The 115,343-nt window shown below is 35.2% G+C and carries 103 protein-coding genes, 4 pseudogenes, 1 riboswitch and 4 other annotated features (1 of these 112 only partly in view); of the genes and pseudogenes, 26 read left to right on the forward strand and 81 right to left on the reverse strand.

Annotated elements, in window-relative coordinates:
* Positions 1-107 precede the first annotated feature (107 nt).
* Entirely contained in the window at positions 108-1,403 is a 1,296-nt protein-coding gene (locus ACXY7N_RS03640) for an Nramp family divalent metal transporter (RefSeq protein WP_001030665.1), read from the forward strand.
* A 56-nt stretch (positions 1,404-1,459) separates the two neighbouring features.
* Here ACXY7N_RS03640 and ACXY7N_RS03645 read toward each other — a convergent pair whose 3' ends face one another.
* The 3 genes from ACXY7N_RS03645 to ACXY7N_RS03655 all read right to left on the reverse strand — a co-directional run bounded on the left by ACXY7N_RS03645 (position 1,460) and on the right by ACXY7N_RS03655 (position 4,158).
* Positions 1,460-2,320, reverse strand: coding sequence for a M23 family metallopeptidase (locus ACXY7N_RS03645; RefSeq protein ID WP_016134155.1), 861 nt, complete (start codon positions 2,318-2,320; stop codon positions 1,460-1,462).
* Positions 2,321-2,402: 82 nt separating this feature from the next.
* Positions 2,403-3,470 carry a sensor histidine kinase gene (locus tag ACXY7N_RS03650; RefSeq protein ID WP_016134154.1) on the reverse strand — a complete coding sequence of 356 codons (1,068 nt, stop codon included), beginning with the start codon at positions 3,468-3,470 and terminating at the stop codon, positions 2,403-2,405.
* On the reverse strand, positions 3,460-4,158 hold the full coding sequence (locus tag ACXY7N_RS03655; protein ID WP_088083602.1) for a response regulator transcription factor: 699 nt from the start codon (positions 4,156-4,158) through the stop codon (positions 3,460-3,462). The genes ACXY7N_RS03650 and ACXY7N_RS03655 overlap by 11 nt, the downstream gene beginning before the upstream one ends.
* Positions 4,159-4,300: 142 nt before the next feature.
* Between ACXY7N_RS03655 and ACXY7N_RS03660 the strand changes: the two genes are divergently transcribed.
* Both ACXY7N_RS03660 and pssA read left to right on the forward strand, forming a co-directional pair.
* Positions 4,301-4,831: a GNAT family N-acetyltransferase gene (locus ACXY7N_RS03660; protein ID WP_016088386.1), complete on the forward strand. Its 531-nt coding sequence runs from the start codon at positions 4,301-4,303 to the stop codon at positions 4,829-4,831.
* Positions 4,832-5,284: 453 nt separating this feature from the next.
* Positions 5,285-5,776: a CDP-diacylglycerol--serine O-phosphatidyltransferase gene (pssA, locus tag ACXY7N_RS03665; RefSeq protein ID WP_016088387.1), complete on the forward strand. Its 492-nt coding sequence runs from the start codon at positions 5,285-5,287 to the stop codon at positions 5,774-5,776.
* A 1,377-nt stretch (positions 5,777-7,153) separates the two neighbouring features.
* On the opposite strand, the gene ACXY7N_RS03670 is transcribed toward pssA, so the two are convergent.
* From ACXY7N_RS03670 to ACXY7N_RS03695, 6 genes are all read right to left on the reverse strand, one after another.
* Positions 7,154-7,555 (reverse strand): hypothetical protein, encoded by a 402-nt coding sequence (locus ACXY7N_RS03670; RefSeq protein WP_016088388.1) that lies wholly within the window; start codon positions 7,553-7,555, stop codon positions 7,154-7,156.
* A 2-nt stretch (positions 7,556-7,557) separates the two neighbouring features.
* On the reverse strand, positions 7,558-9,603 hold the full coding sequence (locus tag ACXY7N_RS03675) for a class I SAM-dependent methyltransferase (RefSeq protein ID WP_033659822.1): 2,046 nt from the start codon (positions 9,601-9,603) through the stop codon (positions 7,558-7,560).
* A gap of 54 nt (positions 9,604-9,657) precedes the next feature.
* The gene (locus tag ACXY7N_RS03680) at positions 9,658-9,792 is read right to left on the reverse strand and encodes a hypothetical protein (protein WP_016134149.1); all 135 of its coding nucleotides are present in this window, start codon (positions 9,790-9,792) and stop codon (positions 9,658-9,660) included.
* A 149-nt stretch (positions 9,793-9,941) separates the two neighbouring features.
* On the reverse strand, positions 9,942-10,322 hold the full coding sequence (locus ACXY7N_RS03685) for a BA_1872 family lipoprotein (RefSeq protein WP_016088390.1): 381 nt from the start codon (positions 10,320-10,322) through the stop codon (positions 9,942-9,944).
* A gap of 59 nt (positions 10,323-10,381) precedes the next feature.
* Entirely contained in the window at positions 10,382-10,591 is a 210-nt protein-coding gene (locus ACXY7N_RS03690; protein ID WP_001036929.1) for a hypothetical protein, read from the reverse strand.
* A gap of 578 nt (positions 10,592-11,169) precedes the next feature.
* The gene (locus ACXY7N_RS03695; RefSeq protein WP_016136622.1) at positions 11,170-12,798 is read right to left on the reverse strand and encodes a peptide ABC transporter substrate-binding protein; all 1,629 of its coding nucleotides are present in this window, start codon (positions 12,796-12,798) and stop codon (positions 11,170-11,172) included.
* A 595-nt stretch (positions 12,799-13,393) separates the two neighbouring features.
* Between ACXY7N_RS03695 and ACXY7N_RS03700 the strand changes: the two genes are divergently transcribed.
* Positions 13,394-14,776, forward strand: a complete 1,383-nt coding sequence (locus ACXY7N_RS03700) for an alpha/beta hydrolase (RefSeq protein ID WP_016088392.1) — start codon at positions 13,394-13,396, stop codon at positions 14,774-14,776.
* A gap of 206 nt (positions 14,777-14,982) precedes the next feature.
* Here ACXY7N_RS03700 and ACXY7N_RS03705 read toward each other — a convergent pair whose 3' ends face one another.
* The 7 genes from ACXY7N_RS03705 to ACXY7N_RS03735 form a co-directional block, all read right to left on the reverse strand.
* Entirely contained in the window at positions 14,983-16,308 is a 1,326-nt protein-coding gene (locus ACXY7N_RS03705; protein ID WP_016088393.1) for a bifunctional S-methyl-5'-thioadenosine deaminase/S-adenosylhomocysteine deaminase, read from the reverse strand.
* A 53-nt stretch (positions 16,309-16,361) separates the two neighbouring features.
* Positions 16,362-16,721: a YunG family protein gene (locus ACXY7N_RS03710; protein WP_016134147.1), complete on the reverse strand. Its 360-nt coding sequence runs from the start codon at positions 16,719-16,721 to the stop codon at positions 16,362-16,364.
* A gap of 27 nt (positions 16,722-16,748) precedes the next feature.
* The gene (locus tag ACXY7N_RS03715) at positions 16,749-17,192 is read right to left on the reverse strand and encodes a GNAT family N-acetyltransferase (RefSeq protein WP_016088395.1); all 444 of its coding nucleotides are present in this window, start codon (positions 17,190-17,192) and stop codon (positions 16,749-16,751) included.
* Positions 17,193-17,414: 222 nt separating this feature from the next.
* Positions 17,415-18,929 carry a succinyl-CoA:acetate CoA-transferase ScpC gene (scpC, locus tag ACXY7N_RS03720; RefSeq protein WP_016088396.1) on the reverse strand — a complete coding sequence of 505 codons (1,515 nt, stop codon included), beginning with the start codon at positions 18,927-18,929 and terminating at the stop codon, positions 17,415-17,417.
* 127 nt (positions 18,930-19,056) lie between these two features.
* On the reverse strand, positions 19,057-19,701 hold the full coding sequence (locus ACXY7N_RS03725) for a LytTR family DNA-binding domain-containing protein (protein WP_088083600.1): 645 nt from the start codon (positions 19,699-19,701) through the stop codon (positions 19,057-19,059).
* 81 nt (positions 19,702-19,782) lie between these two features.
* Positions 19,783-20,388 carry a pentapeptide repeat-containing protein gene (locus ACXY7N_RS03730; RefSeq protein WP_488592285.1) on the reverse strand — a complete coding sequence of 202 codons (606 nt, stop codon included), beginning with the start codon at positions 20,386-20,388 and terminating at the stop codon, positions 19,783-19,785.
* Between the two features lie 55 nt (positions 20,389-20,443).
* On the reverse strand, positions 20,444-21,367 hold the full coding sequence (locus tag ACXY7N_RS03735) for an alpha/beta hydrolase (protein WP_088083598.1): 924 nt from the start codon (positions 21,365-21,367) through the stop codon (positions 20,444-20,446).
* Between the two features lie 205 nt (positions 21,368-21,572).
* Between ACXY7N_RS03735 and ACXY7N_RS03740 the strand changes: the two genes are divergently transcribed.
* Positions 21,573-22,334: a DODA-type extradiol aromatic ring-opening family dioxygenase gene (locus ACXY7N_RS03740; RefSeq protein WP_016088399.1), complete on the forward strand. Its 762-nt coding sequence runs from the start codon at positions 21,573-21,575 to the stop codon at positions 22,332-22,334.
* A gap of 53 nt (positions 22,335-22,387) precedes the next feature.
* Here the strand turns inward: ACXY7N_RS03740 and ACXY7N_RS03745 are convergent, their stop codons facing one another.
* The 3 genes from ACXY7N_RS03745 to ACXY7N_RS03755 form a co-directional block, all read right to left on the reverse strand.
* A complete protein-coding gene (locus ACXY7N_RS03745; protein WP_016088400.1) occupies positions 22,388-23,602 on the reverse strand; it encodes a multidrug efflux MFS transporter in 1,215 nt (404 codons plus the stop codon).
* A gap of 168 nt (positions 23,603-23,770) precedes the next feature.
* On the reverse strand, positions 23,771-24,622 hold the full coding sequence (locus tag ACXY7N_RS03750) for a GNAT family N-acetyltransferase (RefSeq protein WP_016134146.1): 852 nt from the start codon (positions 24,620-24,622) through the stop codon (positions 23,771-23,773).
* Positions 24,623-24,640: 18 nt separating this feature from the next.
* A complete protein-coding gene (locus tag ACXY7N_RS03755; RefSeq protein WP_016134145.1) occupies positions 24,641-25,357 on the reverse strand; it encodes a DUF554 domain-containing protein in 717 nt (238 codons plus the stop codon).
* 216 nt (positions 25,358-25,573) lie between these two features.
* Between ACXY7N_RS03755 and ACXY7N_RS03760 the strand changes: the two genes are divergently transcribed.
* Together ACXY7N_RS03760 and ACXY7N_RS03765 are read left to right on the forward strand one after the other, a co-directional pair.
* Complete coding sequence (locus tag ACXY7N_RS03760; RefSeq protein ID WP_000854525.1) at positions 25,574-26,677, forward strand: CapA family protein; 1,104 nt, start codon at positions 25,574-25,576, stop codon at positions 26,675-26,677.
* 52 nt (positions 26,678-26,729) lie between these two features.
* Positions 26,730-26,956: pseudogene (locus ACXY7N_RS03765) on the forward strand (hypothetical protein).
* 80 nt (positions 26,957-27,036) lie between these two features.
* Here the strand turns inward: ACXY7N_RS03765 and ilvA are convergent.
* Genes ilvA through ilvE form a run of 6 tightly spaced genes read right to left on the reverse strand, consistent with a single transcriptional unit; the run spans position 27,037 to position 33,929 of the window.
* A complete protein-coding gene (gene ilvA / locus ACXY7N_RS03770; RefSeq protein ID WP_088083594.1) occupies positions 27,037-28,299 on the reverse strand; it encodes a threonine ammonia-lyase IlvA in 1,263 nt (420 codons plus the stop codon).
* 31 nt (positions 28,300-28,330) lie between these two features.
* Positions 28,331-30,004 carry a dihydroxy-acid dehydratase gene (gene ilvD, locus ACXY7N_RS03775; RefSeq protein WP_016088405.1) on the reverse strand — a complete coding sequence of 558 codons (1,674 nt, stop codon included), beginning with the start codon at positions 30,002-30,004 and terminating at the stop codon, positions 28,331-28,333.
* Positions 30,005-30,050: 46 nt separating this feature from the next.
* Complete coding sequence (ilvC, locus tag ACXY7N_RS03780) at positions 30,051-31,058, reverse strand: ketol-acid reductoisomerase (protein WP_016088406.1); 1,008 nt, start codon at positions 31,056-31,058, stop codon at positions 30,051-30,053.
* Between the two features lie 13 nt (positions 31,059-31,071).
* Positions 31,072-31,302, reverse strand: coding sequence for an ACT domain-containing protein (locus ACXY7N_RS03785; RefSeq protein WP_002108560.1), 231 nt, complete (start codon positions 31,300-31,302; stop codon positions 31,072-31,074).
* Positions 31,299-33,011 carry an acetolactate synthase large subunit gene (gene ilvB / locus ACXY7N_RS03790; RefSeq protein WP_088083593.1) on the reverse strand — a complete coding sequence of 571 codons (1,713 nt, stop codon included), beginning with the start codon at positions 33,009-33,011 and terminating at the stop codon, positions 31,299-31,301. The genes ACXY7N_RS03785 and ilvB overlap by 4 nt, the downstream gene beginning before the upstream one ends.
* An 18-nt stretch (positions 33,012-33,029) precedes the next feature.
* The gene (gene ilvE / locus ACXY7N_RS03795; protein WP_000528139.1) at positions 33,030-33,929 is read right to left on the reverse strand and encodes a branched-chain-amino-acid transaminase; all 900 of its coding nucleotides are present in this window, start codon (positions 33,927-33,929) and stop codon (positions 33,030-33,032) included.
* 151 nt (positions 33,930-34,080) lie between these two features.
* Positions 34,081-34,321 (reverse strand) — a binding site (T-box leader).
* A 66-nt stretch (positions 34,322-34,387) separates the two neighbouring features.
* Positions 34,388-34,632, reverse strand: a binding site (T-box leader).
* 193 nt (positions 34,633-34,825) lie between these two features.
* On the opposite strand from ilvE, the gene msrA reads away from it, so the two are divergent.
* On the forward strand, positions 34,826-35,362 hold the full coding sequence (gene msrA, locus ACXY7N_RS03800) for a peptide-methionine (S)-S-oxide reductase MsrA (RefSeq protein ID WP_016088408.1): 537 nt from the start codon (positions 34,826-34,828) through the stop codon (positions 35,360-35,362).
* Positions 35,363-35,525: 163 nt separating this feature from the next.
* Here msrA and ACXY7N_RS03805 read toward each other — a convergent pair whose 3' ends face one another.
* The 5 genes from ACXY7N_RS03805 to ACXY7N_RS03825 all read right to left on the reverse strand — a co-directional run bounded on the left by ACXY7N_RS03805 (position 35,526) and on the right by ACXY7N_RS03825 (position 38,842).
* Positions 35,526-35,726 carry a hypothetical protein gene (locus ACXY7N_RS03805; RefSeq protein ID WP_016088409.1) on the reverse strand — a complete coding sequence of 67 codons (201 nt, stop codon included), beginning with the start codon at positions 35,724-35,726 and terminating at the stop codon, positions 35,526-35,528.
* A 207-nt stretch (positions 35,727-35,933) separates the two neighbouring features.
* The gene (locus tag ACXY7N_RS03810) at positions 35,934-36,818 is read right to left on the reverse strand and encodes an RCC1 domain-containing protein (RefSeq protein WP_098985834.1); all 885 of its coding nucleotides are present in this window, start codon (positions 36,816-36,818) and stop codon (positions 35,934-35,936) included.
* 164 nt (positions 36,819-36,982) lie between these two features.
* A complete protein-coding gene (locus tag ACXY7N_RS03815; RefSeq protein WP_000387080.1) occupies positions 36,983-37,624 on the reverse strand; it encodes a FusB/FusC family EF-G-binding protein in 642 nt (213 codons plus the stop codon).
* 110 nt (positions 37,625-37,734) lie between these two features.
* On the reverse strand, positions 37,735-38,421 hold the full coding sequence (locus ACXY7N_RS03820) for a DUF421 domain-containing protein (RefSeq protein WP_001015533.1): 687 nt from the start codon (positions 38,419-38,421) through the stop codon (positions 37,735-37,737).
* Between the two features lie 157 nt (positions 38,422-38,578).
* Positions 38,579-38,842, reverse strand: a complete 264-nt coding sequence (locus ACXY7N_RS03825; protein ID WP_016088411.1) for a CD3324 family protein — start codon at positions 38,840-38,842, stop codon at positions 38,579-38,581.
* Positions 38,843-39,168: 326 nt separating this feature from the next.
* Here ACXY7N_RS03825 and ACXY7N_RS03830 point away from each other — a divergent pair, with 326 nt between their 5' ends.
* On the forward strand, positions 39,169-39,873 hold the full coding sequence (locus ACXY7N_RS03830; protein WP_016088412.1) for a polysaccharide deacetylase family protein: 705 nt from the start codon (positions 39,169-39,171) through the stop codon (positions 39,871-39,873).
* Positions 39,874-40,064: 191 nt separating this feature from the next.
* Here the strand turns inward: ACXY7N_RS03830 and ACXY7N_RS03835 are convergent, their stop codons facing one another.
* Positions 40,065-41,402 (reverse strand): sodium-dependent transporter, encoded by a 1,338-nt coding sequence (locus ACXY7N_RS03835; protein WP_016088413.1) that lies wholly within the window; start codon positions 41,400-41,402, stop codon positions 40,065-40,067.
* Between the two features lie 300 nt (positions 41,403-41,702).
* Positions 41,703-41,925, reverse strand: a binding site (T-box leader).
* A 372-nt stretch (positions 41,926-42,297) separates the two neighbouring features.
* On the opposite strand from ACXY7N_RS03835, the gene ACXY7N_RS03840 reads away from it, so the two are divergent.
* Positions 42,298-43,932: a putative polysaccharide biosynthesis protein gene (locus tag ACXY7N_RS03840; protein WP_000107874.1), complete on the forward strand. Its 1,635-nt coding sequence runs from the start codon at positions 42,298-42,300 to the stop codon at positions 43,930-43,932.
* A 40-nt stretch (positions 43,933-43,972) separates the two neighbouring features.
* On the opposite strand, the gene ACXY7N_RS03845 is transcribed toward ACXY7N_RS03840, so the two are convergent.
* The 4 genes from ACXY7N_RS03845 to ACXY7N_RS03860 form a co-directional block, all read right to left on the reverse strand.
* Positions 43,973-44,797, reverse strand: coding sequence for a DUF4037 domain-containing protein (locus ACXY7N_RS03845; protein ID WP_016088414.1), 825 nt, complete (start codon positions 44,795-44,797; stop codon positions 43,973-43,975).
* 94 nt (positions 44,798-44,891) lie between these two features.
* Complete coding sequence (locus ACXY7N_RS03850) at positions 44,892-45,404, reverse strand: GNAT family N-acetyltransferase (RefSeq protein WP_033659660.1); 513 nt, start codon at positions 45,402-45,404, stop codon at positions 44,892-44,894.
* 78 nt (positions 45,405-45,482) lie between these two features.
* Positions 45,483-46,400 (reverse strand): cysteine synthase A, encoded by a 918-nt coding sequence (gene cysK / locus ACXY7N_RS03855; RefSeq protein WP_016134140.1) that lies wholly within the window; start codon positions 46,398-46,400, stop codon positions 45,483-45,485.
* Positions 46,401-46,410: 10 nt separating this feature from the next.
* On the reverse strand, positions 46,411-47,622 hold the full coding sequence (locus ACXY7N_RS03860; protein ID WP_001149431.1) for an MFS transporter: 1,212 nt from the start codon (positions 47,620-47,622) through the stop codon (positions 46,411-46,413).
* A gap of 222 nt (positions 47,623-47,844) precedes the next feature.
* Between ACXY7N_RS03860 and ACXY7N_RS03865 the strand changes: the two genes are divergently transcribed.
* Positions 47,845-49,485, forward strand: a complete 1,641-nt coding sequence (locus ACXY7N_RS03865) for a peptide ABC transporter substrate-binding protein (protein WP_016088416.1) — start codon at positions 47,845-47,847, stop codon at positions 49,483-49,485.
* Positions 49,486-49,526: 41 nt separating this feature from the next.
* On the opposite strand, the gene hflX is transcribed toward ACXY7N_RS03865, so the two are convergent.
* Both hflX and ACXY7N_RS03875 read right to left on the reverse strand, forming a co-directional pair.
* Positions 49,527-50,786: a GTPase HflX gene (hflX, locus tag ACXY7N_RS03870; RefSeq protein WP_488592286.1), complete on the reverse strand. Its 1,260-nt coding sequence runs from the start codon at positions 50,784-50,786 to the stop codon at positions 49,527-49,529.
* Between the two features lie 483 nt (positions 50,787-51,269).
* On the reverse strand, positions 51,270-51,818 hold the full coding sequence (locus ACXY7N_RS03875) for a cobalamin biosynthesis protein CbiN (RefSeq protein WP_488592287.1): 549 nt from the start codon (positions 51,816-51,818) through the stop codon (positions 51,270-51,272).
* Between the two features lie 179 nt (positions 51,819-51,997).
* Here ACXY7N_RS03875 and ACXY7N_RS03880 point away from each other — a divergent pair, with 179 nt between their 5' ends.
* The gene (locus tag ACXY7N_RS03880) at positions 51,998-52,981 is read left to right on the forward strand and encodes a beta-ketoacyl-ACP synthase 3 (RefSeq protein ID WP_488592288.1); all 984 of its coding nucleotides are present in this window, start codon (positions 51,998-52,000) and stop codon (positions 52,979-52,981) included.
* A 41-nt stretch (positions 52,982-53,022) separates the two neighbouring features.
* Here the strand turns inward: ACXY7N_RS03880 and ACXY7N_RS03885 are convergent, their stop codons facing one another.
* The 14 genes from ACXY7N_RS03885 to ACXY7N_RS03950 all read right to left on the reverse strand — a co-directional run bounded on the left by ACXY7N_RS03885 (position 53,023) and on the right by ACXY7N_RS03950 (position 68,531).
* Positions 53,023-54,297 (reverse strand): MFS transporter, encoded by a 1,275-nt coding sequence (locus ACXY7N_RS03885; RefSeq protein ID WP_488592289.1) that lies wholly within the window; start codon positions 54,295-54,297, stop codon positions 53,023-53,025.
* Positions 54,298-54,502: 205 nt separating this feature from the next.
* Positions 54,503-56,260, reverse strand: a complete 1,758-nt coding sequence (locus tag ACXY7N_RS03890; RefSeq protein ID WP_488592290.1) for an MFS transporter — start codon at positions 56,258-56,260, stop codon at positions 54,503-54,505.
* 31 nt (positions 56,261-56,291) lie between these two features.
* On the reverse strand, positions 56,292-56,831 hold the full coding sequence (locus ACXY7N_RS03895; protein WP_431154159.1) for a PadR family transcriptional regulator: 540 nt from the start codon (positions 56,829-56,831) through the stop codon (positions 56,292-56,294).
* 184 nt (positions 56,832-57,015) lie between these two features.
* Positions 57,016-57,828, reverse strand: coding sequence for a polyphosphate kinase 2 family protein (locus tag ACXY7N_RS03900; RefSeq protein WP_488592291.1), 813 nt, complete (start codon positions 57,826-57,828; stop codon positions 57,016-57,018).
* Positions 57,829-58,104: 276 nt separating this feature from the next.
* Complete coding sequence (locus ACXY7N_RS03905; RefSeq protein WP_016134135.1) at positions 58,105-59,040, reverse strand: ROK family protein; 936 nt, start codon at positions 59,038-59,040, stop codon at positions 58,105-58,107.
* Between the two features lie 19 nt (positions 59,041-59,059).
* Positions 59,060-59,983: a 1-phosphofructokinase gene (pfkB, locus tag ACXY7N_RS03910; protein WP_000562122.1), complete on the reverse strand. Its 924-nt coding sequence runs from the start codon at positions 59,981-59,983 to the stop codon at positions 59,060-59,062.
* 12 nt (positions 59,984-59,995) lie between these two features.
* A complete protein-coding gene (locus ACXY7N_RS03915; protein WP_341518114.1) occupies positions 59,996-60,841 on the reverse strand; it encodes a tagatose-bisphosphate aldolase subunit GatY in 846 nt (281 codons plus the stop codon).
* Positions 60,842-60,845: 4 nt separating this feature from the next.
* Entirely contained in the window at positions 60,846-62,009 is a 1,164-nt protein-coding gene (gene nagA / locus ACXY7N_RS03920) for an N-acetylglucosamine-6-phosphate deacetylase (RefSeq protein ID WP_001110425.1), read from the reverse strand.
* A 6-nt stretch (positions 62,010-62,015) separates the two neighbouring features.
* Complete coding sequence (locus ACXY7N_RS03925; RefSeq protein WP_000924259.1) at positions 62,016-63,203, reverse strand: SIS domain-containing protein; 1,188 nt, start codon at positions 63,201-63,203, stop codon at positions 62,016-62,018.
* A 77-nt stretch (positions 63,204-63,280) separates the two neighbouring features.
* Complete coding sequence (locus ACXY7N_RS03930) at positions 63,281-64,000, reverse strand: GntR family transcriptional regulator (protein ID WP_000560687.1); 720 nt, start codon at positions 63,998-64,000, stop codon at positions 63,281-63,283.
* A 164-nt stretch (positions 64,001-64,164) separates the two neighbouring features.
* Positions 64,165-65,430, reverse strand: coding sequence for a Gfo/Idh/MocA family protein (locus ACXY7N_RS03935; protein ID WP_488592292.1), 1,266 nt, complete (start codon positions 65,428-65,430; stop codon positions 64,165-64,167).
* Between the two features lie 26 nt (positions 65,431-65,456).
* Complete coding sequence (locus ACXY7N_RS03940) at positions 65,457-66,290, reverse strand: carbohydrate ABC transporter permease (protein WP_033659821.1); 834 nt, start codon at positions 66,288-66,290, stop codon at positions 65,457-65,459.
* Complete coding sequence (locus ACXY7N_RS03945) at positions 66,283-67,227, reverse strand: carbohydrate ABC transporter permease (protein WP_000389888.1); 945 nt, start codon at positions 67,225-67,227, stop codon at positions 66,283-66,285. The genes ACXY7N_RS03940 and ACXY7N_RS03945 overlap by 8 nt, the downstream gene beginning before the upstream one ends.
* A 53-nt stretch (positions 67,228-67,280) precedes the next feature.
* Positions 67,281-68,531, reverse strand: coding sequence for an ABC transporter substrate-binding protein (locus ACXY7N_RS03950; RefSeq protein WP_000758669.1), 1,251 nt, complete (start codon positions 68,529-68,531; stop codon positions 67,281-67,283).
* 434 nt (positions 68,532-68,965) lie between these two features.
* Between ACXY7N_RS03950 and ACXY7N_RS03955 the strand changes: the two genes are divergently transcribed.
* From ACXY7N_RS03955 to ACXY7N_RS03965, 3 genes are all read left to right on the forward strand, one after another.
* Complete coding sequence (locus tag ACXY7N_RS03955) at positions 68,966-69,829, forward strand: PucR family transcriptional regulator (RefSeq protein WP_016134130.1); 864 nt, start codon at positions 68,966-68,968, stop codon at positions 69,827-69,829.
* Between the two features lie 102 nt (positions 69,830-69,931).
* Positions 69,932-71,035 (forward strand): ABC transporter ATP-binding protein, encoded by a 1,104-nt coding sequence (locus ACXY7N_RS03960; RefSeq protein WP_016134129.1) that lies wholly within the window; start codon positions 69,932-69,934, stop codon positions 71,033-71,035.
* 619 nt (positions 71,036-71,654) lie between these two features.
* Entirely contained in the window at positions 71,655-72,119 is a 465-nt protein-coding gene (locus ACXY7N_RS03965) for a hypothetical protein (RefSeq protein ID WP_016134128.1), read from the forward strand.
* 19 nt (positions 72,120-72,138) lie between these two features.
* On the opposite strand, the gene ACXY7N_RS03970 is transcribed toward ACXY7N_RS03965, so the two are convergent.
* A complete protein-coding gene (locus tag ACXY7N_RS03970; RefSeq protein ID WP_016134127.1) occupies positions 72,139-72,417 on the reverse strand; it encodes a hypothetical protein in 279 nt (92 codons plus the stop codon).
* Between the two features lie 28 nt (positions 72,418-72,445).
* Entirely contained in the window at positions 72,446-73,708 is a 1,263-nt protein-coding gene (locus tag ACXY7N_RS03975; protein ID WP_088083586.1) for an MFS transporter, read from the reverse strand.
* 137 nt (positions 73,709-73,845) lie between these two features.
* Here ACXY7N_RS03975 and ACXY7N_RS03980 point away from each other — a divergent pair, with 137 nt between their 5' ends.
* Complete coding sequence (locus tag ACXY7N_RS03980; RefSeq protein WP_016088427.1) at positions 73,846-74,331, forward strand: 8-oxo-dGTP diphosphatase; 486 nt, start codon at positions 73,846-73,848, stop codon at positions 74,329-74,331.
* A 28-nt stretch (positions 74,332-74,359) separates the two neighbouring features.
* Here ACXY7N_RS03980 and ACXY7N_RS03985 read toward each other — a convergent pair whose 3' ends face one another.
* Genes ACXY7N_RS03985 through ACXY7N_RS03995 form a run of 3 tightly spaced genes read right to left on the reverse strand, consistent with a single transcriptional unit; the run spans position 74,360 to position 77,514 of the window.
* The gene (locus ACXY7N_RS03985; RefSeq protein WP_016088428.1) at positions 74,360-75,985 is read right to left on the reverse strand and encodes a YndJ family protein; all 1,626 of its coding nucleotides are present in this window, start codon (positions 75,983-75,985) and stop codon (positions 74,360-74,362) included.
* Between the two features lie 5 nt (positions 75,986-75,990).
* The gene (locus tag ACXY7N_RS03990) at positions 75,991-76,602 is read right to left on the reverse strand and encodes a DUF4166 domain-containing protein (protein WP_016088429.1); all 612 of its coding nucleotides are present in this window, start codon (positions 76,600-76,602) and stop codon (positions 75,991-75,993) included.
* Between the two features lie 3 nt (positions 76,603-76,605).
* The gene (locus ACXY7N_RS03995) at positions 76,606-77,514 is read right to left on the reverse strand and encodes a DoxX-like family protein (RefSeq protein ID WP_016088430.1); all 909 of its coding nucleotides are present in this window, start codon (positions 77,512-77,514) and stop codon (positions 76,606-76,608) included.
* Positions 77,515-77,706: 192 nt separating this feature from the next.
* Positions 77,707-77,893: riboswitch (Lysine riboswitch) on the forward strand.
* Positions 77,894-78,095: 202 nt separating this feature from the next.
* Between ACXY7N_RS03995 and ACXY7N_RS04000 the strand changes: the two genes are divergently transcribed.
* Positions 78,096-79,325 (forward strand): aspartate kinase, encoded by a 1,230-nt coding sequence (locus ACXY7N_RS04000; protein ID WP_088083585.1) that lies wholly within the window; start codon positions 78,096-78,098, stop codon positions 79,323-79,325.
* Between the two features lie 408 nt (positions 79,326-79,733).
* Positions 79,734-80,186 carry a VOC family protein gene (locus ACXY7N_RS04005; RefSeq protein WP_000184018.1) on the forward strand — a complete coding sequence of 151 codons (453 nt, stop codon included), beginning with the start codon at positions 79,734-79,736 and terminating at the stop codon, positions 80,184-80,186.
* A gap of 233 nt (positions 80,187-80,419) precedes the next feature.
* On the opposite strand, the gene ACXY7N_RS04010 is transcribed toward ACXY7N_RS04005, so the two are convergent.
* Positions 80,420-80,860: a helix-turn-helix domain-containing protein gene (locus ACXY7N_RS04010; RefSeq protein ID WP_016088432.1), complete on the reverse strand. Its 441-nt coding sequence runs from the start codon at positions 80,858-80,860 to the stop codon at positions 80,420-80,422.
* Positions 80,861-81,004: 144 nt separating this feature from the next.
* A complete protein-coding gene (gene asnA / locus ACXY7N_RS04015) occupies positions 81,005-81,988 on the reverse strand; it encodes an aspartate--ammonia ligase (RefSeq protein ID WP_016088433.1) in 984 nt (327 codons plus the stop codon).
* Positions 81,989-82,058: 70 nt separating this feature from the next.
* Positions 82,059-82,317 (reverse strand) — a binding site (T-box leader).
* A gap of 406 nt (positions 82,318-82,723) precedes the next feature.
* Here asnA and ACXY7N_RS04020 point away from each other — a divergent pair.
* On the forward strand, positions 82,724-82,858 hold the full coding sequence (locus ACXY7N_RS04020; protein WP_000047588.1) for a DUF3934 domain-containing protein: 135 nt from the start codon (positions 82,724-82,726) through the stop codon (positions 82,856-82,858).
* 100 nt (positions 82,859-82,958) lie between these two features.
* Here the strand turns inward: ACXY7N_RS04020 and ACXY7N_RS04025 are convergent, their stop codons facing one another.
* The 6 genes from ACXY7N_RS04025 to ACXY7N_RS04050 all read right to left on the reverse strand — a co-directional run bounded on the left by ACXY7N_RS04025 (position 82,959) and on the right by ACXY7N_RS04050 (position 93,104).
* Entirely contained in the window at positions 82,959-86,165 is a 3,207-nt protein-coding gene (locus tag ACXY7N_RS04025; protein ID WP_488592293.1) for a DEAD/DEAH box helicase, read from the reverse strand.
* A 117-nt stretch (positions 86,166-86,282) separates the two neighbouring features.
* Positions 86,283-87,215 carry a response regulator gene (locus ACXY7N_RS04030; RefSeq protein ID WP_016134120.1) on the reverse strand — a complete coding sequence of 311 codons (933 nt, stop codon included), beginning with the start codon at positions 87,213-87,215 and terminating at the stop codon, positions 86,283-86,285.
* 2 nt (positions 87,216-87,217) lie between these two features.
* Positions 87,218-88,516, reverse strand: coding sequence for a sensor histidine kinase (locus tag ACXY7N_RS04035; RefSeq protein WP_098412643.1), 1,299 nt, complete (start codon positions 88,514-88,516; stop codon positions 87,218-87,220).
* A gap of 64 nt (positions 88,517-88,580) precedes the next feature.
* Positions 88,581-90,293, reverse strand: coding sequence for an oxaloacetate-decarboxylating malate dehydrogenase (gene malS, locus ACXY7N_RS04040; RefSeq protein ID WP_016134118.1), 1,713 nt, complete (start codon positions 90,291-90,293; stop codon positions 88,581-88,583).
* 75 nt (positions 90,294-90,368) lie between these two features.
* A complete protein-coding gene (aspA, locus tag ACXY7N_RS04045; RefSeq protein WP_016088438.1) occupies positions 90,369-91,808 on the reverse strand; it encodes an aspartate ammonia-lyase in 1,440 nt (479 codons plus the stop codon).
* 24 nt (positions 91,809-91,832) lie between these two features.
* Positions 91,833-93,104 carry a cation:dicarboxylate symporter family transporter gene (locus ACXY7N_RS04050; protein ID WP_016088439.1) on the reverse strand — a complete coding sequence of 424 codons (1,272 nt, stop codon included), beginning with the start codon at positions 93,102-93,104 and terminating at the stop codon, positions 91,833-91,835.
* 696 nt (positions 93,105-93,800) lie between these two features.
* Between ACXY7N_RS04050 and ACXY7N_RS04055 the strand changes: the two genes are divergently transcribed.
* Positions 93,801-95,156 carry an RNA-guided endonuclease TnpB family protein gene (locus tag ACXY7N_RS04055; RefSeq protein ID WP_016134117.1) on the forward strand — a complete coding sequence of 452 codons (1,356 nt, stop codon included), beginning with the start codon at positions 93,801-93,803 and terminating at the stop codon, positions 95,154-95,156.
* 314 nt (positions 95,157-95,470) lie between these two features.
* A complete protein-coding gene (gene pyrH, locus ACXY7N_RS04060) occupies positions 95,471-96,214 on the forward strand; it encodes a UMP kinase (RefSeq protein ID WP_016134116.1) in 744 nt (247 codons plus the stop codon).
* A gap of 208 nt (positions 96,215-96,422) precedes the next feature.
* Here pyrH and ACXY7N_RS04065 read toward each other — a convergent pair whose 3' ends face one another.
* From ACXY7N_RS04065 to ACXY7N_RS04115, 11 genes and pseudogenes are all read right to left on the reverse strand, one after another.
* On the reverse strand, positions 96,423-96,998 hold the full coding sequence (locus tag ACXY7N_RS04065) for an imm11 family protein (protein ID WP_098405208.1): 576 nt from the start codon (positions 96,996-96,998) through the stop codon (positions 96,423-96,425).
* Between the two features lie 220 nt (positions 96,999-97,218).
* A complete protein-coding gene (locus ACXY7N_RS04070; protein ID WP_000708217.1) occupies positions 97,219-97,788 on the reverse strand; it encodes an imm11 family protein in 570 nt (189 codons plus the stop codon).
* 37 nt (positions 97,789-97,825) lie between these two features.
* Positions 97,826-99,118: pseudogene (locus ACXY7N_RS04075) on the reverse strand (AHH domain-containing protein); the annotation flags it as partial.
* Positions 99,108-99,251: pseudogene (locus ACXY7N_RS04080) on the reverse strand (DUF3958 domain-containing protein); the annotation flags it as partial. The pseudogenes ACXY7N_RS04080 and ACXY7N_RS04075, both read right to left, overlap by 11 nt.
* A gap of 42 nt (positions 99,252-99,293) precedes the next feature.
* Positions 99,294-99,572 (reverse strand): annotated as a pseudogene (locus ACXY7N_RS04085) (TIGR04197 family type VII secretion effector).
* Positions 99,573-99,925: 353 nt separating this feature from the next.
* Positions 99,926-101,137 carry a cardiolipin synthase gene (gene cls / locus ACXY7N_RS04090; protein ID WP_016134112.1) on the reverse strand — a complete coding sequence of 404 codons (1,212 nt, stop codon included), beginning with the start codon at positions 101,135-101,137 and terminating at the stop codon, positions 99,926-99,928.
* Between the two features lie 111 nt (positions 101,138-101,248).
* The gene (locus tag ACXY7N_RS04095) at positions 101,249-102,394 is read right to left on the reverse strand and encodes an ABC transporter permease (protein WP_016088444.1); all 1,146 of its coding nucleotides are present in this window, start codon (positions 102,392-102,394) and stop codon (positions 101,249-101,251) included.
* A 1-nt stretch (position 102,395) separates the two neighbouring features.
* Positions 102,396-103,505 (reverse strand): ABC transporter permease, encoded by a 1,110-nt coding sequence (locus ACXY7N_RS04100; RefSeq protein ID WP_016134111.1) that lies wholly within the window; start codon positions 103,503-103,505, stop codon positions 102,396-102,398.
* Between the two features lie 37 nt (positions 103,506-103,542).
* Entirely contained in the window at positions 103,543-104,481 is a 939-nt protein-coding gene (locus ACXY7N_RS04105; RefSeq protein WP_016134110.1) for an ABC transporter ATP-binding protein, read from the reverse strand.
* Between the two features lie 136 nt (positions 104,482-104,617).
* Positions 104,618-105,718 carry a sensor histidine kinase gene (locus ACXY7N_RS04110; RefSeq protein WP_016134109.1) on the reverse strand — a complete coding sequence of 367 codons (1,101 nt, stop codon included), beginning with the start codon at positions 105,716-105,718 and terminating at the stop codon, positions 104,618-104,620.
* A gap of 4 nt (positions 105,719-105,722) precedes the next feature.
* Positions 105,723-106,361, reverse strand: coding sequence for a response regulator transcription factor (locus ACXY7N_RS04115; RefSeq protein WP_000694106.1), 639 nt, complete (start codon positions 106,359-106,361; stop codon positions 105,723-105,725).
* A gap of 283 nt (positions 106,362-106,644) precedes the next feature.
* On the opposite strand from ACXY7N_RS04115, the gene ACXY7N_RS04120 reads away from it, so the two are divergent.
* From ACXY7N_RS04120 to exsE, 4 genes are read left to right on the forward strand one after another with little or no spacing between them, the layout of a single operon-like run.
* Positions 106,645-107,127: an RNA polymerase sigma factor gene (locus ACXY7N_RS04120; RefSeq protein WP_016088449.1), complete on the forward strand. Its 483-nt coding sequence runs from the start codon at positions 106,645-106,647 to the stop codon at positions 107,125-107,127.
* On the forward strand, positions 107,124-107,567 hold the full coding sequence (locus ACXY7N_RS04125) for a hypothetical protein (RefSeq protein WP_016134108.1): 444 nt from the start codon (positions 107,124-107,126) through the stop codon (positions 107,565-107,567). Before ACXY7N_RS04120 ends, ACXY7N_RS04125 begins: the two co-directional genes overlap by 4 nt.
* The gene (locus ACXY7N_RS04130; protein ID WP_016088451.1) at positions 107,560-108,630 is read left to right on the forward strand and encodes a hypothetical protein; all 1,071 of its coding nucleotides are present in this window, start codon (positions 107,560-107,562) and stop codon (positions 108,628-108,630) included. The genes ACXY7N_RS04125 and ACXY7N_RS04130 overlap by 8 nt, the downstream gene beginning before the upstream one ends.
* On the forward strand, positions 108,627-109,589 hold the full coding sequence (gene exsE, locus ACXY7N_RS04135) for an exosporium protein ExsE (RefSeq protein ID WP_016134107.1): 963 nt from the start codon (positions 108,627-108,629) through the stop codon (positions 109,587-109,589). Before ACXY7N_RS04130 ends, exsE begins: the two co-directional genes overlap by 4 nt.
* 30 nt (positions 109,590-109,619) lie before the next feature.
* On the opposite strand, the gene ACXY7N_RS04140 is transcribed toward exsE, so the two are convergent.
* Positions 109,620-110,867, reverse strand: coding sequence for a DUF445 domain-containing protein (locus tag ACXY7N_RS04140; protein WP_016088453.1), 1,248 nt, complete (start codon positions 110,865-110,867; stop codon positions 109,620-109,622).
* Positions 110,868-111,030: 163 nt separating this feature from the next.
* Positions 111,031-112,353 carry a D-serine ammonia-lyase gene (dsdA, locus tag ACXY7N_RS04145; RefSeq protein WP_016134106.1) on the reverse strand — a complete coding sequence of 441 codons (1,323 nt, stop codon included), beginning with the start codon at positions 112,351-112,353 and terminating at the stop codon, positions 111,031-111,033.
* A 150-nt stretch (positions 112,354-112,503) separates the two neighbouring features.
* On the opposite strand from dsdA, the gene ACXY7N_RS04150 reads away from it, so the two are divergent.
* Positions 112,504-113,049, forward strand: coding sequence for a helix-turn-helix domain-containing protein (locus ACXY7N_RS04150; RefSeq protein ID WP_016088455.1), 546 nt, complete (start codon positions 112,504-112,506; stop codon positions 113,047-113,049).
* A gap of 53 nt (positions 113,050-113,102) precedes the next feature.
* Here ACXY7N_RS04150 and ACXY7N_RS04155 read toward each other — a convergent pair whose 3' ends face one another.
* The 4 genes in view from ACXY7N_RS04155 to ACXY7N_RS04170 are tightly spaced (at most 54 nt apart) and all read right to left on the reverse strand, a layout consistent with a single transcriptional unit that may run on beyond the window.
* A complete protein-coding gene (locus ACXY7N_RS04155; protein ID WP_033659659.1) occupies positions 113,103-113,783 on the reverse strand; it encodes a prolipoprotein diacylglyceryl transferase family protein in 681 nt (226 codons plus the stop codon).
* 17 nt (positions 113,784-113,800) lie between these two features.
* Positions 113,801-114,355, reverse strand: a complete 555-nt coding sequence (locus tag ACXY7N_RS04160) for a TlpA family protein disulfide reductase (protein WP_016088458.1) — start codon at positions 114,353-114,355, stop codon at positions 113,801-113,803.
* An 18-nt stretch (positions 114,356-114,373) separates the two neighbouring features.
* Positions 114,374-115,087: a cytochrome c-type biogenesis protein CcdA gene (gene ccdA / locus ACXY7N_RS04165; protein ID WP_016134104.1), complete on the reverse strand. Its 714-nt coding sequence runs from the start codon at positions 115,085-115,087 to the stop codon at positions 114,374-114,376.
* Between the two features lie 54 nt (positions 115,088-115,141).
* A protein-coding gene (locus tag ACXY7N_RS04170; RefSeq protein ID WP_016088461.1) for a M56 family metallopeptidase crosses the window boundary here: on the reverse strand, positions 115,142-115,343 show its 3' portion. It continues 611 nt past the right edge of the window; the window shows 202 of its 813 coding nt (coding positions 612-813); the start codon falls outside the window, past its right edge; its stop codon occupies positions 115,142-115,144.

Genomic DNA, 115,343 nt, shown 5'->3' on the forward strand with positions numbered 1-115,343 from the left:
TATGTTCAAATAAAATTATCAACTAATACATTTAAATGTATTGAAATAATGAGCAAGAATAAATACAATAATTTCATCAAGTTAACATTTTAAAGGGGAAAACTACTATGAATAAAGATATATCAAAAGATGAACAAGTCCCTTCTCAAAGTACAACTGTTCAATCAGCGCATTTAGCATTAAGTGGACAAACGAAAGGCTTAAAAAGACTATTACCATTCTTAGGCCCAGCTTTTATCGCTTCAGTCGCTTATATTGATCCTGGCAATTTCGCGACAAATATTGCAGCTGGATCACAATATGGATATTTATTACTCTGGGTAATTCTTGCTTCTAATTTAATGGCGGTATTAATCCAAACTTTATCCGCTAAATTAGGAATTGCTACAGGTAAAAACCTTCCTGAAATCGCTCGAGAAAACTTCCCAAAACCTGTTTCCATCGGTTTATGGATTCAAGGGGAGCTCGTTATTATGGCGACTGATTTAGCTGAATTTATTGGAGCGGCACTCGGATTGTACTTATTGTTCGGGATTCCAATGTTACCAGCCGCTTTAATTACAGCTGCTGGATCATTTATTATTCTTGAATTTCAACGCAGAGGCTTCCGTCCATTAGAAGCTATTATAACAGGAATGATTTTTATCGTTGTTATCGCTTTTGGTGTACAAGTCTTCTACGCAAAACCAGAATTAAGCCCTTTACTTTCAGGTCTATTTATTCCAAAATTCCAAGGCGTGGATAGTATCTTATTAGCAGCTGGTATTTTAGGCGCAACCGTTATGCCACATGCAATATATCTACATTCCGCCTTAACGCAGCGCCGTGTAGTCGGAACAAATGATGAACAAAAGAAAAAGATTTTCCGCTTCGAATTTATTGATATCATTATCGCAATGGTTATCGCTGGAGCAATTAATGCAAGTATGTTAATTGTTGCTGCTGCACTATTCTTTAAAAACGGCTTGCATGTTGAAGATCTTGATGTTGCTTTTAACCAATTTAGTAACTTAGTCGGTCCTGCATCCGCTGCTTTATTTGGAATCGGACTTTTATCAGCAGGTTTATCTAGCTCTTCAGTCGGGACAATGTCTGGTGACATTATCATGCAAGGATTCATTCGAATGCATATTCCGTTATATTTACGCCGATTTATTACAATGATTCCACCATTAGTTATTATCGCTTTAGGTGTAAACCCAACTTACGCTCTCGTTATGAGCCAAGTTGTCTTATCATTCGGTATTGCTTTTGCGTTAGTACCACTTATTATGTTTACAAGCAGTAAAAAAATTATGGGTGCACTCGTTAACCACCGTATAACAACTTTTATCGCTTGGATAATCGCTGCACTCGTTATCATTTTAAATATTTTCTTACTGTATCAAACATTTGTAGGGTAATGAAAAAAGGTATTCCAATAAAAATGGAATACCTTTTTTGGCGAAGTAATTCTCTTCTAATTACCACCTATGTATGTACCTCTTTCTGGCATTATCGCACCTTTTTCAGTTCGAAAGTAAAGTGGTAATCCTTCCGAAAGAAATATACTCACCTTGGATGGATCCTGCCTTTGATGATGAATATGTAAATGGGGCTCACTTGAACTCCCTGAGTTACCGACTTGAGCAAGAACCTCTCCTTCATTTACATGTTGCCCTTCCCTCACATTAATTGATCCTTTCTTTAAATGGGCAAGCATCAAAAATGTCCCTGTTTCATCTAGTCGTAAATAAATATGATTCCCCGCCATTGACTGAAAATCATCCGATCCCGGAACTACATCTTTTTCATCCTTATTGATAGATACAACTGTTCCAGAAGCTGGTGCCATTACTTTCGCTCCATATATTCCATAGTCACCTAACTTACTACTTTTCACTTCAGCAGGCGGGATAAGAATATCATATGCCCATCGTTCATTCGGTTTTATAACGTGATAGTTCGTTTCTACCCGATCACCACCCCATCCTACTAGTGCTCGTTCATTTAAGGGAAAACGAACGACTATTTTAGGACTCATAGTCTGTACATCTGCTGGGTAAGCAAGTCCGCCTATGTTAGCAAACCACCCTAAAGGCCAAGCTCCAATTATAGAGAAAAGAACTATGAAGAGTAGTGTTCTATCTATTCGCTTTCTGAAAATAACTTTCCACACAAATAGTAATACTGACCCTATCGAAATAAAGATTGATACTACGCTAAAGGCTTGTATACTCCACCAAACAATGACTGATATAACACCATTAACTAAATAAACTACACTCCAACTTATAATTAAAAATGCAACTAAAATTACTAATACATATTTCTTCCACATGTTGTATCCCCACTCTCATATCTTTGTTCTACATGATACGAAGTGAACATTACGACATAAAAAAGAAATACTTACGACTTTCTTACATTTCTTTATACTGCGGTAAAACGATAGTGAAAACTGTTTCTTTATCATTACTACGCACAGTAATATCTCCTCTATGAAGCTCAGCTATACTTCTCGCAATTGCAAGTCCCATTCCTTTTCCACCCGTATGAGAGTTACGTGATTTTTCACCACGATAAAACTTCTCAAAAACGTAAGGAAGGTTCTCATCCGGAATGCATTGTCCAAAATTTTTAATTTCTATTTTAACGTTCATGTCTCTTTTAAAAACTTGAATTAAAATCTCCTTTCCGTCTTTCCCGTACATAATACTATTACTAATTACATTTTCGAATAGCCTTACCATAAGCGCTACATCCATTTCCACATGTAAATCCTTATCACCTTTAATACAAAAGCTCATATCGGCATCATCTAGTTGTGGTACAAAATCAATCATGATTTGTTCAATGAACGCTTTCATATTTACTACACTTTTATGTAATTCGATCTCTCTATAATTTATTTGACAATATTCTAATAAATCATCTACTTGATTTTTTAATTCATAACTTTTTCGCTTTAATATACTTACATACTGTTCACATTCTTCTCCATTTGAATGAAGCTTATCTCCTAACAGATCCGTGTAACCGATTAGCGATGTTACAGGAGTTCGTAAATCATGAGAAATATTACTAATCATTTCATTTTTCATTTCCTGCGATTTTTTTTCATTCTCGATAGACTCTTTTAAACTTTTGGCCATCCAATTAACATTCGTGGCTAATTCACCAATCTCATCGTTTTTTAAAATAGGTATATGTATTTCAAAATTACCATTACTTATTTCCTTCACGTTCTTGTTAATTTCAGACAATCTTTTCATCATTGTTTTTGTCATGAATGCAAAGTATGTTGTAATAAAAATTAAAAAAACTATAAAATATAAAAATGAATATTTTTCTTCTAATGCAGTAACATGACTATACATATTTCCAATTAACATTTGAAACGCTATTATACTTAAAGTTGCTAACAAGATGCTACATATGAATGCGATAAAAAACTTAGCTCTAATGCCTTGTAATGATTTAATCTTCAATTTTATATCCGACTCCCCAAACATTTTGAATAAACTTCGGTTCTTTTGGATTCTCTTCAATTTTATTTCTTAATCTTGCGATATGAACCATTACTGTATTATTACTTTCATAGGCTCTTTCTTTCCAAACGCTCTCATATATTTCTTCAATAGTAAACACACGATTCTTTGCACCTGCCATTAAGTACAAAATATCATATTCAGTTTTCGTAAGGTTGATTATTTCTCCATATAACATCACTGTTCTCGACACTTCATCTATTTCTAAACCTCTAATGTTTATTATCTTTTTTATTACTTGGACAGCATTTTGATTGAAATATGTATACCTTCTTAATTGAGCTTTCACTCTTGCTATAAATTCAATTGTACTGAACGGTTTCACAATATAATCATCTGCTCCAGTACTAAATCCAATTACCTTATCTACATCTGATGATTTTGCGCTTAAAAACATAATTGGTAAACTATGTTTCTCTCTAATCCTTCTACACAATTCTATACCATCCATTTGTGGCATCATAATATCCAAAATAGCAAGTTTAATACTGTTATTATTTATTATTTCTAAAGCCTCTTCCCCGTTATGAGCACTAAAAACTTTAAAACCTTCTTGCATTAAATTCGCGTTAACAAATCGAACAATATCTTGATCATCATCTACAATTAAAATTGAATTTTTCTCCATATACAAACCTCTTTTTGAAATATATTCCACAATCAATTTTATCACAAATCAAAACCATACTTCCCTCTTGAATAATCTTTATTTTCAGATTACATTATATAATAACAACACATTCTAGTTTCAGAAGAAATGGAGTGAAAGTATGTTTCCTATATTGAAAACCGATCGACTCATTTTAAGAGAACTTACCGAAGAAGATGCACCGAGTATACTACAATGCTTTTCTAATACTGATGTACTGCGCTATTATGGCCAAAAACCATTACAAGATGTTGATCAAGTGAAACAAATCCTTACTAACTTTAAGTTGAGTTACAATACAAGAAGCGGTATAAAGTGGGGAATCGAATTAAAAGATAAGAAAGAACTCATTGGTACCATCGGTTTTCACGATTGGTCTTCTGAGCATAAACGAGCCAATTTAAGTTATGCCTTTTTCCCTGAACACTGGGGAAATGGATATGCTACTGAGGCAGTTTCTGAAGTTATATCTTACGGCTTCCATACACTTCATTTAAAGCGTATCGGAGCAATTGTCTTCCTTGAAAATGAGGCGTCAAATAAAGTGCTATTAAAATTAGGGTTTGAAAAAGAAGGAGTTCTAAAAAATTATATGTATCAAGATGATATTCCCTATGACACGAATTATTATTCTTTATTAAAATCAGTTTAATAGAATTTATGTGTAAAAAAACCTTACTTTTAAAAGTAAGGTTTTTTTCAGGCTGTGGAGAAAGTCTTTTCATGTGTCAACACTGATAAAAAAGAGGACAAAGAGAGATTTTTTATGATGGGTGCTTTAAAAACATCGTGATGAGCGTGTATCCGTTTCTGTAGAAGAGTTCGTTCCACAAGACCATTTCCTTCGTGCGATCAAAGCGACAATTAGTTTTCATTTTATTAAGGAAAAACTCCACGAAACTTCAACTATCAGGTGCTAATGTTCAACAATGTGTACCGATAATGATCAAACATTTTTATAAACCAACATAACGGACAGTAAATCGGCTTTTCTCTTGTCGAAATTTACTTAGCATACAGGGGTCATATATTTTTAAGAATAACGGAAGAATATATAGAAAATGCTACATAGATGTGAAGTTTAATCTACTTAGGGGGGACAACCTTGTTCAATCAAATGGTAAAAGCTGTACCGAATTTATTTACGATCGGAAATTTATTGTGCGGTGTTTTTTCAATTACCATGAATATGAATGACTATTTGGAAGTAGCCTCCATTTTCATTTTCTTTTCAGCTGTTTTTGATTTTCTTGATGGAAGGATTGCGAGAAAATTAAAAGTGAACAGTGAGTTTGGTGTAGAATTGGATTCCTTAGCTGATATTGTTAGTTTCGGAGTTGCTCCTGCACTTTTATTTCATTCGATAGCAACACCATCTATTTTAACTTCTTTGGCATTTGTCCTTTTCCCAACGATGGGTGCTTTAAGATTAGCTAAATTTAGTGTTAAACCAACCATTGGATATTTTAAGGGATTACCTATTCCAGCTGCTGGATTACCATTAGCTGGTATGGGGTTGTTTTCATATAGCAATGCATGGATTACATTAATCCTCGCTCTCTTAATGGTAAGTCCAATTAAGTTTAAAAAATTTTAAGTGTGTGCCCGCCCATCACCATCAAAACTTTACGGAATATCGTTTATTTGAGTAAGACTATAGAAATAGTAAAGGGTAGGTTCTGTTGCAAAGTTTGAAAAAAGCATAAACTAGTTGGTAAATAAGGATAAAGGTTTAAGAATTAGCTAGTAATTGTTGAATTTCATTGTACGTTGAAAATGTGGAGCGAGGGGCTAGCCTCTCCTAATGTCATAAAAAAATAAAGAGTGATAGGAATTCATCAAACCTGAAAATTACCTAAAATAAAAAAAGAATTGCCCTTGGTCAAAAACAGACTGTAGGGATTTTCATCTTTTTGTATTAATTACCCATCCAGGTCTTCCCCCCTTGTTTTTAAGTGTAAATGCAATAGCTGGGGTGAAAACAGGGAATAGTCTCTTCTAAAATGAAAGTAAACTTTTCAATATTAGTTTACTTTCATTTTATTGACTTTATCACAACTTACCCATTCCCCTCAAAAATGACTAGAAAAGTATTCATTCAAAACACTATAAATAAAGAATCTAAAAACTACATGAACAAAAACAAACATCTCATTGATATACAACTGATTCGAAGTAATTCATATTACTCTAAGGACTATCCAAAGTAATAATGACCCATACTAAAAATAGATATAGACGCTTAGATGAAATGGGTGATCAATATGTATATGCCAATGGAACAAGAGATTAGAGGATATTTAGTTACAGGTTCCTGTCTTGTAATTATAGTTTCTTTAATACTTCTCATTTATTGGCTCATTAAGTACAAAAAAATATCATCTGATTTATTGCACACTTCTTAACACTTGCTTTAAGTTTATTCCTTTTGATAAACCTTCTAATCGGACCTAACTTTTCTAATTACCCTATGGCATCAGAGGAAAATTCACCTCAATTGGCCTTATCAGGAATCACTTGGATAGTAAGTATTATTCTCCTCTCAAAAGGAATTTTGAAGTTTATTAAACGAAACGTTCGTAATTAAAAACAGCACCTAAACTTATCTAATTTAAATAAGGTTGGGTGCTGTTTTAGTTACCATAATTCCACTTATCAGTAGCAAGGAAAAAGCAGATCCCTACTCTCATAAAGAATCTACCTCTTTCTATCAATCCATGCAATTTTTTATACATTTCTATTATAGTGTGGGTTCTCGTTTGTTACTGGATTAACTGAAAAACTCTATAAAATCCTGCATACTTTTAGCGTAGGTTTTTCGAAAATACTGGTGATGGCACACCGTAATATTGCACGCCAGCAATACCAAAAATGGACTTTTCCTTCGGTAGGAAGAATCCCACTGACGTTAGTCAGCTTGCCTCTTTAGGAGTGGGAATGTCAATATATATTCCACCATAATACAACTTCAAAACTATTTTTCTTTTTTCCATGATATTCGAAATTCCCCACCATGTTCTTCCGTTTTAATTTTAACCTTATATGTATCATCCTTAGGTACTTTAATATTTTTTTCGCCTTCGCCACTATTAAACTCTAGTATTGTATTATCATTTGAATCCACAACATAAGCAATTATAGTTCCTTTTTTAGTTTTATCATCAAAAGAAAATATCCAATTCTCACCTTTTTTAACTTTCCTATCTTGAGTTGCTGATCCGGTAAATTTTCTATAATCCCCAGATATACTACCAGATACACTATCTGAAGAACCATGAACTTTACCCCCAACAATAGTTCCCTCTCTTGTAAAACAACCACTAAGAATTACTAAACACAAAGCAAATAAAATTGTATTTTTAAAAATTTTCAACATCATTACCTCTTTTCTAAAACCATAAAGAACGTACTATCCGGTAGCGCAACCGCATTCCCAGACTCATCTTTAAACTCGATTTTCTCGCTAAGATGTTGTGTATATCCATCCTGTAAATAGTTCATAGCTTGAATGATGTTTACTTTATCCCCAAAGATACCCTTTACGAAATCCTTATAGTCGTTTGGCGCAAAGATTCCAAACTGCTCTTGCACCTCGTGAACGAAAGAATCCTCGCCCCATGTATACGTATATAAGAACTCCATCGCATCGTTAACAGGCATTTTGACTATATTATCTGCAAGTACCTCATACTGGATTATACGCCCCTTAAATTCACGGACATACTGCTCTAAGAACTTCATTCCGCCTGCATCTTTAAAATGAATCACACGCATTAACGTTTTATCTTCGCTCATGATGCCATCACGAATGATAATACGACCTCCTGGCTTTAACACTTCGTAAGCACTCTGTAGCCCCTTTTTAATTACTTCATGATTGAATTTCTTCCCTTCATACTCGATATAAGAGAACAGTTCATGAAGGATAGAAGAATATACAATCGTATCAACCGATTCTTTATCAAACGAGCTACCTAAGTTGATTGCATCCCCTTTAATGACGTCCCAAGAACGACCTTCGTCCTGTTTCTTCTTTTTCAACGTATCAATCACGTTTTCGGAAATATCGATACCGTAGATTCGTTTATTTTCGGTCTCTTCTTCAATCATGTCTAGCATAACACCACCACCAGCTCCAACATCTACAACCGTATCTCCCTTTATATAATCAAGAATAATTCGTTTATCATCAGCCGAACTATTCATATGTTCCAAATACACTTCTTCGTTATGGAATCTATCATATGCGTCCTTTCGTAACCCGAAGAAATCAAAGAGCAGTACATTTGCTCGAGCATGCATCATATCTATCTTTTCTGCCTCTACACAGAAGGTGATTAACGCCTCACCTACAGCAGAAAATTGAAACGACACATACGCCGTCTTCATATCTTTATCGACTTTCATCTCAAAAGAAACATGCGTTGTATTCGGCTTCTCGTTCTCACGGTACTCCCGTAGATACTTCTCAATAACCCGCTTACGATACACGTTGTCCTTCTTCTCACCTTTGAAATCATAGTGCAACTGCTGCATCAATTTCTCGAAATGGATATGTTGAACCTTTCTAGTTCCTATCTCGTTCTTTAACATAACAAAAACTGTCCAAATATCCTCGAAGCTAAGAGCATGCATAGACGGTTCTACATACCACAAATCCTTATCAGATAAGAACGTTTGAACGTCACTCTTCTCGCTCCCCATAATTATATCTTTTTCAAATACTGACTCCTTATGTTTTGGCGTGAGTCTATGTATACGAGAAGTAAACGGCTCCACATACCCATCAAATAGCCCATCAATTGTAATCTTCACATCGTTCTTTACTTCACTCCACAAAGATTTTGATACGCCCTCAATAATACATTGGTTAAGAAAGTATAAAATCTCCTTTAACCTAACGTCTCCGTATTCTTCTTTATATGTGTTAATTAAATCAATATGAGAGTCCAAACGAGCCTCCCCGCGGATATACTGCCCGATTAATCCATGTGTTCTAATTAAATCTCGAACAAACAAATACTCAGTAGCGTTTAAGTTTGTCTCTATACGTTCGATAAACTGAATATCACTAAAGATATCAGCAGAACCCTCGTTATGTACCAATAGATTGATCCCGTTTTTCTTCCATTGCTCCCGCTGTTTTAAAGAGCCTACCTTTGCAAGCTCACTATACGTTAGTACCTTTTCAATAATGCGATACGCTTCTTCATCTAAAGACAATCCATCTAACACTTGCAGCGTACGGTGTACATAGTACAACACCGCGTCTGTTTTTAATGCACCAAGTACCTGTACATTCTCATAGTTTTGATGTATCTCCTCTGCCTCGATTAGATACTTTAACCACGTAGGGTGAGCATCAGAAAACCCTTCGATGTATGTATTTAGAATTTCAATGTTTTTCAACTTATTTACCCCCATATAATCAATATTTGTAGTAAGGGCTGGGGCACCTTCTCCCAAAAGATCATCACCCTATGTCCCCCTAAATGCTACTGCTTGCTTTTTACCATCTACATCTCTTTCAAATACAAATGCATCAAACCCAGTCTTTTTATCATGTAAAAGAGAGTTATCTATTTCCTTACTAACATACCAAGTTTGTAACATATTCTTTTGTTCATCTCTTATTTTAACTTCATCAGGAATTTCGGCGGAATAGACATCAGGACTCAGCGGATCACTTCATAAATTAATGAACATATGTTGTGACAGAATCAACGGAAAAGGCAAGCGGTTGCATTCCACTTGCCTTTTTTTCATAGCTTAGTATGTATTTGAATTTCTTTTGCTTTCTCTTTTTCACCCTTCACGCGTACGATTAAATCATATGATCCGGATTTGGACGCTTCAAAAGAAAGCAGACCTTCTTTTTGAGAAGTGACTTCTTCTTCATAAATAACCTTATCATCTTTTGTAACTTGCAATAAAATCGTACCTTCTTCAACGGCTGCTTCATAAGGGATTTCCACATTTCCTTTTTCAGCTTTAAGCGTTTGTACATCGTAATACCCTTGCAGAGAACCAATTTTCAAAGTCGTTTCGCCATTTTTTTGAACCTTTGTGACTTGTGTTGCTGTGTTGCATGCGCTTAACAATACAACAAGAGTAAGAATCATAAATAAACGTAGTAATTTCATAGAAATTCTCCTTTTTTATGTATATGAATTAAAATTCTAAATTTAAATTTTGTACCATCTTATTTCCCACCTCTTAAAATAGCTGTTTTTATAATAAAATAAGTAATAGAAAATAATAAACAAGTACCCATTGTACCAAAAACTGCAACTGAGATGTTACCTGCTAATGTTTCATTTGGATCTAATGCATTAGGTAAAACTGTACCAAAAATTGCAATACAGGCTAATACAACCATAAAATATTTAAATCTTTTTACTTTCTTATTCATACTAATTATCCCCTTTATTCCTTAACATTAACTTCTAAACCAAATCCCCCCAAAACCTACACCAGGACCTAATGGTACATGAAATTTGACTCTGCTTTTTCTAGCTTCAAAAGATCCCCCGAGATTCCCAAATTAATTTCCCCCAAGTATTATACATAACAATTCATTCATATAGAAAAAGCCCCGTTCCAATCAAACACTTAAGCCCCTCTTTTTTTATAATACTCAAATAATTCTACACAAACATTTCTATCAATTCATCTTAATACCTCAATTACCTTTTAAGTATACCAATGACAAAATATATAATCTAATATTTTTTATATAATTCAAAAACAAACATAGTTACAGCAAGAGAATGCTTGTATGCTGATCTGTACTGCATTCCCTTATTCCATATATGCTATATTTCTATTCTTTTTTACTTAAATAAATTGCTCAATCTTATTTGTTGCAACTTCTTATGAATGCGTAACTACAATTTTTCATTTCTCTTCTTCATATGCTGGGAACACCACCAAAAGATGTCCCTGCCCTATGAAAAAAACCTTACTTTTAAAAAGTAAGGTTTTTTGTATTTATTCATTAGCGACATAAGCATTCTTATAAGTATAAATACCACCAAATTGATGCTTTTCAATTCCTTTTACATAATCCTTTTGTACGTAAGCTGAGCCCATTTGATAAAGTGGTGCGACCGCAGCATCCTCTAACAGAATACGCTCGGCCTCTTGCAATGCTTCCCACCTTTTCTTCTGATTTAGTACTAGATCACTTTTCGCTCTCTTTATTAATTCATCGTAGTGAAGGTTAGAGTAATTCATTTTGTTATTCGGATTACCCGTCGTAAATAGTTCTAAATAACTAATTGGGTCTTTAAAGTCCGGTCCCCAATTTGCCATAGATATATCGTAATCTCCGGTTTGTTCTAACTGTAATTTTTGCTTAAATGGCTGTTGTTTTATTTGTATCGTTAATCCTTGCAAATGCTTTTCTAAGTCACCTTTTATATATTCTGCCATACGTTTTGCATTATCTTGTTCAAACGTTAAAAACTCAAGGTTTACTTGCTCTACTCCAAGCTCTTTTTTCGCTTCTTCCCAAATCTTTTTCGCATTTTGCAAATCATATGAAGAAAGATCTCCGTTTTCTTTTCTAAAATCTTTACCCGTCTCTTCGTTTACATGACCAGCTGGTACAAGCCCACTTGCAGGTTTTGCCCCATTATTAATAAAGTGAGCAACGAAATCCTCTTTATTTAACGCGAATGAAATAGATTGACGCACCTTTTTATTTGCTAATGCATTATTTTTTTCATTAAAACGTAGCATAGCAATTCCAGGATCGCTCGACATATGTAACTCCTTATTCCCTTTATACTTGTCTACAAATTGAGAATTAATAGGCACCCGGTCCAAATCACCAGCTTCGTATAAATTAACAACCGTCATTGTATCCTTTACAATTTGAAAGTTTATTTCGTCTAATTTCACTTTCTTTTGATCCCAATATGTAGCATTCTTCTTTAATTGAAACTCTTGTTCATGCTTCCATTTCTCTAATACAAATGGACCATTATATATGAGATTACTAGGTTCCAATGCATAATTCTTTCCTTGTTCCTTCAAAAATGATTCATGCTGTGGTAAGTAAATAGGTAATGCTAACAGCTGTAAAAAGTAAGGAATTGGCTGCTCTAGTTCCACTTCTAATTTATAATCATTTATAACTTTAACCCCAAGTGCATCAAGAGGCATTGTTCCCTTATTTATCTCTTTCGCGTTTTTCACGTAAAAGAGCATGGACGCATATTGAGACGTTGTTTCAGGGTTAATTGCACGTTTCCATGCAAACATAAAATCATTTGCTGTCACACTGTCTCCATTTGACCATTTTGCATCTTTACGCAAATCAAATGTATATTTTTTACCATCTTCACTTCTTTGAAACGATTTTGCTACCGCTGGAATAGGCTGATCTTGATCATCTAATACATACAACCCTTCAAATATGTTTTGCATAACATGCGCTGATGTGCCATCCATCGTTTTCGCAGTATCAAGAGAAGGAATTTCTTCTGATACTGTTACATTTAATACTTGTTTTTTTGCCTCTGTGTCACTTTTATTCGCTTTATTATTACAAGCTGTTAATAATAAAGTTGTAACAAGTGCCATTACCATTAAATGGCTCTTTTTTCGCTTCATGAATTGTTCTCCTTAAGTATAAAATATTATAAAGCGTTATATATTATAGCAGAAATATGAACAGAAAGATGCGACATTCTTTTGAATATTTATTCGTTCAAAAAAAAGCTACCCTTTTAAAAAGGATAGCTAAAGATTGCATGTATAATCTGCGCTGTTTGCTCAAGTGTTTATAAAAAATCTCTTATTGCATACCTCCCTTTTTGTTTTAACTTTTCTTCTGTTTCATGTAAATTCCCCCATAACTAACTGAATAGGCGTATAGGGTACAGTTTGGTTGGGATATCTTCGTATCTCCATTCAGCAATGCCACTTTGTTTTTTCGAATCAAGGTCAAGTAGAAAGTGATATTTTACAAATCTTATACACTTAAGGATTTTGTAAGGATCAAGTAAGAAAAACGAGAACTTTGTTTCGTATAGTCAAAATATAAAGTGAAGAAAGAAAGAGAGAGAGGTTAGGAGTTGCCAGAGCGATTACGACAAAACCAGGACTGTTGGTTTTAGATGACATATCAATGATTTAGATGGTTGTTACAACAGAACCTTAATTTATCCTACCTGTTTTTTTACCATTACATATTGGAGGTTAAAACATGAATAAAAAAAATAAAATACAAAAATCCGTACTTTCCTTTACCCTACTCTTTTCTTTAGGCATTTCATCTTTTCCGCTTACAACAGCTATTCACGCAGATACACGTGAGAAACCATCTGTAGAAAAGAAACAAGTCTCTTTAACGGAGCGTACATCATTATTCCTTGAATATCTCCAGCAAGGTAAGTACCCAGAGGCACTTCAGTTGACGTCTGCTGCTTTTCAATCCAAGTTTACAGCAAACACATTACAAAACTGGTGGACACAAAGTGACTGGAGCGGGATAAAAAGCATGGGAACCCCCGTGATAAAAGAACGAAACTTGGTCCATCAGACGGTGGAAATTTCAGGAACTATCGAAGGAACTACCATACCGTTACTCCTTAAATTCACACCTGGCGGGAAAGTAGATGAGGTTGGGGTAAGGACGCCTCCGGAATCTTATATTATCCCGCATCCTAGATATGATCAACCTGCTTCCTATCAAGAACGTGAAATCGTCATTGGAAATTCTACCTATCCGTTACCAGCCACATTAACAGTTCCGAAACATAAGCCTGGTGAAAAGGTACCCGTAGTTGTTCTTGTTCATGGTGCTGGCATCCATGATCGCGATAGTACATATCTGGGAACAAAAATCTTACGAGACCTTGCGGTGGGCCTTTCGTCCAACGGAATTGCAGTGTTGCGCTATGAAAAACGCACCTTAGAACACGCATTAAAGATGAGTGCAGAACCTGTTACGTTAGACCGTGATACTACAGATGATGCCATATATGCAGCAAAATCAGCGGCGCAGCAGGAAGGCATTGATCCAAATAATATTTTCATTCTTGGACATAGTCTAGGAGCTGGCACAATGCCGCGTATACTGAGCAAATCACCTTCCTCACTTGTTAGAGGAAGTATCTTACTCGCACCACCTGCACGCCCATTGACTGACATTGCCATTGATCAGAATCAATACCTAGGGGCGCCAAAGGAAGTAATCGATGAACTAAAAAGACAGGCCGCTTTTATCCAAGATCCTACTTTCAATCCTGACCATCCTCCAGCTGGCTACAATTTTGGGTCGCCTCATTTTATGTATGATGTTTCAAGGTGGCGTCCAGTTGAAGAGGCAAGATCACGAAAAGAGCCTTTACTGATTCTGCAAGGAGCACGGGATTATCAAGTAACAGTAAAAAATGAATATACAAAATGGCAGGAAGGGCTTTCAAACCGCAGGAATGTTCAGTTCAATGAATACCCAAAATTGAATCATTTCTTCACGGAGGGTGATGGGGAATTAAGTCTTCCTAGTGAATATGAAATCCCTGCTAATGTTCCTGAGTACGTCATCCGGGACATTATTAAATGGGTCAACGAGACAAAAAAATAAGAAACATCAAAATCCTTCATATAATCATTATTACGTGAAGGATTTTTTGAAACTAGTGATTTTATCTAAATCATTCTCTTCTGTTTTATTAATCAACACTGATAAAAAATCTATCCTTTCCCTCTTTTTATCAATGTCGACACATAAAAAAGGTTCAGACACAAAAACAGGCTGTGGAGAAGACTTTCTCCACAGCCTAAAAATACCTATCTTTGCAAACCTCGTTTATAACGACTTGCTTCAAATATAATACGCTCTTCATCTAACGTTTTACATTCGCCATTCCAAACGACACGTTTTCCGTTAATAATTACATCACTTATATCTTTTCCACTAGCAGCATATACAAGGTGTGATAACACTTCATCTGCTGGTTGTAAATGCGGCTTATTAGACGGATCAATCGTAATAAAATCAGCACACTTTCCAACCTCAAGTGATCCTGTTTGTTTCATGCCGATTACTTCAGCAGCTCCTTTAGTCGCAAGTGTAAGAGCTGTTTCAACTGGTAACGCTGTTGCATCTTGATGAATACCTTTTTGTAATAATGTTGCTATACGCATTTCTTCAAACATATCTAAATTGTTGTTAGATGCAACACTATCTGTTGCAATTCCAACTTTCATTCCTGCTTCTAGCATCGCTTTTACATTCGCTATACCCGATCCTAGTTTTAAATTACTATTCGGGTTATGTGCTACTCGAACATCATGTTCTGCTAAAAATGCACGCTCATTTTCATTTAATACTACACCGTGTGCAATAACTGTTGGGCGTTTAAATAAACCGCAACTTGCTGCATATTCTACTGGACGTTTTCCGTACTGTGTTTCAATATCACGTACTTCACGCTCTGTTTCCGAAAGATGAATATGAACCATCGTTTGATTTTCTACTGCAATACGAGCACACTCTTCTAACAGTTCTGTAGAACATGTATATGGACTATGCGGCGCAACCATCGTAGTTAACATACCACTTTCGTTATAGTAACGCTTCACATATTTTTCAGCTTCTTCAATCGCTTTCTTCTCATCGTCCTTCGTTCCGAAGCTAAATAAAGTTCTTGAAACAGCAGCTCGCATTCCACTCTTTGATACCGTTTCCATAATTGCATCTTGATCTACTCCAATTGGATTAAACATATCAGAGAATGATGTTGTACCACTTTTCACCATTTCAAGTAATCCTAATTCCGTACTAGCGACCGCAAGTTCTGGAGTAAACTGACTTTCAAGTGGCCAAATTCTCGTCTCCAGCCATGGTTGTAATAACATATCATCGCCAATACCTCTTAAGAGACTCATTACAACGTGTGTATGTGTATTTACAAGCCCTGGTAAAACCCACTTTCCTTTCATGTCAATTACTTCATCTACTTCAAAATCATTAGCGAACTCTCCGCTCTTTACATCTATAATTTGATCATTTTCTACAATGATATATCCATTTTCTATCACTTCGTTTTGTTCATTCATCGTTACGATTGTAGCGTTTACATAAGTTGTTTTCAAAAGTATTTCCCCTTTCAACTCTATGAAGTTCCCTTTAATAAGTTACCACCATTATAGTAACTTATTAAAGATTAAGAGTCAAAAGATAATTTAAATTCTTTCATTATCTTTTCCTTCAAAATGCTATATTGTTTTTCATTTGTATCTGCAAATGCTTCTTCTCGATTTGATTCCACATCCATATAATTCAGGTTTTCATTGAATTGAGCCTCTGTAAAATCAAAGCGCTGTCCATCTATAAAGTTATAACAGTGCCACACCTCTCTTACTTTTGTCTTTTTAATTTCTCCTCCGTATATGTCTTGAACGACTAGAGCTGTAACACCACATTGTCCCTTTGCTGGATTTTCAATCGTCCACTTTGAACTTGTTTCAATCGACCACGATTTGATTAGTGCTTCATATATTCTTTTTCGCTTTATATTATCCATTCTCAGCTTCCCCTACTATTAATAGTTTTACACATCATATTGCAAAAGAGGTAATAAACGATCCTTTAAAACCGTTGATGGTGTCTCTCCTATTAACTTTGCTCCCATCTTCAGGTAATATCCTTTTGCATTCGGATCACTATCAATCGTAAAGCTTTTTAAACCTAATTCATTTGCTTTTTCTATTACATACTCCCAAAGTATTTTCCCGTAGCCTTTCCCTTTGTAACGAGGATGAATGTATAGGAAATCGAGAGCTTTATCATTTCGTAAAAATGAGAAAAATCCAATCTTCGTATTATCGTTTTCTAAAACATATACAAAATTATTTTTTATGTACTCTTCTGTAATTGTTAAATCTTCCTTACAAGCAAGTATGAATTCTTCACTATAGTTCCACGTTGCTTTTGAGTGTAGTGCAAGTTCACTTAATTCATTTGCTTCTCTTAATACCGCTTTTCTTATCTTCATGATTCTTTCTCCTCACTTTCATATGTAAACTATTAAACTGATTCGAAAAGTAATTTAAAAAACCTCTTATTTCCATAAATAAGAGATTACTTTTATAATTCTTCATATAGGTAACAATTTTTCAAAAGAAAAGAACGCCATCCCTGAAAGTTGGCGTTCCCTTTTTCGAAAGTCTAATCTTCAAACTCAATCATTCGTTTTACTATTTCTTACGATACACACCTATACAGTTTCCACTACCGCTTCAAGCATCGTTCCATTTTTAGCATAATTCGTATGCCAAGAAAAAGCTTTTTCTAAAATATGAGGGGTTTGTCCACCTCTTGTTTTTGCTTCTTCGAAATAAGCTCGTAACTGGTCACGATACATTGGATGTGCGCAGTTCTCAATAATCAGTTCCACTCTTTCTCTTGGTGCCAGTCCTCTTAAATCAGCGTACCCTTGTTCAGTGACGATAACATCTACATCGTGTTCCGTATGGTCTACATGAGAGACGAAAGGAACGATACTTGAAATGTTACCACCTTTCGCAATCGATTTCGTAACAAAGATAGCTAGACGTGCATTTCTCGCAAAATCACCAGAACCACCAATACCATTCATCATTTTTGTACCTAAAACGTGAGTAGAATTCACATTTCCGTATATATCTAATTCTAAAGCAGTATTAATTGAGATTAATCCAAGGCGACGAATGATTTCAGGATGATTAGAAATCTCTTGCGGGCGCATCATTAATTTGTCACGATATTTTTCAAAGTTAGAAAATACTTGTTGCATTTTCTCTTCAGAAAGTGTGATCGAGCAGCAGGAAGCAAAATTGACTTTCCCAGCATCCATAAGATCAAAGACTGCATCCTGTAAAACCTCAGAATACACTTCTAAATCTTCAAACTCCGAATCTAACATTCCATGTAGAACTGCATTGGCCACTGAACCAATTCCCGACTGTAACGGCGCTAAGCGATTGGTTAATCGCCCTACTTCGACTTCTTTTCGAAGGAACTCTATTAAATGCTGTGCCATAATAACAGTTTCTTCATCCGGAGGAACAATCGTCGATGGCGAATCTAGTTGGTTCGTAAACACAATTCCCTTCACTTTTTCAGCATCAATTGGGATACCGATTGAGCCAATTCGATCGTCCGTTTTTACGAGCGGAATTGGAAGTCGTTCCCCTTGTTTACCTGGTTCATATAAATCATGTAGCCCCTCTAGTTGCGCGGATTGAGCCATATTCATTTCAATAATGATGGACTTAGCATTTAAAGAAAACGCCAAAGAATTTCCAATTGAAGTGGTTGGAATAATCATTCCATCTTCAGTAATCGCAACCGCTTCCAAAATAGCGACATCTATATCCATAACGTCAGCACGGAGTAACTCTGCTGTATGAGACAAGTGCTGATCCACAAATAAAAAGTCTCCATTATTAATTCCTTTTCGCATAGTCGCATCAGCTTGGAAAGGTAACCTTTTCCCTAAAATTCCTGCTTCCGCAAATAATTTATCTACATCAGAACCTAAAGAGGCACCAGTATAAACATTCACTTTAAAAGATTTATCATTCTTAACTCGGTTTACAAGCGCAAATGGGACTGCTTTCACATCACCTGCACGTGTAAACCCACTTAAGCCTAAAGTCATTCCACTTTCAATCCATGAAGCTGCTTCTTCAGGTGTAACTACGCGATCTTTCAGACGTTGATCCCTAATTCTATCTAAATTATTCTCCATATGTAATCCCTCTCCCTGTGAATATTCATAATTATTTTACACTTTAACAGTATCTAAATAGGGATTTCAGTATACAATGCCGAAAATTCAGATAAAACAGCGAATCTAGGTTCTAAGGCAGAATAATCTAGAACCCTAGAAGTTTGCGAAAATAACTAGCGTATGATTGACTAACTGGTACCCTCTCTCCGTTATCCATCGAAAGTACAAAAGTAGAGTGCGTATCAGGATATATCGCTTTAATATGATTTACATTTACAATAAAGGCACGGTGGCATCTAATAAATGAATCTTTCGGAAGCAAGTATTCAAATTCTTGTAGCGAGTACTTATGTGTTCCTGTTAACTCTTCTGCATTCACATACGTTTTTTTATCTTTCGCCTCTAAATACATGACTTTTGAAAAAGGAACCGGAACCCATCCGTCTGTTGTTTTTAAAGTAACGACTGACTTACCATCCGTTAAAGCGGGATAAATTGCCGTCACGCAACCTTCAATCTTTTCATTATTTGAAAATGGTACGGCCATTCCATGATAAGGAATACCGAAAACATCCCGGTTAATAAACTCAGAGGTCTTTTGCTTCGTTACCATTGCTTTATGAGCAATCGTCCCTTCCTTAATAGGATCCCCAGCGCTAATCTTTAAATCAATTCGTTTACTTGGCCGATAATAAATATATTCTTTCGTATTCGAAACGGCGATTGATATTTCATCTGAAAACAATTCACCAACAACATCTAGTAGTATACCTAATGTTTTATCTTCCATATTATTAACACCTCATTTACTATTATACTACTATTATGATCTGTAAAACCGTTCAACAATTTGAACGGTTTTACAAACAATTTAATTCACCTTCGCCCCATAGCATCTTGCTACTGCAACTGCCTGCGCTATATCTAATTTTACATTTTTTAAATCGAAACTTGTAAAATCAATTCGATCAACTACAGCTCCTCTTAAATCTGCACCGCTAAGTTTTACCTTGCCTAATTGTGCGCCCGTTAAATCCGCTTCACGTAAATCTGCTTTTTCTAAATTACATTCATATAGGTCAGCTTCAATTAAACGTATACCTTTTAACATTTGTTTACTTAAGTTCGCGAACCTTAGATTCGTATATGACCAATCGCCCGATATTATAGTTATTCCGTCTAAATTCGCTTCTTCAAAATCAGAGCCAGTCATTTTACATTCTTCAAACTTCGATACGAATAAATTCGCACCAACAAACTTACAATTTGCAAATGTAGTTCCTTGATGGATAGAAGCGTTAAAAAGAGCACCGGTAAAATCACATTCTATGAAATTACAATTTTCAGTAGAAACTTCTGATGCATCTATCCCTCTAAAACGGCATTTTATGAAAGTACAATTTTTCAATTCCTCTTCTTTAATCAAATCATGTTGAAAATCTATTTCTGTATACTCTTTATTTACAAATTCACTCATAACCATTCCTCCATTTCCTCAAAGAAACCTCACTTGAAAAAAGTGAGGTTTCTTCTCATACAATATGCCCATCTAACCAAGAAATCAAATCTTGAAATACTTCATCTCTATTTACTTCATGGAACATTTCATGTCTTCCATTTTCATATAAACGTAGTGTCACGTCTTTCACACCACATTTTTTATAGTTTTCGTATACTTCTTTTACACCTTTTCCCATATCTCCAACAGGATCACGGTCTCCAGAGAATATATGTATCGGAAGGGTTTTTGGCGTTTTCTTGTATTCTTCTAGTTTATTTACTTCTAATACACCAGAAAATAGTTCTCGATAAAAACTCGTCGTACAAATGAATCCACATAACGGATCCGCAATATATTTATCAACCTGATTATTATCTGAAGATAACCAATCAAATTTTGTACGATTTGGTTTAAAGTGTGAATTGAAGTTTCCGAAAGATAAAAAGTTTAGCATCGGACTTTTCGTTTTTTCCCCGCGTAATTTCATTTCAATTGTCGCTACTTTATGACCGATACTTCCTAAAAGCCCTGGATTTCCACCAGTTCCTGAAATAAGGAATCCATCATATAATTCACCTTTAAGTTGTACAGCACGTCTTGATAAAAAAGAACCCATACTATGTCCAAGTAAAAACAATGGGCATGTCTGTTCTTTTCTTATCGTTTCTGATACAAAAATAACATCAGACACAGCCTCATTCCAACCTACATTTGGTTCAAAATGACCATAATCTTCTTCTCTTTTCACTGTTTTCCCATGACCTTTATGATCATGCGCATAAACACCATATCCTGCTTCTAATAACGCAGCAATAAAGTCTGTATAAACACCTGCATGTTCTGTCATACCATGTGCAATTTGAATAATCCCTCTCGGATCTCTTTCTGGTAGCCACTTACGTAAATAAATTTCCGATCCATCCAATGCCGTAACGAAACTTTCCTGTACGTTCATTTCGTCAGCCCCCAACTCTATTATGTATATCAAAAAATGAATATCCATTCATTATTCTTATTATGTATTATATGCAATTGCTTTCATTATGACAAATACCGCACTTTTCCAATTAGCTCAATAACTATTATGTTGACGAATCCGAAATAAAATCATATAGTTACTTACATAAAGTAATTACTATATTTTTTGGGAGGTTTCTATTATGATGCCATCATTATTTTTAGCACACGGATCACCGATGCTTGCTATTCAAGATACAGACTATACAAGGTTTTTAAAAACACTTGGAGAAACATATAAACCGAAAGCGATTGTTATTTTCACTGCTCATTGGGAAAGTGAAGCATTAACGATTTCTTCATCAGATAACGAATATGAAACAATTTATGATTTTGGAGGTTTTCCTCCTGAATTATACGAAATCAAATATCGTGCGAAAGGTTCTTCTAACATTGCATCTATGTTAGAAACAAAATTTAAAAACAAAGGTATTCCAGTCCATCATAATATGACGAGAGGTTTAGATCATGGCTCATGGACTCTTCTGCACCGCATGTATCCAGAAGCAAATATTCCTGTCGTCCAAATTTCAGTCAATCCATTCCTTCCTGCAAAAGAGCAATTTAAGATTGGAGAAGCACTTAAAGGGCTTGGACAAGAAGATATTTTAATAATCGGTAGCGGTGTTACTGTTCATAACTTACGAGCTTTGAAATGGAATCAAACGACACCCGAACAATGGGCAATTGAATTTGATGATTGGATTATTAAACATATGCAGACTACTAATAAAGATGCTTTATTTAATTGGGAGAACAATGCGCCTCATGCACAATTAGCAGTACCAAGAGCAGAGCATTTCGTACCTTTATTTATCGCTATGGGAAGCGGTGAAAATAACGGTGAAGTCATTCACCGCAGTTACGAGATGGGTACATTAAGCTATCTTTGTCTTCAATTTTAAAGAAAAGGATGAAGCAATCGTTGCTTCATCCTTTTTCTTTTTTATTCACTTAGTTAACTAACTTCCAAATGTCGTTTCTCTGATACCTCTTCGTTCTTATTATGAAAATAAACCCAAATGCACGCAATAAATAATAATGATGAAGTAGAGAAGAAAACATATTGGAAGCCCGCATGTGCTGCAATTTGTCCACCAAGTACTGGTCCAATCATATTTCCTAAAAACTGAAAAGATTGATTATATCCAAATATTCGTCCTGTCACAGGGGTTGGTGTATGTTGTTTTAGTAGAGTTTGTACAGAAGGTAATAATCCTGCTTGTGCGATACCTAATAAAAACCGAAGAATTAATAGTTGCCAAGCTGAGGTTACAAATGCTTGCGGGATAAAAATAATTCCTGCAGCAAACAACGCTACAACTAACGTTTTTTGAGGACCGATTTGATCTGATAATCTTCCTAGTCTTGGTGCTGCCAAAATAACTGCTAACCCTGTCGCTGACATAACTGCGCCTGCAATCATTTCAATATGAGCTGTTCCTTGTCCTTCTAAATTCTTTACATACAATGTAATAATAGGTTGAATTGACATGTTCGCAAGTTGAATAATAAATGTTGTTACAAATAAACTAATAATTAAATGCTTGGCTGGAACCATCGTCCATACTTTTTTCGGTTGTACTTTTTTTGCTTGAGCGGAGTGATTCTCTTCATGTAGGAAGAAAAAAACGATGAGAAAGGAAAGGAATAAAAAAGCTCCTGTAACAAGAAAAACATGGCGCATCCCAATTAATTCTGATAAATATCCTCCAAGTAAAGGGCCAAGTAAAGAACCGCTCACGCCCCCAGTTGAAATTGTGGAAATTGCCCAACCTGAATGCTCTTTCGGAGTTTCTGCTGCAATAAATGTCATCGCGGTTGAAAGGAAACCAGATACTGCTCCCATCAAAAATCTTAGTGCGACTAGTTGATACACGTCCGTTACAAATCCCATAAGCGTCATAATAATCGCCATACCAAGGCTCGCACGAATCAGCATCAATTTCCGTCCATGTATATCACCAAGCTTTCCCCATATTGGTGATACGATCGCACCCATTAAAAATGTTACACCAAATGCAAGTCCCGACCACTGTGCAATACTTGAAGTGCCAGTTACTCCTAATTCCTCAATATAAAAAGATAAAAAAGGAATTACTAAACTCATACCGGCTGCAGTGGTAAAACAACCTAGCCAACAAATCATCAAATTTCGTTTCCAGCTGGCCATTTTCACACCTTCTTTCTTTAGATACCCATTCTACACCCTTTCTTCTAAAAAGTTTAGTAATTTGCTTTATTTGTAAGATTTACTACAAAACCCGCTATTTTCTAGTAAAAATCACTACATTTCCACATTGTTTTCATAATAAAACCAACTCCACCTAAATGAAGTTGGTTAATTATCCATTATTGGTATTAAACGCGCATTACAACATCGCTCATAAAACTCAACCGGACCTGCTTGTCCAATAATTGCGTATTCATATCCATCTTGCTTCATACTATGTAAACAGCGATGTAACAATTGCCTCCCTACACCTTTCACACGATTTTGTTTTGCTGTACCCATTGGACCAAACAATCCTTTCTTTCCTCTCACTACATCATAACAAGCAAAACCTACTATCACTTCTTCTCTTTCTGCTATGTAAATAGGTACATTTTCTTTATATGTACGAAATCCATATTCTATTGAACGTAACCAACGTTCACCAAATTCCTCATTAACAAAACTTGCTAATTTTTCAAAATCAGAAAGGTTAGCCTTTCTAATAGTACAAGGTATATCTTCATAAGTAGGAACAAAACATTTTAGATCAACCGCTAAATCTCTTGGCTCAGCTATAATACGTAATATATCTTTTTGTATTTGTGCATTTCCAATAAACGTATCCGCGCGAAATAGTGCATCTATAACATGCCCTTCATTTATTATTACTTGCCGAAAACGCTCCATACGTTTCTTCGCTATTTGTAAAATTTCTAGCACCTTATAAGATACCTTATATTGTCCTATTTTTTCATACTCTTGATCCGTCAAATCATCTTGTTTTCGTAATGAAAGTTTTTCTAAAAAATCCGTACCCACGTTACGAAACAAATACATATGCAACTCGCTACATACTCCCGTACCTTCTTTACACATGCCGATAAACAGATGAGTTGGTTGAATAATATTACTTTCCGCCTCTTCTGCTGCAATATGCATTATGTTATGAACACGTTTCGTAAATTGAAATTCCTCCATATGTATCTCCACCCCCTATTACTTTACTATTAAACCGTAACCGTAAATAAGTGAAACAATTATACCAACTACCAATATACCTGGCAGTAAATTTGCCACCTTAATTTTAATAATACCAAGTAAATTCAATCCAATAGCGGCTATCATAATACCACCTGTCGCTGTCATTTCCACTATAAATTGATTCATTAATGCTTTCGGGACCAAACTATTAATTTGTGTTGCAAAAACAGCAATACCGCCTTCGTATAAAATAACTGGAATTGCTGAAAACACTACACCAATTCCTAAAGTTGTCGTTAATATAATAGAAATAAATCCATCGATAATCGCCTTTGTAAATAAAATATCATGATTTCCGCGAATACCACTGTCGAGTGCACCAAGTATCCCCATCGCACCAATTGCAAAAATAAGTGTAGCTGTTACAAAACCTTCTGAAATGCTCCCTTTCCCTTTCGATCCAACTTTATTTTCTAGCCAATCTCCTAACAGTTTTAACTTTCCCTCTAGTTGTAGCCACTCCCCAATTACGGTACCAATCACTAAACTTAAAATGACAACAAGAAAATTTTCACTTTTCAATGCCATTTGAAGTCCAAGTACAGTAACTGCTAAACCGATTGCATGCATAATTGTTCCCTTCATACTCTCTGAAATCCTACTAAATAATTTACCTAGTAAAGTACCAAATATAATACAAACCCCATTTACAACTGCTCCTAATATAACCATTTCTTATTCTTCACCCTTCGAATTCTTTATTTCTATATTTTGGTTTATTCATTGATTTACAGGTTACCTATATGTTAACTTAATATTGAGAATATTAACAAATGTTTTCCACTACATAAGCCGCAATTTTTTGTAGCTATACATAAAATGAAACTTTAATTAGCGCGAGTTTTACTGCCCACTAATTGCGGGATAAACTCAAAAGGGAAGGTATTTATGAAAACTTTACTAAAACGATTTCTGTTAATAGCCTTTTGCATTACACCAATTGTTGTATTAATTAACTACTCTTTTACTTCAAAGGCGAAAGACAAACCCGATTTGCAAAATAAATCTAGTAAAACCGCTTCAAAAATTGAAAAGAAAATAGAAGACCCGGAAATTACCCTCACCTTCTCTGGTGATACAATGTTCGATTGGCAATTACGTCCGGTCATTGAAAAAAACGGAGCTGATTATCCATTCCAACATGTAAAAGAAGAAATAACAAAAGCTGATATTTCTTTCGTTAATTTAGAGTCGGCATTTACAACGAGAGAAAAGAAAACTCCTGGACAACTGTTTTGGATTAAAAGTGATCCATCCACGCTTCAAGCCATTAAAAATACTGGATATGACATCGTAAATATCGGGAATAACCATACACTTGATTACGGGCAAGAGGGATTATTAGACACAATCTCTCATGTGGAAAAATTAAAGTTCCCTTACATTGGAGCCGGAAAAAATGCAAAAGATGCATATACCGCACGAGAAATGACCGTAAAAGGGAAAAAGTTCAAATTTCTTTCCTTCGTTCGATTTATGCCTGATACGAATTGGGTAGCTGGTGACAATAAACCTGGTGTTGCGAACGGATATGATTTAAATCTTGTAACAAAAACAATTAAAGAGCAAAAACGAGATGCAGACTATTTAATCGTCTATATGCATTGGGGCGTTGAAAAATCAAATCGTCCGGTAGAATACCAAAAACAATATGTACCTAAAATGGTTGAAGCAGGAGCTGACGCGATTGTCGGGAGTCACCCGCATTGGTTACAAGGATTTGAGTATTATAATAAAGTTCCTATCGCTTATTCATTAGGTAACTTTTTATTCCCAAGTTATGTGAATGGGAAAAGCGCCGAAACTGGCGTATTAACTTTAACTTTTAAAGGAAAGGATGTCCAAATGTCATTCAACCCTTACATCATTCGCAACAACCAAGTTTCCCCTGTAAATGAGGAAGAAAAGAAAAAAGCTCTACAATATTTACAAACAATTTCAAATGATGTAGAAATTGATGATACAGGGAACATAAAAAACAAACGGAACTAGACAACGCAAGATCTATTTCTCTGTAACATACTTTACAGAATAGGTGATGAACATGCTGAAAGACTTATTAGAAAATGTAAGTTTGTTAGAGAATATTTATAAAATATCTATAGCCGTTCTACTTTTATGTTCATTTTTTTCTGTTAGACTTCTAAAAAAATAAAACGTGAACGAAAGCTTACTACCTTTGAATTTACTATGTATGTAATCATTCGTATTGCGATACTCTTTTGGTTATCTAGCTTTCTACTGCTTGAATATGGTGCGTATTTAGTTTAAATATAAAAAAGATAGAACAAGCGTTATATTTCCCCGCTTGTATCTATCTTTTTTATTTAGATACTAACTCTTTCCTTCTATTAAATAAGCAGATCAAACAAAACAGGGTTTTTATTAAGCTCCACAAATTGAATATTATTTTCTTTAAAACGAGTAATTAATTGCTCATAATCTTCTTTATGTTTTAACTCTACTCCGACTAATGCTGGACCATTTTCCTTATTATGTTTCTTGATATACTCAAAGCGAGTAATATCATCTTCTGGCCCTAATCCTTTATCAAGAAATTCTCTTAGCGCTCCCGAACGCTGCGGGAATTCAATGATGAAATAATGCTTTAACCCTTCGTAAATAAGAGAACGTTCTTTCATTTCTTGCATTCTATCAATATCATTATTTCCACCACTTAGCGTACATACAACTGTTTTCCCTTTTATTTCATCTCTGTAAAGGTCAAGCGCTGCAATAGATAGTGCACCAGCTGGTTCAGCTACAATTGCATTTTTCTTATACAATTCTAAAATCGTCGTACAGACCTTCCCTTCTGGCACTAAAACAATATCATCAATGACATCTCTACAAGTTTCAAACGTTAACTTCCCTACCTTTTTAACAGCTGCCCCATCCACAAAACTATCAATCTTTTCTAATGCAACATTTTCATTTTGAAGAAAAGCTTCTTTCATAGATGCAGCTCCCATTGGCTCTACGCCAATGACCTTTGTAGCAGGGCTAACACCTTTTACATATGTACCAACACCAGATGCTAACCCACCACCGCCGATTGCTGTAAAGATATAATCAACTGATTTTTCCATATCATGCATAATTTCAACAGCCACTGTCCCTTGGCCGGCAATTACATACGGATCATCAAACGGATGAACGAACGTCATTCTACTTTCCTCACAATAGCGCTGTGCTTCTTGGAACGAGCTATCAAATGTATCACCAACTAATACAATTTCCGCAAAATCGCCACCAAAAAATTGTACTTGCGATACTTTTTGTTTAGGTGTCGTTGTTGGCATGAAGATTTTTGACGGAATCTTCAATAAATTACACGTATAAGCGACTCCTTGTGCATGATTACCAGCGCTTGCACAAACAACACCATTTTGTAATTGTTCTTTCTGTAAACTTTGAATCAAATTGTAAGCACCACGAATTTTGAAAGAGCGAATCAATTGTAAGTCTTCTCGTTTCACATAAACGTCACAACTATATTTCTCAGATAGCACTGTATCACGTTGTAACGGTGTTTTAATAACGATATCTTTCATGCAATTATGGGCCATTAAGATATCTTCAATTTTCACTCTCTCCTTTACCTTCTGCACCATTTCATATCATCCTTATCTCTTTTAAATTGGCTCAATCAAAATTCGGGATTTTTAGAACTGCACCTGTATTCGCCGATGTTACCATCTGTGCATAACGCCCAAGCCAGCCCGTTTTCACTTTCGGTTCTGGTCGTTTCCATTCTTTTTTACGTTTATCTAATTCTTCATCACTAACTCTTACTTCTAACAATCTTTCCTCAACATCGATACAAACAATATCCCCTTGTTCAAGAAGTGCAATCGTTCCGCCCGCAGCTGCTTCTGGCGAAATATGCCCTACTGAAATACCACGTGAAGCACCAGAAAAACGTCCATCCGTTAATAGTGCAACATCTGCACCTAATCCCATACCTGCAATCGCTGACGTTGGTGCTAACATTTCCGGCATACCAGGGCCGCCTCTTGGTCCTTCATAACGAATGACAACTACATCTCCTTTTTTCACTTTCCCAAGCATGATTCCCGCAAGCGCCTCATCTTGTGAATTAAAAATAACGCATGGCCCTTCAAATCGTTTTACTTCGGTTGCCCCGCTTTTAATAACTGCTCCATCTTTCGCAAGGTTTCCTTTTAATATACGTAATCCACCTTCTTCACTATGAGGGTTTTCGAGAGAATGAATAACTTCCTTGTCTTTAATCTCTGCATGAGCAATGTTTTCTCTTAACGTCTGCCCAGTAGCAGTAATTCGGTCTAAATGAAGTACCCCTTCTTTTCGGCTCATCTCTTTCAAAATGGCACTAATCCCGCCTGCTCGATCAATATCTTCCATATGCCAATTGGAAGCAGGGCTTACTTTACATAAATGTGGTACACGTCTTGAAACGGCATCAATACGGCTCATATCGTAATCTAGTCCGGCCTCATGTGCGAGTGCCAATGTATGCAACACTGTATTTGTCGAACCACCCATCGCCATATCAAGCGCGAACGCATCATCAATTGCTTCTTCTGTTACAATGTCTCGTGGTTTAATATCTCTTTCAACTAAAATTTTCAATTTCTCTGCTGCTTGTTTAATTAATTCTTCGCGTCTTGGATCGATGGCTAAAATACTCCCGTTACCAGGAAGAGCTAGCCCTAACACTTCACATAAACAGTTCATAGAGTTCGCTGTAAACATACCGGAACAAGAACCACAAGATGGACAACCATGATCTTCAATATCCTTTAATTCTTCTTCTGAAATTTTACCAGATTGATAAGCTCCTACTCCTTCGAAAACAGAACTTAAATCGACAACTTCTCCTTTAGATGTTTTTCCAGCTGCCATCGGGCCACCTGAAACGAATACAGTTGGAATATTAATACGAAGTGCAGCCATCATCATACCAGGTGTAATTTTGTCACAGTTTGGAATACAAATCATACCGTCAAACCAATGTGCATTTACAACTGTTTCTACTGAATCTGCAATGATTTCACGACTCGGAAGCGAATAACGCATACCAATATGTCCCATCGCAATACCGTCATCTACTCCAATTGTATTGAATTCAAACGGAACCATACCTGCTGCACGAACTGCTTCTTTAACAAGTTTCCCAAACTCATTTAAGTGCTTATGACCTGGAATAATTTCAATAAAAGAATTACAGATAGCTATAAACGGTTTATCAAAATCTTCATCTTTTAAACCAGTTGCTTTTAATAAACTACGATGCGGCGCTTTATCAAAACCTTTTTTAATCATGTCACTTCTCATCTTGTCAAATCCCCTCTTACGTATTTTTCACTTATAATCTCTTACTCTATTTCTTCACCAATTCTTTCGGTGCATGAATCCAGCTCATCATTTCACGAAGCTCTGCTCCTACTTTTTCTAACTGATGATTTTGCTCTGCTTTTTTCATGGCATTATATGTTGGACGCCCAGCTTGATTTTCTAAAATCCATTTCTTCGCGAATTCACCTTGCTGAATTTCTGTAAGTACTCGTTTCATCTCTTTCTTCGTTTCATCTGTAACAATTCTCGATCCTGTTACATAATCTCCAAACTCAGCCGTATCGGAAATAGAATGGCGCATATTCGTTAAACCACCTTCGTACATTAAATCAACAATTAACTTTAATTCATGCAAACATTCAAAATATGCAATTTCAGGACGATATCCGCCTTCTGTTAATGTTTCAAAACCAGCTTTCACAAGTGCAGTTACCCCGCCGCAAAGCACCGCTTGCTCACCAAACAAATCTGTTTCTGTCTCTTCTTGGAAAGTCGTTTCAATTACACCTGCGCGTGTACAGCCTACACCTTTTGCATACGCTAGTGCTACACTTAATGCCGTTCCCGTTGCATCTTGATGTACTGCTACTAATGCCGGAACACCATTTCCTTCTTGGAATACACGACGAACGAGATGACCTGGACTTTTTGGTGCGACCATTGCTACATCTACGTAACTTGGCGGATTAATTTGTCCGAAGTGAATATTAAATCCATGTGAGAAAAGTAACATTTGTCCTTCACGGAGGTTCTCTTCTACTTCTGCTTTATACACATGTGCTTGCTGTTCATCTGGCAATAACATTTGTACAACTTGCGCGGTTCGAACTGCTTCTGAAACAGACATTACTTCAAACCCATCCGCTTTTGCTACTTCAAAAGACTTACCATGTCGAACACCAACTACTACTTCCACACCAGAATCACGTAAATTTTGTGCCTGTGCATGACCTTGAGATCCATAACCAATTACTGCAACTGTTTTCCCTTGTAATAACTCTACATTTGCATCTTTCTCATAATACGTTTTCATATCCATTCACTCCTTATAGTTTATTTACTTGCAGTACATCAATTAATTTTTTTAACTGACCAACAAGTAATCTCGCTTCATTTTCAGTACAAACTGCTGTGAGTTTCATTTCAGAAACGCCATTAGTATCTCTTTCGTTTAAATGTAAAGAAGAGATATAATAACCACGCCGAGCAAAGATCCCACTTATACGTAATAAGACACTTGGCTCGTTATGAATAACGAGTGAAAAAGTATGACTCATTCTTCCCACCTCTTCATAATCATTTCGTTATTCCCTTTGTTTGGCGGAACCATCGGAAATACGTTTTCACCTTCTTCTACACAAAAATCAACTACAACAGGACCTTTATGAGCAAATGCTTCTAACATCACTTGTTTCGCCTCTGTTGAATTTGTTGCTCTTAACCCCTTCACTCCATAAGCTTCTGCCACTTTCACAAAATCTGGCGATCCAATTTTTGATTCTGATAACCGATTTTCATAAAACATTTCCTGCCATTGCCTTACCATCCCTAAAAATTTGTTATTTATAATAAATACTTTTACAGGGATATTATTTTCAGCAACTGTTTGTAATTCTTGAATGTTCATTTGAAAAGAAGCATCACCTGCAATACAAATGACGAGTTCTTCTTCTTTCGCAAGCTGAGCACCAACTGCCGCCGGGAAGCCAAATCCCATCGTCCCTAATCCACCTGACGTTAGAAAAGTCCTTGGGTTTTTCGCTTTATAAAAATGCGCAGCCCACATTTGATGCTGTCCTACTTCTGTCGTAACAATCGCTTCACCATTCGTTAATTCACTTACTAGGCTAATAACATGCTGTGGTTTTAACTCACATTCTGTTTGATTGTAGGAAAGAGGATATTCCTCCTTCCATTCCTCTATTTTCGTAAGCCATTCATTTGTTTGTGTATCAGTCGGCATATGTAACAACATATGTAACGCTTTTTTCACATCTCCAACAACCGGATACTCCACAGTTACATTTTTATGAAACTCAGACGGATCTATATCAATATGTACCTTTTTCGAATGCGGAGAAAAGAGTTCTAATTTTCCTGTTACACGATCATCGAAGCGAACACCTAACGCGAGTAGTAAATCACATTCTGTTACTGCCATATTTGCAGCATACGTTCCATGCATGCCGAGCATTCCTAAAAATAACGAGTCTCCCGGTGGATATGCACCAACTCCCATTAAAGTGGAAACGACAGGAATACGATTCTCCTTCGCAAACTGAATGAGTTCTTCAGAGCCGCCTGCATGAATGACACCTCCTCCGATATAAAGAAGTGGACGTCTTGCTTTTGAAATGGCTTTAGCTACCTCTCTAAGCTTCATACTGTCTGGCATAGGCTCTAGTTTGTATCCTGGAATCTCAATTACTTCATTATAAAAACTTGTTACATTTTCATTTTGAACATCTTTTGGAATATCAATTAATACTGGTCCTGGTCGCCCGCTTTCGGCGATGTAAAAAGCTTCTTGTACAATGCGTGATAAATGATTCACATCACGAACTTGATAATTATGCTTCGTAACAGGTACTGTAATCCCGACAACATCTGCTTCTTGAAATCCGTCTTTTCCGATGAGAGGTTTTGCAACTTGCCCTGTAATAACAACTAAAGGAATCGAATCCATATAAGCATCTGCTAAACCCGTAACTAAATTTGTCGCCCCTGGTCCAGAGGTAGCAAAGACTACCCCGACCTTTCCAGAAGCTCTTGCATATCCTTCTGCCGCATGAATAGCAGCTTGTTCATGACGAGTTAATACGTGCTTCAAACCACTTCCGTATAACGCATCGTATACCGGCAAAATCGCTCCGCCCGGATAACCGAAAACAGTCGTTACACCTAATTTTTTCAAACATTGAATAACGTGTCCGGCACCTGTCACTTCTTCACAATGCAATTTCTCACATGTTGTATGCTGCTCCATTTTACTTAACTCCTCTCCCTACAGTAAGCTCTCCGCCAGTCCTGGAACACGTACTCCTCTTTCTCTCGTTAACTTTTTAAATTCCTCTGTCAATTGTTTCGTTACACTTCCTGGTTTCCCATCTCCAATTTCTCTTGAATCAACTTTTACAACTGGAATTAATTCTGCTGCCGTTCCCGTTAAAAATACTTCATCTGCTACATATACGTCATGGCGAGTAAATGGCCTTTCCTCACACGGAATATTAAGTCGCTCACATAGCTCGATAACACTATTTCTCGTAATACCTTCTAGCGCTCCTAAATAAGAAGGGGGTGTTAACACTTTTCCATCTTTCACAACGAAAACATTATCACCAGATCCTTCGCAAACATATCCTTGCTGATTTAACATAAGGGCCTCTAGCACTCCCGCTTGTGCCGCTTCAATTTTTACCAGTACGTTATTTAAGTAGTTCATTGACTTAATGCGTGGGTCTAATGCATCTGGCGTATTACGTCTTGATGCAACAGATACAACGCTTAGTCCATTATCATAAAATTCCTGTGGGAATAACTTTAATTGTTCTGCAATGATAATAACGCTCGGTTTCACACAACTTCTAGGGTCGAGCCCTAAGTCACCTTTTCCTCGTGAAACAATTAAACGAATGTAGGCATCCGCATACTCATTTTTTTGCAACGTTTGTAAAACCGCTTCTTCCATTTCTTCAACCGTCAATGGGATTGTAAGTAAAATAGATTTTGCCGATTCATATAATCGTTTTACATGTTCTTTTAAACAAAATACATTTCCACCGTAACTACGAATCCCTTCAAATACACCGTCTCCGTATAAAAAACCGTGATCATATACTGAAACAACTGCCTTTTCCTTTTCTACAAATTCCCCATTCATATAAATGTACTGGTTTCCCATCTCACATCGCTCCTCTTTTTTCTCTCTATTTTTGCAATCTATTTCTATATCGATTGCTGAGATGAGTATTTTTAACAGAATATTCAGTATATAAACCTTAAAAATATACTCGTCTCAGCAATCGATTACATACATACTTGTAGCAATCCATTGCTGAGACGAGGGAATCGTGGTACCACTCAGCTTCCTTATACTTCTCACGAAATATAAGCTCTGCAAGTCCAATTAGACTTTTTGTTTTTCTATCGGAAACAACTCCGCTACTTTTTACTAATTTTCAAAAGTAGTACTCCGAGGTGATCTTCAATGATGAAATTGTTACCACCCTCACAGCTTCTGGGCAGCTCTCTGAAACAATTTTTATCATTTACTCTCCTCTTCTACGCATTATCGTATTCTATTTTTAAAATAAAAACTCTCGCCTCAGCAATCAACTACTACAATTTAGTAGCTTTGATTGCTGAGGCGAGAGTTTCGCGTTACCACTCAGCTTCCTTATACTTCTCACGAAATATAAGCTTTGTAGGTCCAATTAGACCCCGTCCTTTTACCGGAGACGATGCCGCCGCCCTCTACTCAGTTTCCCTTTCGCAAGCGATGCTCCGAGGTGATCTTCAATGATTCGATTGTTACTACTCTCGCAGCCTTGGAGTAGCTCTCTGAAACGATCATAATCATCTACTTTCCTCTTCTTTGCATATACAACATATAAAGTTAGAAAATTCTCAATTAACTTTTATTTGTTAAACGTATTATAGGACGTTGTTCTTTTCATTGTCAACATGTTTTCAGAAAATATTTTTAATAATACATATATTTTCGAATCTTTTTTATTGCGCAATAAAAATTTTTGTATAATACTATATAAAACATATATATTTAGGAGGATTACAACAATGTCCGAAAAAACATACGAACTCGCAACCTTCGCAGGCGGTTGCTTTTGGTGCATGGTAAAGCCATTTGATGAACTTCCTGGTATTCATAAAGTACTTTCTGGCTATGCAGGTGGTCATGTAGAAAACCCAACATATGAACAAGTAAAAGCTGGTACATCTGGTCATTTAGAAGTTGTACAAATTACATTCGACCCTTCTATTTTTCCATATGAAAAATTACTAGATTTATATTGGCCACAAATCGATCCAACTGATGATGGCGGACAATTCTTTGACCGCGGTCCCTCTTATCGCACTGCTATTTTTTATCACAATAAAACGCAAAAAGAGCTTGCTGAAAAATCAAAACAAGCTCTTGCAGAAAGCGGTATGTTTAAAGAGCCAATCGTAACTGAAATTCGCCCGGCTGCACCTTTTTATGAGGCTGAAGAATACCATCAACATTTTTATAAAAAGAACCCAGAGAAATATGCTACTGAGCAAAAAGAATCTGGCCGTGAAGATTTTATAAAAGAAAATTGGCAAAAGAAATAATAAAAACGCATCGTGCTTTTTTAGTACGATGCGTTTTTATTTTTGATAAAAGTACCATACAATGATAAAAACAACAGCTGTTAATGTCCAAAGTACTATCTCGTTTTTTACTCTGTTCTTTTTCTTACTCATTTCATCCCCTCCTAGTAGCAATTAAACATAGTCAAGACTTCCTTTGTTTAATTGTCCACTTGATGAATGTGAATAAATCCGTAAAAATTCTTATAGCAAGACCACCAATGATTCCGATTGCAATTGAAATTACTAACGTCTGTCCAAAACTAAAAGTAGTTGTGTATGTTATGTAGAGAACAACGCATACAAGTAAAACATCCGGTAAAGAAAGCAAAAACTTTTTAAGCATTTCTTCAGCTCTCCTATGCTTTATTTATCTCTTCTACTGTAGCTTTGAAATAAAGCTTGTTCAAAAATTCCATTTAGACCCTCTTTTTAAAAGGGATCCTTATCTACATATCCTATTCCATAATTACTCCTAAAATAGAATAATATTACTAGTGATTTATTGTAAAGCAACCATTTTCATTCCATATCAACAAATCATTATTAAAAACTAATTACCGGGCAATCGGATATTGTGCCAACTGCTTACATTGCATTGACCGTATGTATTATCACCTACTGCCACAACGGTGCCATCTGATTTCAGACCGACTGTATGCGCACAACCAGCCGCTATCGCTACAATATCACTCCAATCGCTTACATTACATTGACCATACTCATTCGAACCCATTGCCACTACAGTACCATCTGATTTCAGACCGACTGTATGCTTACTCCCTGCCGCTATTTCCACAATATCACGCCAGCTGCTTGCATCACATTGGCCATGTTTATTATTACCAACAGCCATCACCGTTCCATCCGATTTTAGACCTACAGTATGAAGATAACCTGCCGCCAATGCCACCATACCACTCCAGTCACTTACATCGCATTGTCCATATCGATTATTCCCCACTGTGGTCACTGTGCCGTCCAATTTAAGACCGACTGTATGCCAGTCACCTGCCGTGACCGCCACAATATCACGCCAGCTGCTTACATTGCATTCTCCTTCTTTATTTCGGCCCACCGCTATTACCGTACCATCCGGTTTAAGGCCAAGGGTACGACGCCACCCTGTCGCAACCGATACAATATTATGCCATTCGTTTACATCACATTGATCATGCTTATTCCACCCCACCGCTTCCACAGTATTATCACTTTTCAGAGCGATTGTATGGGCATTACCCGTGTTCGTCGCCATATGAACATTGCCCGCTGCGACTGCTTCAATATCACACCAACGGCTTACATTGCATTCTCCTTCTTTATTTCGCCCTACTGCCACAACTGTGCCATCCGATTTAAGAGCAACTGTATGACCACGACCTGCCGCTATCGTACCTTTAGGCCACCGTTTCACTTTTAATATCTCTTCGTAATTCATGTTTTACCTCCTTGCATATAAGTAACTGTATCCAAATAGATATTTTTATCTAATTTCATTATAAATGACCCGATTTTTTTTATAAATTTACAACTATAAAAGAAGCCTATTATTACTTCTTCAAAAAATAAAAACCTCCAGTTTCAATACTAGAGGTTTTTTCTTTATTTCTTCAATCGTTCAATAAAATCGTTCAATTTATCAAGTGATTTCATATTCTGATTACAAGCTACACCATCTTTGCAAATATAGTTTCCCTTTTTAACGAAAGTTCCTTGTACATCACCTTTAATTTCAACTAAAAACATCCCTACTTCTTCATGTCCATGACATAATGAACAAATGCTTTTTTTATTTAAACTTTGGAACGTTCCTTGCAGACCAACAAACTTATTTTTATCATTTTTTGCTATAATAAATTTCCTGCTTGATCCCTTATCAATCCAACTTAAATAAGATAATTCTTTCATATCCAGTTCTTCCATATCAGGCAGTTTTAACTTTTTCGCTTTAGGAAATAATTTTTTTAATGTTTGTGCTGTAACTTCCTGAAATGGAATGACATACGGATTTATTTTCATTAAAAACGATTCTGCATCTTCTCTATTTTGAACTGTTAATACCGTATCCATTAACTCTTTTTGTTCATCCGTTAAATTCTCAAATACATGTATTATCTTTTCAATCGCTAGTGATTTTAACGCTTGAATTACACCTCTATCATTTGCCGTTGCATGCCCGTTTGCTAAAATATAGGCTTGTGACTTTATAAAATTATATTGATCACTTCTAATAAAAGCTTCCATCTTTATCACTCCATACAAATTGTTGATCTAGTTTTATTGTATACAATGATTCAGCTTTTTGATATGTAAAAGATAAATTAGAAACGAATATTACATACATCGATTATTCTCTACCGCTTCATTTCCTGACAAAAGAAGCCATCATCTGTCTTCCATTCTGCATATAATACGTCTTCAAATTTAGTAATCCCTTTTTGTTTTATTTGTTTATAAAGCCATCCTTCATCAAATCCTGCTTCCCTCAAATTATCTTTCACTACTTTTCCATCACTAATTAATGAAATTGGTAAGTATACAGGCTTATGTTTCAAACTTAAATCATTTATAGTCGGTGATTCATACTTGCTCTTTTTCAGAACGCTTATGTTCCCATTAGGTTCCAAAATCATATACTCCACTTCTCGGATTGAAAATATATCTTTTTGTTGTCTTAGCATTTGTTGTAATTGGTTAATGTCCAAATGATTTACACTTAATTGTTCACGATCAATCTTTCCATTACGAATAATAATAGAAGGATACCCTTCAAAAAACCTTCTTGTTCCTCTTATTTTTTGTGTGATAACTTCTATTGTATAAATTAAAATTACCCAAACAAATACTGAATATAAAATAGACCACACTTTAATTTTAGGATCATATATTGAATTTCCAACAAGCTCACCAAGAACAATAGCAGAAATAAAATCAAATGGCGTCAGCTGAGATATTTGTGTTTTTCCTAATATTTTCGTAGCAATTAATAGAACAAAAAAACCAATTAAAAGCTCTATCGTTATTTGTCCAATATGATTCATAGATGGTCACCTTTCTGCTTTTCACTCAAATATTCTATTTAGTAAAAAAACGGCACATTTTTTCTATTATCTTCCCCATCCATACGCAATATATCCAATATTCACAAAACAAAAAGAGTCTAGTTCAAAATAATATTTGAACTAGACTCTTTTATCTTCATTTAGAATACACTATCTTTTTAATCGTTTCTCCGGATAGAAAATACTCCTCTGCAAGTTGATGAACGGAAATCCCACTTTTAAACGCTTCTTTAATCGCTTTATTTCTTTCATCTAGTTGTTTTCTTCCTCCAGATCGTGTACCCCATTTATAATGTTTCGTTTCTTGTTTTGGAATGTAAATTGTTTCACCTTGTATATACTTTTGAATTTCAATAATTAAACTTTCTGGTAAAACCGTCGCAGCTTTAACGTATTTCATTTCTGCTCGCCCCTTATTTTTTATGGTTCATTTCAATAAGGTGCAAAGCCAAATATAAAAAATGATACAAGTTCATTTAGGCGATTGTATATTACTTATCTACCTCACGCAAAGTATCGCCATTTCCATACTTGGCTTTGCATGAGACGCTGCAGTGTCTGGCAATTGAATTATAATCGCCATATAAACACCTCCTAATATACCTTTTGCATTTTATTATATGATAAATTCCTTCCCCTTGCATCCACATCCTTTTTAAAGCATGAAATTACTTAGTTTGATATAATACTTTTTAGTCCAATCCAAAAGTATAGTGAGGTTGCTTTATGAAAAAGAAAATAATCATTACAATCGTTACATTATTCATTATTACTGTAGCATTATTCGGAACATACAAATTGATGAACGCAAGAAGTTTTCAATTGTTTGGAGATTTAACAAACCGAGTAGAAACAGATGAAAAAGTGATAGCTTTAACTTTTGATGATGGCCCTACTAGCAATGTAAAACAAATATTACCGCTACTAGATAAATACAATGCAAAAGCTACTTTCTTTTTAATCGGAAATGAATTAGAGAAAAATCTATCGTTAGGAGAAGCTATCGCACACTCTGGACACCAACTTGGAAATCATACATATTCTCATAACAGAATGGTTTTTAAAACACCTTCTTTTATTAAAGAAGAAATTGAAAAAACGAATTCATTAATCCGCCAAACAGGATATACAGGCGAAATTGATTTTAGACCACCTAACGGGAAAAAGCTAATTGGTCTGCCCTATTATTTAAATAAAAACAATATCGAAACAATCACATGGGATCTTGAACCTGATACTTTTTATAAATCTGCTGCTGATAAAATTGAATATGTTAATAAAAATGTAAAACCAGGTTCTATCATTTTACTGCACTCTATGTATGATGAGTCTAATGAAAATTTACAGACCATTGAAGGTATTTTAGATTCTTTATCTAAGAAGGGATATCAGTTCGTAACAGTAAACGAACTACAAAAAAGAGCAAAATAAAGTAAAACTTTAATCAGTGTGGGCTTTGTCCAGCCCCCACTGATTATTAGTTGAACCAATCGGGCTTTTACGGGCAGTTGATCCCCCACCTAACTTCTTCGCTTTCGCTAAGTTTTGAGGCGGGGGTCTTACTTCCCGTTAATGCGGGATAAAAAGGTAGCGTATCATAAAATGATACGCTACCTTTCTTTTTAAATAATGCCAAGTACATTTAAGAATACGATAATTATCGCAATTGGTGCGATAAAGCGAAGTAAGAATAACCATAATACGAACAGTTTATAGCCTTTATTTTTACTTACACCAAGTTCTTTCATTAATATATCTTTCTTCATTTTTAAAGGAACAAAGATAGAAACTAATAAAACACCAAGTGGCATTAGTACGTTACTCACTGCATAGTCCGCTAAATCAAAGATTGTCTTTCCGAAAATTTTCAAATCACCTAATATACCAAATGATAATGCTGATGGTACTCCCACAACGAAGATTAATAACCCTACGATTAAAGCCATTTTTTCACGTTTCCCTTTACCTTTTGCAGTTAAAGATGCAACGCTAATTTCTAACATCGAAATTGCCGATGTAATAGTCGCAAAGAAGAATAGTAATAAGAAAACGATGAAGAATAATTTCCCGAATGCCATTTTACTGAAAATAGCTGGCAGTACGATAAATAATAGCCCCGGTCCTTGAGATGGTTCCATCCCAAATGCGAACACTACTGGGAAAATTGCAAGCCCTGCAAGCAATGTAATTACCAGAGTTAAAGCTACGATAGAAAATGCTGAACGCGGTAAACTTTCCTCTTTCGGTAAGTATGAGCTATACGTTACCATAACGGCTACACCGACAGATAATGAGAAGAACGATTGCCCCATTGCATATAAAATGATTTCTGATGTTACGTTTGAGAAATCAGGTTGTAAGAAGAAACGAACGCCTTCTCCAGCACCATCTAACGTAAGTGCACGAACGATTAATACAAAGAATAAAACGAATAATGCTGGCATGAAATATTTATTTACTTTTTCAACACCATTTTGTACACCTTTACTTACGATAAAAATAGTAATAAGGATGAATAATAGCTGCGAGCCAACTGCTAAATACGGATTGGAAATGATTTCACCAAACGTAGCTTCGTATGAGCCATTTCCTTCCCATAGTCTACCTGTAATTGCATTCCATAAGTATAATAAAATCCATCCCCCTACAACACTGTAGAAAGAAAGTAATATGAAACAAGTTACAATCCCTAATTTCCCTAACCATGGCCATAATGTTTTTGGTGCGATTTCTCTATATGCATCAACAGCCTCTTTTTGTGTACTTCTTCCGATTACGAATTCAGCTAATAATAGCGGTAAACCAATTAATAATGTGAAACCGATGAAAATAAGGAAGAACGCCCCGCCTCCTCCGATGCCGGCCATATATGGGAATTTCCAAATCGCCCCAAGACCAATTGCTGAACCTGCTGCAGCTAATACGAAACCTAATTTCGATGTCCATTGCTGTGAATTCATTTGTTAATCTCCTCTCTGTCTCTTTTTCTTTGTTTCAGTTCAGTATTTATATTGTTCTATCAATACTCTTTTCTAATACGCTCACGTCCTCCCTAGTAATAAAAAACGCCCCTACGTAAATACGTAGGGACGACAAAAATATCGCGGTACCACCCTAGTTATGAAGATACACCAAAGTTAGGACCTAAATAAAAAACGTCCCTACGCAAATACGTAGGGACGATAAATTATCGCGGTACCACCCTAGTTATGAAGCCACAACAAAGTAAGACCTAAATAAAAAACGTCCCTACGTAAATACGTAGGGACGATAAATATCGCGGTACCACCCTAGTTGTGAAACAATCTTCACCACTTTATTTGATAACGGTATAAACTACCGTCTTTCATTTCCTCATAATGTGAGATTTATGAAAGATGCTCCAGGACGAACTTCATGAATAATCTATATACTGATTCACACCAACCATCAGCTCTCTGAAATAGGGAGATATTCACTACTATACCCTTTCATTGCCCAAATATTATTTTCCGAATTGATTACTATCATTTTTATCACACATTAAAAATAGTGTCAACTTATATTTTGAATTTTTATGTATTACATTCTATTTAAAAATGTAAAATATGACTTTTAAATGAATAGTATTAGAACATTTATGGTTTATACTGTATTAACTTCTCGAACAGGTTTATAGTAGTATACGATAAAGTGAAACTTTAATCAGTGGGGGTTTTGTTCATCCCCACTGATTATTAGCCTTCACCAATCGGGCTTTTACGGGCAGCCCGATCCCCACCTAACTTCTTTGCTTCCGCTGAATTTTGAGATGGGGGTCTTACTGCCCGTTAATGCGGGGCAAATGCAAGACAGCACGAGTAGGAGGAAAGAATTTTGTCTACTTCAAAAGTTTTAAAAGGAACTGCTTTATTAAGCGGCGCGACAATGATTTCACGTATATTAGGTTTTATATACTTCTTCCCTTTTCAACTATTAGTGGGAACACAAGGGGTCGCTTTATATGGATATGCATACTCTTGGTACGGTATTTTATTAAGCTTTTCAACTGCCGGTATCCCTATTGCCGTTTCCAAATTCGTTGCAAAGCATAATGCGCTTGGTGATTATAGTACAAGCAAAAAATTATACAACTCTAGCGTAAAATTAATGTTGTTTATGGGCTTTTTAGGATTTTTAATTTTATTTATTGGAGCACCATACATATCACAATTTATTATTCGCTCGAAAACGCCAGATCCACAATTTATCGCTGACGTAACACTTACGATGCGAGCATTAAGTTTTGCACTTATTATCGTACCAGCTATGAGTGTTACACGTGGTTATTTCCAAGGATTTCAACATATGAAACCAAGTGCTGTTTCTCAAGTCGTAGAACAAATTGCGCGCGTTGTTTTCATTTTAGTTGGTAGCTTCATCGTCTCAAAACTATTAGGAGGTTCCGTAGCCTCTTCTGTTGCAGTTGCTACGTTTGGAGCTGTTATCGGAGCGCTTGCCAGCGTTTCGATTTTAATGATGTACTGGAAAAAATATAACCGATTAAAGCCTCCCGAAGGAGAATTAAAGTCAAGAGCATCGAATATCCCATTAAAAAATATTTATATAGAACTACTTCGATATGCAATCCCAATTGTATTTGTCGGTATTGCAATTCCGCTTTACACGTTAGTAGATCAATACACTGTAGCTGATGTCCTTAGAGCAATGGGAGAGCCTTTAGAAACAGCGAATGCAGTTTTCGCTTATATAACGAACTATGCCCAAAAGTTAATTATGATTCCAGCTTCACTTGCAACTGGATTCTCATTAACGATCATTCCAGCAATAACGAAATCTTATACAAGCGGGAAACTAGAAGAATTACAAGAACAAATTTCAAAGATATTTCAAGTCTTATTATTCTTCACTATCCCAGCTGCATTCGGTCTTGCTAGCATCGCTTACGATGCATTCCGCATGGTTTATGTAGACCCTAAAATTGCACTTGATGGATCACAGTATTTAATTTCATTTGCACCTTCTGCTATATTAAGTGCTATTTTCACAGTTTCAGCAGCTATATTACAAGGAATCGATTATCAAAGAAAAACGATGATTGCATTCTCAGTCGGTATTCTCGTTAAAGTTTTAGTAAATACACCACTCTTACATTTGTTTGGCGGACACGGTGCTGTACTTGGAACCATTCTTGGATACCTCGTTTCCAATGTTATTATGTTGTACTGCATCGTTAAGTTTGCGAAATTCAAAATGGGTGAGACTGCAAAAACAGTACTTCTTATTACGATTTACTCCGCTGCAATGTCTGCTGTTGTAATTGCTTTAAAAACGATTTTAAAATGGTTAATTCCTGGACAATCTTATATCGAATCACTTCTCATTGTATTTATATGTGGCGCTGCAGGAGGACTTGTTTACCTTTTATTCGTCCTTACGAGCGGACTTGCTTCACATATTCTCGGTGATAGGATTCAACGATTACCATTACTAGGAAAATTAGTGAAATAAAAACGAAGAGATGTAACCCCTTGTTACATCTCTTCGTTTTTCACTTCGCATATTGAATACGTTTTTGTTGTTCAGCAATATTTAATTCTGGAACATGGTGTTCTACTAAATGTAATAGTTCTTCGATTAACACTTCTAACTCCTGTACACTATACTCCGGTTTCCCTATTAGCGTATTCGCCATTCTCTCGTATAGGTTTTCTGGCTTAATACTCATTTGTTCCACATTATTCGGCATCCATTTAAATGCTGGGTGATGTACATACATTTTATTCAGACCAAATAAGATCCCAAATATATTCCTTTGTACTTCACACATAACATCATATAGCATAAGCCAATCTTTTCGTTTTAAAAGAGCCTCTCGATTATGCCAGCGATTGCTTAACCAAAGATTTTCTGAAATCATCCGTTTCACTAAATCTTCTGGATACGCTACCACTCTATCTTTTAATTCATTCACTTTCTCTTCTCCATACAAACTAACACCATCATGAACGGATGATACGATACATTGTTTTTCATAACTTATATCATATTGATCCACCACATCCGAAATCACTTTCTCTACTGTTTCTGTTAAAAAGTTACTAATCTCTAATTTAATTCCCTCTTTCGTCAAATATGTTTCCGACCATTCTTCTTCCTCGTAAGGATGATAGGACAAAATTGTTCCACCAATATGGTTAATAGGCCCTTTACGATCCTCATCCTCTAATGGTGCTGACCATAAAATATGTAATTCTATATCTGAATGTTCATCTTCTAACTTTCTAGCTACTGAACCTGCTAAAATAATAGCCTCCACTTTCGGATTTTGCCTATAAATCTCCGACATTTCTATCGCTTTCTCTTTTAATCCCACTTCATTTCCCCCTAAAATTGCAGTACACCCTTATTTTTTCCATTTATCTATTTCGATATTACGCATTATATTTCCTTTTCAAAGTTTCACTAAATCATATTTCTACCCAATAACGCTGAATAATTTCACCAGTATGAGAAGAAACTACTTCATTTTCTAACACGCCGCCAACTTTTTGAATCGTTTTAGCCGAAGCGATATTAACTTTATCACAAGTTATTAACACTTTCTGCAACCCTAACTTTTGCGCTTCATCTAATGCGAGTTTTAATTGTTTTGTCGCGTAACCTTGGCGACGTTTATTCGGATGGACACTATATCCAATATGACCACTTTCCCACAATAATTCTTCGTTTAATCGATGTCTAATATTCACAAAACCTATAAGTTCCCCTTTTTCAAAACTTAAAAATTGGCTAGATGGTACTCGATTAGCTTGTAAGTTTTCTCCCACTTCTTGTATACTCACTTTTTCAAACCATTCATCGAGAGAATCAAAATTTTGTAAAGAACTACTACCATGTGGTTGTTCCTCAGCATTTAAAAATGCCTCCCGGTACTCCAAAATTTGTTCACTATATTCATGTGTTGGTTTTAATAGTTTCATTGTCATTCTCCCCTCTCTCCAACCTAAAACAAACACCTTAATCTTGACAATTTCACGATTAAGGTGTTTCTATCATTTTCATTCAAATAATCCCATACTTAAATAACGCTCACCTGTATCAGGTGCAATACATAAAACTTTTTTACCAGCGCCTAATCGTTTTGCAATCATAATCGCTGCATAAACAGAAGCTCCAGAAGATGGCCCTACTAATAAACCTTCTTGCCTAGCTAAGTTTCTCATTGTCGTTAAAGCCTCTTCGTCTGCAATTTGAATAATTTCGTTATACACTTCTGTATTTAAGTTTTTCGGGATAAACCCTGGACTTGTTCCTACTAGTTTATGAGGACCTGGAACACCACCTGATAAAACGGGAGATCCTTTCGGTTCTACTACTGCAATATATAAGTTTGGTAGTTTCTCTTTTAACGTTTCACCAGTCCCAGTAATCGTTCCGCCTGTTCCCGCCGTTGCTACGAATGCATCAAGCTTTCCATCCATTTGTTCATAAATTTCAAGTGCAGTTGTATAACGATGAATATTCGGGTTTGCTGGGTTTTCGAATTGTTGCGGAATAAAACTATTTGGAATTTGCTTTTGCAGTTCTAATGCCTTCGCAATCGCTCCTGGCATTCTTTGTTCTGCTGGTGTTAAAACTACTTCTGCTCCGTATGCTTTCAATAAATTTATACGCTCTTTTGACATATTATCTGGCATAATTAAAATCGCTTTATACCCTTTAGCAGCTGCATTCATCGCTAAGCCTATTCCTGTATTTCCACTTGTCGGTTCAATAATTGTATCTCCTGGTTTGATGAGACCATTCTCTTCTGCAACGTGCAGTAAATTATAGGCAGCACGATCTTTCACGCTGCGTGACGGATTAAACATTTCCAGTTTTACATACACATCTGCTGCGTCTTCTGGAATAAATTTAGATAATCGGACGACAGGTGTATCCCCTATTAATTCTGTTACGTTTTCACATAATTTCATAGCGCATCCCCTATTCTATCGTTTTCTTATCACTTGGTAATAACCAAGAAGTAAGTCCAATTAATGGTAGACAACTACATAGTAACATAATGAATTGTAGACTATATATATCAGCCAATTTCCCAAGGACTACAGATCCTAAAGCTCCGAGTCCAAACGCAAGCCCTACAATTAATCCCGATACCATTCCTACTTTTCCAGGAACAAGCTCTTGCGCATAAACAACAATTACACTAAAACTACTTGAACTAATAAAACCGATACATAAAAATAACGGTACAACCCACACGAGCGACACGTGAGGTAGCAAAAGTGCAAGTGGCGCCGAACCTAGCATTGAAAATACAATAATTGTTTTCTTTCCAAATCGATCTGCCAGTGGACCACCAAAGAAAGTTCCTAATACACCAGCAATCATAAATGCGAATACGAAATACTGGGCATTTTTTATAGATAAACCGTAATGCTCAATTAAGTAAAATTGATAGAAATTCCCGATACCAGCACCGTACCAAGATCGTACAAAAGTAAGAAAAACAAGAAGTAATATAACAAATTTAATATGTGTACTGACAATCGCATTTTCTGCCTCAAGCGCAGCCCTCTTTTTTCTTCTCACAGCGCCAGTTGCTAATTCATTCCTATACCAATTTGATACGAAAATTAATAACACAATTCCTACCGCTGCAAATGCGGTAAAACCTAAAGAACCAATTTGGCCGAGCGGAACGAAAATTAACGCTGTAAAAATAGGAGCTAAGGAGTTCCCTGTATTTCCTCCTACTTGATAAATCGCTTGCGCTAAACCTCGCTTTGCACCGGACGCCATATAAGCAACACGAGCACCTTCTGGATGAAAGACTGCGGAACCTAATCCGATAAATAAAACAGAAATAATAACAATAATAAAGTTCGGTGCAAATGCAAGTCCAATCATCCCAAGCATACTCGAAAACATACCGAGCGGTAATAAAAATGGTGATGGCTTCTTATCTGAATACATACCAAAAACCGGCTGCATAATCGATGACGTCATATTTAATGCAAACGCAATCCACCCTACTTGCATATAGGATAAATTCATCGTTTTTTCCAAAATAGGAAACAATGCCGGCACGACTGCTTGCATCGAGTCATTTAAAAAGTGACCGAAACTAATCGCAAATAGTATTCGGTATATTGTCGGTGTTTCTACTGTGTTTTTTTGCGAAACTGCCTGCATATGTGTATTTCTCCTTCCTGTACAAAATATATATTTATTACAGCAGGTGTAATAAATTCTGACTTTTGAAACATTTATATTCTATACTGGTTTCATTTCTTTTTCCAGAAATATCACTTTTTACATAATATATTTTCTCTATATGTTTTATCGGATTTATTTATAGAAATTTTCTATATTTTCTTTTATACTAAGGCAGAGATGAAGGAAAGGATGACAACTATGAAGAAAAAAACAAAAGGAATCGTTGCACTCTCAATCACATTATCTATGTTTTTAACAGCATGTGGCCAAAAACAAGAGTCAGCAACTACCGGAGAAAAGAAAAAAGAATCTTCAAAACAAGTATTAAACATTGTAGAAGCTGGGGAAATTTCTACACTTGATTCATCTATCGCAACCGATGGGTTTTCTTACGCTGCTTTAAACAACGTAATGGAAGGATTATATATGCCTGGGCCTGACAATAAACCTGTTCCTGCAGCAGCTGAATCATACAAACTGAGCGAAGACGGAAAAACATATACATTTACATTACACGATTCAAAATGGTCAAATGGCGATCCAGTAACTGCTCATGATTTTGAATATGCATGGAAACGTGCCGTAAATCCAGAGACTGCTTCTGAATACGCACATATTATGTTCGATATTAAAAACGCAGAAAAAATAAATAAAAAAGAATTGCCAATTGACTCATTTGGTGTAAAAGCAATTGACGATAAAACATTAGAAGTACAGTTAGAACACCCTGTTCCATACTTTTTAGGTTTAATGGGATTTGCAACATTTTATCCTCAAAACAAAAAGGTTGTAGAAGCACAAGGGAAAAATTACGGACTTGAAGCTGCAAATGTAGTTTATAACGGACCTTTCCAATTAAGTGAATGGAAACATGATACAAGTTATAAAATGACAAAAAACCCGAACTACTGGGATAATAAAAATGTGAAATTAAATGAAATTAATGTAAATATCGTAAAAGATACTTCAACAGCTGTTAATTTATTTGAAAGTAAACAAGTAGACCGAATTACGATTAATTCAGAGTTTGTTGATAAATATCAAAAAGATCCGAGCTTAAAGAAAATGGAACGTCCTTCCGTGACATTTTTCCGATTTAGCCAAAAGAATCCTTTATTAGCAAACAAAAACGCTCGAAAAGCTATTTCGCTTGCTTTTGATAAACAGGGAATCGCAACAACGATTTTAAATAATGGTTCTATCCCTGCGAATGCATTCGTTCCGAAAGGATTCGTAAAAGGACCTGATAATAAAGATTTTCGCAGTACAAGTAATGTAAAAGTAGAAACAAATGTGAAAGAAGCTAAGGCACTATGGGAAACTGCGAAAAAAGAAACAAACTTACAAAACACTTCTCTTTCAATCATAACAACTGATGAATCTAACGATAAAAAAATTAGTGAGTTTTTAAAAGGTGAACTAGAGAAAAACTTACCTGGACTAAAAATCACATTACAACCCCTTCCAGTAAAGGCATTTTTAGATCGTGAAGGAAATGGCGATTTTGAAATTTCACTTTCCACTTGGGGACCGGATTATCCTGATCCTACAACATTTTTAAATATGTTCGTCACAGACGGACCGTTTAATAAGATGAGTTACTCAAACAAACAATACGACGAATTAATTGAGAAAACGAGCTCTACTTTAGTAACAGACTTACCAGCACGTTGGAAAGCGTTCCAAGATGCAGAGAAAATCTTACTTGAAGATGATGCAGCTATCGCTCCAATCTTCCAATCAGGACTTGTATATTTAGAACGTCCAACAGTAAAAGATGTTGTTGTTCGTCCATTTGCAGGAATTTATTCTTATAAATGGGCCTCTATTACAGAATAAGAAAAAGGCGATCCTAAAGCATATTAGGATCGCCTTTTTTATTAAATTGCAAAACGCTTATACTTCTCGTAATCGCTCGTCTTACATTCTACTTCTAGTTTCGTACCTTCGTTTTCATAACTCGTAGATAGAACGTGCGCATGATTATTAAAATAAGAAACTACCTGTCCTTGATCATACGGAATTAACATTTCACACTTCGTATACTCTTTATAGATGTGTGAGCGAATCATTTCTACAAGTTCTTCAATTCCAACATGTTTCTTCGCTGATAAATAAACGCGGTCTTCTTGCACTTTCGGAATTTCAACATCTACCATATCTGATTTATTATAAGCATAGATTGTTGGAATATTTTCTACTCCAATTTTCTTTAACGTTTCATTTGTAATATCAATTAACTGTTCATAATTTGGATTTGCGTAATCTACAACATGAATAAGTAAGTCTGCTTCCGCTACCTCTTCCAATGTTGAACGGAATGCTTTTACAAGATGATGCGGTAATTTACTTACAAACCCAACAGTATCTGTTAATAAGAATGATTTGTTATCTGGCAAATCAATATTTCGTACAGATGTTTCTAACGTCGCGAATAACATATCTTTTTCAAATACTTGTTTTTCTTCTGTACCATTATAAATTTCAAGCATCGCATTCATCGTCGTTGACTTTCCTGCGTTCGTATAACCTACTAATGCTACAACTGGTACTTCATTTTTCTTACGTTGCTTTCGCTGTGTTTGACGCTGCGCAACAAGTGCCTCTAAATCCTTATTTAAAACTGAAATCTGCTCTTCAATTTTACGACGGTCTAATTCTAATTTCTTCTCACCGACACCTTTATTTTTCGTACCAACGCCGCCACTCTGTCTTCCTAATGATTCACGAAGACCGATTAAACGAGGCATCATATACTGAAGATGCGCTACCTCTACTTGCAACTGCGCTTCTTTCGTCTTCGCACGTTGCGCAAAAATATCTAAAATTAATATGGTACGATCAATAACTTTACAATCTAAATCCGCCTCTAAATTTCGAATTTGTGAAGGAGATAATTCGTCATTAAAGATTACCATATTCGCATCTACTTCATTTACATAGGCTGTTACTTCTTCAATTTTTCCTTTTCCAATATAATGGGATGGATTAACTCGTTGTAAATTTTGCGTCACTTGCCCAATTACCTCTACATCACAAGCTTCTGCAAGATTTGTTAACTCTTCCATCGAATAAGCAAAATCATCTTCCTTACCTAAATTTACTCCAACTAAAACTGCTCTTTGTAATAATTCTTCCATATATTTATTCCTCCATTTCGATTACGTAAAATAAAAAACACAGGTCGCTGCCTGTGTTTTCGTAAACGGATAAGGGTTCACCAAAGAAACAGGAGAAAGTTATATTTTCCTCCTACTTCATAGTCAAAAAGTCCCAAAATCATATACGTATCCACAATAAGTGTTCACCTATACGATCCCATTCTATTTATAAAGGCAAAACAAAAAGAGGGCGTATTCGTCCCTCCCTCTTTTTCACATATAAGCTTAATAAAGGGTTCCTTTAAAATAGGCAGACCAATCCCGTTCACTCTGTACACAGACAGAGCCTTTGAGCGCTATTCAATTATTGGCACAAAGTATTGAGACGTAATCTGATTAAGATCAAAGGAAGCCCCTCCGTTCATTTTAAGTTACATAAAGTGTAGCATAAGTAATTCGCTTTCACAAGATTTAACAACCTATCTCATGCTAAAGAAATTCTTTATATTTTTACTTTAAGCGTCATTTTTTGCGCGTTTTTCTTACAATAAAAATAACAACTGCAATAATCAATAACACACCTATAGAAATAACAGCAACTTGCCACCAACTTAAACCTTTCACCATCTCACCTTTTAAATCCACTTTCTTCGTTGGAGCTGACTCTTTTGCAATATGACTTAAGGCTTTTCTCTTCAGCTCTGCCTCATCTAATCTCTGTGTTCCACTACAAATAGATGTCTCTAATTTTCCCTCCCCTCTATAAGAAGAAAAGACTAAATATTCTCCTCCCTCTGCAAAACGAAATGTACAGCTACCAAAACTTGTATATATAATAATTTGCGAAGAGCTTGTCCCTTTCCAAATTTTCTTCACTTCAAATAATGTTTTCATTTCCCCATCTTTCTCTTGAACTTCTAACACCTTACCTTCAAACACTACATTAGTTTTTTGTAACCTCTCTTCTGGTGATGCTTTCATACACTCACAAGCGTAAGACTTCTCTGCTAAAACAATAAGAATAAAGCTGCAAATAATGACAACAGGAAATATATACAAAATTCTTTTCAAAGAGCCCAACTCTCTTCATTATCAATTTTTAAAACTTCTCGTATACTATTTTTACACCACTCACCAAATTCCTTCATAGTAAATTAAGCTTCTAGTTTCAATACAATAAAAGTCTTTATTGACATTTTTATAACCTGATATTAGTATCAAGTTATAAAAATAAGTTAGGAGATGTTCCTATGCATTCTAAATCTCGTATTACTGCAATCGGTACTTATGTTCCAGATCAAATATTGTCTAATAACGATTTAGAAAAAATGATCAATACGAATGATGAATGGATTGTACAAAGAACAGGAATGAAGGAAAGAAGAATCGCTAGCGAAGAAGAATACTCCTCACACTTAGCCATTAAAGCAATTGAAAATTTATGTACAACATTTAAAAAGAACTTAGAAGATATCGACTGTATCATCGTCGCTACAACAACCGCTGACTATGTATTTCCTAGTGTCGCGTGTCAAATACAACAATATTTCAACATACCTCATACAATAGCATTTGATTTAAATGCGACTTGCGCTGGTTTCACATATGGACTACATGTAGCTAATAGCTTAATCACTTCTGGATCACATAAAAAAATACTTGTAGTAGCGTCAGAGACATTATCAAAAGTTACTGATTACACCGATAGAACGACTTGTATTCTGTTCGGTGATGGCGCTGGAGCTATTTTATTAGAAAAAGATGAAAACAAACCAAGCTTTATCGCTTCTCACATGGGAACAAACGGTGACGGCGGCATTCACCTATACAGAACAAACTTATCTACTACTATGAATGACACACCACTGCAAACAAATGAAAAAATCGTGCAAAACGGAAGAGAAGTATATAAATGGGCAACACGCACGGTACCAGCAGGTATAAAAGAACTATTACATACCGCACATATGCAAATAGATGATATAGACTGGTTCGTACCTCACAGTGTTAACTTACGAATGATTGAATCTATTTGTGAGAAAACCGAAATTCCAATTTCAAAAACTTTGATGAGTGTAAAATACATGGGGAATACATCTTCAGCTTCTATTCCACTTGCTCTAGATTTAGCTAGAAAAGAAGGAAAATTAAATAACGGAGACACACTTTTACTGTACGGATTTGGTGGTGGCCTCACACATTTAGTTCTTATTGTGGAGTGGGATTTAAGTTAAAAGTATGAAAAGAGGTTCTAGTCAGTAACTAGAACCTCTCTTTAATTTCTTTCTCCTTTTCGAGACCATATCACAACAGGAATGAGCATGAAAGCTAACACTCCTCCCACTAACGACAATGCCGCATAGCTCGAATTCGCCACTACCATTCCTGACATCGCTCCACCTGAAGCTCCAGCTAGCGCAATAAACACATCGATCTTTCCTTGTGTTTTTGCACGTGTGGAAGGTATAGTTGCATCAACAATTTGAGCAGTACCACTGATTAAACCGAGGTTCCATCCTAATCCAAGTAAAGACAAAGCAACAATTAATAGTATTAAAGAATCACTCGGCGCTATTGCAGCTATTACACCTGCTGCTAGTAAAATTACTCCACCAGCTATACTCATCGTAGTTCTGCCAATTTTATCAATTAACATTCCCGTAACGAGAGATGGAAGATACATTGCACCTACATGAAAACTAATTACAAGTCCTACTGCACTTAAACCATGACCGTGATGTCCCATATGAACTGGCGTCATCGTCATAATTGCAACCATCACGACTTGTGTAAGTATCATTACGATAGCTCCAACAGTAATTCCTCGTTTGTTTTCTATCGCTTCTTCTGTTACTGGTTGCCCTTTATATGTATGCTCTTGTTTATATGTTTCTATCATATTAGCAATAAGTAACGGATCTGGACGAAGCATAACAAATAGAACAAGACCAGCTAGTATAAATGCTGCTGCCGATAATATGAAAGGACCAGCAAGTTCAGGAATTCCAATTGAATGAGCAAACCTTCCCATTACACCTACTAAATTTGGACCTGCGACTGCACCAAAAGTCGTCATTACCATCGTAATACTAATAGCGGTTGCTCTTTGCTTCTTATTCGCTAAATCCGTTCCAGCATAACGCGCTTGTAAATTCGTAGCTGTACCCGCGCCATATATAAGTAAAGAAACTAGTAAAAGAATAATACTATTTGTTAAAGCTGCCACCACAACTCCAATAGCCCCTAGTCCACCTACTATAAAACCTCCTGCAAGCCCTATACGGCGACCATGTTTTTGTGATAATTTTCCAACAAAGAAAGCTGCTACCGCAGATCCCATTGTAAACATAGCTGCCGGCAATCCTGCATATGCATCGGTCCCAAGCATTTGCTGCGCAAGGAGTGCACCTACTGTAATGCCAGCAGCTAACCCTGCTCCGCCGAACATTTGTGAAATACTTACGATTATTAATGTTCTTTTGTATAATTTTTGTTGTTCTTCTTCTGTATATATATGATTACTTATTGAAGCATCTGCTGTATCTATCATTTTCTCATCCTTTCTATAAAACTAATACGTCTTGTTAATGTACTATAGAACAACAAAATCCCCAAATTTAAAATACTAAAATTTATTTATACATGTAAAGAACCCCACGGTTTATGTTTCACTCATTACCGAAGAGTTCCCAAAATAACTATACTAATTTTTTCACAACTAGCATTCCATCATGTGAATATAACTCACTTTTAGCTTATTTCCCATACACTCCCCCTACAACTCTCTCCCCTCTCTTTTTATCCAAATTCTTTCCTTCCCAAAATAACAAACCTACTAAAGCAAAAACTAAAATAATTGGCACACTCGCTTTATATAAATCTGTAAAACTCATTGCCATCTGATTTTGAGCATAGTGATTCACATCATTCGAAAATGCGAGTACCTCTTTCTTTATACTTTCCTCTTGTTTTTCAACTTCTTTTGTCACTTGATTCATAACTTCTTCTCTTTTTATATCTCTATATTCTACTGGAATTCCTCTTAATACTTCATCCACTTTTTTGTGAATTAATGCATCTTTTTTCTCTTTATTTAAACCTACAAATGTATTATTTTGATGCTTTTCTACACTTACTTCTATACTTTGTTTCTCCATTTTTTCTTTTGTTACTTGTAGTATTTCAGCTTGCTGTGGGCTGTCCACATGAATATTATGCACTTTTTCTTCTGCATAACGATATACATTCTCTTTATTTACAGCTAAATTGTGCGTTAAGTTAGATACAAATATTGCAACCGCTAATACAATTCCTACTTGCCGCAACATCGAGACAACACTTTGAGAAGCGGTTAATAATTCTCCTTCAAACGAAGAAGCACTTAAAACTGTAATTGGACCTACTACTAAACCATACCCAACACCTAATATCATACAAGGAATAATAATTTCTATATTTGTTGAATTAACATCAATCATTTGCAACCAATAATAAGATAAACCCATAACAAGAAAGCCTGAAAAAATAATAGTTACTTTTCCGAGTTTTTTAATTAAAGTTGCTGCAACTGGTGAGACAAAAAATATCATTGCTGAAATAGGTGTCACTAAAAAAGCTGCTTCAATTTCCGTTCGGCCTTGTATTTTCGTCAAGAACGTTGGAAGCAATACAGTAACTCCAATTAAAAATAAATTACTTAATATGACAACGATAGATGCTCCAACAAACATTCGATCTTTAAATAAATTTAAATTCACCATCGGATTATGAATCTTTCGTTCTACTAAAACAAATAGAATAAGAGAAATCGTGCTAATTGCATAACAAAACAAAGCAATATTACTTTGCCATCCCCATGTATTTCCTTTTACTAATATGAGAGTCAAAGAAAAAATTGCTGTGCTACTTAATACTAGTCCTCCCCAATCTATTTTTGAGATAATACGTTCTTCATTTTTTATTTGTAGCATAATGCAGCATAAAATGATTCCAAGAATACAAATTGGAACATTAACAAAGAACACCCATCTCCAACCGAAATTTTGTGTAATAATTCCACCTATTACTGGTCCCATCGCCGCTGACAATCCTTGTGTTACTCCTAAAATTGCAAGTGCAACATGCCTCTTAGCTAATGGCATTGCAGATACACCAATCACCATACTTGTTGGAAATAAAATGGCTGCCCCAATGCTTTGGATAAAACGAGAAAAAATGAGAAAGTCGCCTGTATTAGCAAAAGCGCAAAGTACCGATCCACCACCAAAAACCACCAGGCCAAGAATATACATCTTTGCTTTTCCAAAAATATCAGCTATCCGTCCTAGTGGAATGGCGAGTACTGCAATTGTCATTGTATAAACATTTAATACCCAAGACATCTTCTCTAATGAAGTATTTACACTCCTTTGTATAGCCGGTAAAGCTATATTCATAATTGTCGTATCAATCATACAAAGAAAGATACCTAGACACATTAAAAAGACAATCTTAATACCCTTTGATTGCTCCATTTCCTTCTACCCCTTTATTGTGAACGTGTTTTCATTCTTGCATTTTATTGTGTTCTTTTGCTTCTAATTGCTCTAGTTTTCTTTTCAATGTCTCTACTTGAGCACTATACGATGCGATACCTACATCAAGTGAAATTCCCTCGACAAAAGTCATACCTTCTCTCCACTTTTCATATTTCAAACGAAGATCCGCAATATATGCTTCTTTCCTTTCAATTTCGTCCTCAATCCATTTTTTTATCGCCTTATCATCACTATAATTACCGAAATACATCCTCATTAAAAAATCTGAACGTAAAACATCTTTCTCTACATCTGTTTGCATGTATTGATAAAACTCCTCACGCCCTTCATCTGTAATAAAATACATTTTCTTATTCGGTTTCCCTTCTTGCATAATAACTTCTTTCTTTATTTTCCCCTCTTTTTCTAACTGTCGTAACGTTGGATAAATCATTCCAAAACTCCCATCAAAAAAATGAGTAAATACGTCTTCGAACACAATTTTAATATCATAACCAGATAATTCTTTTTCCATTAGTAAACCTAAAACAACATCTCTTCCCTTCAAAATAAGACCCCCACACATTATATAATCAATAATCATATTAACATTGTTAATATGATTATTGATTATATACCTTATTCTGTTAATTGTAAAATGTTTCTAAATAAAAAAAAAAAAAAAAACCTGTAATTTTGTTGTTCAAAATTACAGGGTATCTCTACTTTATATTTCATATACAAACCTTATACTATTTTACAACTACACCTTGATTAGCTTCAAAGCCTTCTGTCTTACCTTCTTTCATCTCATAATAATACGAAGGCAATTCTATATTATGTTCTAAGAGATAATCCTCAATTAATGAAATAATCACTTTCAACGTTTTCAATCGAGCGTATAATTTATCATTACTCGCAATAATTTCCCATTTCGCATTTGGCTTATTTGTTTTTTCAAACATGTCTTCCATTGCTTCAACATACTCGTCCCATTTTTCACGGTTACGCCAATCTTCCTCTGTAATTTTCCATCGTTTCAAAGGATTGTTCTCTCTATCTTTAAACCTCTTTAATTGTTCATCTTTACTAATATGATAGAAAAACTTTCCGACTATATAATGATCATCTGTTAATAGTTTTTCAAAATCATTAATCTCATCATACGCTCTCGTCCACTCTTCCTTTGTAGCAAAACCTTCAACACGCTCAACTAACACACGGCCGTACCATGAGCGATCAAAAATAGTAATTTGCCCGTACTGAGGTAGTTTCCGCCAGAAACGTTGCAAGTAATGGTACCGTTTTTCATGAGGTGCTGGTGCTCCAATTGGATTTACTTGGAACCCACGTGGATCAAGGTGTTCTGTCACTCGCTTAATCGCTCCGCCTTTTCCAGCCGCATCCCAGCCTTCCATAACGAGCATAACTGCGATTTTTTCTTCTTTTACTATTTGCTGCAATGCTAATAAGCGCCTTTGATATTTTTCTAGCTTCTTATTGTACTTAGATTTCGATTCAATTCTTTTCGTTACATCTACTTTAGCAAGAATTCCATTTTCCATAAAACAAATCCCCCTTGTTGTATGACAATGTTATTTTAACATTTTTTGGAAATTATTTCATAATTATATTCCTTTTGACTTATACTTCAAATCGAAGACCGAAATAATAAATCACATCCGTAAATACTTTATAGTGCATCATTAACGAATGTATATTCCCCTTAAATCCCAAAATAAAAACAACCATCACCTTCTACATAAACAAGATGATGGTTGTGTGAATTGAATAAAAAAGCTCTACACATGTTAACTATTCTCGATAAATACCTTCTAAGATTATAGATTATATATTTCACATCGATTCAACGCTACATAACAAGCTCCATATACACCAGCATCATTATGTAATGATGCTAAAACGATTTTCACCTTATTTTGATAGATGTCCATTATTTTGTCATAGAACCTTTCTTGAATTTGTTTCAAAAATGGTTCACCTTGCTCTGTAATACCTCCCCCAATAATAATTAATTCGGGGTTAAATATATAAGTAATATTTACTAAACCAGCAACAACATACTGTAGAAACTGTTCATATACATTTTTTGCCAATCGCTCTCCTCTGTACATACGTTCTATAATTTCTTCACCTGTGATTGTGCCTATCTCTAGCCCTTGAATTTTGGATGCTTCTTTATACTGACGGATCAACGCCGAAGTCGATGCATATCTCTCATAACATCCCTCTCCGCCACAACTACATTTTTCTCCATTATGAACAATTATCATATGACCAAGCTCTCCTGCTAGCCCTTTCACTCCCTGAAGCATTTTGCCATTTGTAATGATTCCACTACCAATCCCGGTTCCAAGTGTGATTAAAACAATATGTTCTTTCCCCCTCCCTGCTCCTTTCCACATTTCACCGAGGCAAGCTGAACGAACATCATTTTCAACTATCGCCACATACCCTGTCTCACTATAAATGTAATCTGCTATTTTTGTACCGCTATATCCCGAAATATTGGCAGAATACAGAACTTCCCCTTTGATATTATCGATAATCCCACACGATGATACACCTACAGAATGAATTTTATAGCTCTTTTCAAACTCATATATTACTTCACAAATACGATACAAAATTTCTTTCTTTTGATTTTGTACTGGTGTTGTTATTTTCCCTTGTTCATGTACTATTCCTTGTTCATCAATCATTGCATATTTTATAAAAGTTCCTCCAATATCAAAACAAGCAACGTACTTCCCCATATTTCTCCCCTTCCTACTTTTAGACAATTATAATTTCATTATAGAAATTCTCTACATTTTTAAGCTGTATGTAACCTGTTATTTCCTCAGCTGCGTTAGCCATTCCACACGCCACTGAAAAACGAAGTGCATCCTTTATCCCATACCCCTTTGCGAGTGCTAACGTTATTCCTGCAACCATTGCGTCACCTGAGCCAACAGCATTGATAGTTTTTATTTCTGAAATAATTGCCCTTATGCTTCCATCTTTTGTAATAAGTATCGCTCCTTCTCTTCCAAGTGATAACAAAACATACTGCACGCCCCTCTCGCAGATTTTAGTTGCTTCCGCAATCATTTCTTCCTGTGACACACGTTTTTTTTGAAGCAACTGGCAAATTTCTTGCCTGTTTGGTTTAATTAAAAATGGTTTTCCTTGTATGCCATGCAATAATGGTTCTCCACTTGTATCTAATATGAATTTTTTACCATTTTCAGCTGCCTTTTGTGCCAACTGCTGATAAAATGAATTTGGAATACCCTTAGGTAAACTTCCCGATGCAACAATAAACTCAAAATCTTTTACTATCCTTTCATATTTTTTTATAAAAAGAGCTATTTCATCCTCTGAAATAGCTGGTCCTGCTTCTAATACCTCAGTAGCTGACGCAGATTTTTTTGTGATTAACGCTATACAATTGCGAGTTTCTTCTTTAACGGAAACAAACTCATCAATAATTGATAAATCTTTCAAGTTTTTTCTTATAAACTCACCATTACTACCACCAAGTAACCCGGCTCCAGTTACTTCTTCTCCTAGCAAACGAAGTACTCTCGATACATTAATGCCTTTTCCACCCGCAGTTTTTTCATAGTCTTTCGTGCGATGTACTTTGTTTAGTTTTAATTCTCCTAATTCATATCGCATATCAACAGATGGATTCAATGTAATTGTCGCAATCATAAGAATATCTCCTTACACACGATTTAAACTTTTGCACATCTTTATTTTATCTGCAACAACCAGTTTCATCGCCATAATTGCATCTGAAAAATATTTACGCGGATCATTTTCTTCTGGATGAGAAAATAAATAATGACGTAATGCTGTTCCGAATGCAATTTTTAACTCTGTTGCGATATTCACTTTACAAATTCCTAAACGAATCGTTTCTTGCACTAAACTGTCCGATAATCCGGAGGCACCATGTAATACAAGGGGAATATCAACTTGCTTTCTAATATTTGTTAATCTTTGTAAATCTAATTTTGGTTTCCCTTTATATAGTCCATGTGCCGTTCCAATTGCAACTGCCAATGAGTCAATATTTGTACGTTCTACAAACTCTTTCGCTTGGTAAGGATCTGTATAAATTGAGTTTTCCACTACTATATCTTCTTCTATTCCTGATAATTGCCCTAACTCAGCCTCTACTGTTACTCCATATTGTTTTGCATACACCGAAACTTCCTGAACAATCTGAATATTTTTTTCAAATGGATGATGCGATGCATCAATCATAACAGAGCTAACTCCTAAATCGATACAATTTTTAATATCACTTATATCTTCATGATGATCCAAATGTAGACTAATTGGTATATCATATCGCTTTCTCGCTGCTTCAATCATATGCAAAAGATATTCTTTTCCCATATATTTTATCGTGCCTGGTGTAGCAGCTATAATAACAGGTGACCTAAGCTCTACTGCTGATTCAATTACCGCTTTTAAAGTTTCTAAATTATGAATATTAAAAGCTGGTACTGCATAGCCCTGTTCTTGTGCATTTCTCAGTATAAATTGATTTGAAACAAGCATACTCTCAAATCCTTTCTTTTTTCTTTTTATATTTCATTTCTCCACCAACAACTGTTCCTATAAGATTTAAATCCTCTGTTAATATAAGAAAATCAGCTCTTTTCCCTGGTGCTATACTTCCAATTTCATTATCTACTCCAATACTTTTAGCAGGAATTAACGAGCCCATATGAACACATTCCCATAACGATGCATTTGTCCATTTCTCCATATTCTTCACACCATCAATAAATCGAAGTGTACTTCCTGCTAAAGAACCTGCCTCTGTTCGGGCAATGCCGTCTTGCACTTGGACAACAAATTCTCCTAAATTATATGTGCCATCCCCTAATAAGCCCGCTCGCATACAGTCACTAACTAAACATGTTTTGTCGTATCCTTTACATTTATATAAAATATTCACTACACTTGGATGTACATGATGTCCATCTGTAATGATTTCACTATACGCGTGCTCGGTTGAAAGTGCCGCTCCAACAACGCCAGGTTCACGGTGATGTAATCCTTTCATTCCATTAAACGTATGCACAAAAATCGTCGCTCCTGCTTGAATCGCACTCTGGCATATCTCATAGTTTGCATTCGTATGCCCAATTGCTACACGGACATTCTTTTTCACAGCATGACGTATACAAGCAATAGCATCTCTTCTCTCTGGTGCCATTGCAATTTTTTTAATTGTCCCTTCTGATGCAGCAATCCATTCCTCTAACATTTCAACGGTTGGATCAATAAAATATTTAGGGTTTTGTGCACCTTTATAGACCTCCGTAAAACAAGGTCCCTCAAGAAAAGATCCAATAATACTTGCCCCTTTCACTCCTCTTTTTTTTGCATGAGCTATATTTTTCAAAGCTCCCATTATATTTTCCGAAGAATCAGTTAATGTTGTAGGCAAAAAGCTCGTAACACCATTTTCCAATAACTTAATAGAGATATTGTTTAACGATTCATATGTGCTATCCATGACATCATGTCCCGCTACACCATGAATATGTGTATCAACAAATCCTGGAGAAATAATTCTACCTTCAAAATCCATTACTAACGCTCCGTCTACTATTTCTTCAACATGTTTTAGAAAGTATCCATTTACAATATGTAAATATCCACTTTCACGAACACCATCTTCTAGTAGATATATAGCTGCTTTGACGTAGTAGTTCATAAATTACTATTCCTTTCCTTTATAAGGATGTACTGTTACCCCTTGAACGATACGATTTACACTTCCACTTGGACAAGGGTTATCTGGAGTAATCCCTAATGCAATTGATTTATATAATGCTAAAATTTGTCCGTATAATATATAAATAAACGTAATATACATGTCATCTTTTAGATTTCGTCCTTCATTGCATAAAAACGTATTACAATGTCTCCTTGCTTCTTGATTATCTTGATGTGCTATAACAATAATCTCGCTCCTTTCTTTCTCTTGAAAAATCTCTTTTAATAAATCAAGATCATATTTTTTCGTATACTCATCATTAGATAAAAATAATACAACAACTGTATCCTTATCTAAAATTGATTTCGGTCCGTGCCTAAACCCAAGGGGGGTGTCAAACATAACTGGGATACGACCAGCAGTTAACTCTAGAAATTTTAAAGCAGCCTCTCGAGAAAGCCCTTCAAATACGCCTGATCCTAAAAATACAATTTTACGAAATTCCTTTTCTGCAATTCGTTGAATTTCCCGTTCTTGTTTTTTGATAACATCTTTTCCTATTCTTACAATATCCATAATGCTAGATTCTAAAAGATGGGGATGATTATAGTTACATAACATAAGTGCAGTTAACATCATAGAGGTAAAACTTCCTGTCATCGCGAACCCTTGATCATTTGCCTTCTGTGGCATATACATAACAAAAGCGTTCTCCTTATGTTGAAACTGCTTCGCTAAATTTCCTTCTTCATTACATGTTAAAATAATATGATAAACTGAATGAATAATTTGTTCTCCTAATTGCACTGCCGCTACACTTTCTGGACTATTTCCAGAGCGAGCAAAAGATACTAAAATTGTTGGGATGTCTGGCTGAAGATAGTAATAAGGACTTGAGACTATATTTGTTGTTGGAATACTTTCAATATGCATTTTCTTTAAATCTGTTATTCTTTTTATATATGGAACAATTGTGTCTCCAACAAAAGCGGATGTCCCTGCACCAGTGAAAATAACTCTCACTCGTTCATGCTTTCTTGAAATACTTGAAAAGAAACCTATAATTTCATGATGCTTGCTTTGAAAATTCAAATATACTTGCTCCCAAAGATCTGGCTGTTGTGCAATCTCTTTCGCTGTAAAACATGCTCCATATATTTCTCTTATTTCATCATTTGCATGTAATAACATTTGAGAACCCCCTTAATATTAGTTCATATCTTATCACGTCATCATTACCAGTTGAATTACAATAAGTATAACCATACTTATTGTAATTCAACTGTGTAAGTAAATTTATCTCCTCTTGCAATGGTCTGTGTGTATTCGATTATATTTTCTTTCGCATATGCAATCCGTTCTAGAGATAAAGATGGTTCATTCTTTTCAACTTGTAGCCATGTTGCATGCTCTTTTTCTGCTGCAATCGCTTTGAAACTTTCCACCGCGCGCGTGATATGGACTTGATATTTTGTACGAAAAATCTCGTACATTGGTGTTTCTTCTAATTCTTTCTTCGTTAAATATGGAAAGAACTTTACAGGAATATAAGATGTTTCAAATAGCATCGGTTCTTTATCAGCTAACCTTAGTCTTGTAATTTGATATACCTCTTCTTCATGATTAAGATTCATAATTTTCGATATTTTTTTATCGCAATGAATTATGGAAAATGATACGACTGTTGATGATGGAACCTTTCCAAATTTTTTCATTTCTTCTGTGAAACTATAAAAACGAACCAGGCTTTGATTAAATACACGAGGTGAGACAAAACTCCCTTTACCATGTTTTTTATAAATATATCCTTCTTTTTCCAGTTCTTGCATTGTCTGTCTTACTGTCGTTCTACTTACATCATGAATCTCACATAGCTCGCGTTCTGATGGAAGCTTATCATGTTCTTGTAAATTCCCAGTTTCAATTTGTTCCACAATAATATCCATTAATTGGTAGTATAATGGTGTTCGATTATCTTTTGCAATCATGTTTTACTCCCTCATCTATAAAGTTGTTATAACCAGTTTATGGCTATTATATCGAATGAAAATAGGAATTACCATCACTTTCTCACATAGAAAGATAAGCTTATTCCAACTGTTAAAATTTACTTTAATCGTACATTTAATTTGTTCCTTTATATGCGCTCTTCTTATTTTGCTGGATTCATCGATTCTTGTAAGTCTGTCACATATTGCTTAAGATTTACTGTTTCACCCGTTATTCTTGATCTTTCAGCCGCAAAGGCAATCAAATGACTATTTGCCGAAATCATTGCAGACGTTAAACTTTCTGTTTTATTGTTTTTTACCTTTTCGATAAAATCAGTCATAATTGCATTATCTGCTCCCATATGTCCACCTTCTATTGTTTCTGGGTAAATCGTTTCAACCTCACCTGAAAAATATTTGACCTTCAATTCATTTAATACATCATGACCATGAATTTCACCATGTGTTCCCATAATTTTAAACGTACGGCAACACTCTTTCGTAAACGCAGACATTGTAAAAGCAACTGTTACATCATTATCAAATAGCAAATTTACTACTTGATGATCTACAACATCATTGTCACAATGGTACACACAACGCCCATAAGGTCCTTTTTTTAGTGCCTCCAGTCTATTTTCAATGCTTGTATCAATAGAAACTACATTCGCTGGCCATTCATCTCTCTCGTGTAAATACCATTTTAAAGCAGAATATTGGCATTTTTCTTCAACTTCACAACCATCTGTACAACGTAACGTCGAACCCTTAGGTGCATGTTCGGATTTAAAATGAGTCAAACTTCCAAAAGATGAAATCTTTTCACACTCTGCACCCACAAGCCATTGTAGCAAATCCATATCATGACAACATTTTTGCAAAATCATTGAACTTGATTCAGATTTATTACGCCAATTCCCTCTTACAAAACTATGCGCTTGATGCCAATGACCAACATTTTCATTCCATTGAATTGAAACGATGTCCCCTATCTTCTTTTGATCAACAATTTCTTTTAAAGTCCTATAAAATGGTGCATACCTTAATACGTGACATACTGTTAATAATGCGTTATATCTCGTGGCAGCCTCTGCAATTTCCAATGTCTCTGTAGGGCTTGGTGACATTGGTTTTTCTAATAAAATTTTGTATCCCTTCTCAATCGCTTGCATAACAGGTTTATAATGAAACCGGTCGGGCGAACAAATAAGCAATACATCACAAAGCTTTTCTTTCGCTAATAACTCTTCCCATGTTTCAAATTGCATATCTTCCGAAACGCTATGCATTTCAGAGAATTTCCGTCTTTTTGCATTATCCAATTCTGCAACCGCAACAAAAGTTATCTCTGTTGGATGTTCTAACGCGTAAGAAGCATAAGCGTACATTCCACGACTTCCTGCCCCAATTAATGCCGCTGTAATCATTCATATCCTCTCCTATTCTATTATTCTTATTTTCCACCTGTAATTGTAATTCCTTCAATAAATTGTTTTTGTAAAAAAACAAACAATAACAACATTGGTAAAATCGCTAAAAATGATCCCGCCATTAGTACCGGATAGTTTGTTGCATATTGCCCTTGTAGTGAAGATAAACCAACTGACAATGTCATCATATCTGGTGAATTATTTACAATCATCGGCCACATCAATTCATTCCAAGACCAGAGTGTTGTAAATATACCAAGCGCAATTAAACCTGGTTTCGCAAGAGGCAGCATAACATACCAATAAATTTGGAAGTGATTGCAACCATCTAATCTTGCTGCTTCTTCTAGTTCCTTTGGAACGCCCATAAAAAACTGACGTAATAAAAAGGTACCAAATGCACTAAATAACCCAGGTACAATTACCGCTTGTAATGTATTCAACCAATCCAGTTTTACCATAATTAAATATTGTGGAAGCAAAAACACTTGAGCCGGAACCATTAGGACGGAAAGAGTTAGTAAAAACAGTACATTTCTACCTGGAAATTGTATTCTAGCAAAAGCATAAGCTGCTAATGAGCATAAAAACAACTGCCCGACCGTTCTAGCTATTGTAACAATTACAGTATTCATCATAAATTTAAAAAATGGTAATAAGTTGAATATTTCCGTATAGTTACTCCACATAAATTGAGATGGGATAATAACTGGTGAAACTTGAACAGATTCTGTATAAGTTTTTAGAGACGTTAATATCATCCAAATAAAAGGACCAATGGTTAATAAGGCACCTATGATAAGTATTGCATGAATCATAATTGTATTTTTATTGACTGCACCTACTCTTTTATTCATCATAATGCACCCACTTTTTCTGTAATATCATTTGAATCGCTGTAATGATTAATATAATAATTAATAATACAACTGCTATGGCTGCCGAATATCCTTTCTCATTTAAAATAAAGGCATTTTGATAAAATAAATAAACAATAGATTGTGTATTTTCAATTACATTACTTGTTCTACCAATCATCATAAAGATGAGATCGAATACTTGAAATGCTCCAATTAAAGACATAATTGTTACGAAGAAAATAACTGGCGATAAAAGTGGCAATGTAATCTTAAAGAAAATTGTAATTGGCCGGGCTCCATCCATAATTGCCGCTTCATAGTATGTTTTAGGGATGTTTTGGAGACCAGATAGAAAAATAACCATGTTATATCCTATCCCCCCCCAAATCGCAACTATAATAATTGAATATAATGCAATGTTAGGGTTGGTAAGCCAATTAGGACCATCAATTCCAAACCATGATAACATGTAATTGAGTAACCCATAGTCAGAATTATAGATCCATTTCCATACCATAGCGATTGCAGCAGGCATTGTAATAACAGGTAAAAAATATAATGTTCTATAAAGGGACTTCCCTTTAATGTTTTGATTTAATAGCACCGCTAATATGATGGATAAAAATATACCGATTGGAACAGTAAGCACGATATAAATAAATGTATTTTGAAAAGCCTTTCCTAAATCTTTATCAGTAAACATCTTTTTATAGTTTTCTAGTCCAATCCATTCATAACTACCAAACGCATCCCACGCTGTAAAACTAAAATAAATATTTTGCACAATTGGCCACATATAAAAAATGAATAACCCTAACATAGTTGGGGCAATCATGACATATGCCCATATATAATCTAATTTCTTTTTCTTTTTATATTTTTTTTGTATATGTGTGTTTTTTTGCTCCACTACCTTTATTGATAGATCCTCCATCTCTTCACTCCTCCCATAATTTTTGATTTAAAGCAAGGAGAGGATCCCTCTCCTTATTTTTTAGAAAGAACTTCATTTGCTTTCTCTGTTAATTCTTTTGTTGCTTCTTCAACATTCAATTCTCCTCCCCATACCCTTTTTAATACTTTTGTTTCTTGCTCCCATAAAGCTCCTGTATTTTTCACACTCGGTAATGGGTAAGAGTATTCAAGACCAGTGATATACGCTTGTAAATTCAAGTTTGGAACGGATTTAACCCACGCTTCTTGTGTTCCATTAAAAGCAGGAATGACTGTTCCAGTTTCTGCAAACACATCTGCTGCCTCTTTAGAACCTAAATATTTCACAAATTCCCAAGCTGCATCCGGATATTTTGTTTTCGCTGAGATGACATTTGCTAGACCATGAATCATAACAGCTCTTTCTTTCCCTTTTGGCATAACAGCAATATTTAAATCAGGATTTTTCTTATATTCTGGTACCATCCAAGGCCCGTCAAAAATCATCGCTACTTTACCTGATAAAAACAAATCAGATGCTGTTGTCTCTGTCATTTGAGCAAATGTTGGTGATAATCCTTCTTTAATAAAACTAATGTTATAATTAAATGCTTCAATTGCTTGTGGTTTATTAAATCCTACTGTTTTTTTATCTTTAGAAAGAACATACCCTTTATTTTGATAAATGAGATCATAATAACCACCTTGATTTCCCATTGCTGCTGCAAATCCCCAAACACCTTTTTCCTTTTTCGTCAATTGCTTTGCAGCTTCTTTCATTTTCTCCCAATCCCATGAATCATCTGGATATGCTACTCCAGCTTCATCAAATAATTTTTTGTTATACCAAAGTGCCGTTGTATCAAAATCTTTTGGAATACCGTAAGTTTTATTATCTACTGTATATAAATCAACTAAAGATTTTGGGTAATTTTCCAATTTATAATTATCTTTTTTCGCTTTATCATCCAAAGGCATCAATACTTTTCCCGAAGCGTATTTCACGACATTTGGTCCATTCATCCAAAATACATCCGGCAATGCATTTCCTGTTGCTGCCGTTTCAAGCTTCTGAAAGTACTGTCCGTACGCTGTTAATTCTATTTTCACTTTAATATTCGGATGTTTTTCATTAAACTGTTGAACCACTTTCTCCACTGCTGGTAGTTGTTTCTTATCCCAAAGTGCATACCGTAATTCTATTTTTTCATCTTTAGATGACGTGTTAACTTTTTCGCCACTGTTAGAACATCCTACTATTGCCAATAGCAATGTTGACAAAAAGAAAATAAACCACTTTTTCATCCTTTTTCCTCCTCTAGAAACAATCATCTATATAACAAAATCTTTACTTATGTTTCTTGTAACTCACTGACAACAAATTAAACTAATATAATCAACTTTACAAAAGATTTGGAGCACCTTGTAAATAAAGCGTTTACAAACGAATTTTATTCATTTATAAAAACAATGCTCTTCTCTCCCTTCCTATCAATTTTAGTAGACTTATGTCATTACCAGTTGAAGGAATAAACTATCATTGATATATTATTTATACATATACCAATTCGATCACGACATAATGTTGTCATTACCAGTTGTTATGAAGTATAACACTATCACTTTTTCCTCCGCAATATATTTTCTGAATTTTTTAAATTTTTATCACAAACTATGTCAATCCATTATCCCTATAGCATTTGTTATTAATAAATAATATAAAGATAAGGAGTGTTCATATGATTCAACAATTAAAAAGATATTACGATAAAGATATAAAAATTAATGAGGCCATACTTTCTGAAGAGTACAGTTGGTTTTTGATTGATGGGAATAGAGTAGGAATTCGTAAATCTCGCTTACATAAACAAGAGTGTCAATTACTTTCATCCCTCTTAACTCCCCTCCATACTGACACATGCTATGAAACAGAAATAGAAAAGTATTGGTACGAAGCGTTATATCAGAGTAAAGATATTCAAATAACATCTGTACGCTTTTTACATTTCTTCACAACGCATCCTATAACGGAACGAGAAGAATTTCATAATGCTTTACATTCAATACTTGGTTTTGATAATCCTACAATATGGGAAACTTCACAAACTGGAGTCCTCATCTTAACAGAAAATATATCTGAATATAGATTGCAAACAGCCCTTGATACGCTGGAAACAGATTTTTTTATATCCTTATCCTTTTTTGTCGGCAGACACTACACCCATACCAATCAAATTTCTCACTTGTATCAATGGGAACGAAATTTATTTTCTTATCTTTCTCCCTATCTATCAAAGAAAATTACATACATTGAACAACTCCTTCCTTATCAATTAATGACCTTATTACCAAAAGAAAAGAGGGAAAAATATACAAATCATTTATTAGCACATGTTTTCAATGATAAAGAGCTAATAGAGAGTATTAAAGTATTCTTCCAATGTAATTTAAATGTATCACTTGCGGCAAAACAATTATATTTACACCGAAATACTTTACAGTATCGAATTGACAAATTTATTGAAAAAACAGGATTGAATATAAAAACATTTGAAGGTGCTGTGGCTGTCTATTTGGCTTTTCTTTCTTTGAACATCTCGTAATTTTGCATAAAAAAATTAACATTTTTTGTGCAACTTGCCAATTCACCTTACAATCAATAAACCTTATAATTCAGTTAATTATAAAAATAGGGGTGATGTATAATGGCCGAACTCGTATTAGATCATATTTTCAAATTATATGATAATAAAACAACTGCTGTTTCTGATTTTAATTTACATATTCAAGATAAAGAATTTATTGTATTTGTTGGTCCTTCTGGTTGTGGAAAATCAACTACTCTACGTATGATTGCAGGTTTAGAAGATATTTCTAATGGCTCATTTTATATTGATGGTAAACTTATGAATGATGTCGCTCCAAAAGATCGTGACATTGCAATGGTATTTCAAAATTATGCACTATACCCACATATGTCTGTTTACGATAATATGGCGTTTGGTTTAAAATTACGAAAACTACCAAAAGATGAAATTAATCATCGCGTAACTGAGGCGGCAAAAATATTAGGTCTTGAAGATTATTTAAAGCGAAAACCAAAAGCATTATCGGGCGGGCAGCGACAGCGTGTTGCATTAGGAAGAGCTATCGTTCGTGACGCAAAAGTATTCTTAATGGACGAGCCTCTATCCAATTTAGATGCTAAATTACGTGTAAGTATGCGTTCAGAAATTTCTAAGCTTCATCGTCGTTTAAACACAACTACTATATATGTAACACATGACCAAACGGAAGCAATGACAATGGCATCACGCCTTGTTGTGATGAAAGATGGTATCATCCAACAAGTTGGTACACCAAAAGAAGTCTATGATACTCCTGAGAATGTTTTTGTTGGCGGATTCATTGGTTCTCCGGCCATGAATTTTTTTACTGGAACATTAAAAGATAACTATTTTCATATAGAAAACATTCGTTTTAAAGTACCAGAAGGACAATTAAAAAAATTGCAGAAAAAGGGATACAACCAAAAAACACTTATACTCGGTATTCGTCCAGAAGACATTCACGATGAACCAATTGTCCTTCAATCTTCTCCCGATTCAACTGTCGAAATTAATATTGAAGTTGCTGAATTATTAGGTGCTGAGACTATGATACATGGAAAACTTGAAAATCAAAGTTTTGTCGCACGAATTAATGCTCGATCAGAACTGAAAGCTGGCGATAAGCTTTCAGTAGCCTTTAGTTTAACAAAAGCACATTTTTTTGATAGTGAAACAGAAGTACGTATACGTAACAATTAAACAAGCTTAATTGGTTATCCTAAAGTCAGACGTACGAAAAAAGCTGTGTAGTATGGCCTCTACACAGCTTTTTCCTCTAATCCCCTAAATATATTGAATATACTATTTAACGTTCTAATGAGGGCATTCTGCTCTCAAACATTTTGATGTCACTCATTTTATTTTCTCATTATATTCGCAGGGCTAAGGAGTGATTGTCCGTGTACTTAAAAACAAATGAACGCGATTAGTATCACATAACATTGCGATACTAACCATATCAAACTCGTTACATATCCCTTCAACCAATACTTTGAAACACTCTTCTATAATCATTTATTTCGGAAAAATTAAACAAAAAACCTGAAGAAACTACCTATACTTTGGATACTTAAATTACCACGGACCTTACGATTTTTAGTAGCATTCCGGATCCAGCTTCCCTTTCATTCTATGCCTAAAGGCGATCGGCTTTCTTGTTGGGAAAAAGCTGTACTAACACTAAGTATAAGCGTAACAACTAAGATAATGACTCCTAATCCGATATTCACAAAACGAACTCTTACATTATATGGTATACCCTTTCACAAAAAGAAAATAATAATAAATAAATCCGTTACAGAATGGGAGCTCTCTAAAAATGAAACGAAAAATATTTTCTCTCTTTGCACTAATCTGTTTAGCACTACCAATACAAGCTGGTGCATACACATTTCAATCACTACCAATTGAATCAAAGTCAAAACAGTGGTATATCGAAATTGATAAATCCCATAACGCAAACAAGCAAGCAGTGCAGACAAAACAAGGTGTATACGATACATATCGCTTACTCGTAAAAAACATCGGCAACGATGTGTCAAACGTAGCTGTAGAAATAGTTGATAACACCCCTACCTCTAAAGCTACTTTTAATCCTACTTTTCTAAATAGCAACGTTTCAAAAAATCAGACGAGCTTTGACTACATCGTATTCCCTTTAGATTTTAACAGCCACAATTTCAAAGTCGTCATCACTTGGGAAGAAAAGAATTTCTCTTACAACGGTCATCCGGTAAATGAAGGGAAACAAATGAAACAAACATTTGTATTTAATGAAGAGTAAGCCCTAATTTGATTAGGGCTTACTCTTCATTTACAAAACCAGATTGAATTGCTTCTGTCACTTCTTTTGTGATATCCAGTTTTGTTGCATCAGTGCTAATTTTCTTATGCCAAATATGTACGGAAGGCTTTTCGTTACAAAAATGTTTTATTAATACTAGTTGGTTATTTGCTAGCTTATTTTCTCTATGGGTAGCAATATAGACTGTGAAATTTTTTGCTTCAAAGATCTTTTCCTGCAAAGTGTATTGGCTGTCCAATTCCTTTGCTACTATATCGTTCAAGTTTTCTATAATCATATAAGTTATTCTCCTTTCCCTTATATCATCAATCAAATCGTCGAATACTTGGTACACATAATGCTACTCCAATTGTTACAAGCACTAATATAGCTAGTGTTATAATCGTTATCTCGCCACCTATGACAGTAGCTAACCAGCCTACAACCACATAACCTAGTGGCAATAAAGCAAATGAACCTAACATATCAAGGCTTGCCACTCTTCCAAATGCTTCTTCTGGTACAAGCTCTTGTAAACTTGTTTCCCAAATGAGTCCAAATATCATCATACCGAACCCTTCAATTGCCATTAATCCAATTAAAGCAGGTGCCCAAGCAATAAATGGCATTATTAAAAGCGCACAACCACTTATTAAAACACCACCATAGGCAAGTAATCCCCGTTTATGCCACCGTTCCCTCCCACCAAATATTAGCGCGGCAATTACAGCTCCAACACCAGAAGATGCCATTCCTAATCCATACACGTATGCTTCAAAATGATGATGAACATTAAATAACCATGGAATTAATACGACGATAATTCCCGCATAACAAATATTTATGAAAGAAAAGACTAAAATTGTAACCCATAGCCACGGATGACTTTTTAAAACGAAAACACCTTCCATAAACTCTTGTTTGTAATTGACCTTACTCTTTTCAATGGGTCTTACTTTTTTAAACTTTATTTCTCTTAAAAATAATAAACAAAAAAATGATAACAAATACGTTACTGCATCTAGTCCAAATCCTATTCCGGCAGATGCAACTGAAACGATCAATCCTCCAAGAGCCGGTCCAATTAATCGAATACCTTGATTACTCATTTGTGTTAATGCATTAGCTGCGTTTCGAATTTCTGGCACAAATACTTTTGCTCTTACAGCTGAATACGCTGGCTGAAATATGCCTTCCATAAGCCCATATAATGCCACTAGTACGTATAGAAATGGAATTGTTAAAACATCCATAAATATAAGTGTTGCAAGTAATAGCATTAATATACAGCGGATTATGTCTGTAAATAACATTAATTTTACTCGGTCAATTCGATCTACAACTAAACCCGCAAACGGTAAAGCAAGAATATTAGGTAGCATGTACATTGCCATTGTCATCCCCATTACAACTGTTGAACCAGTCAATGAATACACAACGACTGGCAAAATAACCATCGTTATAGAACTCCCTAAAGTCGAAAGTAATTGCCCAATCCACAAAAACTTAAAATGTCGTGACGCTTTAACTGGCAACAATAATTTACCAACATACCCCAAAGCTTTTTCTCTTTGTACTTCCCCTTGCATTTCTCTCTCCTCTTTTCAAATGATTATAGACTTTATAATATTTAACTAAAAATTTCTAATATTCTTTTTCGATTATATAAGAAACCATTATGTTATGGTAAATTTATCAAAATAAATATAAAGGAGAATACAATATTATGCCTCTAAATTCACATAACATCGAGCACCGCATCTATACAATGTGTATGATCCAGCGAAATAATGAAGTTTTACTTATAAAACGCCCCGATCATCGAGATTTTCCTGGCTACATAGCTCCTGGCGGAAAAGTAGATTTCCCAGAAAGCATATTACAAGCTGCTATACGAGAAGCTAAAGAGGAGACTGGACTGCACGTTTCTAATTTGACTTTCAAGGGATTAGACGAATATGTAAATCCGAAGGGAAATGTTCGATATATGGTATTCAACTATTGGACAGATTCATTTGAAGGCGAACTTCTTATGGACCCTCCAGAGGGCGAATTATTATGGGTACCAATCGATACAGCATTAAATCTTCCTATGCAAGATTGGTTTAAAGAAAGATTCCCATTATTTTTTGAAAAAGGTACGTTTGAAATTCAACGTGTTTGGGACCGAGACTTGGATAAACAAGTTGCTATGACAATTACGCATACGTAAAAAAGCTTGGAATCTCTCCAAGCTTTTCTTACTTCCCTTCTATTTTCTTAATCTCATAATCAATTTCTAAAAACTTAACTCCAAATATCCACATTCTATGATTAGCTTCTAATATGTGATTCGTGCCCTCTTTAATAACAAAAGTCTCTGCTAACGGTAAACGTATTGTAAAGAAACGCGTATGTAAATATATCCCCTCATCTCCCTTACCATTTCTTCTCAGCTTACTAGTAATGATTAAATCATTACTCTTATTACATAATTTCAAAACCCCTGTCATATTCGAATATGGTAAAGGTAATCCGATATTCATGTATGTCTCATTCTCATGTGTATGTTTTGAGTAAAGAGCTAAAAAAATAGATTCTCCTGCTTCATTTTTTCTTAGCCAAGCCCTTACATCCTCTCTTCCATCCTTCTCATCTATTATCCCAACGATAGAGCCATGCATCGTTTCCCACTTGCCGCCCATTCCTAAATGTATTTGTTCGATACGTTTACTCATTTTCTCATAGCAAAATGCAAGCGGGCGGAACCAACGATTCCATTTAATATGCGATTTTAACTCATACTCTTTTGTATTTTCATAAAATCGAATAATACTTAAAGGAATCTTCTTCGTGTCAAATACCTCACTATGAAAATCATTCATTTTATCAACTAAACCTTTGTATTCCTTGCTATCTATTAAATGTCTGTTATATAAAAACGCTTCCCCAACTGTCGCATTTCCTCTTAACCTGCTCATTGGTTTCCCGTAATATTTATAATTCGGAGCATTCTTTTCAATCATCCAACCGACAAATGCTGGTAACGCTACTCCAATTCCATTGACAACACCGTGAATCCAAACCATTTGAGCAATTGTAATCGTCATTACATGTGTCAAATTCCCATACGAATATATAAGTGAAAACATAATTGTTACCATGAGTGTACTAGACGATATGATTAGGAGAATCTTTGCACTAATAGCATTAAATTTCGTGCGCCAAACATAAATACCATAACTATAAATCGCACATAAATATAGGAACACTGCAAAAAATTCAAATACCCTTGAGTATGTAATTCCTATTGCAACTGTCATAGGTGAAATGACGATGATAAACATAATAGCATCATACACTTTACTTCTCTTTTCTCTTTTTCTCCCAATTAAACCAGCTGATAACGGCAATAAAAATGCCGAATAATGAAAATGTGCAGCGGTAAGCAAAACAATATCAGAACTAAAGTCCATAATGGAAAGCTTTGCTACTGAAGCAAAAAACCAAAAACCACCTAAAAACAAATACATAAACGCACTATCGATAGCCGTCTCTTCTAACGGTTTCCATCCTCTTTCTAGCAATCTACTTGCACCAAATAACGCAACAATTCCTGTATATACAAACCAAAGTAGTGCAAAGAAATAGTGATTTGTTACGAAAGCTAGCATTGCACTAATTGCTGCGATTGGAAATAAAAGCGATACAAATTTATAAAAGAATACATACGATCCATTTCTTGTTTTCTTATCAATAATGCAAAATGACATCGGTATAAATAACAAAATAGATAATAAAATAATTGCTTCAACTGGGTTTACATTTGACCACTCACATATTAGAAAAATAATATAACAAGCAAGCCCAACTATTATATTTTTCATTCTATTTATTTCCTTTCCACAAATGTTCCCTTATATGAAAATAATGAACCGATTAACGGATTACGTACTTGTACATGAATTCGAAAACATTGTAGTGTTTCATCATAACTTTCTACAATTTTTGCCTCTCCGTATAAAAATCTAGGTAACGGTATTTTTCTTCCAAACATAAAAAACCATTGTTTCTTTGAAGAAATATGCATTGCCCCCACCTCATCAATATGAAAATTCAATGTAGAAACAAGTATGTGCGGTTCACCAAAACAATCCACAATTTCATTATTCTCTTCATCCAACTGCATAACGGCATTAAAATATCTTTTCTTATTGTGAAAATAAAAAGTACGATTCCACCGCACAAGTTCATGTCCATGTTCATCTCGCTCAGCAGTATTATGTATTGTAAATGGCACTTCCTTCCCCCGCTCAGAGAAAAACATACGGAATTTCGATGCAATTTTTAATATTAATTTTACGAAAAAAGAGCCTCCATAAATTTCATCCATCTTTCCTTCCCCTGTGAAACTATTATCTTCTGTAATCGCATACCGCTTCTGTAATTCTGGATGAAGTTTTTTATAAGTATCTCCTAGTAATCTCTCATAAATATTAGCCATACATTATCCCTTTCTCGTCCTCTTGCAATTTTTTGCACTTGGTAAATTAAAACTATTTATATAACCAACAATCGATAACCCTATCAGTAGGATATTTAATGTAATTGGATTAAACGGCTCTGTAAAGCTTACGATATTCGTAAATCCTGCCGCTATCATTAAGGCTATTAACATAAAAATATGTACGATAAATACTTTTTGTTTTGGAAATGGCAACAGCCATATGACACCAAAAATAATTTCTAGCAATCCAATTATTTTAAGTACAAAAATACTATGTTCAGTTGAACCAATCATCACAGATAGCATCTTTACTTCTTCTGAATGAGTAAAAACTAGTTTCGGCACTATCCCTTGATACATCCATACAAAAGCAAATAAAAAACATACGAGCCAATATGTCATTGTTTTTCTAATTAGTAATCTAGGATGAAGTCCCTTTTCTAACCATAATTTTAAAGCATCAAAACTCCAAGCTGTCGCCCAACCTAATAACGGACGAAACATATAGGAATCTATTACACTCCCTATACGACCAAACCTCGTATCATAATCATATTGCGTCTCAAAATGAATGTGTTCTTCGGTCGGTGTATACTTCCAATAACCACGCCCTATTTGAATAAGAGATAATTTACTATCTGTCCAAAATTTTAAAGAAGAAATTCTTTCACCCGTTTCTTTTCTTATCTCACCTATTGATTCCCCTTCTCCAGCTATTTCAAGTCCAAATCCGATCTTTGTTTTATATAAAAACTTCTGTGGTTCTCCTTCTTTTTTCTCTAAATAAGAAATTTCAGTAAAGCGGGCATCCCACTCTGTATGTATATCTGGTTCCTGCGTATATTCCCATAATTTCTCCATTGTTGTGTTCATTTCTGCCGAAACATAAATAGGCTTTTCCCTCTTCATTCTTCCACCTCCAATGCACTATAAATTTAATGTACATGCAATGAATTTATTTTGCTACATTTTTCACAAACTTCCCCATAAAAAAGAAAGAATTTTTAAAATATATATAAAACACTTGATTCCCCGAAAAATTTAAATTATTATAAAACAAATGTTACCAACAACTTCATAAATCAAACACTCTCGCCTAAAACGTGAGATAGAGGTTGCGATACTTATGAGTAGTCTAATGGAGACACAGAGATGTCTATGAACTTAGATGAAAGGAAGTATTGCCGAAATTGATAAATTTCTCTGCATTTATCAATTGGGGCTGTTTTCGAATAGAAACAGAACTGTCATATGTACAGACGTGTACGTATGAAGAGCTATCTACAAAAAAGAGATATCATTTTTTATGATATTCCTTTTTTGGCGGTTTTTTTATTAGCTCCGTTTTCTGTTTCCCTTTTCCTGTAACAGCACCATCCTCACTTATTTGAGATGGTGTTTTTTGTTTGTCTTTCTGGTAACTACAGGAGTATTGGGATTTATATATTTCCTAATCTATTCTTAAAAATAGACGAAAGAAGGAATTTGTAATGGAAACAATTGTTCAAAAATTTGGTGGCACTTCTGTCGGAAGCGTCGAACGCATTCAACATGTAGCAAATTTGATTATTGAAGAATATGAACGAGGTCATAGCATTGTCTCTGTCGTTTCAGCAATGGGAAAAAGCACGGATGAACTTGTCGCACTCGCTAACGCTATTACAGAAAATCCAAGTAAACGTGAAATGGATATGCTTCTATCTACAGGAGAACAAGTAACTATTTCATTATTAACGATGGCACTGCAAGCAAAAGGCTATCATGCAATTTCATTAACAGGATGGCAAGCTGGTATTACGACAGAATCTGTACATAGTAATGCACGGATTACTGACATTCATACAGATCGTATTCAATCTTATCTTGCTGAAGGCACGATTGTTATTATAGCTGGGTTCCAAGGAGTCAGTGAAGAATATGAAATTACAACACTTGGACGCGGTGGCTCTGATACAACTGCTGTTGCATTAACCGCTGCACTGAAAGCAAAAAAATGTGATATTTACACGGATGTGACAGGCGTATACACGACGGACCCACGAGTTGTAAAAGACGCTTATAAATTAGATGAAATTTCTTATGACGAAATGTTAGAACTTGCAAACCTCGGTGCTGGTGTATTACACCCGCGTGCGGTTGAGTTTGCTAAAAATCATAATGTCGTTTTAGAAGTTCGCTCAAGTATGGAACAAGAAAACGGAACAATTGTAAAAGGAGAATGTAACATGGAACAACAATCAATCGTTAAAGGTATTGCATTTGAAGATAATATTACACGCGTCACAATGAAAGGATTGGAACAAGGTGCACTTTCAACAGTTTTCTCTACATTAGCAGCGGCACATATTAATGTAGATATCATCATTCAAAGTATTACAAATGAAGGAACTGTTCACCTCTCCTTCTCAATCCACTCTAATGATTTAAGAGAAACTTTAGAGGTATTGGAACAAAATCAAGAAACACTACACTATGAATCTGTAGAATATGAAAATCATTTAGCAAAAGTATCAATTGTAGGATCAGGTATGGTATCTAACCCAGGTGTCGCTGCGAATATGTTCACTACTTTAAAAGAAGAAAATATTCATATTAAAATGGTAAGTACATCAGAAATTAAAGTGTCTGTCGTTATTGACCGCCTTCATTTAGTAACAGGTGTGGAGGCACTGCATCAATCATTTATGGCGAAAGTTGAGCCTTTGGTTCAGATGAGTTAATTTTACATTTGGATTACAGCTTACAAACCCATATTAATCTATTTCCTTCCTATATAAATAGAAAGCTGTTTGCTTTGTATAGAGTGACAAGAAAGTTATTTACAACAATCGAGCCATTTGCGTACAGGATAGGAATATTTTGTGGGAAACTCGAAGTTATTTTATCGAATAGCAACTACATTATCAAATTCTTGAAATGATAGCATTCACGAAATAAAGTTCGCGCATATTTCAATAGTAGAGGATTTAGGAAGTGTTGTTCGTTAACAAGGTGTTATATACTATACCCGAAAACACTTTGTCACATTTTCCTACACTGTGACAAGGTGTTTTTTGTTTAGAAGAGATTTTAGTATAATTATAAGGATAATTAGATAATAAATTTATACATATAAGGAGATAAAGACTATGACAAACAACAGATTACTACGAATGGACAATGTCAGCATCGTTGTAGAATCCCTTGATAACGCAATCTCTTTCTTCGAGGAGATTGGCTTGAATCTCGAAGGGCGAGCTACTGTTGAAGGTGAATGGGCTGGTCGCGTAACAGGACTCGGTTCCCAGTGCGTAGAGATTGCTATGATGGTTACGCCAGATGGTCACAGCCGAATTGAACTTTCGCGATTTCTCACCCCACCTACTATAGCAGATCACCGGGCAGCTCCTGTAAACGCCCTCGGTTATCTGCGCGTCATGTTCACCGTTGAAGACATTGATGAAATGGTATCCAGACTTACTAAGCATGGTGCAGAGCTCGTTGGCGAAGTAGTTCAGTATGAGAACTCGTATCGACTCTGCTACATTCGTGGAACCGAAGGAATTTTAATCGGTTTAGCGGAAGAACTCGGTAACAAATAAGTAGGTGATGTTTTATAAAAAACCTTTACTGAAGTGAAAATATTTGAAGAAAATTCTTATTCAATAAAAAGAGCACTATTGTTGAATAAAACTTAGATTTTTAACCCCGTCCTAGCTTTAGAACGGGGTTATGCTTGTTTGAACTTTTTAACATACTATCAACATCCCAAAATCATTATAAAACAATTCAATTACTTGTTATACCCTTTCCTAGGAAATATAACGGACTCTTCTCACTTCTTATCATATATATCTTTTCTATTAAAAAACGATCGGAACTCATTCAAAATAACTTTCTTCATGTCAGTGTAAAAAACCATCATGAATAGTGAAATTCCTAATAAGATCTCTTGCATTCCTTCATAATCAATGAAAGCACTCACAATTAGCAAACCACATCCAATATAAAAACCAAATTCATTCTCTTTCTCAAAATCCTCATCTTCTTCATCAATATGTATTTTTTCTTTTAAATCTTGATTACCTTTTATTAATTCATCAAGCGTAACATTATACATTTCGCTCAATAAAATCAAATTTTCAATATCCGGAAAGCTTTTATCATTTTCCCACTTATACACTGCTTGCCTCGTCACACCAATCTTTTTAGCAACATCCTCTTGCGAAAACCCCTTTAGTTCTCGTAATTTTTTCAGCTGTTCTCCTATGCTCATAACGTCCCCTCCTTTAACAAATTATTACATAAAAAGAGATATAAATGAAAGAAACCATTAGTAAAACTCTCTGTAAACCACTCGTTTACACAACAAAAAAGGGAGGATAGCTCTATCCCTGAGCTACTCTCCCTCATAATTCTATTAAAACAGATGAATGTTTTCTTTCTTGCAAGCTTCACGTAAATCGTCAGGCCATACAGAAGATTGAACTTCACCAATATGTGCTTTACGTAGGAAGTACATGCACATTCTTGATTGTCCGATACCACCGCCAATTGTTAATGGTAGTACGTCTTCTAATATCCCTTTATGGAAATCATACTCACGTTTGAAATCTTCACCCGTTTTCGTTAACTGTTCATCAAGTGATTTACTATCAACACGAATTCCCATTGATGATAATTCGAATGAAGATTGTAGTACTGGGTGCCAGAATAAAATATCACCGTTTAATTTCCAATCATCGTAATCAGCTGCGCGTCCGTCATGCTTTTCACCTGAACGAAGTGCATCACCAATCCCTATAATAAAGACTGCACCGTGTTCTTTTGCAATTGCATGTTCACGATCTTTCGGTGTCAATTCTGGATATTTATCTTCTAGTTCTTGGGAAGTGATGAAAACAACTTCTTCTGGTAAATACTTTCCAAGGAACGGATATTTTTCAAACAAGTGATCTTCTAAATCTTTGAATATTCCATAAATTGTTTGTACTGTTTCTTGCAAGTAGTCTACAGTGCGCCATTCTTTTTGAACAATTTTTTCCCAATCCCATTGGTCAACGTAAATGGAATGTGTTTCATCAAGTTCCTCATCACGACGAATTGCGTTCATGTTTGTATATAAACCTTCACCAGCTTCATATCCGTATTCATGTAATGCGAATCTTTTCCACTTCGCTAGTGAATGCACAATTTCTAATTCTTCTCCTGAATGTAACATATCAAATTCAATTGGACGTTCTACACCGTTTAAGTGATCATTTAATCCTGATTTTTTCGTTACGAATAATGGTGCAGATACACGGAATAGTTCAAGGCGTTTTGCTAATTGATCCTCGAAAAATGTTTTAACTTCCTTAATTGCGATTTGAGTCTCTCTTACTGTCATTAATGATTGATACATGGTGGTTTCCTCCTAAAATGTTTGGATGTTGTGAAAAGAAGCCAACAAAAAAAGCCCTTCTTTCCCAAAAAACTGGGACGAAAGGCTTTGGTTCCGCGGTACCACCCAAATTAGCAACAGAGGTTGCTCACTTATACAGTACGGAGATGAAATATCTCGATACTGTTCTTCTTGTAACGGCGAAGTTCCCGGCTAAGTCTACTTTCCTATAAAGGATTTCGGTTAGCAACTCCAGGAGGTTCTTCATAATAGGCTTCGTATCAGGCTCGCACCACCCCTGACTCGCTTAGACTACATCCTACTACTACTCGTCCTTTCATAGTCGTTTTGTTGTCACATCTCTGAAACATTTTATTAATGATTATTCTATACAAAAAATAAAGAAAGTCAACAAAAAGTTTTAAAATATTTTTCAATTCTTTATTTTACGGCTTTATTGATTGTTTCCAATATACCCTCTTTACTTCTTTTGCCTTGTCAATCCCAAAAATGTTTCACTAACCGAGACTAACATATACACAACAAGTAATGTAATCGTTCGAAATATAGAATCCGCAGTATTTCGTATTATTTTCATTTTCTTTGTAATTCCTTTCAGTTTACTTGCAAATTCATGTTATACTATAGCATTCAAGCAGTTTATTTTTACTTAAAGTAATCATAGTCATTTATAAAGAGTATTTTCTAAATCATTGACTATTATCAAATAAGATTTTTATATAACGGAGTGATCATATGAGCAAAACGAAAGCAAAACCGAAAAAAGGTGTAGGACAAGGTACAGGAAGTAAAGGATGGAATCGTTGGCAATCAAGTGCAAAGAAAAAGGCAGCTGCAAAGCCATACAAAAGTAAAGGTACAAAGAAGTAAAATAAATAGTGTCTTATTTCTTTACTTTGTTCAAAACAAAATATTATTATTACAACAAAAAGCTATGCTCTCATAAATTTGAAAGCATAGCTTTTTCATATTAAATCATTAGAATATCTCGTATTTCTTCCTCCGTAATAGAAGATAATTTCTCTTCTCCCGGCTCAATCACTTCAGCGATTAAATTTTTCTTACTCTCTTGCAGTTCATGCATCTTTTCCTCAATTGTGCCGTGAGCCACTAATTTAATAACTTGTACCGTATTTTTTTGTCCCATTCGATATGCTCTATCTGCTGCTTGTTGTTCAACAGCTGGATTCCACCATAAATCGTACAATATAACTGTATCGGCACCCGTTAAGTTAAGGCCTGTACCACCAGCTTTTAAAGAAATGAGAAATAGGTCTCCTTCGCCTTCGTTAAACCGATCACATAGCTCTACACGTTCTTGCGAAGGGGTATTTCCGTCTAAATAAAAGTATGGAATTGCTTGACGATTTAACTCACGGCCAATAATGGAAAGCATCTTCGTGAATTGAGAAAAGATAAGAATTCTCTTCCCTGTACTTCTACATTCCTCTAAAATCTCTAACAGTTGTTCAAATTTAGCTGAACTGCCCTTATAATCATCAACAAACAAAGCAGGGTGACAACAAATTTGGCGTAATCTTGTTAATCCCGCTAAAACTCTAATTTTATTTTTGCGTAACGTATCTTTATCTAAATGTTTTAACGTTTCTTCTCTTAACTTGGCTAGATAAGCAGCATAGAGACTTTTTTGATCGGGTAATAACTCCGATGACTGTATATGCTCTATTTTATCAGGAAGCTCCTGTAATACGTCCCCTTTTAATCGCCTTAATACGAATGGTTTCACTCGCTTCGCTATATCTTCACGTCTTAAATCACCGAACTCTTTTCTTCCTGGTAATAATTCCGGGAATACGACATGAAAGATAGACCATAGCTCTTCTAATGAATTTTCTACAGGTGTCCCTGTTAATCCGAAACGATATTCAGCTTGAATCGTTTTCACTGCTCTTGCAGTTTGTGTTGTAGGGTTTTTAAATGCCTGTGCTTCATCAAGAAATAGCGTATGAAATGGCCTCGCATACGATTTTATATCTCTTCTCAGTAATGGATATGACGTAATTACGACATCAAATTCTGTTATATCTTTTAATATTTTTCGGCGCTCTGCTTGATTTCCATCGGCAATAACCGCTCTAATATGCGGGGCAAATTTTTTCAATTCACTAAGCCAGTTATAAACAAGTGATGACGGTGAAACGACTAATATGGGCAGCTTCTTCTCTCGAATTTCAGGCAACACAGAATCTATATAAGCAATACTTTGCAACGTTTTTCCAAGTCCCATATCATCTGCTAAAATACCGCCAAAACGGTAATGAGCGAGTGTTTTCATCCACTCGAATCCGTATATTTGATACTCTCTCATTACAGCATGTAAAGTTTGCGGCACTGTAAACTTTAATTTTTTCGGATTTTGAATGCTTTCAACTAACTCTTGAACAGACTCGTCTAAACTTAAAACGTTTCCTTCATGAAGTCCGTTCATCCATTTTACACTCCGAATAAGTGGAACATTCACTTCTTCCCCATGTAAAAATTCTTTCCGAATACCTGATTCTTTTACAAACTGATTAATTTCATTAAACTCTTTACTCTCCAGTGATAATAACGAACCATTCGCTAATCGATAATATTTACGTTTCTCTTCAAGAGCCGCTAATACCCCTTTAATTTCAGCTTCCGGTATTCCTTTTATATCAAAACGAAATGACAACCAATCCATTCTTTCTTTTCTTCTTACTCTAATAAGAGGAGCTGTATCCCCTTTATGAATACGTAATTTAATTGCTGTCGTCGCGTAAATATCAACTAAGCCTTTTAACGTTGGAACGACGTGATATAAAAAGTTATACTCAGCCTCTTCATTATGCATAAAGTAACCACCTTCTGTTTTCGCGAAGGCACTTTCACTCATAACGTCTAAAATCTCTTTTTCCTTTTTCTCATCACGATTAAAAACTGACGGCTGCCCGTCTTCTTCTAGCGGATTAATCATGACGTTTCCATAATGGAATTCAAGACCTGCTAACAAACGATTTTTCACACGATCTAAATACAGTTTTGCTTTTAGCGACGGCGTTTCAACACGATCTGATATCACTTCATCAATGCGTACTGTTCCAAGTTTCATTAATCCTGGCACAACTTTCGCTACGAAATGTTCCATCTTACTTTCAGGAATATAAAACTGATTGCTATTTGAGCGATTCATCATCTTTTGCAATTCAATAAGTCGCATACAATCTTCCATAGGTAAATGATATAATTTCCCATCGTAAAGAGCGTTGTTATACATTTCCATAACTTGAACACGATTTAGGCCGTCTATATGAAGTGTAAATCCGCCATTATTTCCTTTCGTAAACTCAAAATGTAATGGCAATAAACCGTTTGAAACTTGTAATCCCTGAAACTGTTGTTCATTTTGTTTCAGCTGTACATACTCAACTTTAGAAAGTGAAGAGAGCATGTCTTTCCATGAAGCTGGCGGTATAAATATCATACTTTCATCTTGTTTCGCGTGTACTTCTAACGCATCTTCATACATTTTTTCATTATGATACATTTTAATCAGCTGCTGAATAACCGCATCCGTTTCTTGCCTGAAACTATGTACATCTGGTGTATATGTAAATTCATTAGAACAATGAAAAGTCTCTCTCTTCTCCACTTTAGAAAGAAATTCTCTAATATGATTTATAAAATATGTTTTCGCAAGTTTTAACTGAATTCCAAGAAGAGCCCCACCACTTTTCGTCGCTACTGGTGAACATATAAACGCAACATCTAATATTTCACGTGTATCAAAACGGTGTTGTTTACTTTTGGGCTTCAGTGGTTTGTCTGCAAACAACTGAAACATCCCATTCGCTAATTGATCATTTCCGCTCATATTTTCACTACTAGCAGGGAGCATGCCACCCGTTTGCTGATTATAATTGATTTGTATTAATACGGCTGCAACATGTTGACAGTAAGTTTGAAGAGACGCTAACGAAGGGCAACTACATCTCGCAACTACATCACCTTTTTGAGCTTTTTCTACTGTAACATGAAAATCTTCGTTCCCTTTTACCGTCGCTTCGCAAATTTCTTTCGTTTCATCATAATGATTCACGATTACTTTATTTGATTTATAATAAGCTTCCCCTCTTTTATATGAGGTCTCTCCGCATACTTCTTTTATAATCGATTTATTTAATGTAAAACTCATTGTTTTGACACTTCCTTAATGTAAAACCATTTTCTCTTACTTAACATTTTACATGCTCCACGAGAAAATATAAAATGTTGATTTAACAAAAAAAGATGCCTATTTATAAGCACCTTTTCACTCTATCTCCATCAGCCGTTTCGCCTCAAAATACAACACTTGAATAAATTTTTTCGTATTAATTCGTATATGGCCAGAAGTTGCTATTTCATCCTTTGTCATTTCTGTCATTCGTTTTCTAACTACAGTGAAATCAAAAAACTTCGGAGCATAACTTTCAAATTTCGGATTTGAAAAGTCTGTTAGTCCGAGGGAAGCTAAATGATTCAATGATTGATAAATCGCTCTTCTTACACGTTGTTCAGATGCTTTTCTCTCCTTATCTATATCTGCATCCGAAGCTATATGATCTAATTTTTTTAATGTTATTTGGTGAAAGATATCTTTTAACGCAGGAAATCCAAATTCAAATGTTTGCGCCTTTTCTTGTCCATATAAATATTCCAGCATACTAAGTAAATCTTTACTGCCATTCTCTCCCGCAATACCGAGTTCAGATAGTAAAAAGCGTCCTGAATCTGATATCTTTTTCCCTTCTTGCACCGGTTCATTGCGCATTTGCGGCTGCTCCCACTGAAACACGTTATTCAATGATTTTTGAATATCATGTATGGAACGCTCCAAGCGAATCCGTTCCATTACTTTTCGTACGACAGATTCAACTTCAATTTTGTTTAGTGGTTTCGTGATATAATACTCCACACCAAGTGTATACGCCTCACCAATGAGCTGTTTCGATTCAACTTGAGAAATCATAATAATTTTCCCATTGAATGCAGGCGCTATATGGCGAACTGTTTCAATGCCATCTCTCATTGGCATGAGTAAATCAATAAATAAAATATCTACTTTTTTATAATTTAGCTGTTCTGCTTCAATATACGCTCCATCTTCCGATTCTCCAATTACTTCCCCTAGATCGCCATCCTCAATAATTTGCGAAAGCATCGAACGGAAAACTTCATCATCATCTACAATATAATAAAACAAACTTATTCCCCTTCCCGCTTTAAACTGCACTCCGGTAAATAAACGATAAACTTACACCCTTTTCCAGTTTCATTGTCTTCTAACCTTACTTCTCCGCCGAGCTCTGTTACCATTTCGTGTATGTAAGAAAGTCCGATTCCTGTGGACGGTGTTCCCGTTTGATCATACTTTGAAGTAAACCCGGGCTTAAATACTAATTTCTTATACTTTTGTGCAATACCAGGGCCATCGTCAATTACTTCAAAGATTACATGTTGCTCTCGTTTATATAACTTAATACGAATAAGACCTCTATCTTCAATTGCCTCTACTGCATTAGCAACTAAGTTATTAAAGATTGATAGCACTGTATACACGTGATATGCAGCGTGCTCACCTTCTATATGTTTAGAAAAACGTATATGTTTCTCTAGCATTTCAGCATACTTTTCATTTATTCTTACAATCATTTCTGTAAGCTCATGTCCTTCTACATACTCAGCCACATTTTTATCTAATAACAGTTTAGATAATCCTGCAAAAATCCTTTGATTATCTTTTTTTATTTCGTGCACTTCTCCTGCTATTTTCAATGCTATTTTACTATTTGAGGCATCGTTCGCTTGTAAATTTCGATATAGTTGATATGCTTCTTGTGTAATCAATTCTGCATTTTGTAACGTTTTTTTCAAATGAACAGATTCTACATATAAATTGGACAAGTGCATTAACATTTTTTCATTTTCTTTTCGAACTTGTGATTCTTTTAATTTCGTTTCATATAAATTCATCATATTTAAAAAGCCAAGCGCAAAGAAACTGCGGAAAATAGCAATAATGATAAGTTTATTCACTTCAGAAACTGTTATTGTTGTACCGATCACTACCATATGATAAATCGCTAGCTCTGACATACTTGCAATAATTTCAATTGTAATTCCAAGGCATCCAATAACGATTGGTCTCTGATGAAACTTATTCACCCTACAAAGTGAAAAAAGACTTCCATAAATAAAATAATAAAAGAACACAGGATAACGCAAATAAAATGATTCTGTCATATGGAATGAACCTTGCAATACCCAGTCAAGACATACACGGAATAAAACGACACATATACCGACAAGAATACCTGCAGCTGCTGCTGGTATTCTTCTTAAAAAGAGTAATAAAAAGAAGAAAAGTGGTGTCCCAAAGCTAACGCGAAACGTATCGTTGAAAGGATGAAAATTAAGCTCTCCAGCAATCGGAACAACAACCATTAGTATAATTAAAAGGGATATATCTTTCTTCCATAATTGATTCCAATTCAAAAGTGCCACTTCCTATACTTTTTTTCAATAGTAAAAGTGAAAGCCCGTTTATTATGATAAACGGGCTTTATTTCTATATTCTAACCTTTTCTACCGCTTTTATTTGACGATATTCTGGTTCCCATATTGCTTCTTTCACTGCAATCTTGATATCATTATCACTTAATTTCACTCTAGCAACACCTTCTGCAACTGCAACTTTCGCTACTTCAATCGCAACCATTTCCGAGATATTACGTAACTCTTCGACTTCTGGTAAGATAGGTGCTCCTGGCTGACTTGTATCTACCATGCTTGCAACCGCTTCAGCTGCTGCTGCGAACATTCCATCCGTCATGACGCTTGCACGAACAACAATTGTACCAAGACCCAGTCCAGGGAAAATAAGTGCGTTATTTGATTGTCCAATTACATACGTTACACCGTTATATGTAACTGGTTCAAATGGACTTCCTGTTGCAACTAATGCTCTTCCCTCTGTCCATTCAATTAAATCTGCTGGTTTTGCTTCAGCAAGTGGCGTCGGATTCGACATTGGTAAAATGATTGGTCTTTCTACGTGAGAAGCCATTTCTTTAATAATCTCTTCTTTAAATGCGCCTGCAACAGTAGATGTACCAATTAAAATTGTCGGTTGTACATGTTTCACAACTTCAGCAAGTCCGATTATATCATTTTCTTTCCACTCACTTACTTCTGCTTCTTTTCTTGCATATGGCATTTGGAAATCAAGAAGATCTTCCATGTTATCTGTAACTAATCCGTTACGGTCAATACACCAGAAACGATTATGTGATTCTTCATCTGATAATCCGGCGCGAACCATCGCATCTCTAACTTGATCTGCGATACCGATTCCAGCCGTACCAGCACCAAACACTACAACGCGGTGTTCACTTAACGGTACACCAGAAGCTTTTACTGCTGATAATACAGCAGCAAGCGAAACTGCACCTGTTCCTTGAATATCATCGTTAAACGTACACACGTCATGGCGATATTTATCTAAAATTTTTCGTGCGTTACGAGAACTGAAATCTTCCCAATGCAGAAGTGCTTTCGGGAATTGTTTATTTACCGCTTGAACAAATGTATCAATATATTCATCGTAAGCTTCACCTGTTATACGAGGGTGACGATTTCCAATATAAAATGGATTGTTTAATAATTCTTCACGATTTGTACCTACATCTAAAATTACCGGTAATACACGGCTAGGATCGATTCCAACTGCAGCCGTATAAACAGCTAATTTTCCGATTGCGATGTTAATACCACCAACGCCCCAGTCACCAATTCCTAATATACCTTCTCCATCTGTTACAACGACTAAATCAATATTTTCTGCTGTTGCACCGATATTGGCGAACGCTTCTTCAATACCTGACGGATCGTTAATTGATAAATACACACCACGTGGTTTACGATATTCATGACTATATCTTTGAATTGCTACACCGACAGTTGGTGTATATACAATCGGTAACATTTCACGTAAATGATCTGTTAAAATACGATAAAATAATACTTCATTTCGATCATGTAATGCCGTTAAGTATACATTCTTTAATAAATCATCCGGCTGAGAACAAAATTGTTCGTATGCTCGGCGCGCTTGTTCTTCTAACGTTAAAACCGCTGGCGGTAATAACCCTTTTAAACCTAATTCTTCTCTCTCTTCTTGCGTGAAAGCGACCCCTTTATTTAAAAGTGGTGTTGATAATACTTCTACTCCTCTTAATGTCGTTTCTAATGAACCATTAGAAGCTACTGTAAACTTACTCATAACATCCCTACCTCTATTCATATATAGCATTTCTATATTGTAAACAAAAAAGAGGGGATTGTCCCCCCTCTTTTTTTAATTTTTCTTTAAAAGAGTTGCTCCTGCAATCCCTGGGTGTGTCATTTCGAATGGATCTAGAATTAACTCTAAATCTTCTTGTGACAATACACCATTTTTCACACAAAGTTCTCGAACGGATTGCCCTGTCGCGATTGCTTCTTTCGCAACGCGAGCTGCTGCTTCATAACCGATATGAGGGTTCACGGCTGTAATAATTCCTACACTCTTCTCAACATACTCTTTTAAGCGATCTTCATTCGCTTCAATTCCTTTTAAGCAATTATCTGTAAAGGCACGGAAACCATTATTCATAATGCTAATTGATTGAAGTAAGTTGAAAACAAGTACTGGTTCCATAACGTTTAATTCTAATTGTCCTGCTTCTGAAGCAAGGCAAATTGTATGGTCGTTACCAATTACTTGGAACGCAATTTGATTAATTACTTCTGGCATAACAGGGTTTACTTTCCCTGGCATAATAGATGAACCTGGTTGACGAGCAGGTAGCATAATTTCCGCTAAACCAACGCGTGGACCTGATGCCATTAAGCGAAGATCATTTGCAATTTTAGACATATTCATCATACATACTTTAAGTGCTGCAGATACTTCTGTGTATGCATCCGTATTTTGCGTTGCATCTACTAAATCTTCTGCACCAACAAGTGGTAGTTCACTAATTGCAGCTAAATGTTTTACAACTGCTTCAATATATTCTGGATCTGCATTTAAGCCTGTACCAACTGCAGTTGCCCCCATGTTCACTTCATATAAGTGTTGACGTGATTGCTGAATTCGTTTCATATCACGTTCAAGTACACGAGAGTACGCTTTAAATTCTTGTCCAAGACGAATTGGCACAGCGTCTTGTAAATGTGTACGGCCCATCTTAATCACATGATCGAACTGTTCTGCTTTTAATTCAAATACATCATGCATATAACCCATCGTTTGTAATAAACCTTCTAATGCGTTTAATGTTGCGATATGAATCGCCGTTGGGAATGCATCGTTTGTTGATTGCGCCATGTTTACATGACTATTTGGACTAATATAATGATAGTCTCCCTTTTCCATTCCTAATAATTCAAGAGCACGATTGGCAATGACTTCATTTGCATTCATGTTCATTGAAGTACCTGCTCCGCCTTGGATTGGATCTACGATGAAATGATCATGCCATTTTCCATCAAGAATTTCTTGAGCAGCTTCTGCGATCGCGCCGCCCTTGTTCAATTCCAATCTTCCCACATCTGTATTAGCAAGCGCTGCAGCTTTTTTTACAACTGCGAACGCTCTAATTAAACCTTCATGGATTTTGTATCCTGTAATTGGGAAGTTTTCAACTGCACGCATTGTTTGTACGCCGTAGTATGCATAGTTTGGTACTTCTTTTTCACCTAAAAAATCTTTTTCAATTCGAACACCATTTTTAACTTCAGTTAATGTTGTCATGATTATTCACTCCTTAACAATTTCTTATGCTGCTTTTGTTTCTTTGACTGTTTCTACATATTGTTTTGCTTTCTCATTATCGAATTCGCCTTCCCACTTCGACATAACAATGGCCGCTAATGCATTTCCTAATACATTGACAGCTGAGCGAATCATATCTAAAATGCGGTCAATTCCCGCAATTAACGCGATACCTTCTAGTGGTAACCCCATTGAACCTAATGTTGCTAATACAACAACGAACGATGCACCTGGAACTCCCGCCATACCCTTGGATGTTAACATGAGAACGAATAATAACGTTATTTGCTCCGTCAGTGACATGTGCACACCGTACATTTGTGCAACAAACAATGCCGCTAACGCTTGATAAATAGCCGATCCAGTCAAGTTAAATGTATAACCTGTCGGAATAACGAAAGAGGCAACTGCCTTTGGACAACCGAACTCTTCCATTTTTCTCATTATATTAGGTAAAACAGCTTCTGAACTTGCTGTCGTAAATGAAAGAATAAGTTCTTCTTTTAAAATTTTCATTAATGTAAAAATGTTTACGCCAACCATTCGTGCATTAATACCTAATACAATCACAACGAATAGTATAACAGTTACATATACAGCTAGCACTAGTTTTCCTAAAGGAAGTAATGTTGCTACACCAAATTTTGCAACCGTAACAGCAATTAATGCGAATACACCAAATGGTGCAAATTTCATAACTTGATTTGTAACCCAAAACATCGCTTCGAGTACACCTTCAAAGAAGTTAAAGACAGGCTTTCCTTTCTCCCCAATTGCCGCAACTCCTAAACCGAATAACACTGAGAAGAAAATAATCGGTAATAAGTCACCTTGTGCAATCGATTCAAATACGTTTTTCGGTACAATATGAACAATCGTGTCAGCAAAACCTTTCTTCTCTGTAGCATCTGCTGTTTGTTTATAAGAAGAAATATCACTTTGCTGTAAGTTACTCATATCAACGCCAGTACCTGGTTGGAATATATTTGCCGCAAGTAATCCCATTAAAATAGCGATCGTTGTAATAATTTCGAAATAAAGAATTGTCTTACCGCCCAGTTTCCCAAGCTTCTTCATATCTCCTACACCAGCTACCGCAACAATTAATGCTGAAATAACAATCGGTACTACAATCATTTTAATTAAGTGAATAAATATATCCCCAATTGGTGTGATATAAGAAATCGCCGTTTTATTGCCGTAAAAGATTGCCCCTACCACAATCCCTAAAACAAGCGCGACAAAAATTTGTGTTGCCAATCCGAATTTTTTCATTTATGCTCATCCCCTTCATGCGAACGCTTTCATTTCGTATTTATAAAAGCTTACTCACACATCTTATAGGCGAACCTACAAAATCATACAAAAACCTACAAGTTCGTCACAAAAAATTCGAATTTTTTTCTTATAATATTCATTGACACATATTCCGTAAAAAGAAATAAAATATACTTGATAAAACATCAGATTATTTCGTATAATCTAAAAGATATATACTTACAACAAATCGAAATGAAAAGGAGTGGATGATATGAAAAACTATACAAAGCAATTCGTCTTATCTTCTTCTTTTCTTTTTCATTTTCTTAAAAAGGAACAAGGGCATTTGCCTTTGTTCCTTTTTTTATCCTTTTCGGCAAGAAGACTCCCTCCGATTTGTGTTACGGGTGAAACTCAACAATTCAGGTGGAGATGAATTGCTGTCAGAAGGTAGGCTGAACTCTTTTGTTTCGCTCATAATAATTTTTTGAGTGCGAATGTTTGTTTTTTTGTCTTACGATATAATCTGCGTAGATAAGGAGAGGAGGGAATAGATTGTAAGACAACGAAATTGGATAATGATTATCATTCAGCTACTTGAGTCAAAAGGAATTACGATGAAGAACATGTTCGCATGTTGTTTCATTTCGTTCCGAATATGGATTTGTTAAAAAATTTTTAATGATTCCTCTAAGAAAGGCGGTGAAAACAATGGCCAGAAAGAAAGCAGTGAAAGTATTACGTAAACAAAAGAAAAGAGAAATCATACAACGATTCACTCAAAAACAAAATATCGGGCGAGCTTGCTTGACTGCTAAAGACTTCCGCTTACTGCAACGCATGTCACATAGTTCAAAAGCATTGCGAAATGTTGGATTGTACACGATTAAACAAAGTTACTTGAATCATAATAAAATGGCTACTATAAAAGAAGTGGATACTGCCATGCAAGCCGATATGAATTACTGGGGCATTCAATCAAATTCTGTTCAAGCGATTCGTAGAGCCTTGTTTACAGAAGTGAAGAGCTTTTTTAAAGCGTTGGAACAGTGGAAGAAAAAACCTGAGAAGTTCACAGGGCGTCCTAAGTTTCCCAATTATTCTCGTTCCACTGACAAACGAATTATTGAAATCTATCAAGTCCCAAAAGTTGATGATAACGGGTATTGGATGATTCCGATGAATGTGGCATTCAGGAAAAAATTCGGTTCCATTAAAATACGTATGCCGAAAAACGTAAGAAATAAAAAAATCTCCTACATTGAGATTGTACCAAAGCAAAAAGGTCGGTTCTTTGAGGTGCATTACACATATGAAATGCACATTTCTCAAATGAAGAAACCATCCACGACTACGAGTAACGCTTTGAGTTGCGATTTAGGTGTAGATAGATTAGTAAGTTGCGTAACAAATACAGGTGATACATTTTTAATTGATGGAAAAAAATTAAAATCCATTAATCAATACTTCAACAAAATGATACGTAATCTGCAACAGAAAAATATGGACAATGGAATTTCAAATCGTATTGTAACGAATAAAATGGCTGCACTTTGGCATAAACGAGAACGACAAATAAATGGTTACATTTCACAAACTGTAGGCCTGTTGTTTAAAGAAGTGAAAGCATATAACATAGATACAATTGTCATAGGGGATAACACTGGCTGGAAACAAAAATCTCATATAGGAAAAAAGAACAATCAAACATTTGCTCAAATCCCGTTCCATAAACTGATTGCAGCAATTGAGAATAAATGCGTAAAAGAAGGCATCCGATTTTTGAAACAAGAAGAAAGCTATACTTCAAAGGCCAGTTTTCTAGACAAAGATCCGGTTCCAGTTTGGTCTAAGGATGATAGTACGCATTATCGCTTTAGTGGCAAAAGAATCACTCGTGGTCTGTACCAAAGTAAAGTAGGAACATGTATTCATGCTGATATTAATGGTGCATTGAATACATTGGAAAAATCAAGAGTTGTAGAATGGGATGACAATCTTAGAGTGAAAACGCCGATTCTATTAGAAGTGCAAAAACGTAAGGCTGTTGCTTCGTGCATAGCTTAGTGGGTGCGTCAACCATCCATGTGTACTCGACTTGTCGGGGCTTGTAGCACACGCCGGATTCATCTGAGTGGTGGTTTCTTCCACAAGGGAGAACTGCTCTTTTTCGAAAGGGTGGTGCAAGTGGGAAAACTATCGTTCGTTGCCAGTACCAACCAAAAACTTACTTGGGGTGTTACCGTAGGGTGGCATGAATGCTAGAGCGTCAAACTGTCTAGTGATAGAAGAAAAGACCTAGTGTTCTAACTCAAGCCCCCCACTGAAACGCTTCATCTCAGTGGGGGGAGTTGACTGCGATCTATATAGGGGGAATTGTTATGAGACCATATAAACGTGTCTTAATTAAATTAAGCGGCGGTGCACTTGCCGATCAAACTGGAAATAGCTTTAACTCCAAACGATTAGAACATATTGCAAACGAAATTTTATCCATTGTTGATTTAGATATCGAAGTATCCATCGTCATCGGTGGCGGTAACATTTTTAGAGGTCACCTAGCTGAAGAATGGGGAATTGATCGCGTAGAAGCTGATAATATCGGTACACTAGGTACAATCATTAACAGCTTAATGCTTCGTGGTGTTTTAACAAGTAAAACAAATAGAGAAGTACGCGTTATGACGTCCATTCCATTTAATGCAGTAGCTGAACCATACATTCGCTTGCGTGCAGTCCACCATTTAGATAACGGCTATATCGTTGTCTTTGGAGGCGGAAACGGGCAACCCTTCGTGACGACAGATTATCCAAGCGTACAAAGAGCTATTGAAATGAATAGCGATGCCATATTAGTCGCAAAACAAGGTGTCGATGGCGTCTTTACAAGTGATCCAAAGTATAATAAATCAGCAAAAATGTACAGCAAACTAAACTATAATGATGTTGTTAGGCAAAACATTCAAGTCATGGATCAAGCCGCTTTACTACTTGCCCGTGATTATAATTTACCAGCACATGTCTTTAACTTTGATGAGCCTGGCGTGATGAAAAGAATTTGTTTAGGTGAACATGTTGGGACGTTAATTAATGATGATGTTTCGATGCTGGTGCATGAAAAATAATATTTTTTATCGGAAGTTTTGTTCATCTCCAGGAATTATTAGCCTTTTACAAGCAATTGATCTCTCACCTCGCCTCTTTGCTTCAGCCGAATTTTGAGGTGGGAATCTTACTGCTCGTTAATGCAGGATAAATAGTCCCCTACTTTGTATAACAAGGGGACTTAAATTTTTATCGTAAACTTATCAGGACCATTTATAATTTTAGAATTTATTTACGAAAGCTCTTCTGAATCCACACTTCAATAAATTCAAATCCTTTTAAATCACTTTGTTCAATAAGATTCTTCAATTCATCTGAAATAAAAACAGCCGTGGGATGAATTTTCCCATTTATATAAACCTTAAAAATCATCTCATTTTGAACAGTATTACTATTAAATGCGAATTTTTCGCATCCTATTATTAAACCTGTAATCAGTTTTTTAAAAACTGCTTTATCACTATCAATTGCATCTAGTACATTCAACACGTGGACCAAGTAATATACCTCACTAGTTGAATTGCGTAAGAGTGGTAAAAATTCAACATTATCGCCTATTGAAGGTTCAAGTACTTGCTTGGCTTTTTCACTAATCATTGGTGCACCAGTTCCTCCCCAAAATTTAGGGAAATCACTATGAATATCTCCTTCAATACACTCTATATATATATTTCCCCATGAATTTGCTAAATGAGTTATCGAATTTATTTTTCCATCAATATATTTTTTATTGTCTTCTTCAAAATTTAATAACTGGAAAGACTCATAGTTATCTAATACACTCTTTAATGCCCATATTTTCATGCTTATTCCCCTTAACTATTCTTTTATCTTCTAAAATAAAATAGAATATTAAGTAACAAAAAATCGTTTACTACTATTTACTTTGTGATTCTAAAATATATCTTGAATATGAATTACTATACTTATTCATAATAAAAAGCTTATACAAGTGCATAAGCTTTTTATTTTTTACTCTCTTAGATATGGGTTCCCATTAATAATCTAATTAAATTAGATTTCTTTACGCACCCTCTTCTGAATCCCACACTTCAGTAAATTGAAAACCTTTTAATTCACTCTCTAAAATTGCATTTTTGAATTGATCTGATACTAAAAGATAGTTAGGATGTACCTTCCCATTTATTTTCAATTTAAAAATTGGTTCATCCTGGACAACATAAGGAATAAATACAAATTTTTTACACCCTATTATTAAACCTGAACTTAACTTATCAAAGATTGTTTTATTAGTATCAAGTGCTTCCAACACTCTTAAAACATGCATAGCATAGTATTTTTTGTTTGTTTGTTTATGAATTAATGGTAAAAATTCAATAGTATCTCCTACTATAGGTTCTAAAACATTCTTGGCTTTTTCACTAATTATTTGTACACCAGACTTTCCCCAAAAAATAGGGGAATCGCTTGACTTTCCTTCATCTGTTACCTCAATAAACTGAGGCGTCCATGAATCTGACAAACTCACCATAGAATTAAAACTAGTTTTAAAATATTTTTTATCCTCTTCATAGTTCAATAATTGAAAGGTTTCATAATCATCAGTCGAGCTCTTTAATTGCCAAATCTTCATATATATTCTCCTTTATTATTACCATTTATTTAGTTAGTTATTTCTTGGGTCCATTTAATCGTAAATTACCTTCTAATAAATCTCTTCTTATTCCATGTAACACTTCAGCTATATCAGCTTGAGTACCACCCATTTCTATAACAGAATTCAATCTTTCTGTTACTTCTCTTATATACTCTTTTGAGTGGTTACCTATATGTAAAACTTCAGTAGTTACATAATCATTTATTTTATATGGTAAAAACACCCCATTGACCGCAGCATCATAACTTATCCCTATCTCTTGTAATAATTCCTGAGCTTCCACAGCCCTACTATCATTCCAAGGTACTATGTGATGTGCCGCATTAGGATATGGAGATGTATCAACCCCTGCATCTTTAAGTTCTGCACGTAATTTTTGAGATGCTGTATAAGAATCAGGATATTCGTTTTTCACCTCTACTCTATCAAGAACTTTATCTGCATATTCCTGAATTACTTCTTGAACATCTTTAACTTTACTTCTTCCACTAGTTTTGGAAAACATAAATGTTTCACGAGCTTTTTGTAAAACTTCAAAACTTTTTATTTGATTGCTTCCAAATCCACTTGTACCTGCAAATGCCAACCGATCCGTCAATGGCAATTTATTTGCGAAAGAAGACATTCCTGTAGAGAATTTTGCACCTTTTGCTAATGTAGTGACTTTACTTATTCCTTTATCACCAATAAGCCCTAATCCAACTTGTGTTAATGCATAACTTCCCCACTTAGCACGACTTTCAGCGTCTCCATTTATTACATCATTAATAAACGAATCTGACAATGCATTCCACATAGCAGGTAAGGTTTCATCTAAATGAGTAACGGCGTATCCCATGTTCTCCCACGTTTCCCATTTACCAAGTGCCACAATACCATCTATTGTATCTTCAACAGCTTGACCCGTACCTTCTAAAATACCATCTATAATTTTTTCGGATGTAGATTTTTCGGGAGCTTTCTTGCTCACCGCTCCTTCTTCCATTGATCCTTCCTTTAAAAGATTATCAACTTGACGTTTTCTTTCATCAGCAATTTCTTGAATCGAAACGGTCCAATCCATATTTAATCCTTGTGTACTAAACGTACCACTTACAGGACTAAATCCTTTACCACTTTGGACTTCAGCGAGGCCGGCAGTAATGCTAGCCACTAGTTGAAGAGCTGTATTGTAGTTATTACTGGACGTATAGTTAAATTCATATAGATGCTCTAATTTTTCTTGCAGTTTTTTTCTCATCTCCACTAAAACAATAACCATGGCATCTATTCCGGGCAATACTGTAGCAATACTAATTGCTTCTATTTCTCAATTCGTGAAAGTCCATTTCTGCTTGTCTCTGGATTTGAATCTCCGTTTGATTTCGATCCTGTTTTTCAAATACTATCCGTAATTCATGATTAAATTCATTTATTTTCTTTTCCACATCTTGACTCATCCTATTCTCCCTACCCTTCTCCTTTTACCGTAGGTTGCCACATTAGCGAAATGTCTTTTGTAGTTCGTTATCCATTCTTTCAAAATCCTTAGCTACTAAATGAATATTATCAATTGCTTGTTGAAAGGCCCCACAAAATTGTCTAGTCAAATCCAGCATTTGTTGATTCGCTTCTTGCGCCTGGGCATTAACAGATAGTGTAGTACGGCTCGCCTTTGTTATAGAACGATTTGTCGCACCTTAAATTGTATCCGATGCATTTTTCATTTGCGTAGCAATTTGTGTAGCCGTTTGAAAATTACTTTGGAAGTTCCCCATCATTTAAACACCTTCTAGTTTCAAAATTATTAATAAAATTATATCACGTTAATTGTTTATGTTTGTCAAAAAATTCAGTTATGAAACTTCAGTTTTTTTAAGAGCCCTTAATAAGATAGAGACAATATCTTAACTTTATTTTAGCTACATATTTCATTTTTTTGCTGAAGTGCAAATAAAAACAGCGGAACCCCCGATAGACCAAACTTTTTTAACTACCAATAATGAATAATGAACTATAAAACAAGAAAGAACCTTCTATTTTTGAAGGTTCCTTCTCACTTCTCTACTTGTTAAATAAACAATACAACTTCCTATTTACTATATTCTAAATTCCCCGTATCTCAGTTAAATCATCACAAATAAAAATCCACCAGTCCTGCTAATTTCTCCTTACAACGCTCCCAAAAAGATAACTTCTCAAAAAATTCTTTCGTCATTTCTTTTGAATCATGAATATCTTGCGCTAATGCCTCGTTCACTTCTGATACGATAGTTCCACCATGAATATACAAATTCATCTCATCATTAATATAAAAGCTACGTGCAGTTATGTTTGTTGTACCGATAACAGTTAATTCATTATCAATCAGCATTAACTTTCCATGAAACATCCCTTTTTTATAACCATATACTTGAATTCCATTATTAACAGCTTGACGAATATAAGGATACGCTGCCTCTTTAATAAGAGGAATATCTGGTTTATACGACCAAAGTATTTTTACTGTAACACCACGTTTTTGTGCCGCGATTAAAGCGTTCATTAACTCTTTATTTTTCGCTATAAAATACGGCGTCGTAACGACAACCGAATGCTTCGCTTGGTTTATTAACTCAACATATTTTTCAGCGACGTGATGCCCATTGTAACTAGCCATCGTATGTAATGTGTTCCCTTTACTAGCTTTATTCGTACTTCTCTTTATATCTTCTTTCGTATCTCGTTTCCAATCTAAAGCAAACTGTTCTTCTAAATCTTTTGCTCCTTCTCCTTTAAGCCGTACATGATAATCACGCCAATATCCAAATCGCTTATCTTTCCCTAAGTACTCATCTCCTATATTAAATCCGCCTGTATAGCCAATTTCCCCATCAATTGTCGTAATACGGCGATGATTACGATGGTGAAGTGAATAAAATCCGAATGGCAATTCCGGTTTTCTACTATATGTAAAATGCACGCCACTTTCCCGCAATTCATTTATCATCTTTCTTTCAAATGATAAATCATTAATGCGATCAACTGATAAATAGACGTTTACTCCTTCTTTTGCCTTCTCTTTTAATAAGTTTAAAAAAGTATGGCTACTTTTGTCATCCGACAAAATAAAAAAATACGTGTAAATAGATTGCTTTGCTTCTCTTATGTCAGTAAATAACTGTTTATAAAATGACTTCCCTTTTACATATAATTGAAAGTCACTATAATGAGGAGCGTACTCTGTCGGCATATTTTTCCCAGCTTCCATTTTTCTTCCGAGTGTGACGTCAATATGCATCCAAATTAATATAAAAATAAATATAGCCATAATAATAGAAATAACTCGCAATATTTTTTTAATCATTTTAATTTCCTTCCGCTCGTTTTCTTTCCACCTTTCTATTTTGTCATTCAAATTTAGATTTCATGCTTCATACAAAAAAGGATGCGACTTAACGTCACACCCTTTTTTATATTAAACAAAGTTCCTCGCATCATTATTTCTTCCAAATTTATAAATAGCAATTAAGAAGAACGCTACCGCAAAGGCGAATAAGATTAAAATATTTAAATACAACTCTGAAAATGGAATACCTTGCTGTAGTTTTGCTATCGTATCTAATAACCAGCGCTGCGGAAGAAAATCAGCTACTTTTTGTACCGCTTTTGGCATAATGTCGTACGGGAAATAACATCCTGCAAGTAAACATGTTGGTACTATCACTAGATTTTGCAATGCATTTGAAGCAGTTGAACTTTTTGAAAAAGACACAATGACTAATGATAAACCAATTGCGATTAAAGCGAATATCATAAGCACACCAATCATTACTATGAAAGGCATATTAATATTTGTATGAAAAACATTCGTCATAAATAGTACTGCAATGACAATTTGCACTGTTAATATCATCATATTTACTGCAACATTGGATAATATAAATTTCTTTCCGTCAATTGGTGTTGATAATAATCTAAAGTACGTTCTATTCTCTTTTTCTTTTAAAATAAATCCTGATAAGTTCACTGCTGAAAACAGCATAAACATAATAAGATAACCCATCGTTTGGTTTGTCATATCTTTATTTTTCGAAGTATCTTCTAGCGTCTCCGTTTTCATTTTAAATGAACTTTTTTGATACCCTGCGTACATATTATCAAATGCACTTTGATCTGTTCCTGCCACTTTACTAATCGCAGCAATATTATCAACATAGTTATATAAATATGATTTTATAAATCCTGTTACTTGATCACCTTTAATCGATGAAATTTCAATATGATCTGGTTTCCCTTCTCGAACACTTTTTGAAAAACCAGAAGCTAATGTAATAACTCCATCAAGTTTTTTGGAAGTGAGTTTATCTTCTACTTCAGACTCCTTAACCTTACTCACATTCACATGATTTAATCCTTCTAAAAACTTTATCGTATCATTTGCTATCGGCTCATTTTCTTTATTTACAATCCCGATATTTAACGTTCCTTGCCCTGCATTTCCGTATATCGAAAAAGAGATGAGCGTTCCGATTATTGGCAAACTAATAATAATGAATAACCCTTTTTTATTTTTTAAAAGTACAGATAACGTTTTTTGTATGAGCCATAAAATATCTTTCATACTATAGCCCCTCCCGTCTACGTAATGCAATAATTGCAATTAATAAAAAGAGTGCTGCTATTCCAAGATTTAAAGAAATGACTGGTAGTGCTGCCCCTACATCATTCGCATAAATAATTTTCATAACAGCTGTATTTGCCCACGTTAATGGTGATAAATTCGTAACGAAATTTTCTTCTATTACGAAATATGCGCCGCCAAAAATAGAAGCTAATTGCACTACCACCATAATAATAGCTCTAGATGCTTCAGGTGTTTTTGTAATATATCCAATCCCTAAACCGAAGCTAATTGCTAGAAAGACTTCTGTTAATAAAATAAGAAATATGATTCCAAGATGATCGCCCCAATTCGCTTGAAAGACAAATTTACTAAATAACATAACAAGTAATATACATAGGGCATTTGCTACAAGACTACCAAGCACTTTCCCAATGAAAATTTCAGCCTTACTTATAGGTGCAGCTATAAGGCGATCTCCTGTTTTACGTATTCGTTCGCCTCGAATTAGAAAACTTGCTCCCATCGCAGCGTACAGTGCAATCATCGTCGTCATTACAACCGCATAGTAATCCATAGAACCCGGTTTTTTCGCAGCTTGTAAAGATGTTTCTTTTATATAATCATTATGATTTCCGTTTGAAATAACTGTGCTCACCTTAGTAGGATCTACTTTTGCAACTTCGACCGCTACATTGTACTTATCAACAAATGTTGTAAGCATGCCTTCCACAATACTTCCCTCGATACTACTTTTGTCACTTCCGTACAATTTTGCGCCATCTTTATTTAACTCTACATAAGCAGCATATTTATTTTGCTTCACTTCTTCTTTCCCATCAATATCTTCAGAAGCTTTTTTAAAATGAATACCCGATTTATCGACTTCTTTCGTAAATGCTTCAAACGATTGAGAAAATGTGCTACTCGCTTCATCTTTATATAGTACTTGTATATCCTTAATCGATTGACTATCGCTATTAAATGCATTACTTAACGCTGTTCCTAACACAAGCATAAGCACAATCGGAAATGCTAACATAAAAACTAAAGTTCTTATGTCTCTGAAATCTCTTTTAATATGCATAATTGCAATATTGAAGATGTTCAATTGATGAACCTCCCTTTACCTTTTCTTCATTTACCTTTTATTTATCTCGTAAGTTTCTTCCAGTCAACGTAAGGAATACTGTTTCTAAGTTTGGAGCCTGCTCCTCTAACGAACGGATTTCAATGTCATGATTAATGAAGTGCTGAATAATTTTATTTAAATTGTTTAATCCTGCATCCGAGTTTACCTTGATTACGTTCTCTTCAATTTGAACAGCTTTCACACCATTTACCTCTTTTAACTTTTCTACATCTAAATTTTCTATCGACTTTACTTCAATCCAAATGTCTTTCGTATCGGTAATAATCCCTTTTAACTGTTCTTTCGTTCCTTCTGCAATCACTTTACCGTGATCTACAATTGCTATTTTCGTGCAAATCTCTTCTACTTCTTCCATGTAGTGGCTCGTGTAAATAATCGTACTTCCCATTTCATTTAATTTTCGAACAGACTGCAGGATATAGTTTCTTGACTGTGGATCAATCCCAACTGTCGGCTCATCCATAATAATTAACTTCGGTCTATGTGCGATTGCACAAGCGATATTCAGTCTTCGTTTCATCCCGCCAGAAAAATTTTTCGGATAACTTTTATGTTTATCACTAAGCCCCACAAATTGAAGCGCTTCCTCTACTCTCGCTTTTAGTTCAGCCCCTCTTATTCCATACAATCCAGCAAAGAACTTCACATTTTCATAAGCCGTTAACTCTTCATAAATCGCAATATCTTGCGGAACAATACCAATATTCATCTTTGCAAATCGATTATGTTTCTTTATATTTTTTCCTAGTATGCTAATTTCACCTTCATTACTTCTTAACAACCCAGCAATCATATTTATCGTTGTACTTTTACCAGCACCATTTGATCCTAAAAAGCCAAATATCTCTCCTTCTTTAATAGATAAAGACATATTATCTACCGCGATGAAATCACCAAATTTTTTCGTTAAATTTTTAATTTCTAATGTATTCATCATTTCACCCCTATTTCGGTTTCTCTGCTGCTATTATAAACAAAAAAAATGAACCTGCTCAGTGCAGAAGTTCATTCTTTTCACATGAGATTATTCACTTCTTTCATATGAGATGATTCATCCTCGTCCCATTCTCTTATATCGGTAACAGCATTGTTACTGAAAAACCACTGGTCCCATCTACAATAATTTTTCCGTTTACAGATGCTGTTCGCTCCTCCATACCCATAATACCGAGACCTTTTTTTACAAGCACTGCACCTTTTCCATTATCCTTCACTTGCACTTTCACCATCTTGTTAAGTACATGAATATCGATTGAAATGACTGTCGCATCAGCATATTTCATTGCGTTCGTTAGTGCCTCCGTAATATTTTCGCCGATAATCTTCCACTGAATGGGAGAAATCATATCTAAGTTCCCTTTATATACGAATGGAATATTTATATCATGCTTACCGGCAAATTCCTCTATGAATAATTTCATACGATGAATACCAATTTGCTCCGTTGGTGGCTTCATATTTTTTAATGTAATGCGAATACTTTCAATTCCATCTTTCGAAATATGAATTGCATTTTGTAATAACTCCGCAGATTTTTCTTTATCTATTTCCATTAATCTCTTCGCTGCTTCCATTTGAATGAGTGCACCCGTCATCGAGTGACCAATTTTGTCATGAATTTCTTGTGATAACCGATTCCTCTCTTCTAACTTAAATGTGTATTCTGACTGCCTTATGTACTCTTTATTTTCATTTAGGCTTTTCGTCAGCCGCTGCATATCTTTGCGCATCTTATCATTTTGTGATTCCAGCTTTAATACACGCGATATATACCGTTCTGCCATAGTTAATACAAGAAAAGAAAATGCAACAATTAATCCATATGTCATTCGAATACTTTCTTCCGTAAAGATAATAGGAATCATCATAATGATAAAGAGCTGCCATTTCTTCTCTATATAACGAAATATAATTTCATATAAGTTCAATGGTAAAAACAAAATAAAAAACGGGTGGATCTTCCATGTAAATAACATAACTACGCCAATTGACACACTAGTTAATATGTTTTTGTACGTATCTTTTTTAAATATAGAAATCAGAACGTTTACAGAAAGATATAACAGCAAAGTAAGTATAATCCATGGCAAGTTCGCAACATTTAAATAAATGTAACTAAACACAATATATATAAAGACAATTAATTTACTTACAATTAACCAAAATTCCATATCTTTAATCTACTTTCCCTGTTAAATAATAAATCGCGATTTGTGTGCGATGTTCAAGTCCAGTTTTCCCTAAAACAGATGTAATATAATTTGCAATCGTTCCTTCAGATATGAAAAGTTGCTTCGAAATTTCTTTATTCGAAAAACCTTTCGCAATTAATGCGATAATACTAAGCTCCCTTTCTGTAAAAAGACTTTTATCTATTTTACACTCTTCTTCTTTGCTTTCCATTAAATTAGATTTAATTTTATCAAGCACTACATCTTGCATAACAGTTTGACCGTTATATACTCCTTTTATCGCATCACGAATACGCTCCGGATCGTTATTTTTTAATAAATAACCTTTTGCTCCGTTTTTTACTGCATCCAAAATATATTCATCATCATCAAACGTCGTTAAAATTAGCGGTTTCGTTTTTGTCTCTTCACAAATGAACTTTGTTGCCTCTACCCCGTTCATATTTGGCATACGAACATCTAGAAGCGCAATATCAACGTCGTTCTTTTTGCAATATTCCACCGCTTCTTTCCCATCATTTACTGTATCTACCACTTCGAACTCTTCGTATGTATTTAAAATAATTTTCATACCTTCCCTAATAAAAGAATTATCGTCTGCTATTAATATTTTAATTTTCATGTTTGTTAGTATGGACCTTCCCCTACTAACATTCACATCCCTTCTTCACGTAACATTTCCCACTTGCTCATTATATACTTCTGCTTACCATTTTTTCACACCTTTTTTCATATAGCTTCCTTCCTAAAAATATATTATTCTTTTTTTACAACATGTGTAGGGTGACCAATCATTTCTTACGTCTATATAATAGAATGCGTCAAAAAGGAGGGAGAGACCCATTGAGGAAAAACAATTAATTGAAAAAGCACAGCAAGGAAGCGAACATGCTTTTCGTATCCTTATGCAAACATATCGTCATTATATTTTTCAAGTTATCTTTTCTATTTTAAGACATGAAGAAGATGCGAAAGATGTTACACAAGAAGTATTCGTAAAAATTCACGCCTCTCTCCCTAATTATCAATTTCGCGGACTAAAAACGTGGATGGCTCGTATTGCCACCAATCACGCTATTGATTATAAGAGAAAGAAAGCTAGAGAAAACGATGAACTCTCCTTATGTAAAGAAACTGCGGAAAATATAAAATCCTCTTATAATGTTGAGGCTTTATTATTGACGAAAGAGCAAAAATTACTCATTGCTCAAAAACTGAGAGAACTTCCCGAAAATTACCGTGACGTCGTTCTCGCACATTACTTAGAAGAAAAAAGTTATCATGAAATTGCTTTGCAGGAAAATATTGAAGTGAAAACAGTCGAAATGAAACTGTACCGGGCAAGAAAATGGATTAAAAAACATTGGAAGGAGGAAGAGTTTCTATGATGCATTATTCAAAAGAAGATTGGCGCAATTATACATTAGATTTTATAGAAAGCAATGAACGTGAATCTATGGAAGAACATCTTTATGAATGTGATCATTGTTTAGCACTTTATATGGAAAGTATTGATGAACAACATGAAAACCTTCCAATGATAAATGATGATTCATTTACGAACGAAGTTATGACGCAAATTAATTTTGAAATACTACAGTCTAATGAAAATATAAAAACAAACTCGCTAAAGCGCACGATCATTCACTACATAATTGCAACTGCGGCTACAATTATTTTTATGGTAAGTGGTTTATTCCAGTATATTTTCACAGCGACATCAAATTTCGAGAAATCTTCAAAACATAACGAGTCTTCTATCTCACAAAAAATTGTAAACAAATCGGTAGACACATCAAAAAAGGACGGAGGTTCAAAGCATGAATAAAAATCCCTTTTTAGCACTTGTATTAGGGCTAATTCCCGGGCTTGGACATTTATATTTAAAGAAGTTTGGACGGTTTATTTTATATAGCGGAGGGGCTGTATTTCTATTTATCTTTGCAGCATTTTGTACAATAGCATTAGGATCCCGTGATATTGCTTTTCTTTCTCTATTTTTACTAGTCGTGTTATGGGCGATCAATTTATTAGATTTAGTTATCACTATTATTAATCAATCGAAAAAACAAGCTGCCGGAGAATTTACAGAGTCATCTAAAGAGAGCGAACGATTTTATATCATTCTTCTATCAATCATTCCTGGACTTGGACATTTTCAATTAGGCCTTATGCAACGTGGACTTACATTTTTAGTAGCTTGCACAGGAATAGGAAGTATGATTATTTTCGTTGCGCTCTTAACATCACAAGAAAGTTTCCTTATCTTTCTTATTACATTACCTGTTTTATGGATTTACAATTTCTTCGATGTTGTTCAACAACTACAGAAAAAAGAACGTGGCGAGCAACTAGATGATCGTACTATTTTCGAAGAGTTTGAAGAGCACCGTGAACAAGGAAAGAAAAATAAAACATTCGCTTCTATTTTAGCGATGTTTCCTGGAGCAGGACATATGTATTTAGGCCTACAGCGACGTGGTCTTCAGCTTATGGCAGCCTTTTTACTTTCCATATATTTACTTGACTTATTAAGGCTTTCTGCATTTTTATTTTTAGTACCAATCATTTGGTTCTATAGCTTTTTTGATGCTTTACAGCAAACTACAAAGTATGGAAAAGAACGTGTACATGATGAACCTATCATTGATTATTTTATCAATCATCAAAGATGGATCGGTATTGGGTTAATTGCACTAGGTGGTTATTATTTATTAGATCAAACGGTCCTTCCTATTTTGAATGATTACTTTTCAACTATATTTAACATTCATCTTAGCGAGCTATATTATCGCTATTTCCAAACATCTATCGTTGCACTCCTCTTAATTGGTGGTGGCTTTAAATTGTTACTTGGAAATAAAGAAAACAAAGGTGGTACAAAAGAATGAGAACATGGCGCGTTGGAACATTTTCTATGGGGCTATCTATTATCGCACTAGGTTGCTTCTTACTATTTTCAGTTATGAAAGGCACTCAAGTATTAGATTCTTTAACAGCATGGTGGCCTGTTTTACTTATTATACTTGGTATGGAAATTTTACTATACCTTCTATTTTCTAAGAAGGAACAATCATTTATTAAATATGATATTTTTAGTATTTTCTTTATCGGTGTTTTAGGAAGTGTTGGAATTGCTTTTTATTGTTTATTATCAACTGGATTATTAGATGAAGTTCGTTACGCCTTTAATACAACTAGACAAACGAACACGATTCCAGAAAGTAAACTTGATATTCCTGAATCTATCAATAAAATTGTAGTGGATGCAGGTACAGACAATTATCCTCTAACGATAGACGGCAGGAACTCAAATGAAGTTAGCCTTCTTGGAACATACGAAATGACGACAAAAGGAAATGAAAAACTCAATTTAAAACAAGAAGATTTTCTTTCAGTTCAAACGACTGGGGAAACAATGTATATAACATTAAAGTCATTACCGTTTCATCAAAGAATGTTTGGTCATGAACCACGAGTAAAACCGACGCTTGTACTCCCACAAACGAAACATGTAGAAATTCGTGCTTCTAATCGAGATCTTTCTCTTTATCCAGGTCAATTACAAAACAATTGGTTTGTACAAGAAAGCTCAGGTGTATCTGTTCATTTAATAAAAGAGAGTGACGTATCTCTAACAGCAGTAACAAATCAAAAAGAAGCTATTGGAAATACACCTTGGGAACAAGTAGAAGATTTAACAAAAAAAGAAAACAATTCTTCAGAAGAAAATCCAGAATTAAACGAGCAAGAACATTGGTATAAAAATTCGATTAAAACAGGCAATGGGACGTACAAGTTAAACATCGAGAAAGCTTACAATTTAAATATGAGTGTTATTGAAAAATAAGAAACCTTCCACAATTGTGGAAGGTTTTTCTCATATAATCGCTTTAATTCCTTCTAACACTAATCCAATCATAAATCCGCAAACAGCCCCGTTTACTCGGATCCACTGTAAATCTTTTCCTACATTATTTTCAATCATTTCGATTAATGTTTTATCGTCTAACTTATCAAGGTTTTCTTGTACAAGCTTTCCAATTTTCGAATGATTCTTTTCAACCAGTGTGACAACTTGTTTTTGTAACCAATCTTCTATTTTTTGAACAGTCTGTTCATCTTCTTTTATTTTGTTCATTTGTGTTTGTAAAAATGGAATAACATATTTATCCGTAAATTCTTCATTTTTCACAAAAGTAATTGCCCTTTGTTGCACTTGCTCCAGCATCTCTTTAATTTTGTCAGTAGCATTCCAATTGGCAATCCATTTTTCTTTCCAATTTTCTAACTCCTGTAGTAAAGCTTCATTTTCTTTTACATTTATAATTTCTTGACGAATTTTTGTTAAAATAAGTTGTCTTGTGCTATTATCAGCATCTTGTAAGCTGTTAATATTGCTAATGATAAACTTCTGCAAAATACCGCCAATTTTATCTTCATCTACAATATTCATAAATGATTTCAAAGTAAACTGCAAGAATCCATCTACTTTTATATTTTCCATCGCCTTCATACCTAAGCTTCCGAGCTGGTAACGTGCTTCATCTTGCGCTGTCCAATCTTTCACTTTTACTAATATGTAATCAAGTGTCTTTTCATCATATTCTTGCACAACTAATTGATCAACAAGCACTTGTAAAATGTTACTTGTATTAATTGTATGCAAATATGTTTTCATTTCTTTTTCAATAATAACCGCTAACTTTTCTGTATCTATTGAAACAATTGCTTTCTCCGCAATCGTTACAATTCCTTTCTTCACAGCATCAGACTGCATTTCTCTCTCAGCAATTTGCAGCACCATTTGCGCTAACTGCATTTCTTTTACTTTATTCGTAATACTCTCTTTTGTCAGCCATTCATTTTCTAACGTATTGATGAGTCCTTTCGTTACTCGTTTACGGTTTTTAGGTAACAAAGCTGTATGCGGAATTGGAATTCCCATCGGGTGACGGAATAATGCTGTAACTGCGAACCAATCTGCAAGTCCGCCAACCAATCCGGCTTCAAATCCACCTTGTATAATCTCTCCAGCTACCGTTCCTTGAAAAGGGATAGAAGCCGCAAAGCCTACTCCCATAACCCCAAGCGAAATACCCGCTATATATTTAGTCTGTAATGACATCGTATACACATCCTCTTATTATGTAAAATAAAGCTTTTTGTTGTATTTATTCCATATTAGTTATCCTTTATATATACTATAAAGAACTATTGTGAAAATAACAAAGATTTTTATGTACATGAAAAAATGAGGCTACAATTAGCCTCATTCTTCTTATTGGTGCCTATTCCGAACCTTTCTTATAATACCCATTCATTACATCTTTCGGAACCATACTACCGCCAGTTCCCCACACAATATGAGTGCCTTTCTGCACCTTCTCTATTAACTGTTGCTTTTGTAAATACGCATCTTCTTTACATACTTTCACTGGACCTATCATACCCGCAAGGGCAGAAGGCTCTAAATAAATATTTTCCGTATCTGCTAGTTCTTTTAATAATCTATATAACTCTTCATCACTTACTGTGTAATTTCCACTCAAAAATGGTTCCATCGTTTTCCCAACAAATCCTGATGGTCTTCCTACTGCAAGTCCATCTGCATCTGTTACATTATCAATACCGATATCTTGAACGGCAATTTTATCATGAAGTCCTGTCATTAATCCGAGTAGCATACATGGTGAATGTGTCGGCTCTGCAAAGAAGCAATGTACGTTGTCTTTAAACAATAGCTTTAAGCCAAATGCTACTCCGCCAGGTCCGCCCCCTACTCCGCAAGGAAGGTAAACGAATAAAGGATGTTCTTCATCTACTACAATCTTTAACTCTTCTAATTGCTTTTGTAAACGTGATGCTGCTACTGCATATCCTAAAAATAAATCATGCGAGTTTTCATCATCGACAAAATAACAGCTAGGATCAGCATCCGCTTGCCTTCTTCCTTCCTCTACTGCTTTACTATAATCAGCCTCATATTCAATAACGTTTACACCTTTACTTCTTAATAAATCTTTTTTCCATTGTTTCGCGTCTGCTGACATATGAACAGTTACATTAAAACCTAGTTTCGCACTCATAATCCCGATGCTTAGTCCTAAGTTACCTGTCGAACCTACCGCAATAGAATATGTTGCAAAAAACTCTCTACATGTATCACTATCTAAAATGGCATAATCATCTTCTTCTGTTAACATACCATGCTGCAATGCTAATTGTTCAGCATGCTTCAACACTTCATAAATGCCACCTCTAGCTTTAATGGATCCTGATATCGGAAGTTGACTATCACATTTTAAGAATAATTCTCCTAAAATAGGTTGCTCGTAATTTTTCTCTAAAGCTTGTTTCATTGAAGGGATTTTCACTAAGGGTGATTCAATAATGCCGTTCGTCTCTTTCGTTTCAGGAAAAACTTTCGCAATATATGGTGCAAAACGCTTTAATCTCTCTTCCGCATCTTTTACATTCTCTTCATTCAATGGGGAATCTTTTATTGCCGTTTCATACTTTTCCGTGTTCGGATTTACCCAAAACACTTCTTCTGTTGCGATTAATTTATTTAATAGTGGATATTCCTCTTTTAATTTCTCTATTTCCTTCATTTCTCTTCCTCCTCATAACCTTGTAGCTTACGATTCAATAAATTATAATTAAATTAATTTTAATATAGTTTAACATAAATCATTCACTTAAGTTAAGTTTAATTTAATTTATTTAAATATAATTTAATAAACAGTAAGGAGCCTTTAATCATGGAAAATATAGATATTGGGAAAAAAATTGAAAAACAAAGAAAAGAAAAAGGTTTAACGAGTAAAGAACTAGCAAAGTTGGCAGGTATTACACCATCTATGTTAAGTCAAATTGAGCGTGGGTCTGCTAACCCTTCTATTCAAACATTAAAAGTACTCGCTAAAGCTCTTGATGTTCCAACATTTAGCTTTTTACTTGAAGATACAAATACAGACGATTTAATTGTACGTTCTCATAAACGAAAAAAAATGATTATCGATAATTTATCATATGAATTGTTATCACCTGATTTCACAGGAAATTTAGCAACAGCAATTATGACTGTTCCGCCGAATACAGCTTCATCAGAAAATGTACTAGAACATAAAGGTGAGGAATTAGCCTTCGTATTGGATGGAACCATTACATTGCACTTAAACGAAGAAGAATACATATTAGAAACTGGTGATAGTGTAAAAATACCTGCTTATTTAAAGCATAAATGGGTAAATCAATTTGAGAAAAATGCAATTGTCTTATTTTCTGTTACTCCGCCGATTTTTTAATACATAATAAAAAGATAGCCACGCATGGACACACTCCATAGGTGGCTATCTTTTTATTTTTTCGGCACGAACATAATCCCTAAACTAATAACAAAAAAGCTCATTATTTGCTGTACCGATAAACCAAATAAAACCGAATTTTGTTCACTGACAAGCGAAAGAATGATATGAGCAAACCCTTCAATCATTAGAAAAACACTTATATTCTTTCCATTTCCGATCCTTTCATTTTTCATCCATAACAAACTTATTATACAAAGAGCAAGGATGATCTCGTATACGAATATAGGATGATATAAAAATTTAGATTCATATATTTTCACACCCCAAGGTAATGTCGTTTGTACACCTATTTTGTGGTGGAATAGAAAATAAAAAATAATACTCATACATAGTCCAATAGGCAATGCATCTAGTAAAATACGAAGCGAAAATTGCCCCTTTTTACTTTTCCAAACAATGTATACACTTGCAATTATGCATCCTACTACAATGTGTTTCATACTTCCTATAGCTAATAATGCTTGCAATGGCGACCTAATGGCCCATACTGGATTTAAAAACGCCGGTGCGAATTTCCATACAAATACGATAATTAGAAAAGCATTTGTTACTGCATCCATCATTTTTTCATATGGTACACTTTCGCTCTTCATCTTTCGTTTCATCAACATAAATCCAAATAGACTTCCAATTATAAGAGATACGGGTTGTAACCTCACGATCCACTCCATCAATACAAAATCCCCTCTTAACTCTCAATTAATTTCTTAAACTTCTCTTCTAATTGATCCGGAGGTAGCACGCCTCGTACTTGCTCTACGATAATTCCATCTTTATTAACAAAAAATGTCGTTGGTAAAGAAAATACTTTATAATCTAATCCGGCTACTCCATCCATATCTAGTAAAACAGGAAATTTAAATCCGTGACGATCTGCAAAAGCACTCGCTTCTTGCACTGGATCTCCGATTGTTGCATTTACTGCAAAAATTTCAACATCCTTTTTATATTTGTCATACAAATGAACTAAGTCAGGTGCCTCCATTTCACACGGGCCACACCATGATGCCCAAAAATTAATAAGATACGGTTTTCCTTTTGCATCATTTAACGAATGCAGCTTCCCGTCTAATCCTTTTAATGTTATGTTTGGCGCTTTAAATCCTACTTGTGGTAATACTTCTGTTTTTTGTAACTCCGCTTGTTTTGCTTTTCTTTCTTTTTCTTCTTTTTTTGTATTATAAAAGTTAACTCCGGCCCAAATTAGTGCCCCGGCCAGTATAATCGCAATTAGTTTCTTCACTTTTCTTCCTCCTCATTATTAAAAGCCTGTAAATCCACCAAATAGACGAATAAAGAATGCTGTGATCTTCGTCATTTGATTTGTGTACAATAAAATCCCTGTTATAATCATCATTCCACCCCCAATTTTCATCATGACATTGGCATATGTAACGATCCATTTTATCTTCCCAATAAAGAATGCCATCACGAAAAATGGAACCGCAAATCCAAGGGTATACGCGGTAATATAAAGAAGTGCCCCTTCAGGATTCGTTGCACCAAGCATGAGTACAGCTGAAAATATCGGTCCAACACACGGCGTCCAACCAGCTGCATATGTCATACCGACTATAATCGAGCGAATATATCCAGTCGATTTACTTCTATACTGCACCTTTTTCTCTGCCATAAGCCACTTAGGCTGAAACAAGCCCGTCATAAATAGCCCCATTAAAATAATAAAAATCCCACCAATTTGTTGAATCAATTTTTGGTTAGATGAAAATGTTATTCCAATCCAGCTTACTGATAAACCTAGCGCGTAAAATATAACCGAAAATCCGATCATAAAAAATACGGTATGTATAATCGCTGATTTTTGCATCATTCCACGATTTTCTTTTAAATCTTGAATAGACACACCTGTAATATAAGATAAATAAGATGGATATAGCGGTAAAGAGCATGGTGATATAAATGACAATACTCCTGCCCCGGCCACAAGCCAAATTGTTAAATCTGCTGCATTCATTTTATTCCCCCTAAAGCACTACAACAAGTAGTGTTAATTCTTAAAAAAAAGAGGCTATATGCACTCTCCGACAATCAGTACAACCGACATACAGAATAAACCTAATGTTACATATACCGAATTCGTATGTAACGGAATAGTAAGCTTAACAACTTTTTCATTTACCACTTGCTCGATTCGTAAATTTATTGCTGTTTTTGCAAATGAAGCTGTAACACATCGATTCTCCATTGTCTTTATTTTAATTAATTTTAAT

It is taken from the genome of Bacillus sp. 5w2 (assembly GCF_054353775.1).

Excerpts from the sequence above, each read along its gene's own strand:
- ACXY7N_RS03640 (WP_001030665.1), top strand. The coding sequence starts at position 108 with ATGAATAAAGATATATCAAAAGATGAACAAGTCCCTTCTCAAAGTACA.
- ACXY7N_RS03645 (WP_016134155.1), bottom strand. The coding sequence starts at position 2,320 with ATGTGGAAGAAATATGTATTAGTAATTTTAGTTGCATTTTTAATTATA.
- ACXY7N_RS03655 (WP_088083602.1), bottom strand. The coding sequence starts at position 4,158 with ATGGAGAAAAATTCAATTTTAATTGTAGATGATGATCAAGATATTGTT.
- ACXY7N_RS03660 (WP_016088386.1), top strand. The coding sequence starts at position 4,301 with ATGTTTCCTATATTGAAAACCGATCGACTCATTTTAAGAGAACTTACC.
- ACXY7N_RS03670 (WP_016088388.1), bottom strand. The coding sequence starts at position 7,555 with ATGTTGAAAATTTTTAAAAATACAATTTTATTTGCTTTGTGTTTAGTA.
- ACXY7N_RS03675 (WP_033659822.1), bottom strand. The coding sequence starts at position 9,603 with ATGGGGGTAAATAAGTTGAAAAACATTGAAATTCTAAATACATACATC.
- ACXY7N_RS03680 (WP_016134149.1), bottom strand. The coding sequence starts at position 9,792 with ATGTTACAAACTTGGTATGTTAGTAAGGAAATAGATAACTCTCTTTTA.
- ACXY7N_RS03685 (WP_016088390.1), bottom strand. The coding sequence starts at position 10,322 with ATGAAATTACTACGTTTATTTATGATTCTTACTCTTGTTGTATTGTTA.
- ACXY7N_RS03690 (WP_001036929.1), bottom strand. The coding sequence starts at position 10,591 with ATGAATAAGAAAGTAAAAAGATTTAAATATTTTATGGTTGTATTAGCC.
- ACXY7N_RS03695 (WP_016136622.1), bottom strand. The coding sequence starts at position 12,798 with ATGAAGCGAAAAAAGAGCCATTTAATGGTAATGGCACTTGTTACAACT.
- ACXY7N_RS03700 (WP_016088392.1), top strand. The coding sequence starts at position 13,394 with ATGAATAAAAAAAATAAAATACAAAAATCCGTACTTTCCTTTACCCTA.
- ACXY7N_RS03710 (WP_016134147.1), bottom strand. The coding sequence starts at position 16,721 with ATGGATAATATAAAGCGAAAAAGAATATATGAAGCACTAATCAAATCG.
- ACXY7N_RS03715 (WP_016088395.1), bottom strand. The coding sequence starts at position 17,192 with ATGAAGATAAGAAAAGCGGTATTAAGAGAAGCAAATGAATTAAGTGAA.
- scpC (WP_016088396.1), bottom strand. The coding sequence starts at position 18,929 with ATGGAGAATAATTTAGATAGAATTAGGGATCAACGTCTGAAAGATCGC.
- ACXY7N_RS03725 (WP_088083600.1), bottom strand. The coding sequence starts at position 19,701 with ATGGAAGATAAAACATTAGGTATACTACTAGATGTTGTTGGTGAATTG.
- ACXY7N_RS03730 (WP_488592285.1), bottom strand. The coding sequence starts at position 20,388 with ATGAGTGAATTTGTAAATAAAGAGTATACAGAAATAGATTTTCAACAT.
- ACXY7N_RS03735 (WP_088083598.1), bottom strand. The coding sequence starts at position 21,367 with ATGAACGTACAGGAAAGTTTCGTTACGGCATTGGATGGATCGGAAATT.
- ACXY7N_RS03740 (WP_016088399.1), top strand. The coding sequence starts at position 21,573 with ATGATGCCATCATTATTTTTAGCACACGGATCACCGATGCTTGCTATT.
- ACXY7N_RS03745 (WP_016088400.1), bottom strand. The coding sequence starts at position 23,602 with ATGGCCAGCTGGAAACGAAATTTGATGATTTGTTGGCTAGGTTGTTTT.
- ACXY7N_RS03750 (WP_016134146.1), bottom strand. The coding sequence starts at position 24,622 with ATGGAGGAATTTCAATTTACGAAACGTGTTCATAACATAATGCATATT.
- ACXY7N_RS03755 (WP_016134145.1), bottom strand. The coding sequence starts at position 25,357 with ATGGTTATATTAGGAGCAGTTGTAAATGGGGTTTGTATTATATTTGGT.
- ACXY7N_RS03760 (WP_000854525.1), top strand. The coding sequence starts at position 25,574 with ATGAAAACTTTACTAAAACGATTTCTGTTAATAGCCTTTTGCATTACA.
- ilvA (WP_088083594.1), bottom strand. The coding sequence starts at position 28,299 with ATGGTGCAGAAGGTAAAGGAGAGAGTGAAAATTGAAGATATCTTAATG.
- ilvD (WP_016088405.1), bottom strand. The coding sequence starts at position 30,004 with ATGAGAAGTGACATGATTAAAAAAGGTTTTGATAAAGCGCCGCATCGT.
- ilvC (WP_016088406.1), bottom strand. The coding sequence starts at position 31,058 with ATGAAAACGTATTATGAGAAAGATGCAAATGTAGAGTTATTACAAGGG.
- ACXY7N_RS03785 (WP_002108560.1), bottom strand. The coding sequence starts at position 31,302 with ATGAGTCATACTTTTTCACTCGTTATTCATAACGAGCCAAGTGTCTTA.
- ilvB (WP_088083593.1), bottom strand. The coding sequence starts at position 33,011 with ATGGAGCAGCATACAACATGTGAGAAATTGCATTGTGAAGAAGTGACA.
- ilvE (WP_000528139.1), bottom strand. The coding sequence starts at position 33,929 with ATGGGAAACCAGTACATTTATATGAATGGGGAATTTGTAGAAAAGGAA.
- msrA (WP_016088408.1), top strand. The coding sequence starts at position 34,826 with ATGTCCGAAAAAACATACGAACTCGCAACCTTCGCAGGCGGTTGCTTT.
- ACXY7N_RS03805 (WP_016088409.1), bottom strand. The coding sequence starts at position 35,726 with ATGCTTAAAAAGTTTTTGCTTTCTTTACCGGATGTTTTACTTGTATGC.
- ACXY7N_RS03810 (WP_098985834.1), bottom strand. The coding sequence starts at position 36,818 with ATGAATTACGAAGAGATATTAAAAGTGAAACGGTGGCCTAAAGGTACG.
- ACXY7N_RS03815 (WP_000387080.1), bottom strand. The coding sequence starts at position 37,624 with ATGGAAGCTTTTATTAGAAGTGATCAATATAATTTTATAAAGTCACAA.
- ACXY7N_RS03820 (WP_001015533.1), bottom strand. The coding sequence starts at position 38,421 with ATGAATCATATTGGACAAATAACGATAGAGCTTTTAATTGGTTTTTTT.
- ACXY7N_RS03825 (WP_016088411.1), bottom strand. The coding sequence starts at position 38,842 with ATGAAATACGTTAAAGCTGCGACGGTTTTACCAGAAAGTTTAATTATT.
- ACXY7N_RS03830 (WP_016088412.1), top strand. The coding sequence starts at position 39,169 with ATGAAAAAGAAAATAATCATTACAATCGTTACATTATTCATTATTACT.
- ACXY7N_RS03835 (WP_016088413.1), bottom strand. The coding sequence starts at position 41,402 with ATGAATTCACAGCAATGGACATCGAAATTAGGTTTCGTATTAGCTGCA.
- ACXY7N_RS03850 (WP_033659660.1), bottom strand. The coding sequence starts at position 45,404 with ATGAAACTATTAAAACCAACACATGAATATAGTGAACAAATTTTGGAG.
- cysK (WP_016134140.1), bottom strand. The coding sequence starts at position 46,400 with ATGAAATTATGTGAAAACGTAACAGAATTAATAGGGGATACACCTGTC.
- ACXY7N_RS03860 (WP_001149431.1), bottom strand. The coding sequence starts at position 47,622 with ATGCAGGCAGTTTCGCAAAAAAACACAGTAGAAACACCGACAATATAC.
- ACXY7N_RS03865 (WP_016088416.1), top strand. The coding sequence starts at position 47,845 with ATGAAGAAAAAAACAAAAGGAATCGTTGCACTCTCAATCACATTATCT.
- hflX (WP_488592286.1), bottom strand. The coding sequence starts at position 50,786 with ATGGAAGAATTATTACAAAGAGCAGTTTTAGTTGGAGTAAATTTAGGT.
- ACXY7N_RS03880 (WP_488592288.1), top strand. The coding sequence starts at position 51,998 with ATGCATTCTAAATCTCGTATTACTGCAATCGGTACTTATGTTCCAGAT.
- ACXY7N_RS03885 (WP_488592289.1), bottom strand. The coding sequence starts at position 54,297 with ATGATAGATACAGCAGATGCTTCAATAAGTAATCATATATATACAGAA.
- ACXY7N_RS03890 (WP_488592290.1), bottom strand. The coding sequence starts at position 56,260 with ATGGAGCAATCAAAGGGTATTAAGATTGTCTTTTTAATGTGTCTAGGT.
- ACXY7N_RS03900 (WP_488592291.1), bottom strand. The coding sequence starts at position 57,828 with ATGGAAAATGGAATTCTTGCTAAAGTAGATGTAACGAAAAGAATTGAA.
- ACXY7N_RS03905 (WP_016134135.1), bottom strand. The coding sequence starts at position 59,040 with ATGGGGAAGTACGTTGCTTGTTTTGATATTGGAGGAACTTTTATAAAA.
- pfkB (WP_000562122.1), bottom strand. The coding sequence starts at position 59,983 with ATGATTGCGACAATTACATTGAATCCATCTGTTGATATGCGATATGAA.
- ACXY7N_RS03915 (WP_341518114.1), bottom strand. The coding sequence starts at position 60,841 with ATGCTTGTTTCAAATCAATTTATACTGAGAAATGCACAAGAACAGGGC.
- nagA (WP_001110425.1), bottom strand. The coding sequence starts at position 62,009 with ATGAACTACTACGTCAAAGCAGCTATATATCTACTAGAAGATGGTGTT.
- ACXY7N_RS03925 (WP_000924259.1), bottom strand. The coding sequence starts at position 63,203 with ATGTTATTACATGCAAATGATGAAATAAGAGAAATATATGGAGCATGT.
- ACXY7N_RS03930 (WP_000560687.1), bottom strand. The coding sequence starts at position 64,000 with ATGATTGCAAAAGATAATCGAACACCATTATACTACCAATTAATGGAT.
- ACXY7N_RS03935 (WP_488592292.1), bottom strand. The coding sequence starts at position 65,430 with ATGATTACAGCGGCATTAATTGGGGCAGGAAGTCGTGGAATGTACGCT.
- ACXY7N_RS03940 (WP_033659821.1), bottom strand. The coding sequence starts at position 66,290 with ATGAATAAAAGAGTAGGTGCAGTCAATAAAAATACAATTATGATTCAT.
- ACXY7N_RS03945 (WP_000389888.1), bottom strand. The coding sequence starts at position 67,227 with ATGGAGGATCTATCAATAAAGGTAGTGGAGCAAAAAAACACACATATA.
- ACXY7N_RS03950 (WP_000758669.1), bottom strand. The coding sequence starts at position 68,531 with ATGAAAAAGTGGTTTATTTTCTTTTTGTCAACATTGCTATTGGCAATA.
- ACXY7N_RS03955 (WP_016134130.1), top strand. The coding sequence starts at position 68,966 with ATGATTCAACAATTAAAAAGATATTACGATAAAGATATAAAAATTAAT.
- ACXY7N_RS03960 (WP_016134129.1), top strand. The coding sequence starts at position 69,932 with ATGGCCGAACTCGTATTAGATCATATTTTCAAATTATATGATAATAAA.
- ACXY7N_RS03965 (WP_016134128.1), top strand. The coding sequence starts at position 71,655 with ATGAAACGAAAAATATTTTCTCTCTTTGCACTAATCTGTTTAGCACTA.
- ACXY7N_RS03970 (WP_016134127.1), bottom strand. The coding sequence starts at position 72,417 with ATGATTATAGAAAACTTGAACGATATAGTAGCAAAGGAATTGGACAGC.
- ACXY7N_RS03975 (WP_088083586.1), bottom strand. The coding sequence starts at position 73,708 with ATGCAAGGGGAAGTACAAAGAGAAAAAGCTTTGGGGTATGTTGGTAAA.
- ACXY7N_RS03980 (WP_016088427.1), top strand. The coding sequence starts at position 73,846 with ATGCCTCTAAATTCACATAACATCGAGCACCGCATCTATACAATGTGT.
- ACXY7N_RS03985 (WP_016088428.1), bottom strand. The coding sequence starts at position 75,985 with ATGAAAAATATAATAGTTGGGCTTGCTTGTTATATTATTTTTCTAATA.
- ACXY7N_RS03990 (WP_016088429.1), bottom strand. The coding sequence starts at position 76,602 with ATGGCTAATATTTATGAGAGATTACTAGGAGATACTTATAAAAAACTT.
- ACXY7N_RS03995 (WP_016088430.1), bottom strand. The coding sequence starts at position 77,514 with ATGAAGAGGGAAAAGCCTATTTATGTTTCGGCAGAAATGAACACAACA.
- ACXY7N_RS04000 (WP_088083585.1), top strand. The coding sequence starts at position 78,096 with ATGGAAACAATTGTTCAAAAATTTGGTGGCACTTCTGTCGGAAGCGTC.
- ACXY7N_RS04005 (WP_000184018.1), top strand. The coding sequence starts at position 79,734 with ATGACAAACAACAGATTACTACGAATGGACAATGTCAGCATCGTTGTA.
- ACXY7N_RS04010 (WP_016088432.1), bottom strand. The coding sequence starts at position 80,860 with ATGAGCATAGGAGAACAGCTGAAAAAATTACGAGAACTAAAGGGGTTT.
- asnA (WP_016088433.1), bottom strand. The coding sequence starts at position 81,988 with ATGTATCAATCATTAATGACAGTAAGAGAGACTCAAATCGCAATTAAG.
- ACXY7N_RS04020 (WP_000047588.1), top strand. The coding sequence starts at position 82,724 with ATGAGCAAAACGAAAGCAAAACCGAAAAAAGGTGTAGGACAAGGTACA.
- ACXY7N_RS04025 (WP_488592293.1), bottom strand. The coding sequence starts at position 86,165 with ATGAGTTTTACATTAAATAAATCGATTATAAAAGAAGTATGCGGAGAG.
- malS (WP_016134118.1), bottom strand. The coding sequence starts at position 90,293 with ATGAGTAAGTTTACAGTAGCTTCTAATGGTTCATTAGAAACGACATTA.
- aspA (WP_016088438.1), bottom strand. The coding sequence starts at position 91,808 with ATGACAACATTAACTGAAGTTAAAAATGGTGTTCGAATTGAAAAAGAT.
- ACXY7N_RS04050 (WP_016088439.1), bottom strand. The coding sequence starts at position 93,104 with ATGAAAAAATTCGGATTGGCAACACAAATTTTTGTCGCGCTTGTTTTA.
- ACXY7N_RS04055 (WP_016134117.1), top strand. The coding sequence starts at position 93,801 with ATGGCCAGAAAGAAAGCAGTGAAAGTATTACGTAAACAAAAGAAAAGA.
- pyrH (WP_016134116.1), top strand. The coding sequence starts at position 95,471 with ATGAGACCATATAAACGTGTCTTAATTAAATTAAGCGGCGGTGCACTT.
- ACXY7N_RS04065 (WP_098405208.1), bottom strand. The coding sequence starts at position 96,998 with ATGAAAATATGGGCATTAAAGAGTGTATTAGATAACTATGAGTCTTTC.
- ACXY7N_RS04070 (WP_000708217.1), bottom strand. The coding sequence starts at position 97,788 with ATGAAGATTTGGCAATTAAAGAGCTCGACTGATGATTATGAAACCTTT.
- cls (WP_016134112.1), bottom strand. The coding sequence starts at position 101,137 with ATGATTAAAAAAATATTGCGAGTTATTTCTATTATTATGGCTATATTT.
- ACXY7N_RS04095 (WP_016088444.1), bottom strand. The coding sequence starts at position 102,394 with ATGAAAGATATTTTATGGCTCATACAAAAAACGTTATCTGTACTTTTA.
- ACXY7N_RS04105 (WP_016134110.1), bottom strand. The coding sequence starts at position 104,481 with ATGAATACATTAGAAATTAAAAATTTAACGAAAAAATTTGGTGATTTC.
- ACXY7N_RS04110 (WP_016134109.1), bottom strand. The coding sequence starts at position 105,718 with ATGGAATTTTGGTTAATTGTAAGTAAATTAATTGTCTTTATATATATT.
- ACXY7N_RS04115 (WP_000694106.1), bottom strand. The coding sequence starts at position 106,361 with ATGAAAATTAAAATATTAATAGCAGACGATAATTCTTTTATTAGGGAA.
- ACXY7N_RS04120 (WP_016088449.1), top strand. The coding sequence starts at position 106,645 with ATGCAAACATATCGTCATTATATTTTTCAAGTTATCTTTTCTATTTTA.
- ACXY7N_RS04125 (WP_016134108.1), top strand. The coding sequence starts at position 107,124 with ATGATGCATTATTCAAAAGAAGATTGGCGCAATTATACATTAGATTTT.
- ACXY7N_RS04130 (WP_016088451.1), top strand. The coding sequence starts at position 107,560 with ATGAATAAAAATCCCTTTTTAGCACTTGTATTAGGGCTAATTCCCGGG.
- exsE (WP_016134107.1), top strand. The coding sequence starts at position 108,627 with ATGAGAACATGGCGCGTTGGAACATTTTCTATGGGGCTATCTATTATC.
- ACXY7N_RS04140 (WP_016088453.1), bottom strand. The coding sequence starts at position 110,867 with ATGTCATTACAGACTAAATATATAGCGGGTATTTCGCTTGGGGTTATG.
- dsdA (WP_016134106.1), bottom strand. The coding sequence starts at position 112,353 with ATGAAGGAAATAGAGAAATTAAAAGAGGAATATCCACTATTAAATAAA.
- ACXY7N_RS04150 (WP_016088455.1), top strand. The coding sequence starts at position 112,504 with ATGGAAAATATAGATATTGGGAAAAAAATTGAAAAACAAAGAAAAGAA.
- ACXY7N_RS04155 (WP_033659659.1), bottom strand. The coding sequence starts at position 113,783 with ATGGAGTGGATCGTGAGGTTACAACCCGTATCTCTTATAATTGGAAGT.
- ccdA (WP_016134104.1), bottom strand. The coding sequence starts at position 115,087 with ATGAATGCAGCAGATTTAACAATTTGGCTTGTGGCCGGGGCAGGAGTA.